Source organism: Brevibacillus sp. SYP-B805 (assembly GCF_011059135.1).
Lineage (GTDB): Bacteria > Bacillota > Bacilli > Brevibacillales > Brevibacillaceae > Brevibacillus_F.
Window position 1 is genome coordinate 1 of record NZ_JAALGD010000001.1, and the last position, 115,343, is coordinate 115,343.

The 115,343-nt window shown below is 52.2% G+C and carries 101 protein-coding genes, 11 tRNA genes, 5 pseudogenes and 1 riboswitch (1 of these 118 running past the window's edge); of the genes and pseudogenes, 91 read left to right on the forward strand and 26 right to left on the reverse strand.

Annotated elements, in window-relative coordinates; all coding sequences use genetic code 11:
* On the reverse strand, positions 1–151 hold a 151-nt coding region (locus tag G3578_RS21320; RefSeq protein ID WP_165207466.1), incomplete at its 3' end, for a transposase.
* Positions 152–500: 349 nt separating this feature from the next.
* Between G3578_RS21320 and istA the strand changes: the two are divergent.
* From istA to G3578_RS00020, 3 pseudogenes are all read left to right on the forward strand, one after another.
* Positions 501–1,723: pseudogene (istA, locus tag G3578_RS00010) on the forward strand (IS21 family transposase).
* Positions 1,720–2,486: pseudogene (gene istB, locus G3578_RS00015) on the forward strand (IS21-like element helper ATPase IstB). The pseudogenes istA and istB overlap by 4 nt, the downstream one beginning before the upstream one ends.
* A 67-nt stretch (positions 2,487–2,553) precedes the next feature.
* Positions 2,554–3,086, forward strand: a pseudogene (locus G3578_RS00020) (IS256 family transposase); the annotation flags it as partial.
* Between the two features lie 83 nt (positions 3,087–3,169).
* Here G3578_RS00020 and G3578_RS00025 read toward each other — a convergent pair.
* Positions 3,170–7,375 carry an AAA domain-containing protein gene (locus tag G3578_RS00025; protein ID WP_241254380.1) on the reverse strand — a complete coding sequence of 1,402 codons (4,206 nt, stop codon included), beginning with the start codon at positions 7,373–7,375 and terminating at the stop codon, positions 3,170–3,172.
* Between the two features lie 203 nt (positions 7,376–7,578).
* Between G3578_RS00025 and hsdR the strand changes: the two genes are divergently transcribed.
* The 5 genes from hsdR (at position 7,579) to G3578_RS00050 (ending at position 15,745) form a co-directional block, all read left to right on the forward strand.
* Positions 7,579–10,791 (forward strand): type I restriction-modification system endonuclease, encoded by a 3,213-nt coding sequence (gene hsdR, locus G3578_RS00030; protein ID WP_165208347.1) that lies wholly within the window; start codon positions 7,579–7,581, stop codon positions 10,789–10,791.
* 20 nt (positions 10,792–10,811) lie between these two features.
* Positions 10,812–12,233: a class I SAM-dependent DNA methyltransferase gene (locus tag G3578_RS00035; protein ID WP_165207477.1), complete on the forward strand. Its 1,422-nt coding sequence runs from the start codon at positions 10,812–10,814 to the stop codon at positions 12,231–12,233.
* Positions 12,230–13,756: a restriction endonuclease subunit S gene (locus G3578_RS00040; RefSeq protein ID WP_165207478.1), complete on the forward strand. Its 1,527-nt coding sequence runs from the start codon at positions 12,230–12,232 to the stop codon at positions 13,754–13,756. The genes G3578_RS00035 and G3578_RS00040 overlap by 4 nt, the downstream gene beginning before the upstream one ends.
* A 563-nt stretch (positions 13,757–14,319) precedes the next feature.
* A complete protein-coding gene (locus tag G3578_RS00045) occupies positions 14,320–15,369 on the forward strand; it encodes a hypothetical protein (protein ID WP_165207479.1) in 1,050 nt (349 codons plus the stop codon).
* Between the two features lie 127 nt (positions 15,370–15,496).
* Positions 15,497–15,745, forward strand: a complete 249-nt coding sequence (locus G3578_RS00050; RefSeq protein WP_165207480.1) for a hypothetical protein — start codon at positions 15,497–15,499, stop codon at positions 15,743–15,745.
* 124 nt (positions 15,746–15,869) lie between these two features.
* Here the strand turns inward: G3578_RS00050 and G3578_RS00055 are convergent.
* Positions 15,870–16,688: pseudogene (locus G3578_RS00055) on the reverse strand (transposase family protein); the annotation flags it as partial.
* A 288-nt stretch (positions 16,689–16,976) separates the two neighbouring features.
* Complete coding sequence (locus tag G3578_RS00060) at positions 16,977–17,738, reverse strand: hypothetical protein (protein WP_165207482.1); 762 nt, start codon at positions 17,736–17,738, stop codon at positions 16,977–16,979.
* 432 nt (positions 17,739–18,170) lie between these two features.
* Between G3578_RS00060 and G3578_RS00065 the strand changes: the two genes are divergently transcribed.
* The 7 genes from G3578_RS00065 (at position 18,171) to G3578_RS00095 (ending at position 25,948) form a co-directional block, all read left to right on the forward strand.
* A complete protein-coding gene (locus G3578_RS00065) occupies positions 18,171–18,992 on the forward strand; it encodes an AraC family transcriptional regulator (RefSeq protein WP_165207484.1) in 822 nt (273 codons plus the stop codon).
* A gap of 115 nt (positions 18,993–19,107) precedes the next feature.
* Positions 19,108–20,484, forward strand: a complete 1,377-nt coding sequence (locus tag G3578_RS00070; protein ID WP_165207486.1) for an MFS transporter — start codon at positions 19,108–19,110, stop codon at positions 20,482–20,484.
* A 191-nt stretch (positions 20,485–20,675) separates the two neighbouring features.
* Entirely contained in the window at positions 20,676–21,827 is a 1,152-nt protein-coding gene (locus G3578_RS00075) for a Gfo/Idh/MocA family protein (protein ID WP_165207488.1), read from the forward strand.
* Positions 21,828–21,838: 11 nt separating this feature from the next.
* On the forward strand, positions 21,839–23,002 hold the full coding sequence (locus G3578_RS00080; RefSeq protein WP_165207490.1) for a dihydrodipicolinate synthase family protein: 1,164 nt from the start codon (positions 21,839–21,841) through the stop codon (positions 23,000–23,002).
* Between the two features lie 10 nt (positions 23,003–23,012).
* A complete protein-coding gene (locus tag G3578_RS00085; RefSeq protein WP_165207492.1) occupies positions 23,013–23,834 on the forward strand; it encodes a sugar phosphate isomerase/epimerase family protein in 822 nt (273 codons plus the stop codon).
* Positions 23,835–23,858: 24 nt separating this feature from the next.
* On the forward strand, positions 23,859–24,986 hold the full coding sequence (locus G3578_RS00090; RefSeq protein WP_165207494.1) for a glycerate kinase: 1,128 nt from the start codon (positions 23,859–23,861) through the stop codon (positions 24,984–24,986).
* 155 nt (positions 24,987–25,141) lie between these two features.
* The gene (locus G3578_RS00095; protein ID WP_165207496.1) at positions 25,142–25,948 is read left to right on the forward strand and encodes a VOC family protein; all 807 of its coding nucleotides are present in this window, start codon (positions 25,142–25,144) and stop codon (positions 25,946–25,948) included.
* A gap of 181 nt (positions 25,949–26,129) precedes the next feature.
* Here the strand turns inward: G3578_RS00095 and G3578_RS00100 are convergent, their stop codons facing one another.
* A complete protein-coding gene (locus tag G3578_RS00100; RefSeq protein WP_165207498.1) occupies positions 26,130–26,513 on the reverse strand; it encodes a VOC family protein in 384 nt (127 codons plus the stop codon).
* 429 nt (positions 26,514–26,942) lie between these two features.
* Here G3578_RS00100 and G3578_RS00105 point away from each other — a divergent pair, with 429 nt between their 5' ends.
* From G3578_RS00105 to G3578_RS20780, 5 genes are read left to right on the forward strand one after another with little or no spacing between them, the layout of a single operon-like run.
* Positions 26,943–28,106, forward strand: a complete 1,164-nt coding sequence (locus G3578_RS00105; protein WP_165207500.1) for a sugar ABC transporter substrate-binding protein — start codon at positions 26,943–26,945, stop codon at positions 28,104–28,106.
* The gene (locus G3578_RS00110) at positions 28,106–29,581 is read left to right on the forward strand and encodes a sugar ABC transporter ATP-binding protein (protein ID WP_165207502.1); all 1,476 of its coding nucleotides are present in this window, start codon (positions 28,106–28,108) and stop codon (positions 29,579–29,581) included. Before G3578_RS00105 ends, G3578_RS00110 begins: the two co-directional genes overlap by 1 nt.
* Positions 29,568–30,587: an ABC transporter permease gene (locus G3578_RS00115; protein WP_241254381.1), complete on the forward strand. Its 1,020-nt coding sequence runs from the start codon at positions 29,568–29,570 to the stop codon at positions 30,585–30,587. Before G3578_RS00110 ends, G3578_RS00115 begins: the two co-directional genes overlap by 14 nt.
* Positions 30,588–30,601: 14 nt before the next feature.
* The gene (locus G3578_RS20775) at positions 30,602–30,892 is read left to right on the forward strand and encodes an aldo/keto reductase (protein ID WP_241254382.1); all 291 of its coding nucleotides are present in this window, start codon (positions 30,602–30,604) and stop codon (positions 30,890–30,892) included.
* Positions 30,859–31,149, forward strand: a complete 291-nt coding sequence (locus tag G3578_RS20780) for an aldo/keto reductase (protein WP_241254383.1) — start codon at positions 30,859–30,861, stop codon at positions 31,147–31,149. Before G3578_RS20775 ends, G3578_RS20780 begins: the two co-directional genes overlap by 34 nt.
* 326 nt (positions 31,150–31,475) lie before the next feature.
* On the opposite strand, the pseudogene G3578_RS21085 reads toward G3578_RS20780, so the two are convergent.
* The 4 genes and pseudogenes from G3578_RS21085 to G3578_RS00140 form a co-directional block, all read right to left on the reverse strand.
* Positions 31,476–31,640 (reverse strand): annotated as a pseudogene (locus G3578_RS21085) (transposase); the annotation flags it as partial.
* A gap of 4 nt (positions 31,641–31,644) precedes the next feature.
* On the reverse strand, positions 31,645–32,358 hold the full coding sequence (locus G3578_RS00130; protein ID WP_165207506.1) for an alanyl-tRNA editing protein: 714 nt from the start codon (positions 32,356–32,358) through the stop codon (positions 31,645–31,647).
* A 12-nt stretch (positions 32,359–32,370) separates the two neighbouring features.
* Complete coding sequence (locus G3578_RS00135) at positions 32,371–32,997, reverse strand: LysE family translocator (protein ID WP_241254384.1); 627 nt, start codon at positions 32,995–32,997, stop codon at positions 32,371–32,373.
* Positions 32,998–33,007: 10 nt separating this feature from the next.
* On the reverse strand, positions 33,008–33,826 hold the full coding sequence (locus tag G3578_RS00140) for a TrmB family transcriptional regulator (RefSeq protein ID WP_165207507.1): 819 nt from the start codon (positions 33,824–33,826) through the stop codon (positions 33,008–33,010).
* 124 nt (positions 33,827–33,950) lie between these two features.
* Between G3578_RS00140 and G3578_RS00145 the strand changes: the two genes are divergently transcribed.
* The 10 genes from G3578_RS00145 to G3578_RS00190 all read left to right on the forward strand — a co-directional run bounded on the left by G3578_RS00145 (position 33,951) and on the right by G3578_RS00190 (position 46,261).
* Entirely contained in the window at positions 33,951–36,065 is a 2,115-nt protein-coding gene (locus G3578_RS00145) for a sigma-54-dependent Fis family transcriptional regulator (RefSeq protein ID WP_165207508.1), read from the forward strand.
* A 275-nt stretch (positions 36,066–36,340) separates the two neighbouring features.
* On the forward strand, positions 36,341–37,873 hold the full coding sequence (locus G3578_RS00150) for a class I adenylate-forming enzyme family protein (RefSeq protein ID WP_165207509.1): 1,533 nt from the start codon (positions 36,341–36,343) through the stop codon (positions 37,871–37,873).
* A 39-nt stretch (positions 37,874–37,912) separates the two neighbouring features.
* Complete coding sequence (locus G3578_RS00155) at positions 37,913–39,358, forward strand: OB-fold domain-containing protein (protein ID WP_165207510.1); 1,446 nt, start codon at positions 37,913–37,915, stop codon at positions 39,356–39,358.
* Positions 39,355–40,539 carry an acetyl-CoA acetyltransferase gene (locus tag G3578_RS00160; RefSeq protein WP_165207511.1) on the forward strand — a complete coding sequence of 395 codons (1,185 nt, stop codon included), beginning with the start codon at positions 39,355–39,357 and terminating at the stop codon, positions 40,537–40,539. Before G3578_RS00155 ends, G3578_RS00160 begins: the two co-directional genes overlap by 4 nt.
* Positions 40,540–40,550: 11 nt before the next feature.
* Positions 40,551–41,696: an acyl-CoA dehydrogenase family protein gene (locus tag G3578_RS00165; RefSeq protein ID WP_165207512.1), complete on the forward strand. Its 1,146-nt coding sequence runs from the start codon at positions 40,551–40,553 to the stop codon at positions 41,694–41,696.
* Between the two features lie 25 nt (positions 41,697–41,721).
* A complete protein-coding gene (locus G3578_RS00170; protein ID WP_165207513.1) occupies positions 41,722–42,177 on the forward strand; it encodes a MaoC family dehydratase N-terminal domain-containing protein in 456 nt (151 codons plus the stop codon).
* A 15-nt stretch (positions 42,178–42,192) separates the two neighbouring features.
* A complete protein-coding gene (locus tag G3578_RS00175) occupies positions 42,193–42,621 on the forward strand; it encodes a MaoC/PaaZ C-terminal domain-containing protein (RefSeq protein ID WP_165207514.1) in 429 nt (142 codons plus the stop codon).
* A complete protein-coding gene (locus G3578_RS00180; protein WP_165207516.1) occupies positions 42,618–43,430 on the forward strand; it encodes an SDR family NAD(P)-dependent oxidoreductase in 813 nt (270 codons plus the stop codon). The genes G3578_RS00175 and G3578_RS00180 overlap by 4 nt, the downstream gene beginning before the upstream one ends.
* Positions 43,430–44,599 (forward strand): CaiB/BaiF CoA transferase family protein, encoded by a 1,170-nt coding sequence (locus tag G3578_RS00185; protein ID WP_165207518.1) that lies wholly within the window; start codon positions 43,430–43,432, stop codon positions 44,597–44,599. Before G3578_RS00180 ends, G3578_RS00185 begins: the two co-directional genes overlap by 1 nt.
* Positions 44,600–44,638: 39 nt before the next feature.
* Positions 44,639–46,261: a long-chain fatty acid--CoA ligase gene (locus tag G3578_RS00190; RefSeq protein ID WP_165207519.1), complete on the forward strand. Its 1,623-nt coding sequence runs from the start codon at positions 44,639–44,641 to the stop codon at positions 46,259–46,261.
* Between the two features lie 152 nt (positions 46,262–46,413).
* Here G3578_RS00190 and G3578_RS00195 read toward each other — a convergent pair whose 3' ends face one another.
* Both G3578_RS00195 and G3578_RS00200 read right to left on the reverse strand, forming a co-directional pair.
* Positions 46,414–46,755: a YmaF family protein gene (locus tag G3578_RS00195; RefSeq protein WP_165207520.1), complete on the reverse strand. Its 342-nt coding sequence runs from the start codon at positions 46,753–46,755 to the stop codon at positions 46,414–46,416.
* Between the two features lie 222 nt (positions 46,756–46,977).
* Positions 46,978–47,379: a YkvA family protein gene (locus G3578_RS00200; protein WP_165207521.1), complete on the reverse strand. Its 402-nt coding sequence runs from the start codon at positions 47,377–47,379 to the stop codon at positions 46,978–46,980.
* Positions 47,380–47,567: 188 nt separating this feature from the next.
* On the opposite strand from G3578_RS00200, the gene G3578_RS00205 reads away from it, so the two are divergent.
* Positions 47,568–48,194 carry a C39 family peptidase gene (locus tag G3578_RS00205; protein ID WP_165208351.1) on the forward strand — a complete coding sequence of 209 codons (627 nt, stop codon included), beginning with the start codon at positions 47,568–47,570 and terminating at the stop codon, positions 48,192–48,194.
* 123 nt (positions 48,195–48,317) lie between these two features.
* Here the strand turns inward: G3578_RS00205 and G3578_RS00210 are convergent, their stop codons facing one another.
* The gene (locus G3578_RS00210) at positions 48,318–48,743 is read right to left on the reverse strand and encodes a hypothetical protein (protein ID WP_165207522.1); all 426 of its coding nucleotides are present in this window, start codon (positions 48,741–48,743) and stop codon (positions 48,318–48,320) included.
* Between the two features lie 193 nt (positions 48,744–48,936).
* A complete protein-coding gene (locus tag G3578_RS00215) occupies positions 48,937–49,752 on the reverse strand; it encodes an SDR family NAD(P)-dependent oxidoreductase (RefSeq protein ID WP_165207523.1) in 816 nt (271 codons plus the stop codon).
* 322 nt (positions 49,753–50,074) lie between these two features.
* Here G3578_RS00215 and G3578_RS00220 point away from each other — a divergent pair, with 322 nt between their 5' ends.
* The 11 genes from G3578_RS00220 to G3578_RS00270 all read left to right on the forward strand — a co-directional run bounded on the left by G3578_RS00220 (position 50,075) and on the right by G3578_RS00270 (position 64,191).
* The gene (locus G3578_RS00220) at positions 50,075–50,506 is read left to right on the forward strand and encodes a hypothetical protein (protein WP_165207524.1); all 432 of its coding nucleotides are present in this window, start codon (positions 50,075–50,077) and stop codon (positions 50,504–50,506) included.
* 133 nt (positions 50,507–50,639) lie between these two features.
* Positions 50,640–51,341, forward strand: a complete 702-nt coding sequence (locus tag G3578_RS00225) for a response regulator transcription factor (RefSeq protein ID WP_277603086.1) — start codon at positions 50,640–50,642, stop codon at positions 51,339–51,341.
* Entirely contained in the window at positions 51,338–52,762 is a 1,425-nt protein-coding gene (locus G3578_RS00230; RefSeq protein WP_165207525.1) for a sensor histidine kinase, read from the forward strand. Before G3578_RS00225 ends, G3578_RS00230 begins: the two co-directional genes overlap by 4 nt.
* A 26-nt stretch (positions 52,763–52,788) precedes the next feature.
* Positions 52,789–53,655, forward strand: a complete 867-nt coding sequence (locus G3578_RS00235) for an alkaline phosphatase family protein (protein WP_165207526.1) — start codon at positions 52,789–52,791, stop codon at positions 53,653–53,655.
* A gap of 69 nt (positions 53,656–53,724) precedes the next feature.
* Complete coding sequence (locus G3578_RS00240; protein WP_165207527.1) at positions 53,725–55,386, forward strand: putative polysaccharide biosynthesis protein; 1,662 nt, start codon at positions 53,725–53,727, stop codon at positions 55,384–55,386.
* Between the two features lie 53 nt (positions 55,387–55,439).
* Positions 55,440–56,054: a DedA family protein gene (locus G3578_RS00245; protein WP_165207528.1), complete on the forward strand. Its 615-nt coding sequence runs from the start codon at positions 55,440–55,442 to the stop codon at positions 56,052–56,054.
* Between the two features lie 233 nt (positions 56,055–56,287).
* Complete coding sequence (locus G3578_RS00250) at positions 56,288–57,967, forward strand: methyl-accepting chemotaxis protein (protein ID WP_165207530.1); 1,680 nt, start codon at positions 56,288–56,290, stop codon at positions 57,965–57,967.
* A 293-nt stretch (positions 57,968–58,260) separates the two neighbouring features.
* Complete coding sequence (locus tag G3578_RS21325; RefSeq protein WP_165207531.1) at positions 58,261–58,512, forward strand: heterocycloanthracin/sonorensin family bacteriocin; 252 nt, start codon at positions 58,261–58,263, stop codon at positions 58,510–58,512.
* Positions 58,513–58,689: 177 nt separating this feature from the next.
* On the forward strand, positions 58,690–60,648 hold the full coding sequence (locus G3578_RS00260; protein WP_165207532.1) for a putative thiazole-containing bacteriocin maturation protein: 1,959 nt from the start codon (positions 58,690–58,692) through the stop codon (positions 60,646–60,648).
* The gene (locus tag G3578_RS00265; protein ID WP_165207533.1) at positions 60,645–62,588 is read left to right on the forward strand and encodes a TOMM precursor leader peptide-binding protein; all 1,944 of its coding nucleotides are present in this window, start codon (positions 60,645–60,647) and stop codon (positions 62,586–62,588) included. Before G3578_RS00260 ends, G3578_RS00265 begins: the two co-directional genes overlap by 4 nt.
* Positions 62,589–62,610: 22 nt before the next feature.
* Positions 62,611–64,191 (forward strand): SagB family peptide dehydrogenase, encoded by a 1,581-nt coding sequence (locus G3578_RS00270; protein WP_165207534.1) that lies wholly within the window; start codon positions 62,611–62,613, stop codon positions 64,189–64,191.
* A gap of 681 nt (positions 64,192–64,872) precedes the next feature.
* On the opposite strand, the gene G3578_RS00275 is transcribed toward G3578_RS00270, so the two are convergent.
* The 3 genes from G3578_RS00275 to G3578_RS00285 all read right to left on the reverse strand — a co-directional run bounded on the left by G3578_RS00275 (position 64,873) and on the right by G3578_RS00285 (position 68,289).
* The gene (locus G3578_RS00275; protein WP_165208355.1) at positions 64,873–65,520 is read right to left on the reverse strand and encodes a YcnI family copper-binding membrane protein; all 648 of its coding nucleotides are present in this window, start codon (positions 65,518–65,520) and stop codon (positions 64,873–64,875) included.
* Positions 65,521–65,522: 2 nt separating this feature from the next.
* Positions 65,523–67,112, reverse strand: a complete 1,590-nt coding sequence (locus G3578_RS00280) for a copper resistance CopC/CopD family protein (RefSeq protein ID WP_165207535.1) — start codon at positions 67,110–67,112, stop codon at positions 65,523–65,525.
* 124 nt (positions 67,113–67,236) lie between these two features.
* Complete coding sequence (locus G3578_RS00285) at positions 67,237–68,289, reverse strand: PD-(D/E)XK nuclease family protein (RefSeq protein WP_165207536.1); 1,053 nt, start codon at positions 68,287–68,289, stop codon at positions 67,237–67,239.
* 245 nt (positions 68,290–68,534) lie between these two features.
* Between G3578_RS00285 and G3578_RS00290 the strand changes: the two genes are divergently transcribed.
* From G3578_RS00290 to G3578_RS00305, 4 genes are all read left to right on the forward strand, one after another.
* Positions 68,535–69,182, forward strand: a complete 648-nt coding sequence (locus G3578_RS00290) for a DUF2238 domain-containing protein (protein ID WP_165207537.1) — start codon at positions 68,535–68,537, stop codon at positions 69,180–69,182.
* 117 nt (positions 69,183–69,299) lie between these two features.
* Positions 69,300–69,376 (forward strand) — tRNA-Asp (locus G3578_RS00295).
* 25 nt (positions 69,377–69,401) lie between these two features.
* A tRNA-Thr gene (locus G3578_RS00300) sits at positions 69,402–69,477 on the forward strand.
* Between the two features lie 14 nt (positions 69,478–69,491).
* Positions 69,492–69,578, forward strand: a tRNA-Leu gene (locus G3578_RS00305).
* Between the two features lie 88 nt (positions 69,579–69,666).
* On the opposite strand, the gene G3578_RS00310 is transcribed toward G3578_RS00305, so the two are convergent.
* Positions 69,667–70,356 carry an N-formylglutamate amidohydrolase gene (locus G3578_RS00310; RefSeq protein WP_165207538.1) on the reverse strand — a complete coding sequence of 230 codons (690 nt, stop codon included), beginning with the start codon at positions 70,354–70,356 and terminating at the stop codon, positions 69,667–69,669.
* Positions 70,357–70,765: 409 nt separating this feature from the next.
* On the opposite strand from G3578_RS00310, the gene G3578_RS00315 reads away from it, so the two are divergent.
* From G3578_RS00315 to G3578_RS00435, 25 genes are all read left to right on the forward strand, one after another.
* Positions 70,766–73,189 (forward strand): putative amidoligase domain-containing protein, encoded by a 2,424-nt coding sequence (locus G3578_RS00315; RefSeq protein WP_241254386.1) that lies wholly within the window; start codon positions 70,766–70,768, stop codon positions 73,187–73,189.
* A 28-nt stretch (positions 73,190–73,217) separates the two neighbouring features.
* Positions 73,218–74,648 (forward strand): Mur ligase family protein, encoded by a 1,431-nt coding sequence (locus G3578_RS00320; RefSeq protein ID WP_165207542.1) that lies wholly within the window; start codon positions 73,218–73,220, stop codon positions 74,646–74,648.
* 1 nt (position 74,649) lies between these two features.
* On the forward strand, positions 74,650–75,543 hold the full coding sequence (aepX, locus tag G3578_RS00325) for a phosphoenolpyruvate mutase (protein ID WP_165207544.1): 894 nt from the start codon (positions 74,650–74,652) through the stop codon (positions 75,541–75,543).
* Positions 75,540–76,757, forward strand: coding sequence for a phosphonopyruvate decarboxylase (gene aepY, locus G3578_RS00330; RefSeq protein ID WP_165207546.1), 1,218 nt, complete (start codon positions 75,540–75,542; stop codon positions 76,755–76,757). The genes aepX and aepY overlap by 4 nt, the downstream gene beginning before the upstream one ends.
* Entirely contained in the window at positions 76,663–78,516 is a 1,854-nt protein-coding gene (locus G3578_RS00335) for a 2-aminoethylphosphonate aminotransferase (protein ID WP_165207548.1), read from the forward strand. Before aepY ends, G3578_RS00335 begins: the two co-directional genes overlap by 95 nt.
* Before the next feature lie 24 nt (positions 78,517–78,540).
* On the forward strand, positions 78,541–78,948 hold the full coding sequence (locus tag G3578_RS00340) for an NUDIX hydrolase (RefSeq protein WP_165207550.1): 408 nt from the start codon (positions 78,541–78,543) through the stop codon (positions 78,946–78,948).
* Positions 78,949–78,963: 15 nt separating this feature from the next.
* Complete coding sequence (locus G3578_RS00345) at positions 78,964–79,938, forward strand: phosphotransferase (RefSeq protein WP_165207552.1); 975 nt, start codon at positions 78,964–78,966, stop codon at positions 79,936–79,938.
* Between the two features lie 341 nt (positions 79,939–80,279).
* Positions 80,280–81,266, forward strand: a complete 987-nt coding sequence (locus tag G3578_RS00350) for a hypothetical protein (RefSeq protein WP_165207554.1) — start codon at positions 80,280–80,282, stop codon at positions 81,264–81,266.
* A 354-nt stretch (positions 81,267–81,620) separates the two neighbouring features.
* Complete coding sequence (locus tag G3578_RS00355) at positions 81,621–82,286, forward strand: DUF2642 domain-containing protein (protein WP_165207556.1); 666 nt, start codon at positions 81,621–81,623, stop codon at positions 82,284–82,286.
* A 76-nt stretch (positions 82,287–82,362) separates the two neighbouring features.
* Positions 82,363–83,352 carry a glycosyltransferase family protein gene (locus G3578_RS21225; protein ID WP_165207558.1) on the forward strand — a complete coding sequence of 330 codons (990 nt, stop codon included), beginning with the start codon at positions 82,363–82,365 and terminating at the stop codon, positions 83,350–83,352.
* A gap of 125 nt (positions 83,353–83,477) precedes the next feature.
* Positions 83,478–83,570: transfer RNA gene (locus G3578_RS00365), tRNA-Ser, on the forward strand.
* A gap of 13 nt (positions 83,571–83,583) precedes the next feature.
* A tRNA-Glu gene (locus G3578_RS00370) sits at positions 83,584–83,660 on the forward strand.
* Between the two features lie 88 nt (positions 83,661–83,748).
* A tRNA-Val gene (locus G3578_RS00375) sits at positions 83,749–83,824 on the forward strand.
* A 15-nt stretch (positions 83,825–83,839) separates the two neighbouring features.
* Positions 83,840–83,924 (forward strand) — tRNA-Tyr (locus G3578_RS00380).
* A gap of 13 nt (positions 83,925–83,937) precedes the next feature.
* Positions 83,938–84,024: transfer RNA gene (locus G3578_RS00385), tRNA-Leu, on the forward strand.
* A gap of 19 nt (positions 84,025–84,043) precedes the next feature.
* A tRNA-Gly gene (locus G3578_RS00390) sits at positions 84,044–84,119 on the forward strand.
* A gap of 8 nt (positions 84,120–84,127) precedes the next feature.
* Positions 84,128–84,204 (forward strand) — tRNA-Arg (locus G3578_RS00395).
* 54 nt (positions 84,205–84,258) lie between these two features.
* A tRNA-Pro gene (locus G3578_RS00400) sits at positions 84,259–84,335 on the forward strand.
* Positions 84,336–84,627: 292 nt separating this feature from the next.
* Positions 84,628–85,110, forward strand: a complete 483-nt coding sequence (locus G3578_RS00405; RefSeq protein ID WP_165207560.1) for a helix-turn-helix domain-containing protein — start codon at positions 84,628–84,630, stop codon at positions 85,108–85,110.
* Between the two features lie 6 nt (positions 85,111–85,116).
* Positions 85,117–86,088 carry a hypothetical protein gene (locus G3578_RS00410; protein ID WP_165207562.1) on the forward strand — a complete coding sequence of 324 codons (972 nt, stop codon included), beginning with the start codon at positions 85,117–85,119 and terminating at the stop codon, positions 86,086–86,088.
* Positions 86,089–86,282: 194 nt separating this feature from the next.
* Positions 86,283–86,870 (forward strand): acyltransferase, encoded by a 588-nt coding sequence (locus tag G3578_RS00415; RefSeq protein WP_165207564.1) that lies wholly within the window; start codon positions 86,283–86,285, stop codon positions 86,868–86,870.
* Positions 86,871–87,088: 218 nt separating this feature from the next.
* Entirely contained in the window at positions 87,089–87,775 is a 687-nt protein-coding gene (locus G3578_RS00420; RefSeq protein ID WP_165207566.1) for an FHA domain-containing protein, read from the forward strand.
* 27 nt (positions 87,776–87,802) lie between these two features.
* Positions 87,803–88,594, forward strand: coding sequence for an alpha/beta hydrolase (locus tag G3578_RS00425; protein WP_165207568.1), 792 nt, complete (start codon positions 87,803–87,805; stop codon positions 88,592–88,594).
* Positions 88,595–89,254: 660 nt separating this feature from the next.
* Entirely contained in the window at positions 89,255–90,091 is an 837-nt protein-coding gene (locus G3578_RS00430) for a penicillin-binding transpeptidase domain-containing protein (protein WP_165207570.1), read from the forward strand.
* Between the two features lie 113 nt (positions 90,092–90,204).
* Positions 90,205–91,539, forward strand: a complete 1,335-nt coding sequence (locus G3578_RS00435) for a DNA recombination protein RmuC (RefSeq protein WP_165207572.1) — start codon at positions 90,205–90,207, stop codon at positions 91,537–91,539.
* Positions 91,540–91,624: 85 nt separating this feature from the next.
* Here G3578_RS00435 and G3578_RS00440 read toward each other — a convergent pair whose 3' ends face one another.
* Both G3578_RS00440 and G3578_RS21090 read right to left on the reverse strand, forming a co-directional pair.
* Complete coding sequence (locus tag G3578_RS00440; RefSeq protein ID WP_165207574.1) at positions 91,625–92,296, reverse strand: L,D-transpeptidase family protein; 672 nt, start codon at positions 92,294–92,296, stop codon at positions 91,625–91,627.
* A 38-nt stretch (positions 92,297–92,334) separates the two neighbouring features.
* A complete protein-coding gene (locus tag G3578_RS21090; RefSeq protein WP_277603087.1) occupies positions 92,335–92,460 on the reverse strand; it encodes a hypothetical protein in 126 nt (41 codons plus the stop codon).
* A gap of 183 nt (positions 92,461–92,643) precedes the next feature.
* Between G3578_RS21090 and G3578_RS00445 the strand changes: the two genes are divergently transcribed.
* Both G3578_RS00445 and G3578_RS00450 read left to right on the forward strand, forming a co-directional pair.
* On the forward strand, positions 92,644–93,066 hold the full coding sequence (locus tag G3578_RS00445) for a DUF1284 domain-containing protein (protein ID WP_165207576.1): 423 nt from the start codon (positions 92,644–92,646) through the stop codon (positions 93,064–93,066).
* A 114-nt stretch (positions 93,067–93,180) separates the two neighbouring features.
* Positions 93,181–95,202 carry a hypothetical protein gene (locus G3578_RS00450; protein WP_165207578.1) on the forward strand — a complete coding sequence of 674 codons (2,022 nt, stop codon included), beginning with the start codon at positions 93,181–93,183 and terminating at the stop codon, positions 95,200–95,202.
* A gap of 135 nt (positions 95,203–95,337) precedes the next feature.
* Here G3578_RS00450 and G3578_RS00455 read toward each other — a convergent pair whose 3' ends face one another.
* Positions 95,338–95,760 (reverse strand): MarR family winged helix-turn-helix transcriptional regulator, encoded by a 423-nt coding sequence (locus tag G3578_RS00455; RefSeq protein WP_241254387.1) that lies wholly within the window; start codon positions 95,758–95,760, stop codon positions 95,338–95,340.
* 213 nt (positions 95,761–95,973) lie between these two features.
* Between G3578_RS00455 and G3578_RS00460 the strand changes: the two genes are divergently transcribed.
* On the forward strand, positions 95,974–97,185 hold the full coding sequence (locus tag G3578_RS00460) for an MFS transporter (RefSeq protein WP_165207580.1): 1,212 nt from the start codon (positions 95,974–95,976) through the stop codon (positions 97,183–97,185).
* On the opposite strand, the gene G3578_RS00465 is transcribed toward G3578_RS00460, so the two are convergent.
* Positions 97,182–97,736, reverse strand: coding sequence for a GNAT family N-acetyltransferase (locus tag G3578_RS00465; RefSeq protein WP_165207582.1), 555 nt, complete (start codon positions 97,734–97,736; stop codon positions 97,182–97,184). The genes G3578_RS00460 and G3578_RS00465 overlap by 4 nt on opposite strands.
* 146 nt (positions 97,737–97,882) lie before the next feature.
* A riboswitch (Lysine riboswitch) is annotated at positions 97,883–98,065 on the forward strand.
* A gap of 101 nt (positions 98,066–98,166) precedes the next feature.
* Here G3578_RS00465 and dapD point away from each other — a divergent pair.
* Both dapD and G3578_RS00475 read left to right on the forward strand, forming a co-directional pair.
* Positions 98,167–98,877: a 2,3,4,5-tetrahydropyridine-2,6-dicarboxylate N-acetyltransferase gene (gene dapD / locus G3578_RS00470; RefSeq protein WP_165207584.1), complete on the forward strand. Its 711-nt coding sequence runs from the start codon at positions 98,167–98,169 to the stop codon at positions 98,875–98,877.
* A 36-nt stretch (positions 98,878–98,913) separates the two neighbouring features.
* Positions 98,914–100,044 carry an N-acetyldiaminopimelate deacetylase gene (locus G3578_RS00475; RefSeq protein ID WP_165207586.1) on the forward strand — a complete coding sequence of 377 codons (1,131 nt, stop codon included), beginning with the start codon at positions 98,914–98,916 and terminating at the stop codon, positions 100,042–100,044.
* A gap of 38 nt (positions 100,045–100,082) precedes the next feature.
* Here the strand turns inward: G3578_RS00475 and G3578_RS00480 are convergent, their stop codons facing one another.
* On the reverse strand, positions 100,083–100,514 hold the full coding sequence (locus G3578_RS00480) for a helix-turn-helix domain-containing protein (RefSeq protein ID WP_165207588.1): 432 nt from the start codon (positions 100,512–100,514) through the stop codon (positions 100,083–100,085).
* Between the two features lie 137 nt (positions 100,515–100,651).
* On the opposite strand from G3578_RS00480, the gene G3578_RS00485 reads away from it, so the two are divergent.
* From G3578_RS00485 to G3578_RS00500, 4 genes are all read left to right on the forward strand, one after another.
* The gene (locus G3578_RS00485; RefSeq protein ID WP_165207590.1) at positions 100,652–100,855 is read left to right on the forward strand and encodes a helix-turn-helix domain-containing protein; all 204 of its coding nucleotides are present in this window, start codon (positions 100,652–100,654) and stop codon (positions 100,853–100,855) included.
* Between the two features lie 25 nt (positions 100,856–100,880).
* The gene (locus G3578_RS00490) at positions 100,881–101,216 is read left to right on the forward strand and encodes a hypothetical protein (RefSeq protein ID WP_165207592.1); all 336 of its coding nucleotides are present in this window, start codon (positions 100,881–100,883) and stop codon (positions 101,214–101,216) included.
* A gap of 232 nt (positions 101,217–101,448) precedes the next feature.
* Complete coding sequence (locus G3578_RS00495) at positions 101,449–102,042, forward strand: hypothetical protein (RefSeq protein ID WP_165207594.1); 594 nt, start codon at positions 101,449–101,451, stop codon at positions 102,040–102,042.
* A 158-nt stretch (positions 102,043–102,200) separates the two neighbouring features.
* Positions 102,201–102,575, forward strand: coding sequence for a DUF4912 domain-containing protein (locus tag G3578_RS00500; protein ID WP_165207596.1), 375 nt, complete (start codon positions 102,201–102,203; stop codon positions 102,573–102,575).
* A 57-nt stretch (positions 102,576–102,632) separates the two neighbouring features.
* Here the strand turns inward: G3578_RS00500 and G3578_RS00505 are convergent, their stop codons facing one another.
* Positions 102,633–103,061, reverse strand: coding sequence for a DUF1885 family protein (locus G3578_RS00505; RefSeq protein ID WP_165207598.1), 429 nt, complete (start codon positions 103,059–103,061; stop codon positions 102,633–102,635).
* A 182-nt stretch (positions 103,062–103,243) separates the two neighbouring features.
* Here G3578_RS00505 and G3578_RS00510 point away from each other — a divergent pair, with 182 nt between their 5' ends.
* From G3578_RS00510 to G3578_RS00525, 4 genes are all read left to right on the forward strand, one after another.
* On the forward strand, positions 103,244–103,768 hold the full coding sequence (locus G3578_RS00510) for a MarR family winged helix-turn-helix transcriptional regulator (protein WP_165207600.1): 525 nt from the start codon (positions 103,244–103,246) through the stop codon (positions 103,766–103,768).
* Between the two features lie 174 nt (positions 103,769–103,942).
* Complete coding sequence (locus tag G3578_RS00515; RefSeq protein WP_165207602.1) at positions 103,943–104,239, forward strand: DUF3055 domain-containing protein; 297 nt, start codon at positions 103,943–103,945, stop codon at positions 104,237–104,239.
* Positions 104,240–104,248: 9 nt separating this feature from the next.
* Positions 104,249–105,049, forward strand: coding sequence for an alpha/beta hydrolase (locus tag G3578_RS00520; protein ID WP_165207604.1), 801 nt, complete (start codon positions 104,249–104,251; stop codon positions 105,047–105,049).
* 196 nt (positions 105,050–105,245) lie between these two features.
* On the forward strand, positions 105,246–105,371 hold the full coding sequence (locus G3578_RS00525) for a GapA-binding peptide SR1P (RefSeq protein WP_165207606.1): 126 nt from the start codon (positions 105,246–105,248) through the stop codon (positions 105,369–105,371).
* A 143-nt stretch (positions 105,372–105,514) separates the two neighbouring features.
* Here G3578_RS00525 and G3578_RS00530 read toward each other — a convergent pair whose 3' ends face one another.
* The gene (locus G3578_RS00530; RefSeq protein ID WP_165207608.1) at positions 105,515–106,987 is read right to left on the reverse strand and encodes an aminotransferase class I/II-fold pyridoxal phosphate-dependent enzyme; all 1,473 of its coding nucleotides are present in this window, start codon (positions 106,985–106,987) and stop codon (positions 105,515–105,517) included.
* Between the two features lie 165 nt (positions 106,988–107,152).
* On the opposite strand from G3578_RS00530, the gene G3578_RS00535 reads away from it, so the two are divergent.
* A complete protein-coding gene (locus tag G3578_RS00535; RefSeq protein WP_165207610.1) occupies positions 107,153–108,124 on the forward strand; it encodes a nitronate monooxygenase in 972 nt (323 codons plus the stop codon).
* An 89-nt stretch (positions 108,125–108,213) separates the two neighbouring features.
* Here G3578_RS00535 and G3578_RS00540 read toward each other — a convergent pair whose 3' ends face one another.
* Positions 108,214–108,864 carry a YktB family protein gene (locus tag G3578_RS00540; protein ID WP_165207611.1) on the reverse strand — a complete coding sequence of 217 codons (651 nt, stop codon included), beginning with the start codon at positions 108,862–108,864 and terminating at the stop codon, positions 108,214–108,216.
* A 355-nt stretch (positions 108,865–109,219) separates the two neighbouring features.
* Between G3578_RS00540 and G3578_RS00545 the strand changes: the two genes are divergently transcribed.
* From G3578_RS00545 to speD, 5 genes are all read left to right on the forward strand, one after another.
* Positions 109,220–109,819, forward strand: a complete 600-nt coding sequence (locus G3578_RS00545; RefSeq protein WP_165207612.1) for a hypothetical protein — start codon at positions 109,220–109,222, stop codon at positions 109,817–109,819.
* Between the two features lie 217 nt (positions 109,820–110,036).
* Complete coding sequence (locus tag G3578_RS00550) at positions 110,037–110,720, forward strand: endonuclease III domain-containing protein (RefSeq protein ID WP_165207613.1); 684 nt, start codon at positions 110,037–110,039, stop codon at positions 110,718–110,720.
* Positions 110,721–110,784: 64 nt separating this feature from the next.
* Positions 110,785–111,300, forward strand: coding sequence for a DUF4446 family protein (locus G3578_RS00555; RefSeq protein ID WP_165207614.1), 516 nt, complete (start codon positions 110,785–110,787; stop codon positions 111,298–111,300).
* 330 nt (positions 111,301–111,630) lie between these two features.
* A complete protein-coding gene (locus tag G3578_RS00560; protein WP_165207615.1) occupies positions 111,631–112,227 on the forward strand; it encodes a hypothetical protein in 597 nt (198 codons plus the stop codon).
* Between the two features lie 249 nt (positions 112,228–112,476).
* Entirely contained in the window at positions 112,477–112,881 is a 405-nt protein-coding gene (gene speD, locus G3578_RS00565) for an adenosylmethionine decarboxylase (protein ID WP_165207616.1), read from the forward strand.
* 111 nt (positions 112,882–112,992) lie between these two features.
* On the opposite strand, the gene G3578_RS00570 is transcribed toward speD, so the two are convergent.
* Positions 112,993–113,724 (reverse strand): YhcN/YlaJ family sporulation lipoprotein, encoded by a 732-nt coding sequence (locus tag G3578_RS00570; RefSeq protein WP_165207617.1) that lies wholly within the window; start codon positions 113,722–113,724, stop codon positions 112,993–112,995.
* Between the two features lie 166 nt (positions 113,725–113,890).
* Between G3578_RS00570 and typA the strand changes: the two genes are divergently transcribed.
* Positions 113,891–115,343 carry the 5' portion of a translational GTPase TypA gene (typA, locus tag G3578_RS00575; protein WP_165207618.1) on the forward strand. It continues 389 nt past the right edge of the window, so only the first 1,453 of its 1,842 coding nucleotides appear in the window; its start codon is at positions 113,891–113,893; its stop codon lies beyond the right edge, outside the window.

The following is a 115,343-nucleotide window of genomic DNA, read 5'->3' on the forward strand; positions in this document are numbered from 1 at the left end:
CACCGTGTGTTTGATATTCATACACCCATCGGCTCAGCATCGTAGGAAGAATGCCTAAAGCCTTCGCAACATGGGAGACCTTCTTTCCTTCATCCATGATCTGCATCACGGCAGCTATCTTGAAGGCCTTGTCATACTTTTTACGCACCATAGAAAAACAACCCCTTTACACAAAGTTATCCTTAGTCTTAACTCCGTGTAAAGAGGATTGATGAAAGTCCAAGCAGGGTATTCAGAGTCTATAAACTATTTTGTGTAAACTCCTAACCTTTTAATTAGAGAAAATGAACTCAAGAAAGAGAGCCCATGAGCTTGATGTCAAAAGAGCAACTGAAAAGTGAATCAAGGAAAAGAACATGCAATCGGAGGAAGACGTCCAGTCGGCCCTTGTCACCGCCGGGATATAATTGACCCAGGTTCGCCGGAATGAAAATGACCCACCCTTAGCGAATATATCCCCTTCGAAAATAGTCCGCCAAGACAACTTCGGAGGGAGACACATGCTAAGGAGTGGGATAGTGATATCGTTACATACCATGAGGGCAGAAGGCAAGAGTATTCGTGAAATTGCCGTCAAACCGGGCATTCTCGAAATACAGTTCGCCGATATCTCCGGAATCAATTCACCCCCGAAAAGGGAACCCGTAAATCTCGTGGTTCCAAGCTTGATCCGTTTAAACCGTTCCTGCAGGAACGGCTTCAAGAAGGTATCTATAACTGCGAGGTTTTATTCGAGCTTCTACAAGAAAAGGGATACACCGGTGTACGCACCATCCTGAAAGACTATGTGAAGGCCTTTCGTCCTCCCAAACAAGTTCCCGCTGTTCTTCGTTACGAGACGAACCCTGGTGAATACGCCCAGGTTGACTGGGGACTGTGCGAATACGTAGATCAGGACGGTAACGTCCGGAAAGTGCCGGTATTTGTCATGGTATTGGGGTACTCTCGTGCTACGTATATCGAGTTTACAAAACGTTGTGACATCTACAGCTTTCTTCGTTGCTTGATTCATGCTTTTGAATATTATGGGGGCATCCCAAAGGTAATGCTGACTGATCAGATGAAAACAGTCGTACTTGGTATGGGAGACGATCGAAAACCCCGCTGGCATTCCCTTTTTGCCGACTTTGCTGCGGCAATTGGGCTTGTTCCAAAAGTATGTAAAGTCCGCCGCCCCGAAACAAAGGGGAAAGTGGAACGAGGCGTTCATTACGTAAAATACAACTTTCTTCCTGGCAAACGCTTCGTTGATTTACAGGATCTCAATCAACAAGCCCTTTTCTGGTGCGATAAGATTAACCGTCGCATTCATGGAACAACCGGCGAACGTCCCACCGACAGACTCCGTAAGGAGGATCTGTCGCCTATCCCTTCTTTCGATCGGTGGGAAAAATACCTGTATGAACCCAGACAGGTCAGCCGAGATGGATTTGTTAGCTACGATGGTGTGCGATATGGGGTTCCATGGAGGCACAGTGGACGTGAGGTAACCGTGCGAGAAGTGAATGGGTGGGTGGAAATCTGGGCCGACGGCACATGTATTTCCCGACACCAAAAGGTCTATCGCTCCCGTGCAACTGTTTTTTGCGAAAACCAGTATGCAGGTCTTACGACCGCTCAAGGTTATGCTTATCCACGTCCGCAAGCCCAACAGATTTCATCGCAGCAAGTGGAAGTGCGTTCGCTGGATGTCTATGAGCAGCTAACAGGGGTGGGAGCATGATCGAACTGGAACAGGCACGGCTACGTCTCGAGGAACTTGGGCTTCAACAAGCAGCTCTCCTCTTGGATGCTCATTTGGAAACGGCAAGTCATGGACAGCCCACCTATCTGTCCTTTCTCAACATGCTCCTTGATGCAGAGATAGCGGAACGCCAGAAACGGAATATGGAGGTACGTACCAAACTCGCACACTTGCCTTACCGAAAAACACTGGAGGAGTTCGATTTTACTTTCCAACCCAGCATTGACGAACGGATGATTCGAGAGTTGGCCACGATGACTTTCGTAACCCGACACGAGAATGTTTTGTTCTTAGGGCCTCCCGGAGTAGGAAAAAGTCATTTGTCGGTGGCGTTGGCTGTAAAAGCCATCTCGCAAGGCATATCCGTTTACTTTGTCAGTCTCTCGCAACTCATCGAGGATCTGCGAAAAGCTTACGCGGAAAACAGGTTGGATAAACGCCTCCGCATCTATATTCGACCGAAACTCCTGATTATTGACGAAATTGGTTACCTACCGTTTGATAGTTTGGCAGCCAACCTCTTTTTCCAGGTAGTAAGTGCAAGTACGAGAGAGGGAGCATTCTGTTGACCAGCAACAAGAGTTTCGGTGAATGGGGGGAACTGATGGGCGATCCGATACTTGCTACAGCTATTCTGGATCGGCTCTTACACCATTCCCACATCGTCAATATTAGAGGGAACAGTTACCGACTCCGTGAAAAAATGAGGACTGGAGCCTACGGCTCCCCCTCTTCTACCTAACCAACAAAAATCGCCGGGTGGGTCAATTCTAAACCGGCGATGGTGGGTCAAAATTAAGTCGGCGTTGACAGCCCTGAAGGAGTTGTTTGCCGATACCCTTCAGGAGATACTGGAAGCCGAATTGGAGACGTCTCTTGGCTACGCCAAGCACGACACGAAAAATAAGAAAACCACCAACAGCCGGATCGGCTACAGCAAGAAAGAGGTACGTTCCGAGTACGGCGACGTGGACATTCAGGTTCCGCGTGACCGAGCCGGTGAGTTTGAGCCGACCATCGTCAAAAAGAACCAAAGCAACGTGACGGGTATCGAAGACCAAATCAAGGGTGTTTCTATCCGCGACATCCAGGATTACCTGCAACAGCTCTACGGCATTGAGGATTCTCCTACACTTATCTCCAACGTGATCAACAAGATCGTCCCGCTGATCAAAGAATGGCAAAACCGTCCCTTGCAGGCGGTATCCCCAGTCGTGTACTGGGTGCCATTCACTTCAAGGTGAAACAAGTCAGCGCTATCGTCAACAAAGCCGCCTACATGGCCATTGGCATTGACTTGGAAGGCCACAAAGATGTGCTTGGCATCTGGATTGGGGAAAATTAATCGGCAAAGTAATCATTGACATAAAAAATTCTCTCAACCTCTAATATACATAGTTTAGAGGGTGAGAGGTGATACTGAAATTATTGAATACCCACTCTAAATGCTCGGAGAGCTTCAACTCTATTGACAATTTTCTCGATCTCTTTATCTCTTGCCTTCCACCAATTCCTGCTCCATATCCGGTGAATCTTCCATCCGTTGCTCTCCAGGAAGCGCTGTCGATAAATATCCCGTTCCCGAGCAACTTTCGAGGAGTGGTACATGGCTCCATCGCACTCGATACCCAAGATGTACTGATCGGGCCAATCGGGATGGATCACACCTAGATCGATTCGATAACCTGAGAACCCAACCTGCGTATGAACAGTAAAGCCACGCTTCACCAGCTCTTCGCGAACCTGCTGCTCAAAAATGCTGTCATAGATGATCTGATTATCCAGTTCAGGGTTAACAGAAGTTCCTTCCAAAAGGCCGTTCAAAATGCTGACCATATAGTCATGGTTCCCTTCTGAAATAGCCTTTGCGTATTCCAGATACCGCTTCAGCAAGCGAACGCCTCGGCTTTTATAAGTTTCCACTCGGGTCCATTCTGCAGGGTCAAACGAACAAACGACAAATACTTTTTGTTTGGCACGAGTAATCGCTACATTAAGACGATTTTCTCCAGCGTCGCCGCCCAAAGGACCAAATTGACTCACCATTTTTCCCTCTTGATCCTTGGCATAAGCGACAGAGAACAAGATAATATCTCGCTCATCCCCCTGTACGTTCTCAATATTTTTCACAAACAGGCCAACGTTTTCTTCTCCGTTCTTTCGTTGCTTTGCTTGTTCCCAGAGCAATTGCAACTCAGGATTTTGCTGTGCTCTTTGCTCAAAAACGTCATTGATCAGCTCAGCTTGAGCAGAGTTGAAGGTAATAATCCCGAGAGTGGGATGTGTTTGGTCGTGTTTTAAAATATCGTATACAAGGTCAACAATTTTCTCTGCCTCAATGCGGTTCTGATTATTGATCCATTGACCGTTCACTTGAACAAATTCAAAGGGTTTGGCTGAATGATCATGAATGACACGAGGTGCGATCTGCATCCTTTTCCCATAGAATGCGTAGTTTGAGAAGTTGATTAACTCTTCGTGTTTTGAGCGATAATGGCCTGTCAACCAAATGTCAGGGAACCTTGGCTTGCACCATTCTAACAGACTCTTCGCGACAACATTGGTTTGATCTTTGTAGAGTACGTCGTTTTCTTCGTCCTCGTCATCCACACTATCTCCATCATCCATGACCTTTTGGAAGAACGATGCTGGCGGCAACTGTTTCTCGTCTCCGGCTACAACCACTTGCTTGGCACGGAAAATCGCGGGAATGGCATTTTCAACTGGACATTGTGAAGCCTCATCAAAGATAACCAAATCAAACAATCCTTCTGCCCCAGGGAAAATGGCACTAACAGCCTCCGGTGTACACAACCAACAAGGGATTAAATTCAGAAGGTCTTCTGTAAAAGTACCGGCAATTTGCCGTAATGATGCTTGTTTACGCTTCCTGCCTGCCTCGGTTTTTAATTGTCGTTTAACAGGAGATGGAACCTTCACCGCTTGGTCAGCCAAAAGTCCATCAATCAATCCGGGCACTGCTTCGCGCTTTAATTTATGCAATGTTTTATAGCGACTTACGTTGTTCTGGAAAATTTCTGTAGAAACTTCCTGAATATGCGGCTCTTCCTTCTCGACATGTAGAATCCACGCATGCAAGAAACTGTTCTCAATCAACATGGTCCAGTGATCAACCAAGTTTTTCGTTTTCTCGATAGGAGCCTTTTCCAAGCAACGAGTAATGAGTTTTCTCTGTAAATCTCCCATCGCATCTTTCATTTGATCCAGGCGACACAAGCTGTCAAAGTGCTCAATCGTTTCTTGCAAGGCTTCAAACTTTGGCACATCATATATCCCGTTATGAAGTTGATCGGTCCATTCATTTACTTGGTCATCGCTGATGAAAGTGGACAACCGAGTCATACTTTCCCGTAAGCGTTCCGTGATACCGATGATGCATTTAATCGCAGATATCTGGTTTTCTGTGTGCTTTTCCAGAAGCTTGGAAAGATCCTCTTCGGCTTGAGGTGCCTGTAACCAAGCAGGAAATGTGGTTTGCGCAACGACAAACAATTCAAGAAACTCAATGGCACGGTTTTTCTGGTTGATCCACTTTTCCCACTGAGAGAAATCGTTTGTAACGGGAACATCCGAGAAAAAGTGGACCTTCGCTACTCGGTCTCGTAATTTTTCAAAGGCAATAAATGAATCGATTCTTTCAAGATACTGCCGAATCGATGTTCCATCGAAAGAGACTTTGTGGGTTTGGCAATGTGCCTGCAATTCCTTACGCAGGGTATACCAATTCGCATTTATGAACTTGGAAAACTTCTGATTCAGATCCAAGAATTGCTTGATCTTGCTAGACCAATTCTGAGCCTCTTCAAAGGTTAGATGAGTGACGGGTTCTAATTTACCCGAGAGCATGTCAATTTCTCTCTTGATGTAACCGTATGTTTGCTTTACGTGATCCAGGTGCTCTTCATTTTCTAGTTCCCGGTTCTCGTCTCTGTAGAACAGTAAAATATGCTTATAGATATTTCGATTTTGTAAGATGCGGAGTGCTTCTTCAAGTCCGAATACACTCTCCTTGTTACGAACGAAGACTTCTGGAGAATACATCAAGTCTTGTTGGTTTCGGATTTGATACCCCGTTTTTACATCCGTAACAATACTCTGTAGGAGCGTCTGCAATTCCAAATGATGATGAACATGGAACGTGCTAAAACTTTTCCGTCTCGACCAAGGGTAGTCCCAATGATCATATTTTTGCATCAGCTCGATTACATTACGCAGATCAATTAGATGGGATTGCAGAGCCTCAAAGGTTACTTCGTTAAGTAAGTCTTCAACTGATATCAATAATTCAGGATCCCATTTCGCATGGGTATATAAGTAATAAAGAGTTTTTCCAAACGGTCTTGGTTTGTGAAGCGACTCGGCAATCTGATTCAGTTTTTGGGCAAGCGCCTGCATTTCTTGGGATAACTTAACATGATCACCCGCTATCCGATTCCCTTGACGTTCGAGAACAGATGCAATTTTTTGATAGACACTTGATTTACTGGTATTGAAATCGTGAACAAGGGCGACATGTTTATGTAGTTGGATCGAACTTAATCGATTGTAGACAACGTCAAGGGCAACTGGCTTTTGACATACGAGAAGGACCTTTTCGTTTCGGGCTAAGCGGTCTGCAATCAAATTGACGATAACTTGGGATTTTCCGGTTCCGGGGGGACCGTGAACGATTAGACCTTTCGAATTCCGTGATGCGATGACTGCCGCTTCCTGGCTAGCATCTGTGTCTAACACGAAAAATGTTTCAGCTTCTTCAACATCGTTTAGAACATCTGTTTTTATTTCTGTCTCGTCGGATTCCTCTTTTGAGTGAAACAGATCGTACAGAAGTCCCTCTGTCGGTGGATTGTCAAGCAAGAGTTCATAATCTTTTAGCAGGGTGGAGCTAGACTGTTGAAACTTTCCTATCACACAATAGGGTTTTAGAATATATCCTTTTTCCTTGGGGATATCCTCCCTTTTTAATGAAGGGAATGGTAGAAGCGTTCGGTCATCATGATCGATTTGTACCTGTAAGTTATAGCGCTTTAAAAGGCTCTGAAGTTTCAACAGCGCGTTTTCGGGCGTTAATTCGTTAAACTCATCATCTATTTCATTACCAATCTGAATCCCGAGATATTTATTAGCCGCAAGTGAAAAGGTACGGTTGATAAAAGGTTGCGTTTCTTCTTCTAGTTCCAGAACCCAATAGGGATTTTTATTGATATTCGTTTTGCTCAGGCGAGCTGGGAAAAATAACAGGGGACATCTAAGAAATAAATCCTCGACCAGAAATCCTTCCAAAAAACCGAATGCTATATGAAAGGTATTCATTCCGGTTTCTTGTTCTATCAAATCAATTTCACGTTTTAGTTGAGTGAGTCTCCGGTTGAGCAGGACTCCCTCTTCATCAAAGGTATTGCAAGGGAGAAGAGCTACAGTCGGTTTGACAGAGAAAATTTCACGCAACACTCTGGAAGGGGCTTCATCGTCAATCGATTGCAATGATTGTAAGTCAAAGTGATTTTTGTTGGTCAGCCGCAATAGCCGCAGACTTTTGTTCCTGGCAGTTATATCAGTAAGTCGGTCGCGGTATCGGATCAGTAACTCTTTCATCTCGACTTCCTTCATGTTACAGACACCTCTTCATTTGTGCTATCTATAAATAATATCATACAAATAGTAATTTTTGCCTAATGACCGACGTTTTTTGACAAAAGACCTTCATGCAACGTCTATTCATTTATAGGCTATTTCATTCATCTTTTCCCTTTTTTCTTTTATAATAAAAAATAGCTTTCAAATTGCATTAACAGTTAGGATGTGTTCCCATGGTGGCAAGTAATTTTTCTTTTCTATCCTCCCATTGGCCTATCCTGGCTTCATTAGGAGAACTGGCCGAAAGAAACTTACATCATGACCCGAACACAACATTGTTGAAACTACGGATATTTGGGGAGACAATCGCGAAATACATACTGGCTTCGGAAAAAATGCAAGAACCCGAGGATCACAACCAGAATACCCGCTTGCGAGTGCTGAAACAGGAAGGAGTCTTGGAGGATGAAGTCTTGACCATCTTCCACACCCTCCGCAAGATTGGGAACCTGGCAGCCCATGAAGGGTATGAGTCAAAAGAAGAAGCAGTAACGCTTCTTTCCCTTGCCCATAAACTTGGCGTCTGGTTCATGCAGACATATGGGGACTGGTCTTATGAGCCAGTTGGGTTCGTTATGCCTGCCGAAACCGATCCGACCACACATGACTTGACAGAGATTACCCAAGCATATGAAGCAAAACTGGAAAAATTACAAGAAGAGTTAGAAATTCTCCGTAAGCAGACCGTTTCCCAGGAAGAAGTGCGCGAACGCCGCAAACAAGCGAGAAAAGCCACATCCCAATTGAATCTGAGTGAAGCGGAGACGAGAAAAATCATCGATGAACAGCTTCGCGCCGCCGGTTGGGAAGCAGACACTGTTCATCTCCGATATTCTAAAGGCATTCGCCCGGAGAAAGGGCGTAACCTTGCGATTGCTGAGTGGTCATTGAAAAAAGGGTTCGCTGATTACGCCTTGTTTGTTGGCCAGAAGTTGGTCGGTATTATTGAGGCGAAACGCAAGGGAAAAGATGTCCTTTCGGATCTGGAGCAGGCAAAGACCTATGCCAAACAACTGGAACAAAAGGCAAATGAAGAATTTGTCGGTCGATGGGGCGATTATCAGGTGCCGTTTTTGTTTGCGACAAACGGACGCCCCTATCTAAAACAATTCGAGACGAAATCGGGGATCTGGTTCCTTGATGTGCGGAAGACCACCAATCACCCACGGGCACTGCCGGCATGGTATACACCCGATGGATTATGGCGGCTGCTTCAGCAGGATGAAGATGCGGCCAATCAGAAGCTCCATACAGAACCATTGGACTACCTTAATTTACGAGACTATCAACTGCAAGCCATTCGCTCGGTTGAACAAGCTCTCGCAAAAGGACAGCGCAATATCCTGATCGCAATGGCAACGGGCACCGGGAAGACGCGGACGACGATCGGTCTGATCTACCGCCTAGTCAAGTCTGGCCGCTTTAACCGTATCCTTTTTCTCGTAGATCGTTCCGCCTTGGGCCAGCAGGCCGAGGATGCATTCAAGGAGTCTAGACTAGAACATTTTCATACTTTTACCGAGATCTACGAATTAAAAGGTCTGACCGAAAAAGTTCCGAATCCGGAGACCAAGGTGCATATTGCCACCGTCCAGGGAATGGTGAAGCGAATTCTTTTTAACGATGACGAGGCATCCATCCCGACGGTCGATCAATACGATTGTATTGTCGTTGATGAGGCACATCGTGGGTATACCCTGGATAAAGAAATGAGCGATCTGGAGTATCAATTCCGGGATCAAAATGACTACATCAGTAAATATCGAACGGTACTGGACTATTTTGATGCCGTTAAGATCGGCTTAACCGCCACCCCGGCCCTCCACACCATCGAGATCTTCGGAAAACCGGTGTTTACCTACTCCTATCGGGAAGCGGTTATTGACGGATATCTGGTTGACCACGAGCCTCCGCACCAACTGGGGACGTACTTGAAAGAAAAGGGGATCAAGTGGGAAAAGGGAGAAACCGTTCAATATTATGACACGGCGACAGGTCAGATCGAAACCTTGGAGAATCTTCCTGACGAAATCTCCATTGAAGTGGACCAGTTTAACAAGATGGTGATTACGGAGAGTTTTAACCGTACCGTTCTCCGGGAATTGGTGAAATACATCGACCCAACCGATGTACGGAAGACCTTGATTTTTGCCGCCACCGATGACCATGCGGATCTGGTCGTCAAAATCTTAAAAGAAGAACTAACGGAACTGTATGGAGCGGTTGAAGACAGCGCCGTGATGAAAATTACAGGATCGATCAAAGATCCTCTGCAGGCCATCCGTTCATTCAAAAATGAACGGTTGCCCAATATTGTCGTGACGGTTGATTTGTTGACTACGGGTGTAGATGTGCCTTCTATTTGCAACCTGGTGTTCCTGCGGCGCGTGAAGAGTCGTATCTTGTACGAGCAGATGATTGGTCGCGCCACCCGATTGTGTGAAGAGATCCGTAAAACCCACTTTAATATCTATGATGCCGTGGGATTGTATGAAACTTTGGAAAAAGTATCGTCGATGAAACCCGTGGTGGTGAACCCGAAGATTACCTTCACGGAGATAGCCGACAGTCTGAACCAGACAGATAACCCGGAAGCCCTGAAGTATTTCATCGATATGATCGTGGCGAAGCTTCAGCGGAAGAAGCGAGAGTTGACCCAAGAGGCACAGGAAGAGTTCCACATCCTATCTGGGGGCAAGACGATCAAAGAGTTTATCGAATGGTTGAGAAAGAATTCTACGCAGGAGGTGGTCAACGACTTGAAGGAAAAGCGGAAGCTGATAACCTTGCTGGACGAAAACCGCTATCAGGGAACAAAATTGTTCATCTCCACCCACGAGGATAAGCTCCTGTATCATACCAGAGGGTACGGGAATGCCGAGAAGCCGGAAGATTATTTGGACGAGTTCGGCAGATTTGTCCGGGAGAATATGAACAAGATTCCGGCATTGATGATCGTCTGCCAGAAGCCGAAGGAACTGACCCGGCAGGCATTACGTGAATTAAAACTGGAATTGGATCGCCAAGGCTTTACGGAAGCGGGACTGCGTACCGCATGGCGGGAAATGACCAACCAGGACATTGCGGCAGACATTATCGGTTTTATCCGCCAGCGGGTATTGGGCGATGCCTTGATCAGCCACGAAGAGCGTGTCAAAAAAGCGATGCAAAAGGTATATGAGATTGCCAAGTGGACACCCGTGCAAAAACGCTGGCTGGAACGGATCGAACGTCAGTTGATCAAGGAAAAGGTTCTTGATCCCGATGCCCGGCAAGCCTTTGAGGTGGAGCCGTTCAAACGTGACGGCGGCTACAAATTGATCAACAAGATTTTTGACGGTAACATCCAAAAGATACTCGACCAAATTAACGAATCCCTGTACGCCTAAGAGAGGAAGAAGATCCAGAAATGAACACCCAAGAAATCGTGCAAAAGCTGTGGAACCTGTGTAATGTATTACGGGATGACGGGATCACGTACCATCAATACGTGACCGAGCTTACCTATATTCTGTTTTTAAAGATGTTGAAGGAAACGGACAGAGAGGACAGCATCCCGGACCACTACCGTTGGGACTCTCTCACTTCCAAGCATGGAATTGAACTGTACGACCATTATCGCAAGCTGCTGCTGGACCTGGGAACGGAAGGCCATGGCCTTGTGAAGCAAATCTACGCAAATGCTAACACGAACATTAACGAACCGAAGAACCTGGAGAAAATCATCCGCTCAATTGATGAGCTGGATTGGTACAGCGCACGGGAAGAAGGTCTCGGCGATCTATATGAGGGTTTGTTAGAGAAGAACGCAAGCGAGAAGAAATCGGGCGCGGGTCAGTACTTCACTCCACGTCCGCTGATCAATGTCATGGTGAAGCTGATCGACCCACAACCGGGTGAGAGATGTAATGACCCGGCTGCGGGTACCTTTGGGTTCATGATAGCCGCCGACCGACATGTCCGGGAGAAAACAAATGATTATTATGATCTGAGTGATCGCGAAGCCGAGTTTCAGCGCAAAGAAGCGTTTACCGGTTGTGAATTGGTGCAGGACACACACCGATTGGCGCTGATGAACGCAATGCTCCATGGTTTGGAGAGTGAAATTCTCCTCGGCGATTCCCTGTCCAATCTCGGAAAAGAGATGGGGAATATGGATGTGATCCTGACCAATCCCCCTTTTGGTACGAAAAAAGGCGGGGAGCGTCCAACTCGGGACGACTTGACGTTCCCCACCTCTAACAAGCAGCTCAACTTCCTGCAGCATATCTATCGCTCTTTGAAGGCAAACGGCAAAGCCCGCGCAGCGGTTGTGCTGCCGGATAATGTGCTGTTCCAGGATGGCGACGGGCAGAAAATTCGCGCTGACCTGATGGACAAGTGTAACCTGCATACCATCTTGCGCTTGCCGACCGGTATTTTCTATGCCCAAGGGGTAAAGACCAACGTCCTTTTCTTCACTCGAGGCACAAGCGATAAAGGAAACACAAAAGAGGTTTGGTACTACGATCTTCGCACCAACATGCCGAGCTTTGGAAAACGTACTCCCTTGACCGAAGCCCATTTTGACGGATTCGTGGCCGCTTATACTGCGGAAGATCGGACAAAGGTGCAGGATGAGCGCTGGACCCGCTTCACCCGGGAAGAGATTGCGGCAAAAGGAGACAATCTCGATTTGGGATTGATTGCGGATGAGTCCCTTTCTTCCTATGAAAATCTCCCCGATCCTATCGAGTCGGCGGAAGAAGCGATTGCAAAGCTGGAAAAAGCCATTTCTCTTCTGAATGAGGTCGTAAAAGAGTTAAAGGCAACCGAGGAGGGTCAGCAGTGAGCAAGAAAAGCATCAAAGAGAAGAAGACCCTTGAGGAGTTATTGGAAGAGGCGCTGGTGCCTGAAGAAGAGCAACCTTATGAGGTGCCGGAGAATTGGACGTGGGTGAGGATTGGGTCCATATACCATTTTATTGGTGGTGGAACACCTTCAAAGTCTAATAGCTCGTATTGGAATGGAGAAATACCTTGGGCATCAGTAAAAGACGTAAAAAATAAGTATTTATATAGTACCCAGGATAGTATTTCCACGGAAGGACTTGAAAATAGTTCTTCTTCACTGGCGATTCCGGGAGACGTTCTATTAGTTACTAGAATCTCACCCGGAAAGAGTACTATTACAAAAATTAAAACAGCAATTAACCAAGATCTAAAGATTGTCCGGTCTATTTTGGGTATTCCCTCTTTTTTTACGTGGGCATATTTTACAAATAATATAAATGTCATTGAAAATATGTCATCAGGTACTACAGTAAAAGGTGTAAAACTTGAAGAACTTTCAAGACTTCCATTTCCCGTACCACCTATGCCAGAACAAAAACGAATTGTTGATCGGGTAGAGTCGCTTTTGGAAAAAATCAATGAGGCGAAGCGATTGATTGAAGCGGTTACTAACTTAATTCAGGATTTTCGCCAATCTGTTATCACACGGGGTTGTTTTGGTCAACTAACGGCAGAATGGAGAAATCAAAACTCTGTAAAAACGTCCGCTAATGAGCTTCTACTTCAAATAATCGAGGAAAAGAAAAACATTTATTCTCTTCAGTGTTTAATTGAAGAGGGTAAAAAGAAGAAACCAAGAATCTCGAAAAATATCAATTCTATCGATTTCTCTACTATCAAATGGTCAATACCAAAAGAGTGGGTACTTACTAATCTAGGAACTGTCATATACGATTTTCAGTATGGTACGTCTGAAAAGAGTGAGTATAACTATAACGGAGTCCCTGTACTTAGAATCCCTAATATTTCTGATATGAGTCTTGATTTCACAGACCTAAAATATCTCAACTCTGGAGTCATTGAAGAAAATAATACCGTTAAGAATGGTGATCTTCTTATTATTCGTTCAAATGGTAGTAGAGATTTAGTTGGAAAGACAGCAATAGTAGAGAACGTAAATCAAGTAGTTGCATTCGCATCATACTTAATCAGAATGCGTCCAGTTATAGTTGAACCTAAATACATTTTATATTTACTACAGACCTCACGAGTAAAAGAACAATTTTTTTCAAAGGCAAAGTCATCTGCAGGAATTAATAACATTAACACCGAGGAACTTTCATCAACTGTTATACCACTTCCTCCCTTGGAAGAACAAAAAGAAATAGTTAGACTCATAGAGAGGCAACTCAAGTGCATAGAAGAATTAGAAAATCAATGTAAATTAGGAGGACAAATTATTGAGCAACTTCCTAAAACCATATTAAATAGAGCCTTCCGCGGTGAACTTGGAATCAACAACCCCGACGAAGAAAGTGCAATTGAAATAATAAAAGAAACATTATCAAAACAGCTGTGTTGACGACGAACGGGAATGCATTTAGAGGCATTCCCATCCTTTTTAATAGCTGGACGCAATTAATAAATTCAGCAAGGAAGTTGTTATGGAGAGGATCAACACCCCCAAAAACCATTCAGATCTTTCTCCCGGGCGGCTCTCCACGTAGCATCCGAATTGTAGAAATAAATTATCATGGCTACTCTGTACAGCGCAAGCAATAAGTACCGACCTCCTGCAAAAAGTATCGATCACCAGTTGTTCCGTTATTTCGGCTACCCATCGTCAATTACTTTACGGGAAAATAAGTCAATCCATGTTGCCAAATAGAAAAATCCTTCACGGGGGCTCGCCTCATCAGAACAGCTGGAAATTGTCGCTTTCCTGCAAGTCGTTGGAAGGGAATGGTTTGATAAGATATCTGAGCAAATGTTTTCTTTGAAAACCAACAAATTGAATTTGTTCAATAATAAAAGCCCGATAAGCGTAATTATCGGACCTCCCTTTTCATATGAAAACAAGGCGCATGTCAGTGTTAAAATAAGGAGTAAGATAAAAAAGAGTTTTAGAATAAGTGGGTGAGATGTATGAAAATAGAGATGGGAGAATCTCTAATGCTTTCTTGGTTAAGACACGTGAAAACATGTCAATCCGTCCAATTGAATTGGAAACCCTCTACCGCTTCATGGGAATTACATAATGAAGAAATTATTGAAAAAATAATGTATGAGTCAAGTAAATTTTATCAAGATAAGTACGATCTTAACATATATAAAAACAATAAATCTCACACGCAATTACTTCAACAAGGTGAAATCGATGTTCTCGGTTTAAAAATTAAAAATGCATACGTAGAAAATATTTATGCAATTGACATTGCTTTTCACGAGGCGGGATTGAACTACGGTAATACTAAAGAAACTATCGAGCGTGTGCTTAAGAAGATGACAAGAACAGCAATGATATTGCACGGATATTTCAATATGAAACTAGGGAACATAATTTTTGCTTCACCAAAGATTAACAAAGTTGTATTTGAGCCATTATTGAAATGCGTTAGTGAGCTAAAAGAAATCTTCATGAGTTTAAATTTAGACTTTAAGTTTGTTGTATATGCAAATGATGAATTTCAAGAAAAAATATTTAATCCAGTCATTAGTCTGTCAAAATCAATAGCCGATACCTCAGAACTGTTTTTGCGAAGTATACAATTGTATAATATGTTTTCGAATCAGTCGATAACTTCTAATAGAACAGCTCATAGTGAAGCATCACAAATTAATACTGTCCCTGTAACTGGTGAAGATAAAATAGGAACATTCGTCCGCAATCAACTTCGTACGATAATACAATCTGGTTCTCTTCCAATTCATGTAATTAAAAAGCTGTGTGACAAGGAATACTGTAAGTCTACATTCGATCTTAATTATTCATTATTGAAAAAAGTTAATGAAGAAGTCCCAATAAATGAGCAGAGATTGGTAAATGGTTATTATAGGTATTGGTCTGAAATTTTTACATATAATGATGAAAAGTACTTTGTGTGTAACGACTGGTATGAAAGGAATAGGACGCATTTTATTCGATGGCTTGAAAATATAGAAATAGAAAAAAATCTTTACGGTTCCCGGGGTTAACTAAGAACATTAACGTCTCTTATGATGGGCTTATAAGGTTTATTATCGGGCCTTGTCGCTCCTTACTAACAGACGGGGTGATTTTTATTATACCAGATGGAAGATTAGGGATAGGGGGAACAATTAAATGTTATGGTGGGAATTACAAAATGAAATTGATTTTGACCATGTTAAAACTCTTAAGGAAGGTTTTATCATAATCATTGATACAACCGGAAATAAGATTCACAGAACTTCTTGCCCAAACATTTACAAACCTTACTTCATACAGAAGGTTATAAAAAATAGGAAAAAGAATGGCACATACTATTATACAGATACCCTTGCTTTAGCAGTTAAAAAATGGAACCCTGAATGGTGTTTGCAATGTAAGTAAAAGGAAAAAAGCATCTCAAATTGTGGTCATTGAAAAAGTTAACATACTCAACTTGAAAATTTGCATCTTTACAGGATACGCCTTTTCAATAAGGGCCGCTTGCTCCGCATTTATCGGACGGAAGTCGTTCTACGAAGCAGTTTGTTTGTGGGCGTCTTACTCGTGTCTTTCGGTGTTCGATGTCGTTTAGAGCCAGGTACAGCTCACATGGATGGGTCTCTCGCCCGCAGAACTCCCGGCCATTGTCCGTAAAGAAAACCGATACCGAAAGTCCATGTTTGCGATAGAACGGAAGCACATCGTTGTGGAGAAAGGCAATGGCACATTCCGGCAGTTTTTCGGTATGGAGAAACCCAAATGCATAGCTTCCGTACGTATCGACGACCGCTTGCAGATAGACTTTGCCCACTCTTTTTAAGGTCCCGACAATAAACGTATCCTGAGCCAACAATTCACCAGGACGGCTGCTTTCCACATGACGTTCGTGAAAACATAGATTGGCCTTTTCGATGAGGATTGCTTGCTCCGCCGTCAGTTCCACAGGGTTTTGCAGTACTTTTTCTTCCAGTTTCAGCAGCCGTGCGTAGCGAGAGCCCATGCCATGTTTGTGGAGGATGTTCTGAATCGTGGGGGGAGGACTGACATAGGTGCCTTGCAGTTTGAGCATGTCACTCAGCCGGGCCCAACCCCATGTCGGATTGTTCAGACTCATCTCCAGCAGTTTGTCCATCACTTCCTTCGGAGTGGGTTGCGGATGGGATTTATGGATTGGCAGCGAATCTTTCAGTCCCTCAAATCCGTGCGTTTGAAAACGGCGTTTATATTCGTAAAACTGGATACGGGACATCGCGCGTTCCCGGAACACTTTGCTCACATTTCCCAGGGCTTCCGCCAACTCCAACACACTTAACCGCTGATAAGCAACTTTGTCCTCCGCTTTCATGGCTTCTCCTCATTTAGGTTTACCTTTAGCAGTTTAGTTGTTCGTGGAGAAGCCTAACAGTACAAATGATGTTAGGGTAGGGATCGCTGGTTCGAACCCAGTCCAGATCCACCATACATAAGAAGCAGAAACCCTTGAGAAATCTGGGGTTTTTTGATTTCATTTTTCGGGGCCGTTTGAAAAAATGGGGTGAAAACGCCTTAGGGTCAAAAAATTCTTTTGTAAATTGCATCCATCCAGCCCCGCAACGATTGAACATGCCATTTCTCCCCGGGTTAACTTGCGCAATCACCAATAACGATATTGATAGCTATAGTCCGCGATTCTGTCCCAGGTTTCGAAAGTCCACCGATTCCAAACACTTCTGTTCAAATCAGTCTCGTCGGTGATCACCATTCGATATTCCCCCGGTTGAAGCGGGATGACGGATGATTCGTGCACCTCGATCTCCTCGTTCTGTTGGTTTTTTGCGGTAATCATCACCTGCGCCTGAACGGGACGATCCAGATGATTCTTGACCATGAACAGATTCCGGTAGGGATTCGGGCTTGAGCCTCTTCCCGAACTGATACGGCCGGAATACAGGAGATGGACGGTTATCTCCTGATTCGTTTGTGGGTCATATTTGGTCAATACCTGCTTGGCACGATTCAGTATTTGGGCATACTCCCATTTCTGTCCGAGCGGGTAAAACCAAAAAAAGAGCAGAGAGAACAGGAAAATAATCATAAAAAGCACCGTGTTTGCCACGATTGGATTATGTAAATGGGGGTTACCTCGTCCGATAAAGTGAGTCACTATCCCCACAAAGAGCAGGATGACACCGATGAAGCAGAGGATGAATAGATTTACACGGGAATCCTGTGCCGACGGGAAAATGGGAAAGTCATACATATATCGATAATAGAGCTGCAGGGCAAGGGTAATGGCCATAACCAGGACGAATGAAATCGCGCCAGGCGCCATTTTTTGGCGTATCGTCTTTGGTTTTTTCGTCGGAATAAAGCCAACCACAAGGAGGAGAAAGGGGGAAATCCCCAGGGCAGACATCAGAAACAATTCCATATCACCAGCTCCCATCCCATAAAATTCCTGTTTATCATAACATACGGAATTGTATCATATGGAATACTTTTCTTTAAAAAAATAACACGTTCGCTCCTGTACAGACGCAAGCAAAAAGTAAGTATCGTTTCTCGCAGAGCGGTTTGTTATGCCACAAGCCACAAATGATTTGAAACGGTGTTGTTGGGATTGTGGGAAGTTTATCCGAGGATCTAGTCCAAGTTTGTGTGTAAAGGGTGGCGTCGCGGATCTTTCGCATAAAATGACCCTCTGACACGTTGCCACGTCACCCCTTGAAAATGGGTACGAATGTCACGGGTTTTTGAAATGGCTCTCTCAATTATATGGTCTCATCTTCAGAGCATTCAGATGCTTTTTTTTTGTTAGAATGGGAAAAAGTAGAACATGATGGGGTGAATGACTGTGTACTACCGTGACTTCAGCTTGCCGGAAACGGGCCTGTTAATCTATGAAAGCAAGCATCAAAACGGGGGACTTGTAGCGAAGCATCACCACAAAATCTACCAGATCCTCTATGCCATTGACGGCGCGGGAACGATCACCCTTGACGATAAAGCCCATCATTTTGGGCAAAATCAAATCTCCTACATTGTCCCTTTCACCAACCACTCGATTGAATCCCACTCCAAGTTGACCGTATTGGTATTATCCTTTCGGGAAGAATCCTTAACCTCGATGATAACCCCAGACTTCTTCCGCTTGTTAAAAAAAGAGTCATTCGTGCTTGGATTAAACCCGGTTGTGGCAAGTGACATCAAGCTTCACTTGAAAAAAATGCTGTTTGAGCAGCGGAATCAAGACCCGCTTTCCACCTACGCGATTCTCAACTCTTTGATGAATGTATTGATTACGCTGGAACGAAGCAGGACAAGCGTTTCCTATACGGATGCCAACACGCTTCGTGCTGAGCGCATGCGTTCCTATCTGGAGACCCATTATTTCAGGGATATCACCACGAAGGATCTGGCTGCTCTGTTTGAGATCAGTGTCCGTTATGTGAATGAGATTTTCAAAGAACGATTCAAGACGACGCCGATGCAATACTTAAACAATGTAAGAATCGAACGGGCGAAGGTGCTGTTGAGGGAGACAGACAAGGATATCGTCACGATCTGTTTTGAGGTTGGGTTTGAAAATATCTCTACCTTTTACCGCACATTCAAAAATGTGACGGGCATTTCGCCCAACAAATTTCGGGGGATGCATCCACTGTCTTGATGCGGTTATTTCTGATTTTGCGAGTTTAGTTCTTCTTTTGATAAGACAGAATTGCCGGTATTTTTATAAAATTTGGATGCGATGACAGCATTACCGTTTGGAAGGAGATGAACGAATGGAAGTTGCGAAACAAACGATGTTCCCGACAAAGCTGGAAGAAATTTCAGCACGGATTGAGCGTTTGCCGCTGACCAAATGGCAGGTAAAGGCACGGATGATTGTGGGGGCCGCCACCTTTTTCGATGCGTTCGATGCCCTGGCGATCGCCTATACGCTCCCGGTTTTGATCAAAGAGTTCTCCCTGAGCCCCGGACAGATCGGCATGGTCATTTCGATCGGTTTTCTGGGTCAACTCATCGGTGCGGTCACTTGCGGGCTCCTGGCAGAAAAAGTGGGCAGGCTGCGCATGACCATATGGACCGTGTTGATTTACTCCATCATGAGTTTTCTGGTCGCAGCCTCATGGAGCTACGGGTCTTTGCTGTTGTTCCGATTTTTGCAGGGGATCGGCTTGGGAGGAGAGGTTCCGATTGCTGCGTCCTATATCAACGAGATCACGAAGGCGCAGAGGCGCGGGAAATTTGTCCTCTTGTATGAACTGATCTTCTCATTTGGACTGTTGGCGGTAGCGATCCTGAGTTATTTTATCGTTCCGGTTTTCGGCTGGCAATGGATTTTCATCATCGGTGGGCTCCCTGCCTTGTTGGTGCTGTATATGAGGCGGACGCTGCCCGAATCGCCGAGGTGGCTGGCGGAAGCAGGGAGAGAGAAGGAAGCCGAGGAAGCCATGGCCTATATTGAGAACCAGATCCGCGCGCGGACCGGAAAGGAACTGCCCGAGCCGCACATCGTACCGATCAGGGAACATCAGCAGGCAACGCGTGTAAGCGAACTGTTCCAGGGCATCTACCGGAAACGGACATTGGTCGTATGGTCCATCTGGTTTACCGCTTATCTTGCCTTTTATGGAGTGTCAACTTGGGTACCCTCCATCTTCAAGACGGTTTTCAATCTGTCGGTGGAACAATCCTTGCTGTATGGTCTCATCTTGATTTTAGCCGGAGTTGTAAGCGCATTCATTTGTGCGATCACGATAGATCAGGTCGGTCGGAAATTGTGGCTGGCCGGTTCGATGGTGTTTGGGGCCGTTTGCTTCCTGGTTCTGTGGCTCTTGGGGGCAACATCTGCAGGACAGGTGCTGCTGTGGGCATCATTGGGTTATGCTTGGGTGCAGATCGTCGCGATGGCGCTCTACCTTTATACGCCGGAGATTTACCCGACACGGATGCGGGCGTTGGGAACCAGTATCGCAACTGCCTGGCTCCGACTGGCGTCCATCATCGGGCCGACGTTTGTGGGGTATATTTTATCGGACTCCTCGATCCCTTATGTTTTTCTGGGTTTCGGTATCGTCGCCCTGATCGGGGGGATTCTATTCTGGCTGTTTGGGATTGAGACCAAGGAACAGCGGCTGGAAGAGATATCGCCGTAAGAACATCTGTACCAATAGCAGGCAGGAAAGAGAGGCAGGCGAAGCAGATCAGCCTCTCTTTTTTCGCCGTCTTGTCGAACTCAAAAGAAGACTTCCGATTTTCGGAATGCACTTCCATGTTTCGTAAGACGCAAATTTTGAAATTTTGTACAGTTTGATCATATATATTCCCTCATGGAAGGAGAAATCATATGGCATTGCACAAGTTGGGCATTATCATGAATGGCGTAACCGGTCGGATGGGCACCAATCAGCATCTGATCCGCTCGATCGTTGCGATCCGGAATCAAGGAGGCGTTTCTCTGCCGAACGGGGATGTGATCATGCCAGACCCGATTCTGGTCGGAAGAAACGAAAACAAGCTGCAGGCATTAGCGGAGGCGCACAACCTTACGCGCTACAGCACCAATCTGGAGGAGTGTTTGGCAGACCCGTACAACGTCATCTATTTTGACTCGCAGACGACGGACCGTCGGGCAGAAGGCATTCGCAAAGCAATCGCAGCAGGAAAACACATATACTGTGAAAAGCCGACCGCATCCAATCTGGAAGATTCTCTCGAGCTGGCCCGAATGGCTCGTGAAGCGGGTGTCAAAAACGGTGTCGTGCAGGATAAGCTGTTCCTGCCCGGGCTCCTGAAGTTGAAGCGGCTTGTGGATTCCGGCTTCTTTGGGCGTATCTTGTCCGTCAACATGCAGTTTGGCTATTGGGTGTTTGAAGGGGATTGGCAGCCCGGCCAGCGGCCTTCCTGGAATTATCGGGCGGAAGATGGCGGCGGCATTATCTTGGATATGTTCCCCCACTGGAGATATGTGTTGGACAATCTGTTCGGAGAGGTTCGCGCCCTCTCTTGTCTCGGTGTCACCCACATTCCCCAGCGCGTGGACGAAAAGGGAGAACCGTATGCATGCACAGCGGAGGATGCGGCATATGCCACGTTTGAGCTGGAGGGAGGAATCATCGTGCATGTCAACTCTTCCTGGGCCGTACGGGTCAACAGGGAAGATCTGCTGACGATACAGGTAGATGGAACTGAGGGAAGCGCCGTAGCGGGACTTCGTGATTGCAAGGTTCAGCATCGGGTGAACACGCCCAAACCAGTATGGAACCCGGACATACCGAACCCGTTCAACTTCTTCGAGCAGTGGCAGCAGGTGCCGGACAATCAGGTCTTCGACAATGCGTTCAAGATTCAGTGGGAGATGTTTCTCAAGCATGTGGCAGCGGATACACCGTTCCCCTGGGATCTGCTGGAGGGCGCCAAGGGTACCCAATTGGCTGAGTTGGGGCTTTTATCCTGGCGTGAGCGCCGCTGGGTTGATGTACCCAGGCTGGAAGTATAGGGGGGAGAGGCATGTCTCGAGAATTGACATTACCACGTAAGGATGGCTCGCTATTCACCTATGTTCCTGGAAATGGTCCATCCTATGATGTTCCGTCAGGGAAACCGCGCAGCCGAACAGCTTTTGCAGCGGCCCACGTAGTATGCGATCCCTTGGCGGACACCGACCCGCTTCACCAGTCCCGGATTGATTGGAACGCGACCATGCAGTATCGTCATTATCTGTGGTCGCTTGGGTTTTCGGTAGCGGAGGCGATGGATACGGCCCAGCGCGGGATGGGGCTTACGTGGCAGCACGCGAAGGAATTGATCAGTCACTCCATCGAGGAAGCTCGAGCTGTCGGAGGTCATATCGCTTGCGGGGCGGGCACGGATCAGTTGACACCGGGAGCACAGGTGACATTGGACGATGTGGAAGCTGCCTATGAGGAGCAGTGTTCCTTCATAGAGGCGAAGGGCGGTCAAATCATCCTGATGGCAAGCCGGGCTTTGGCAGCATGTGCGAGACGACCGGATGATTACGAACGAGTATATGGTAAAATCCTGCGTCAGGTATCCCGCCCGGTGATCCTGCACTGGTTGGGCGACATGTTCGACCCTGCGCTGAAAGGGTACTGGGGATATGAGGATGTCGATGCTGCGATGACGGTTTGTCTGCGGATCATTCGTACCCACCGCGACAAAGTGGATGGCATCAAAATCTCGCTGTTGGACGCAGAAAAAGAGATTACGATGAGGCGTCTTCTGCCTGAGAACGTCAAGATGTACACCGGGGATGACTTTCACTATCCAGCCTTGATACGCGGCGATGAGCATGGATACAGCCACGCGCTGCTCGGTATCTTTGACGCGATCGCCCCCGCCGCTGCCGCTGCGCTCCATGCCTTGGATGAGGGGGATACAAACCGGTACGATGCGATTATGGAGAGCACCGTACCGTTATCCAGGCACATTTTCCAGAAGCCGACCTATGCCTATAAGACAGGGATCGTATTTCTGGCGTATCTGAACGGCCACCAGTCTCATTTTCGCATGATCGGCGGGGCGGAAGGAGCACGTTCCGTTGTTCATCTATCCGAAATCTTTGTCCTTGCCGACCAGGCCGGGCTGCTGCGTGATCCCGAACTGGCAAGCGAGCGCATGCGCCTCGTACTTGCGCTCGCAGGCATCAGGTAGGAGGGATCGTATGGAAAAGCTGCAAACGATTGAGCGCCTGAGCTTAAATCAGATCACGACTGAGAATTGGAGCCTGCCCGAAGCGGTGAAAGGATGCGTCCGGGCAGAGATTCCCTGGATCAGTCTATGGCGGCATAAGATCGCCGAGACGGGGCTGGCAGAGAGCAAAAAGCTGGTGCGCGAGGCAGGGCTTCGTGTCTCGAGTGTCTGCCGGGGAGGAATGTTTCCGGCTGGAAGTGTGTCCGAACGCCAAAAAAAATTGGACGATAATCGCCGTGCGGTGGATGAAGCGGCGGAATTGGAAGCTGAGGTTCTTGTCCTCGTATGTGGGCCTGCCCCGGACAAGGATATCGAGAGTGCCCGGAAATGGGTGGAGGAAGGAATCGAACAGCTGGTGCCATACGCAAAATCGTGTGGTGTCCGGTTGGGGATCGAGCCGCTCCATCCGATGTACGCTGCGGAACGGTCGGTTGTTGTGACCCTGGCCCAAGCAATTGATCTGGCCGAGCGATACAGCCCGTCGGATGTTGGGGTTATCGTGGATGTCTTCCATGTGTGGTGGGATCCGGATCTGTATAACCAGATCACCCGTGCGAGCGGTCGTATCCTGGGATTTCACGTCTCGGACTGGATTGTCCCAACCCCGGATCTGCTGATGGCGAGGGGAATGATGGGAGATGGGGTCATTGAAATACGCCGCATCCGTCAGGCGGTTGAAGCTGCCGGCTATGCGGGCCCGATCGAGGTGGAGATCTTTAATCGGGCGATCTGGGAGCAGCCTGGTGACGAGGTTCTCGCCATGATGAAAGAACGTTATCTGCAGCATGTGTAAGAAATAGGAAAGGGGGTGGCCAACGTGAAGATCGTCATTGCTCCCGATTCCTTCAAAGGCAGCGTGTCGGCAACAGAGGCGGCTCTTGCCATTGAAAAGGGGATACGAAACTATCTGCCTCAGGCCGAGACGGTATTGGTTCCTGTCGCCGACGGGGGAGAGGGGACGATGGAGAGTCTGGTAGCTGCAACACAGGGGAAAAAGGTACCAGTGAAGGTAATGGGGCCGTTGCACACCCCTGTCAACGCCGCGTATGGTGTACTGGGCGACGGAAGAACCTGTGTGATCGAAATGGCGTCAGCCGCAGGCATGTACCTGGTACCTGAAGAGCGGAGAAATCCGTTGGTCACCACCACCTATGGCATGGGTCAGATGATCAGGAAAGCGCTGGATGAGGGCTATCGCCAATTTATTCTTGCGATCGGGGGCAGTGCAACCAATGACGGCGGTATCGGCATGCTGCAGGCACTGGGGATGAAGCTGCTCGATGACTCCGGAAAATGTGTGGGGGTCGGAGGGCAGGAGCTTCTGAGGATCGCCCGCATCGATGACAGTGATTGGGATAAACGCATCGCCGAATCCACATTTCTCATCGCAAGCGATGTGCAAAATCCTCTGGTTGGAGAGAATGGAGCCAGCCGCGTGTTTGGGCCGCAGAAGGGGGCCACGCCGGAAATGGTGGATCTGCTGGACAGAGGATTGCGTCATTGGGCTGACCTGGTCGATGACAAGACGGGAATCCGCCTGCACGATCTGCCAGGTGCGGGTGCAGCGGGCGGGACTGGCGGCGCGTTACTGGCCTTTTTTCCCGCCGTCAGGAAGCGGGGGATCGATGTCGTCATGGAGTATGCGGGATTGAGAGAAGCTCTGCGAAGTGCCGACGTGGTCATAACGGGAGAGGGACGGATCGATTTCCAGACAGCTTACGGGAAGACGCCGATGGGCGTGGCGCAGGAAGCAAAAAGGCTGGGCATCCCCGTCATCGCGCTGGCTGGTTCAATCGGCAAGGGGATCGATACCCTTTATCAGTATGGCATTACCAGCGTTCACAGCATCGTAAACGGACCGATGAGCATCGAGGAAGCCATGGTAAGAGCGGCTGAACTATTGGAGCAAAAAGCGGAACAGGTGATCCGCACGATATTTCAGTGAAAAAACGGGTTCAAACATCTATATGATTTCCACTTTCGCACATTGAATATCTATGCCAATTCTCACGGAGCAAAACTTGACTAATTACGGCTTTTTAGATAGGATTTCTTATACATTTTTTTACATAACCCGCTTTTTTAACTGGAGGTGAAATGGTGGAATTTGCATTTGACCATCTGGTTCATTTCGTTAACGATCCCAAACGGGCTGCTCAGTTAATGAGAGAGTCCGGGCTTCATGCCGTAGAAGGGGGGCGGCATACCCAGTGGGGCTCGTATAACTCCCTTTGCTACTTCGACTTAAGCTACATCGAATTTTTGGGATTGGATAACCCGGGGCTGGCCAAACAGGTGGCAGACAACGATTTGATCAGGCAGGCGACACGGGAGCTTCCGGCAAGAGAGGGCTTGGCTCGCATCGCGATCAGAACCGGAAATATCGATGAGGCGGCTGAACGCATACGCGTGCTTGGGTTTCGCGTAACCGGTCCGTTTCCCGGCAGCCGAACGCGCGATGACGGCACCGTAATCAATTGGTCCATGTTTTTTATCAGGGATGAAGGTTCAGAGCTTCCCCTGCCCTTTGTGATCCAATGGGGACAAAGCGATCAGGAAAGGCGAAAAGATCTGGAGCAGCGCGGTGTCATCCGTGCACATCGGCTGGGGCAAATTTCTCTCAATCAAGTTGCGTTTGCCGTGCGCGATCTAGAGCGGACGGTTCAAACATGGGGTCGGTTGTTTGAACTTGAACAGGGTGAGGCGTTTTTCGATCCAACTATGAATGCAGAATGCAGAATACTTAAACTGCGCGGAGGGGATTTGCTGTTTTGCCGCCCTGTCGGTGAAGGGGTGGTTTCGCAGGTGTTGCACGCCGCAGGAGAACGACCTTTCCTGGTCCAACTAACAGGTGCGGCAAACTCGCAAACGTTGAATCTCTTCGGCGGCATGTATCAATGCACATAAATATTCGTCATTCAAACAAATTTCCTGTAAAGGAGCAACTGGAAATGAGGAAAGATCGTTAATGCCCTTCCAAGCAGAAGGGCATTAACGATTCGTCCAGAATTTCAAGAAGTTCCTTTAAAGCATTTTCACGAACGCTTTGGCGGTTTCTTTTTGCATGTTGGGCCCGGGGAGCTTGCGGCTATCTTTGGAAAAACTCGATCCATTCCTGCTCGGGACCATAAATGAAGAAATAACGGTATCCGTTCGGGAGCGTGGTGATTTCCTGATCGATAAACGTTACTTCGAGTTGCTTCAACCGATTCCATTCGGCTTCAATATCGGGAACGTTGACGGCAAAGTGATGCACTTTTCCTTCTGCAGGAAGCTGATCGTTGTAGCCTTGAATCAACTCGATTTCAGTTTCGTCTTCGCCGTGGAAGCCGAGGAAGGCCAATTCAAAAATACCGTTGGTGTGCGTTAACCTTCCCTTCAGTTCAAGACCAACAATTTCGGTGTAAAACTTCAGGGTGGCTTCAAGATCCTTCACAATAACGCCTACATGATCGATTCTTTTTTTGGACATTGTACATGCCTCCTTTAAAGATAGAAAAAGCATCCGGTCCCAGCTTGACGGGCATACAGATGCTTTTGGTTTGTCCAATCAGCATATCATATGAATTTTTTATAGATTCATCCTAATCAATCAATTCCGGGTTGTCAAGTAGGTTAATCTCGCCCTGCTGATCGCGCAAACAAACGATTGACAACGGTATGCCAGGCAATATAATGATAATTAATATCCGACCAATTGAGTAGGAATAAAAATAACGGTTAGCTGACTGGACAGCCGGAAGCTCCATGAACGTTTGCTTCGCATACGCTCATGGGGTTTTATTTTTTCATAAAAGGCAAGGAGGGCGTTTTAACAGCAATTTCAAAGAGTTTCAGCGGTCCTAGGAGCAGCCTATGAGCAAAAAAACAAAAGGAGAAAGCAGAAAGAGAGGGTTGACAGATGAAAAAATGGGTGAGCCTCATACTGGTAGTTATTGTCTTGGGGTTGTCCGCATGCACGAACGAACAAAACAGCTTTCCCGATCCGCAAAAATCGAGCCAAGAAACAACTTCGGCAAGCGCAAATGACGGAAAGACCGCAAACGGAGCAACCGGTCAAAATGCGGGACAGGCTTCGGTTCAATCCGCGGATATACCGGAAAAGCTGAAAAAACCGTTGAACATCGCACTCGTCACCCGAATCACGAGCGGAGCGTTTTTCGCTCAGTATAATCAAGGGGTGAAAGATCAGGTCGAAGCATTCGGCGGAAAACTGAAAATTTACGATTCCAACAACGATTTGGCCAAAATGGCTTCGAACGTGGAAGCCGCGATCAATGAGAAGGTGGATGCGATTCTCGTCAATAACGGCACAGCCCAGGCGCTGGCGCCGGTGGTACAGAAGGCTTTGGCGGCAGGCATTCAGGTAGTGGCATATGACAGCGATTTGAATCTGCCGGGCGTAACCTCGATCGATCAGGACGATTACTTGCTGGCCTGGCAATCTTTGAAAAAGCTCGCTACCGATTTGAACGGAAAAGGAAATATCGCCGTACTGTGGGTAGCCGGTTATCTGCCGATGGAGCGCCGGGAGGTGATGATTGAAGCTTTCCAAAAACGTTATCCGAACATCAAGATCGTATCCCGTTTTGGCAGTGTGACGTCCAATACCGCATTGGACACGCAAGCGCAAGTGGAAGCCTTGCTGAAAAAGTACCCGGAACAAGGACAGCTTCAAGCCATCTATACGACTTGGAACGAATTTACGCGCGGTGTGCTTCCTGCCTTGGAGCAGGCGAAAAGAACGGATATTAAAGTATACGGTATCGACCTGACGGAAGAGGATCTGCCGTTATTCCAAAAAGAAGGCAGCCCTTGGGTAGCCGCGTCTGCGACGAACCCGACCGATATCGGCCAAATCCATGTTCGACTCGTTTATCAAAAAGTAGCGGGTGAAACCGTACCGGACAACGTTTCGATTGAACCGCATTTGATTCTACAAGCCAATTTGCCGAAAGAAAAAATCGCCTTCAGCGATCTGAGCAAATACGTGCCGGGATGGGGAAGCTCCGATGCCGCACGTTCGCCATGGATGGATACCTTGGCGAAAGGAGTCGGCAAGTAATGCTGGCGCTGCGCAATATTCACCACAGTTTTGGCGATAACACGGTGCTGCAGGATGTCACACTGCAGGTTCGTTCCGGAGAAGTGCACGCTCTGCTCGGGATGAACGGAGCGGGAAAAAGCACCCTTCTCCAGATCGCCGCCGGCGTTCTCGCACCGCAGAAAGGTACGGTGGAGATTGACGGACGCGAGGCCAATTTGAAGTCACCCGCCGATGCTCTGCTGAAAGGCATCGTGTTTCTGACACAGGAGGTAGACCGGGGACTTGTCCCCCATTTATCCGTTCACGAGAATTTGACGGCCGTTCTGTTGAAGAATGAACGCCGGATCTTGTTTCATAAGTCTACCAACCGAGAACGTGCGCGTGCGCTGCTTGCTCAGTACGGTCTCGACATCGACGTGAACCGTTCCGTCTCTTCCTTGTCGCTGTACGAGAAACAGATGCTGTCAATCATTCGGGCTGTCGCAGGCAATGCGCGCTATCTTTTGCTTGACGAACCGACGGCTTCGTTCGACCGCAAGGAAACGGAGCGTTTTCACCGAATCGTCGCGAAGCTCAAAGAGCAGGGAATCGGGATTGTCTTTATCTCACACAGGCTGCATGAAGTGTTCGCTTTGTCGGACCGGATCAGCGTACTGCGGGGAGGCAAACTGGCGCTGCAGAAAAACACCGGAGAGACGACTTTGGAGGAGACGGTGCATGCGATGACCGGCAGCGATGCGGGCAAAGCGCGCCGCGAGACTACCCGATTGGGACCGACGCAGTTTAAAGTGGACGATTTGCGTTTGTGGAAAGAAGGTCCGCCGCTTTCCCTTGAACTCAAAGCCGGAGAAATTGTGGTCGTCTTCGGGCTGCTCGGCAGCGGAAAAACGACGCTGGCGGAAACGTTATTCGGCGTACACCGGGCTTATCAGCCGATCATCAAGGGCACAGAGCGGTTGATCAATGGAACGCGCAGCGCCGTACGTAACGGAATCGTGCTCATTCCGGAAGAACGGGGAAAGCAGGGAATCTGGAAGAGGCACGATATACGCACACACTTGGCTCTCTCCTTTAAGGGCTGGATCTCCAAACGGAAGGAAACGGCATACAGTCGGGAAGCCATTGAGTGGTTTACCATTCGTCCAGCCTCTCCCTCGTACAAGGTTGGCGCCTTGAGCGGCGGCAACCAGCAGAAGGTCGCCATCGCCAAATGGTTTGCGGCCGATCCGGATGTCGTCATTTTCGACGAGCCGATGAAAGGGATCGATGTACTCGCGAAGGAGACCATATTTCAAATGATCGAATCGCTGGCGGAGCAAAAGAAATCGATCCTTTACCTGACGGCGGAACCTGATGACGCCTTGCGCATCGCCGACCGGATTGTCATCCTGTCGCGGGGCCGCATCATCCATCAATTGCAGGCATCGGAAGCGAATGCGGAGCGTTTACTGAGATTGGCGGAAATGGAGGAGAATGCTTATGGAGTTCGCTAATATCGAACAACGCAAAACGAACAGAGTCAACCAGCCTGCGGCGGAACTCGCATTCCGTTACGGCGCCGTCATCATCATATTGGGCGTGATCGCCTTCTTTTCAATCATCAACGAGCACTTTTTTACTTATAGCAACTTCAGCGATATTTTACGTTCCATTTCAATTGTCACGTTCTTGGCGTTAGGGGTGACGTTCAGTCTTGTCGTGGATGGCTTCGACGTTTCGGTCGGCTCCACCACAAGCCTTGCAACGATTGCGGCAGCATCCGCTTTGGTGCTGCATCGCCAGGAACTGCTCGTTACGCTCCTGATCCCGCTCCTTTGTGGTATACTCGTCGGGCTGCTGAACGCTTTTCTCGTTGTGAAAGTTAAGCTGCCGGATTTGCTGGCCACGTTGGCGGTGATGTATGTCGTCAACGGCGTTCAGCTTACGTATACGAAAGGCTATTCCATATACGAAGGTATGCCCTCTTCCATCGGCACGCAAACCGGCCATTTTATCCCCTCCTTTCTGTTCATCGGGCAGGGGGAAGTGCTCGGTATTCCGGTGTCCGTCATTCTGATGCTGGTATTTGTCGGATGCGCCTACGTCTTCTTGGAATACACGACGTTTGGACGCAGGATGTATATGGTCGGCGACAATCCGGAGGCAGCAAATCTGTTCGGCATTCCGGTGAACCGGTACCGCGTTTTTGCCTATGTGGTCAGCGGGTTGTTCGCGGCGATCGGCGGTATCGTGCTGGCAAGCCGAATCGGGACCGGACAAGTATCCGCCGGTGCGCCGTTGTTGATGGATGCGGTGGCGTCGGCCTATATCGGATACGCTTTGTTCGGAGAGAAGCGGCCCAGCGTCATCGGGACGCTGCTCGGCTCCATTCTCATCGGCGTCCTGCTCAACGGACTCACGATGATGGATGTTCCGTACTTCGCCCAGGACATCGTCAAAGGCGGCATTCTGATCGTAGCGTTGGCATTTTCATTTTTGCGTAAAGACAAGAAGGATTGATAGGAGGAAGCAGAATGGAAAAAAGACAGCTGGGAAAAAGCGAATTATACGCATCCGTAATAGGCTATGGAGCCTGGGCCGCCGGTAAAGTGGGATGGGGGAATGTGTCCGATCGTGAAATCGAGCAGTCCATTTGGCGCGCTTATGAACTGGGCATCAATTTTTTCGATACGGCGCCGGTGTACGGGTTCGGCGAGTCAGAGCGTGTATTGGGGAAAGTATTGAAGCCGGTCCGCGACAAAGTGATCATCGCTACCAAAGTGGGATTGTCTTGGACGCATCCAACATCTCTGATCAAGACGTAAGAAAACAATTAAATTCGCTATTCGCGGAAGGACAATTCGAACAGAACGTTGCGAAAGCGGAAGCGCTGAAGACTTTTGCCGAGAAGTACGGCAAAACGCTTGGCCAGGTGGCGATCAATTGGCTTCTGACAAATCGTGCCGTCACCACCGTTATCGCGGGCGCCAAAACACCCGCACAAGTGGAGGAGAATGCTGCCGCATACGGATGGCATTTGTCGCCGGAGGATTTCGCACAGATCGATAAGTTGTTTCAGTAACCTTAACTGTAAAACCGGAACATAAGGGGGCTGTCCCAAAAAGTTTAAGACTAAGGGATAGTGAACTTACCCCTGTCAAGTAGACAGCTTGAATAAGTTGGATCATGCAACAGCCTTATCCCTATACTCTCTAGGGGTAAGGTTGTTTAATTTCTTCTGGAATGGGTCTGTCAATGATTTTGTGTAAACTCCAATAGCCGTTAGGCTCAGCGGATCAGTTGGCGATGGTAGCTCCCGATGACATTGGTTGTGTAGATCAGTTTGCGAATCTCGGGGGAGGACGTGAAGAAGGTGGAGATTTCCGCTCATTTTGTACGCTAGGAACGGGCAATGATTTGGTCTTCGATACCCGTCACGTTGCTTTGGTTCTTTTTGATGATGGTCAGCTCAAACTCTCCGTCTTGGTCACGCGGAACCTGAATGTCTACATCGCCGTACTCGGAACGCACCTTTTTCTAGCTGTAACCGTTCCGGCTGTTGGTGGTTTTCTTAGTGCTATGTTTTCACCACCACCTCAACCCTTTTGATATTATTCCCTTTGTTTTTCACGTTCACAATGGAGAATGCTCCTATTTCTCGGGTACTTCGTACATGAGTTCCGCCACACGCTTGTTCATCGATGCCCTGGATCGCTACCAGCCGCACCTGTTGAATGGAAGCGGGGAGCAGATTGACAATGGTTTTGATCGAGCCGGGAATCTTGGCGATCTCTTCGCGAGGCAGAGTACGGGTTGTAACTGGATGATCCTCCTCGATGATCTGGCGAATCTCGTTTTCAAAATGGGAAAAGTATGCTTCGGGAACGTTCTCTTCAAACTTGAAATCGATACGCGCCCGATCCTCGTAAATCTCATTGCTGGCAGCCAGCGCGCCAAACGTATTGTACAGATGGCCTGCGATGACGTGCAGAAGCGTATGGTATCTCATGAATGTGTACCGTCTGTCCCAATCGAGCTCCGCTTCCACACTCCCTGGTTTCAAATGGGTTGCATCATGCAGATAATGGACAATTCGCCCATGTTCCCGCTTCACCTTGACGACATGAAAGAGATGACTCCCCTGTCTGATAATCCCGGTGTCGGAGGGTTGGCCGCCCCCTGACGGATAAAAGATGGTTTGATCCAATATGACCTTGTTTTCCATGATTTCCGCAATGGTGGAGCGGCACGATTTCAAGTAACTGTCATGTAAGAACAATTCTTTTTCCATTGACGTTCTCCCTTACGATGTTATGGTTGACACAACGATCACAACGGCAAAATAAATCAAGATACTCCCTAAACATCGATCAAACCAGTAATGGTATCGTTCATAAAATTCCCTGAACGTTCGGTAGGAAATGACAGCAGACAACGAAACAAACCATAAGCCCACAGCGACAACGATTTCCAAACCATAAATCCAGCGAACCCAGCTGCCCGTATCGGTGGAAATAAATTGAGAAAAAATGCTCAGGAAAAACAGCGCGGCTTTTGGGTTCAGCACATTGCATAGAAAGCCTTCGCGAAATCCCTGCAACAACGTTTTGGCCACAGTTGTTTGTGGGGTATCTGTTTGACGGGGGCCATTTGGCGGTGCGGACCGAATCGCTTGAAAGCCAAGCCATAATAAATAAAGAGAGCCCATCAGCTTGATTGTCAGAAATATGCTCGGAACTTTTTCCATGATATACGTAAAGCCTAAAATCGTATACGTAATATGTATGAACAAGGCAAAGGCAATCCCGATAGCCGTAGCAATCCCGATTCGGCGGCCAAACCCCAGACTGTTTTTCATCACGACCACAAAGTCAGGACCGGGAGACAGAGCAGCCAGAATCCCGATGAGAAACACCTCAAAAAACAACATCACCATCTCCTCATTTTTTCTGTAACAGCTTGTTTGTGATAAGATAAAAAAGATCTGGATCTCCTTTCCAAATCTCCTCTACATGTTCTGCACCCAACTTTTCAGTCATCACTTTCATCATGATATCGTGACGAATATATTCTTTGGCGAGCAGCACCAACAGAGGGTCCTCCGTGTGCAGGGCAGACGGAATGGTTTCCTGGGAAAACCCGGCGATGATCACCTCTTCATGATCACACACGACGACGGTCAACCGCTGCCCTAACCGCTGCTCCTCGACAGCAGCAGTTGCATGGGGATGATAATAGGTCTTGCCGAAATCGCTTGTCGGTTCGCAATCAAAGAGGAGGGAGTATACGCGCACTCCTGCATCCAGGGCTTTTTTCGCGTACGGCTGTATCTCATCCACCTCGGAATCCCACAAGGACAGCCACACTTCATGCCGGGCTTTCGAAATCATGGCCTTCATTTTATCCATAATCGGCATTCTTTCTTTAATATGATGAATGACATGTGCTTCCGGAGGGGATTCCAGCGTTTGCAATTTTTCTTCCAGATAGTTGAACGTTTGCTCTTTTTCTTCCCGTAAACGTCCAAGAAATTCCTTGGGAGGTACAGGGGTGTATGTTAACGGATCAGAAGGGATTTCATGAACGGCACCTTGAGAGACAAGCTTGTTGATTGTCTGATAAATCATGGACCGCGGCACGCCGCTTTGCTTGCTTAATTCATAACCGGTAACCGGCGATCGTCTCAGCAGCGACAAGTATGCCTTGCTTTCATAGTTTGAAAAACCGATTTTCATCAGGCAGTCGATCAGTTTATCCATGAAAACCTCCATAGTAGTAGTTATGCTTATAACTACTATATTACAATGGATAAAGAATTTCAAATGAATGCGAATATTGCAAAACGCTCCAATATATCATCGAGCAGCTTGAGGAGGGATCCCGATGATGTTAAAAGATGTGATGTCTCTGGTCCAAAACTGTCTGCGCATGTCGGACAGTTTGCGGACAGCGATTCAGTATCTGAAGCAGAGCGGGTTCGACATTCTTCCCGTTGTGGACGAGTCAGAGCGGCTTGCCGGTGTGTTTACCCGTTCGATTCTGTACCAGATGCTGCTTCAGGACTTGCCGTTGGAAACAGCGATCGGGCCTTACATCAAACAGGAGGCGGTTGCCTATCCATACGACACGCCGTATGAAGAGATCAAGGAGATTGTCAAAAACAGCAGGGTGGGAACAGGCGTCGTCCTTGACCATGATCGGCATGTACTCGGGCTGGTTACGAAAGCAGACATGATCATGTCGCTGTTTCGCGCATCGCAGTCCTTGCAGGAACAGCTGGAAGCGGTGCTTCACTCCTCCCATCTGGGAGCTTTCGTGACGGATGAAGAAGAGAAGATCCTGTTTGTCAATCAGGTCCTGTGCAGGATGCTGGGGACAGATGCGGAAAGCCTGATTGGCCGTCCTTTCCGCTCGATCCTGCCCAACCTGGACGTTACGCCCGAGCTGATGAAGAAGAGCTGTCGCGTGGCAGTCGGCCAGGTACGCGCGGTGATGCGTCTGACGCGCTACTCGACCATGAAAGGCCGCTCCGGTTTTATCGGTCTATTGCAGGATGTTTCGGACCTGGAGGAAATGGCAGCAGAACTGGAAATGGCGAAAAAGTGGCAAAAGCTGCTGGATACCACGATTGAACACGCGTATGACGGCCTGGTGATGGTCAATGAGAAAGGGGAGATTACCTTCCTGAACCAACCGATGGCCGAGCTGTTTTCCGTGCAGAAGGAACATGCGATCGGCAAACCGGTCACACAGATTTTCCCCCAACTGGACCTGATGCGGACATTGGAAACGGGCGTGGCTGAATTGAGCGATGTGCTGGAATGCAACGGCATTCGCTATCTTGTGCAGAGTATTCCCGTGATTCAGGATGGCGTCATCATCGGGGCCATCGGCAAGATTCTCTTCCGGCGGCTGAGCGAAGTGCGCGATGTGCTCCGCCGGCTCGATGTCCTGGAAAATCAGGTGGCCTACTACAGGGAACAGGTAAAGCACGCCCATGCTGCCCGATTTACCTTTGACCAGATCATCACGGCCGATCCGGTGATGGAGAAGATCAAACGGACCGCCTACAAGGCGGCGAAAGGGCGTTCGACGATCCTCCTTCGCGGTGAGAGCGGCACCGGCAAAGAATTGTTTGCCCATGCCATTCACAACGCGAGCGCCCGAAAAGACGGCCCTTTTATCACGGTAAACTGTGCGGCGATTCCGGAAAAATTGCTGGAATCGGAGTTTTTCGGGTACGAGCCGGGGGCTTTTACGGGCGCGGAAAAAAGGGGAAAGATCGGCAAATTTGACCTGGCCAACGGCGGCACGCTGTTTCTGGATGAGATAGGCGACATGTCTCCCAATCTGCAGGCCAAGCTTCTGCGTGTCCTGCAGGAGAGAGAGTTTTATCGGGTGGGTGGAACGGAACGGATCCACATCGATGTCCGGATTATCGCCGCCACCCATCGGTCGTTGGAGCAGATGGTCGAAAGGGGAGAATTTCGCGAAGACCTCTTTTACCGGTTAAATGTCATATCGTTCGAGATTCCTCCCTTGCAACAAAGACGCTGCGATATTCTGCCGCTTGCCCGCATGTACATCAAGGAACTGAATCAGCAGATCGGCACCAGCATTACCGGCATCGATCCGGCTGCGGAAGAGATCCTGCTCAAGTACCATTGGCCGGGAAATGTGCGCGAACTACGGAATGTGATGGAACGGGCGATGACGTTTGCCGAGTACGGCAAAATTCAGCCTTCCGATCTGCCTGATCACATCCGCCAAACGGTTCAGGAAGGGAAGACGGGAACGGGGAAAGGTGCACGTGAGAAAGGCAATGTGGGGAGAACGGACGAAAGCACGTATCAGCTCGGGCAGGTGCTGGAAGCGGCGGAGCGGGAGATGATTCTGCAGGCCCTTCACGCGTCTGGAGGAAACAAATCGCGCGCCGCCAAATTGTTAGGGCTCAGCCGTTCCGTCTTGTATGAAAAACTGGCGAAGCATCGCCTTTGAAGTGTCCGGAAATCAGGACACTTTTTGTTTGGATTTCGGACAATCATACAGATGGTACCCTGGACATAGAATGGGGCTGATGTATGAGACTCCAGCAATGTCGAGCGAAATGTTGGGATGACTGAATTTGGTATAAATATTGCTAATATTCATAATACTGATGGCGCGCTGTTGTCAGCTTCATGGCGGGATGGGGCCGGGCGAGCTCCTTGGCACGATTGCGAATATTCATATGCGGAGTCATCAGTATCATCTTGATGAAAAGGGGGATGTTCATGGACATCGGAAGCTGTTTGGCAAGGAATGCGCGCAGGCATCCGGACAAATGGGCGCTGACCTGCGAAGGACGTTCCTACACGTACGGTCAATTTAACCGTGAAGTGAACCGATTGGCAAATGGCCTGCAGGCGTTGGGGGTTCAAAAAGGCGAGAAAGTCGCCTTGATGATGCAGAATTCCGATACCTTCGCCATCTCGTTCTTTGCGGCAGCGAAATTGGGAGCTGTGCTGGTTCCCGTCAACTTTCGCCTGACATCGGGAGAGGTCCGATACATTCTGGAACATTCCGATACCAGCCTGGTTGTGTGTGACGCGGAATACGGCGACTTGATCGAAGAGGCTCGGCCGGCCGCCGTCAAACAGGTGATTGTGGCGGGAGTTCCCACCGTTTCCGGCCATCTCGCGTACCAACAGGTTCTCTCGGAAAATGAGCAGGAGCCGGATGCAGTCGTTCATGAGCGGGATGATCTGGAGATTCTTTATACATCCGGCACGACGGGACGTCCCAAAGGAGCTGTGTTTGATCATCACCGGATTTTGCAGGTTGGCGTGAAGATGATGGCATTGGTCGGTCTCCAGCCCAATGACCGTTTGCTGCATCTGGCGCCGCTGTTCCATTCGGCGCAGCTCAATCTGCTGTTGCTGCCGGGGTTCTTTCTGGGTGCCAGCCACGTGATTCACCGCCATTTTCATCCGCTCGAAGCCCTGAAAGCGATGCAGGAACACAAGATTACCTTTTTCTTTGGCGTGCCGACGATGTATACCTATTTTCTGCAGGTGCCGAATCGGGAGCAGTTTGATTTGTCTTCCGTATCGCGCTGTGCGTACGGGGCGGCGCCGATGGCTCCCGAGCTTGTGAAGCAAAGCATGGCCTTGTTTGGAACCGATCAGTTTTACAATTTTTGTGGATTGACCGAAGGGGGCCCCGGCGGCATCTGTCTTACGCCGGAGGATCACAAGACGAAGCTGGGGGCGAGCGGCACAGCGATTTTCCATACGGAAGCACGGGTTGTGGACGACCTGGATGAAGACGTACCGCCGGGCAAAGTAGGGGAATTGGTGCTGCGCGGGGAGACCATGATGAAGGAGTACTACAAGAACCCTCAGGCAACCGCGGAGACCATGCGGAACGGTTGGCTTCACACGGGCGATCTTGCGGTCATTGATGAAAACGGTTACATTACGCTGGTCGATCGGAAGAAAGACATGATTATCTCCGGCGGCGAGAATGTCTACTCCGTCGAGGTGGAGCAGGTCCTGTACGCTCATCCGGGCGTATTGGAAGCGGCCGTAATCGGGGTGCCGCATGACGTGTGGGGGGAGATGGTCGCTGCGGTGATCGTACCCAAACCAGGGCAAACCATCACTCTGGAAGAGCTGCAGTCGTTCTGCCGCAAGTCGCTTGCCTCCTACAAGATTCCGCGGGCGATGTTTCTCGCGGAACAGCTGCCGCGCAATGCCTCGGGAAAGATCTTGAAATACAAGCTGCGGGAGGAATGGAGAGAACATGCCGGCAAAAGCGTTTCGTAAGCGAAGCGACCGTACGCTGCAAGAAACGGGGGGAGAGAAATGATCGGGATCGTCTCTTACGGTGCGTATGTGCCCTATCACCGATTGGAACGAAAGAAAATGGCGCAGGCGTTTGGCGATCGGCCGTCATCCGGTGAAAAAGCGGTCGCCAATTTCGACGAAGACAGCGTGTCCATGGGCGTAAATGCTGCGCTCGACTGCCTTGCCGGTTTTGATGAAAAAAGTGTGGATTGCCTGATGTTTGCCACGACAACGGCTCCCTATGACGAGAAGCAATCTACGGCAACCATGGCGGCTGCTCTCGATCTGAAGCCAAGCATCCGCACCGCAGAGATAACGGGTTCCCTTCGCGCATCCGCCAGCGGACTGCTGGCTGCCGTCGATGCGGTGGCATCCGGGGCAGGCAGCGCGCTCGTTGTCACCGCTGACTGCCGCCTGGGAGCGCCGCAGGGGGCCAATGAACAATGGTTCGGCGACGGCGGGGCCGCGTTTCTCATCGGTCAAGGAAAAGATGTGATTGCTCACGTAACGGCCGCATACAGTCACACACACGAGCATATCGGCAGCTGGCGAAGCAGGGGAGACGCCTTTGTAAGAAGCTGGGAAGAGCGGTTCGTTCAGAACATTTATGGGGAGACCGTGGCAGCCAGCGTGCGGGGGGTTCTGGAACAGAGCGGTTTGGCACCGGCTGATTTTGCCAAAGTGGTGATTGCGGGACCGGCTCCACGCGCGCAGTGGTCAGCGGCGGCCAAGCTCGGGTTTCGCAAAGAGCAGTGCCAGGATACGCTGGCCGAAACCATCGGCATGGCCGGAACCGCCCATGCGCCCATGATGCTGGCAGCGGCATTGGAAACGGCCAATCCCGGCGACCGGATTTTGTATGTCAGCTATGGGGAGGGAAGCGACGCCATCGTCTTTGAAGTGACCGATGCGATCAGACAGCTTCCTGCGCGCCGTGGAATCAGTGGACACCTCGAGCCCAAGAACAGTGAACTGCTCTACCACCATTATCTGAAGTGGAGAGGGATTCTGCCGACGGAACCGGCTCGCCGGCCGGATACCCCACGACCATCCGTTACCGCCATGTACCGCAATTACGAGCAGAATCTCGGTCTGTACGGTTCCAAATGTTTGGCATGCGGAACGCCGCAGTTTCCGCAGCAGCGCGTTTGTACCCGGTGCCAGGCCAAAGACAGGATGGAAGCGTACCGTTTTTACGGAAAACCGGCGAAGGTTGCCACTTTCACGATTGATCATCTGGCGGCCAGCCCCGCTCCCCCGACCGTTTTTGCCGTGGTCGATTTTGCCGGAGGCGGACGCATGCTGTGCGAAGTGACGGATTGCGACCCGCACGAGATGCGCATCGGCATGGAAGTGGAGATGACCTTCCGGCGGCTGTACCAGGCAGGCGGGATTCACAACTACTTTTGGAAAGCGAAACCCAAACGTCAGCCGGGGGGCAAAGGAACGGAGGGAGAATCATGAGCAAAAAGGGGATTACAGACCGTGTCGCCGTTATCGGGATGGGGTGCACGCGCTTTGCCGAGCATTGGGACAAGAGCGCGGAGGATCTGCTGGTAGAGGCGGCCTATGAAGCATTTGCCGATGCCGGGGTGGAACCAACCGATATCGATGCGTGCTGGCTGGGTACCTTCGCTTCCGGCTTGTCAGGGTTAACCCTGTCCGGTCCTCTCAAGACGCAGTATCTGCCCGTTACCCGTGTGGAAAACATGTGTGCGACGGGTTCGGAGGCGTTTCGGAACGCTTGTTACGCCGTCGCGTCAGGCGCATACGACATGGTGCTGGCCATCGGGGTGGAGAAGCTGAAAGATTCGGGCTTCAGCGGTCTGGCCGTTCATGAACCGCCTTCCGATGGCACAGCGCCGGGGATTACTGCTCCTGCAGCCTTTTCCTTCCTGGCGCCGGCTTATTTCGCCAAATACGGGCTGGATGAGCAGACAGGCAAGGAAGTGCTTGCCCGCATCGCCTGGAAAAATCATCGGAATGGTTCGCTCAATCCCAAAGCGCAGTACTGTAGCGAAGTCCCGATGGAATCGATTCTGAAATCGCCCATGGTGGCAGCCCCTTTGGGCATAATGGATTGTTCGGGTGTTGCGGACGGCGCCGCTGCCGCGATTCTCGTGCGGACGGAGGATGCGCATAAGTACCGGAAGGACCCGATGTACGTGAAGGCGTTGGCCATCGCTGCCGGCCCGGGTGACGGGCGCTTGACCCAGGATTTTGATTTTACCTCCATTACGGAAAATGTCCGGGCGGCCAAGGAAGCATACCGGCAGGCGGGGATCACCCATCCCCGCAAACAGATCGATATGGCGGAAGTGCATGACTGTTTTACGCCGACGGAACTGATCATCTATGAAGATCTTGGATTCAGCGAGCGCGGCCAGGCCTGGAAAGATGTCCTGAACGGCGTGTTCGATCTGGAAGGGGAACTTCCCGTCAACCCGGACGGCGGCCTGAAATCCTTTGGACATCCGATCGGGGCCAGCGGACTTCGCATGCTGTATGAAATGTATCTGCAGCTGCAGGGAAGGGCCGGCAAGCGGCAGCTGCCCAATCCCAAAATCGGGTTGACGCATAATCTGGGCGGCTTTCCGTGGCAGTGCGTCTCCTTTCTGTCCATTGTGGGAAAAGAGCTTTCGTGAGGGGGAGAATCATGAACCACTTGTACTTGCGTGACGAGCATCGGCTGTTTCGCAGTGCGCTGCGAAAATTTCTCGAAAAAGAAGCGGTTCCTTACTACGATCAATGGGAGCAGGAACGCATGATTCCCCGTTCCTTCTGGAAGAAGATGGGGGAGCAGGGCTATCTTTGTACAGGCGTTGATGAGAAATACGGCGGTGCCGGCGCGGATTGGGCCTACTCCGTCGTGATCAACGAGGAGCTGGAGCGGGTAGGGTCCGGCCTGGTCGGCATCGGACTGCACAATGACATTGTGGTTCCCTACATTCAATCCTATGGAACCGAAGAGCAGAAGCAGCGCTGGCTGCCGGGATGTGCGCGCGGTGACATCATTACCGCGATCGCGATGACGGAGCCTGGCGCCGGATCGGATCTGGCCAGCATCAAGACAACCGCGATCCGCGACGGAGATTCCTATATTCTCAACGGGCAAAAAACGTTTATCACCAACGGCATCCAGGCCGATCTGGTGCTGGTCGCGTGCAAGACCGATCCGAAAGCGGTTCCTGCTCACAAGGGAATCAGCCTGATTCTGGTGGAACGGGACACGCCTGGTTTCTCCCGCGGACGCAAGCTGGACAAAATCGGGCTGCACAGCCAGGATACGGCGGAACTGATTTTCGAGGACTGCCGGGTTCCGGCAGCGAACCTGCTGGGGCAGGAAGGCAGTGGCTTCCGCTACATGATGGAAAAATTGCAGCAGGAGCGGCTGGTGGTCGCCATTGCAGCCCAGGTTGCGGCGGAAGAGATGCTCAAGATGACCATCGAATACGTGAAGAGCAGGGAAGCGTTTGGACAGCCGATCAGCAAGTTTCAACACACTCAGTTCAAAATCGTGGAGATGGCAACGGAGATTGAAATCGGCCGCGCGTTTCTTGATCAGCTGATCGCCGACCATATCCGCGCGCAAGACATTGTCACGAAAGTGTCGATGGCCAAATGGTGGACGACGGAAATGGCAAAACGGGTGGCCGCGCAATGCCTGCAGCTGCATGGGGGATACGGCTATATGGAGGAATACAAGATCGCGCGCAGGTATCGCGATATTCCGGTATCCGCGATTTATGCAGGCAGCAATGAGATCATGAAAGTGATTATTGCCAGGAACCTGGGATTGTAGCGAAAAACATGCGAGGTGACGGCTAATGAGCAAGGATGTTTCCCGATTGATCGGCTATGAGTTTGAGCCATACCGTTTTGTGGTGGAACGGGGGAAAATCAGGGAGTTTGCCCTGGCGATTGAAGATGACAATCCCATCTATGTGGATCGGGCAGCGGCCGCGGCGGCCGGTTTCTCCGATGTCACGATCCCTCCCACCTTTCCGACGGTGATCGACATGTGGGGCGGCCCCGATTTTTTTGCCCTGGTGGAGGCTCTCCAGCTTGATCTGTTAAAAGTTCTGCATGGCGAACAGGAATATGAATACCTGGGCGACATTTATCCGGGGGATGAGATTCAAGCCAGGACCAGAGTGGCAGACGCCAAAACGAAGGCAGGCACAAGCGGCGGCATGCACCTGATTACCCTGGAAACCCGTTATGCCAATCAGCGCGGGGAAACGGTACTGATCTCACGCTCCACCATCGTCGAGCGTTTTTGAAAGGAGGAAGGATGGATGGATCAACAGGCAGCGAAACCGGATATCGGACAAGAGCTTCCGGAGGTGAAAAAAGGGCCGGTCACGCACACGCAGCTGGTGAAATACGCAGGCGCGTCCGGTGATTTTAATCCGATTCATACGGTGGTTCCCGTGGGCGAACAGGCGGGGCTTGGCGGCGTGATTGCGCACGGCATGCTGATTATGGGGTTTGCCGGTCAAGCCGTTTGCACCTGGTTTCCCCGCAAACATTTGCGCAGATTCAAGGTTCGTTTTGCCGCGATGACGAGACCGGGCGAACAAATATCGATCACCGGCAGAATCATCGAGCAGGTAACGGTGGGAAATGAACAGCGGCTGCGCTGCGAAGTGGTGGCGCGCAACCAACATGGGGAAGTCAAACTGAAGGGCGAATGTGAAGTTGCACGAGAGGAGCATGCAGAATGAAAATGCTGGAAGGAAAAGTGGCGATTATTACCGGATCGGGGAGAGGAGTAGGCAGGGCAGCCGCTGAAATGTTTGCCCAGCATGGCGCTGCCGTTGTCGTCAACGATCTGGATGAACAACCGGCGGCTGAAACGGTGGCAGCAATCCAGGAAAAAGGAGGGAAGGCCATCGCGGTCGTCGGGAATGTGACTGCCCCCGATTTTCCCAAACGGATCATCGCGGAGACGATTGAGGCGTTTGGCAAGCTGGATATCTTGGTCAATAATGCCGGGTACACGTGGGACAGTCTGATCCACAAAATGACGGACGAACAGTTTCAGGCGATGCTTGACGTCCATTTGATCACCCCGTTCCGTCTCATCCGGGAAGCCTCCCCGTATATGCGCGACGTAGCCAAACAGGAAATGGAACAGGGCATCCAAACCTACCGCAAGATCGTCAATGTCTCTTCCGTTGCCGGCATCATGGGCAATGTCGGCCAGGCGAACTATGCTTCTGCCAAGGCGGGTGTCATCGGCTTGACGAAGACGATTGCCCGGGAGTGGGGCCCGTTCAATATCAACTGCAATGCGGTGGCTTTTGGCTTGATTGATACCCGTTTAACCCAGGAAAAAGAAAAAGGGGAAAGCGTGCAGGGCGTGTCCATCGGTATCCCGGCAAAAGTGCGCCAGATGTTTGAACAATCCATTCCGCAGCGGCGGGCAGGTACGCCGGAGGAGGCGGCGGCATCCATTTTCTATCTGGCATCGCCGCTGTCCAACTATGTCAACGGCCATGTGGTTCACATCAACGGCGGGTGGTATACCTGATGCTGCACGGCATTCGAGTCGTCGACTTTACCCGTTACCTGCCGGGTCCCTTTGCAACACTCCGGCTGGCTGACATGGGGGCGGAAGTGATCAAGGTGGAGCCGCCGCATACCGGTGATCCCGCGCGTCTGATGGGGGATCAGCTGCAAGGAGCCGGACTGGTTTATCTTGCCAACAACCGCAGCAAGAAGAGTGTGACGATCAATCTGAAAGAGGCGGAAGGGCGCGAGCTGGCCTTTCAACTGGCCGCGCAGGCGGATGTGGTGATCGAAGGATTTCGTCCGGGAGTGGCAGACGCCATGGGAATCGGATACGACCGGTTGAAAGAGGTTCGGCCGGACCTTGTCTATTGTTCCTTGACCGGATACGGACAGACCGGACCGCTGCGCAGCCTGGGCGGGCATGATTTGAATTACATGGCGCTAAGCGGGGTTCTTTCCCAATTGCGGGATCAGAGCGGCAGACCCATTCAACCCGGCATCCAGTTTGCCGACATGATCGGCGGCATCGCGGCTTCCGAGGCCATTCTGGCCGCGTTGGTGAAAAAAGAACGGACGGGAGAAGGCTCCTATCTGGACATTTCGATGACCGATGCGATGATTGGAATCATGACCGGACATGTCATGATCCAGCAGGTGACCGGTCAGGAAAGGGGGGTTCCACAACTCGGCGGCAGCCTCATCTCCTACTACCTCTATGAAACCAGGGATGGCCGGTTTGTCAGTTTGGCGGCGCTGGAGAAAAAGTTTTGGGAGAACTTCTGCAAGGCCGTCGGACGTGAGGATTGGATCGGCGATCATCTCAGCCCCACCCATGAAGAGAACGGAACCTTTGCCGAGATCAGGGCGCTGTTCAAGAGCCGTACGTTTGCCGAGTGGTCGGAATTTTCAAGAAAAGTGGACTGCTGCATGGCTCCCGTTCTCGATCCCGGCGAAATGGTGAACGATCCATACGTGCGAGAAAAGGGGCTGGTGTCCGACATCGAGAGCAGGGAATGGGGCCGTTTGTGTCAGGTGGCAACCTCAGCGGGCGGATTTGGCGCACAGCGGCGGCAGGAAGAAGTCACACCGCCGCCTGCCCTTGGTCAGCACAACCTGGACGTTTTTCAAACCGTTTTGAACGTCTCGCCCAAACAGCTTGAAGAATGGGCAGAGCGAGGAATTATCTGATTCATGGACGTGTAGGAAGAAAAAGGGGGATGAAACGCAATGATGAATGTTCCACTCACACTCCGCTCGATGCTTGAACGTGCGGAAAAATTTTTCCCCAGGAAGGAAATCGTCTCACGCACTTCATCCGGCATTTTCCGATATACCTATGCCGAATATGGAAGGCGGACACGCCGCTTGTCCAGCGCGCTGGCGTCGCTGGGCGTAAAGCGGGGGGAACGGGTGGCTACCTTTGCATGGAACCATCACCGCCATCTGGAAGCCTATTTTGCCATCCCTTGCATGGGGGCGGTTCTGCATACCATCAATATTCGCCTGTCGCCCGAACACATCATCTACATCGTGAATCACGCGGAAGACCGTGTGATGCTGGTGGACGAAGATCTGGTGCCCATCCTGGAAAAGATCCAGGATCAACTGCCAACGATCAAGGCCTATGTGATGATGACCGACAAGCCCGAACTGCCTCCCACCACGCTGCATCCTGTGTATTCCTACGAGCAGCTGATCGAACAGGGAGACCCTGCCTACACCTATCCGGAAGATCTGGATGAAAACGCTCCCTTGGGGATGTGCTATACGTCCGCCACGACCGGAAACCCCAAAGGCGTCGTTTATTCCCATCGCGGCATTTTCCTTCACAGCATGGCTGTCGGACTGGCGGATACGATCGGGTTGTCGGAAAACGACACCATCATGCCGGTTGTGCCCATGTTTCACGCCAACGCCTGGGGATTTCCGTTTGCCGCGGTGTGGTTCGGGGCGAAACAGGTGCTGCCCGGGCCGGGACCGACGCCGAAACTGCTCCTTCAATTGATCCAGCAGGAAAAGGTGACCTTGGCCGCCGGTGTTCCCACCGTCTGGCTTGGGGTGTTGAAAGCCATGGAAGAAGAGCAGTACGATGTGAAAAGCCTGCGGTCGGTGATTTGCGGCGGATCGGCGGCTCCCCGCAGCCTGATTCAGACCTACGAGACCAAATTCGGCATCCCGTTTTTGCATGCCTATGGCATGACGGAAACCAGTCCGGTGGCGCTGGTCTCCCGCCTCAAAAGTTATCAACAAAGCTTGTCCGAAGAAGAGATGCTGGATATCCGCGCGAAACAGGGGCTCCTGGTACCGGGCCTGGAGATGAGAATCATCGGGAAAAACGGGGAAGTCGCCTGGGACGGGCAAGAGATGGGAGAACTGCAGATTCGCGGTCCATGGATCGCGAGCGAATATTACAAGGATGAGCGCACGAAAGAGGCGTTTGAAGACGGATGGCTCAAGACGGGCGATGTGGCGGTGATTGATGGCGAGGGATTCGTGAAGCTGGTCGATCGCACCAAGGATCTGGTCAAAAGCGGGGGAGAGTGGATTTCGTCTGTCGATCTCGAAAACGCGCTGATGGCCCATCCTGCGGTGTTTGAAGCAAGCGTCGTCGGGATTCCGCATCCGAAGTGGGACGAACGCCCCGTTGCCTTCGTTGTGCTGAAGGAGGAGGCCAAGGGGAAAGTCGATAAGCAGGAACTGCTTGATTTCCTGCGGGGACAATTTGTCAAATGGTGGATTCCCGATGATCTGGTTTTCCTGGAAGAGATTCCGAAGACCTCCGTCGGCAAGTTCCTGAAACGTGCGCTGCGGGAACAATACAAGGATCATCTGGCGTCAGCCCAAAGATAGGTGAACAGCGGGATGGCCTTGCAAGATCTTCCCACCCATCCACAGGCCAGAGGATTCCAACTGGATCAAACGAAGTGGTAAAGAATGTTTGAGGCATGGTGTGATGGGGCCTGCGCGAGCGGGAACCATCACCCATGTCAGGACAGATATTCCTACAACATGAAAGCTTCGCCGGTGAAACCCCGATAATAATGGAGGTGCCCATCGTCAAATGTCGTTTCTCCTGCAAATTCATGGTAATGACTACCGTCAGGCAAGGGAATGGGCCGCCCTGTCCAGCCGCTGAAGCGATGCACATGTCCGTCGTTAAACGTAGTGGTACCTTCATAGTAATGGACGTGCTGATCGCCAAAACCTTGTGGAGGCGAGGTTCTGCCGCGCACTTGATGTCGGTGGCGATCATTGATTGTGGTTGGGGTGTCATAATCGTGGATATGACCAGGAATATCGGCAAATCTTACAAAGCTTAAGGAATGACTGTGGCCAGCCTTCATCCGGAACCGCTCCTTTGCACACCGTTTATCCTTAATAAATGCGGAATCGAGGCGTTTCGAAACGGGCTTTCGTCCAAAAATACAGAAATGAACACAACGCTTGGAAGGGACAATGACGGCGGGAGCAGCGGGGGGCAATCTTGACCACCTGTACGATGACCAAGAAGTTCGGGCCAGTATATGTACTCGGCATGTGGAAAACTGCAGGGGGAAGGGGCACTATCATGAAAGGAGATTCTGGTAACAATACCAACCTGCCCAAAGTCCGAAAACAATCCATAACACCATAATGAGGACACCCGCAATCCAATTCTTCGGTTTCCCTTTAGCCAGCAGTTCTGTTGCTCTTTCTCTGTAATCACGAATCACTTGCTCTGGAATCAGTTTTAACGCCAACCAAATTCCGAGCGGCACTAAAACAATGTCATCCAAATAACCCAAAATGGGAATGAAATCAGGAATGACATCAATCGGGCTAAAAGCATATGCGACGACGCAAATGGCAAACAACTTTGCATACCACGCGACCCTCGGATCTCTGTATGCAGCATAAAGCACATATGCCTCTAATTTTAATTTCTTCGCCTTGCTTGTTACTTTTTGAAATACCGTTTGCTTCGACATCTGGTCTCACCCAATGAATCATGTTACCGGAGTTGCTGCTCACATTCAATCTGCTGCTTCCGTCCAAAGAAAGGGGAACCTTTTTATGACACAAACTTGGCATGGAAGACGGTACGCTTGACATGGTATGATGGCTCTGCGGCAGTTTGCGAATCATTCCGTTGTTTGTGAGGGAGAAAGGGTTGAACATGGTTACAGTGCCGTATTTTTCGCAATGGGAGTCTCGTCAGTTGGTACCGGACTTTTTATCCGGGAAATTGCATCCGGCTGACGACCCCTTATGGTATTTGTCCGGTGCATCCGACAGGGATGAATATGCCCAATGGAGTTTCCATATCTGCGGCATGGCCTGTCTGAAAATGCTGCTCGCGCATTGGCAACATCGGATTATTCCGACGATCGACCTGATGAAGCAGTGCCGAGACTATGGCGGATACGTTGTCAGTGAGGACGGGACGATCAAGGGCTTGTATTACCGCCCCTTCGTTTCCTTTATCGGGGACAAGTTTGGGCTGCAAGCCGAGGTCAAGGAACATACCCCGATCGAAGAAATTGTTGAGCTGCTCGATCAAGGTCATGTGTACATTGCCTCGGTCCATCCCAGCATCCGTACGCCGGAGGTGACACCGCCCAAGCAAGGGGGGCATCTGGTATATGTGTTCGGCTGGAATGCACAACGCCAAGAGGTCGTTTTCCACAATCCTTCGGGCCACACACCCGCCAGTCAGGAAAATGTGCACCTGAGTCTTGAGGTATTTGCGCGTTTTTATGCCAAGCGTGGGATTTTGATCAAAGCGCCCGGTTTATCCAACTGAGGACAGGGGAAAATTGGTATTCACAAGGATGGAAACGCCGATGGCGGTCCTTTTTTTTTGGGTGACCACGGGGAGTGTATGGTCTGTGTTGAAGGTGTATCTGAATGGGGAAAATGGATACGTTTAATCTGAATCCGGAGATTTCGATGCTCGCCGGAAATATCCAGGCAGCAAGATACAGCTGATGCCGTAGCATTTGACGATGTACAGGATCATGATGGCCAGCGCTCCAAACAGAAAGTCGAAACCTTTTGATGTTTCGATAATCATTTTTCGCGCGATGGCAAAAATCAGAATGTCCAGCATGATGGCTGGTTCACGCTTGACAAACATCATGGCAACTTCCAGGCCGATGATGTACATCAAGGCGTTGTCGAGAAAGATGTGAAACGACTGCAGCCCGCCTTCGTAAGACACACTCCACAGTTGTTTTGCGTGCAGAATCCCTTCGATGAAGATACCGATCACCAAGTAAATGGACAACCCGATTTCGAAAATGCGGATAATGACTTCCGCAATTTGAAATGCCCTTTCCACTCTTTTTTTCATGAGTCTCCCCCCAAAAACGAACGATCAACACCTCTGTTATATAACAATATATTTAACGGCAATATGTTATTCAACAATTTTTTGATTGGCAGATGCGGCAGGGAGTCCAACTTCCATCATGCTCGCAACCCGCCTTCTCCGGGCGCTGCATTCGATATTTGAGGGGGCAGCTTCCATTTCGCAGATGGCAATATCAATTTCCAGTGAAATTTTTTGATTGCATCGCAGCGGCGGGTTTCAGCGCTTGGATGCGACGGACGATCTGCGTTACCGTTTTGCGCGGCAAAAATCTTACCGAAAATGACAGAAGACGATTCTTCATTCCCGGAATGACAATCGTTTTGCCTTGCATAAACCCGTTGTAGCCGATTTCAGCCACTTCTCGCGCATTCATGCTTCCCATCTGAAACAGCTTCGACTGCTCCAGGTTTGCCCTATCGCTAAATCCCGTGTTGGTCGGGCCCGGACATAGCGCCGTCACGGTAATCCCGGTACCTTTCAATTCATTCGCCAAGGCTTCGGTGAAAGACAGAACATACGCCTTCGTTGCGTAATAGACAGCCATGAGCGGCCCCGGTTGAAAGGCGGCTGTCGAGGCGACGTTGAGGATTCCTCCGCGGCGGGAGCGAATCATTCCAGGCAAAAAGAGTTTGGTCAATGCTGTCAATGTCTTGATATTCAGGTCGATCATGTTCAGTTCGGCCTGGAGAGCCGTGTTCACGAACTCCCCATACACACCAAAGCCGGCATTGTTAATCAGGAAATCGATATGAATCCCTTTTTCTCTTACCTCTTCGTAGATTTCGAACGCTGTGGACGGGTCTTCCAGATCTTTCACGATCACTTCGGCCTGGATCTTGTATTGTGCGGAAAGTTCTGCCGCGAGCTGCTGCAGGATTTCTCCGCTGCGTGCAACCAGAACCAGGTGATAACCGTCTTGTGCAAAAAGCTCGGCCAATTCCTTTCCAATTCCGCCTGAAGCCCCTGTAATCAATGCGGTTCCCTTCATTGCGAACGCCTCCCGTCGGATCATTCGTACCGTCAATTTATTTCAACAATGAAACCCTGGAAAAAAAACAGCATAGAACGCCAGTCCACCCTCCATTATACCAAACGCTATCATGTCTCCCAAAATCAGATTGCCGTTGGCGGACGAAAGGTGCCACCTGCCAACGGCGACCGACGGCGATCGCTGGTAGTGACTGGTATGGTTACGGAAGCAATTTCTAAAAGTGATTCTCATCAAATTCTCATTTATTATTCTGAAGAAATTCATACTCACTTTCTATAATGAGCACTGTAAGAGAACAACAAACGGGAGGTAAACGAAAATGAAGAAAAAAATGATGTTGGCTGTACTGACTCTTACGTTAATAGGTGGAACATCCTATGCGCTCGTTAATTTTGCCAGTGCCGCTCCAAAAAGTTCCCCAGTTGGAACCGTAGAAAATACAGCCAAAGATAAGCCTGCAAATGTGGCTCCTCAGCTTGACTCCAAAGTGAACGATGACAACGCAGCCCTGGATAACGACAAGAAAACCAATGATGACAACGCAGCTCTGGATAACGACAAGGAAACCAACGATGACAACGCAGCCCTGGATGACGACAAAGAAACCAACGATGATAACGCAGCCCTGGATAACGACAAAGAAACCAATGATGACAACGCAGCCCTGGATAACGACAAGGAAACCAACGATGACAACGCAGCTCTGGATAATGACAAAGAAACCAACGATGATAACGGAATGGTAAAGTAAAGATAGAATGTTTTTTCCATACTTTTTAGCTTTCAAAGCTGAAAAGTATTTCTTTTTATAAACGCTTGTTATTTGCCTCAAAATGTATAGAAAGGTGAGAAAAACAAATAGTAAAAAATGAAGGGGTAATGCGATGAAAACATATAAGGATCAGATGAAGAAGTCCGTTTTGCTTATCGAAGATGAAAAAAGCCTCGCACGTTTTATCGAACTCGAACTTGAGCACGAGGGGTTTGAGGTAACAACGGTATATGAAGGGCGTGAAGGCCTGGAAAAAGCATTGAATGATCACTGGGGCATCATCATTCTTGATGTCATGTTACCAAACTTAAATGGCTTTGAAATATGCAGAAGGATTCGAAGCAAGAAACAGACCCCGATCATTATGTTGACTGCAAGGGACAGCGTGATCGATCGAGTTTCCGGGCTTGATAGCGGAGCTGACGATTATATACCGAAACCATTTGCAATCGAGGAACTTTTGGCACGAATCCGTTCGATTTTACGACGCACGGAAACAGAAAGCGATCAAAACAATGCTGTTCTAAATTTTAAAAATGTAAGCCTTGATACAGCAGCACGCGTAGTTACGGTGGATAAAGAACCGGTTGAATTAACGAAGACCGAATACGAATTATTACTTGTGTTTATGAGAAATATTAATCGTGTCTTATCGCGTGAACTTCTGCTGGAACAAGTATGGGGCTACGACACACCCGTTGAGACAAACATTGTTGATGTGTATGTTCGATATCTGCGAAACAAGCTGAAATCTTCTGCCGAAGACAGCATCATTCAAACGGTAAGAGGGGTAGGATACGTGATGAGGGAATGAAGCATTTCACCCATAAATTACAACAACTACCTATCGTATGGAAACTGACCATTTGGTCATCGTTCCTAATGGTGCTTCTGTTTACAGCTTATAATGCCATGCAGTATTACGTGATGAATACTTGGATGTATAAACAGGAAGAAACGCGTATTCGCCAGACAAGCAGTCAGATAAAAGCGTTCTTTCTCGATACAAAGAGAGATCCGATCACGGAAATAACAAGAAACAGTACTTTTTTTTCTAGTTTGAACGAAAAGGACCAATTCATACGTATATTAGATGAAAACGGAAATGTAATATTCACGATAGAGAATCAGCTCTCTGCCAACTGGGTACCGGCGCAGTCTACGGATATTCAATATATGATGGACTATTGGCATGAAGATGACCATTTACTGATTATCCGAACCCCATTTGCTGTAGATACTTACAAAGGCACCATAGAAATTGCTCGCAATCTAGAAAATTTTGATGATCTGAATCATGTTATTCTGTTTTTTTATGTCCTTGGCGGGATCGGGGCGATCATTTTGAGCGGATTAGGCGGGTATATCATTTCCCGTCAATTGGTGAAACCAATCAAAATCATGATCAATACCATGCAAAAGATTCGCAGTGAACGCAATGAAGGTTTGGCATTACGTGTTCAACTATTTCATAATAGAGATGAGTTTTCTGAACTCGCTGCCATTTTTAACGGAATGATGGACAGCCTTGAGGACTCGTTCCACCAACAGAAGCAATTCGTTGAAGATGCTTCGCATGAATTACGTACGCCTATTTCGATCATCGAAGGACACCTGTCCTTGCTCCATAGATGGGGAAAATCAGATCCGAAAATCCTGGAAGAATCTTTGACGTTGGCACTAGAGGAGACAAAACGGCTAAAATCAATTGTCATGGAACTACTTGAACTAAGCAGGGCAGAGATCAAACCGAATTTACAAATGGTGAAGCCGATCCATCCACTACCAGTCATTACGAAAGTCATTCAAAATTTTTCTATCCTTTATCCTGATTTTACGTTCCATACCGATTTGCAACTCAACCAGGATCACTACATTGCCATTACGGCCCATCATTTCGAACAAATTTTACTCATTTTGCTTGATAATGCGGTTAAGTATTCCGCATCCCAAAAAACGATCGAGATCCTCGGCAAAGAAGAGGAAGGGCACATTTTATTGACGGTAAAAGATTATGGACAAGGCATTCCCAAAATGGACCTACCCAAGATATTTAACCGTTTTTATCGTGCTGATAAAGCAAGAAGTCGAGCCAAGAGTGGAGTTGGCTTAGGATTGTCGATCGCATATCGTTTGGTTACAAACTATAAAGGAGACATCCACGTGGAAAGTCGCGAAGGCGTTGGCACCAGTTTTACCATGAAATTCCCTTCCAGATGGATGGGAGTATCCTAAAATAAGGGAACGATAGGGGAGAAAGTATGAAACAAAGGCTGCTGTATCTTATCTTTTTCTCTTTCTTCATTCTATTCGTTAGTTCGGTCTGCGTGGGGGCCACCGTTGCCTATAAAACGACTGGCAACCGAACGATCCCTACGGGGTATAAGGCAGATCATATTGTGATTGTAGTGGAAGAAAATCATTCTTATCGTCAGATTATCGGTAACAAAGCCGCTCCATTTATGAACTCGTTGGCCAAACAGGGGGCTTTGTTTACCAACGCTCATGGAATCCAACATCCCAGTCAGCCCAATTATTTAGCCCTGTTCTCTGGTTCCAATCAAAATGTTTACGATGACTCTTGCAACCACACCTTTTCCACGGCCAACCTTGCGACGGAACTAATGGGCGTTCACTTGACCTTTGGCGGATACTCGGAGGATATGCCAAAAGTTGGTTATACGGGGTGTTGGTATAAAGGATACGCTCGGAAACATAATCCGTGGGTAAACTTTACCAATGTTCCTCCCCGTGTCAATATGCCGTTAACAAGCTTTCCAACGGATTTTTCCAAACTTCCCACGGTGTCGTTTGTCATACCGAACCAACAAAATAATATGCACGATGGGAGTGTGCAGCAAGCCGATTCATGGTTGAAAAATCATATGCAGGCCTATATCGCTTGGGCACAAAAACATAACAGTATGTTAATCGTCACATGGGATGAAGACGATTTTTCAGCCGCAAATCAGATTCCGGTTATGATGGTTGGCCCGATGATCCGACCGGGTATTCATCAGGAAAAGATCAACCATTACAGTGTTCTTCGAATGATCGAAGATGTTTATCATCTCAGGCATCTGGGCAATAGTGCAACCGCTCCTCAGATTGTAAACATTTTTAAATAAATGGGGAAAGCCGTGCAGAAATAAGTCTGCACGGTTTTGCTGATAATTTTACGGAAGTAGGAAAAGGAAATGACAAGAGACTCGCTTGTAAAAGGTACCGTAATTCTTTCTGTTGCTTCTTTTATTACCCGTTTCCTCGGGGTGATACAAAGAGTTCCCTTGATCTACTTACTCGGAACGGAAGCGTTGGGAAGCTATGGAATTGCAAATAACTTGTATACCACGTTACTTGTCATAGGAACAGCTGGTATGCCTAGTGCTCTAAGTAAAATGATTTCCGAAAAAACTTCTCTTGGTCAGTTTGACGAAGCAAACCGAATCTTTCGCGCAGCCATTTCGTTTGCCATTGGAATTGGCATCATGATGAGTGCTCTCTTGTACGTAATCGCGCCTTATTACGCAGCAATTTCGGGTGACCCTCACGCAACTCTGGCTACGAAAGCAATTGCGCCGGCACTTTTGATTTTCCCGCTGATTTCGATTATGCGCGGGTACTTTCAAGGACGGCAGCACATGTTGCCGGTTGCCATCACGCAGATCATGGAACAATTTGTACGATTGGTGACTTCGTTAAGCTTGGCATATCTGCTCATCGGAATGGGCAAGGAATGGGGGGCGGCTGGCGCTTCCCTGGGTGGCGTTGCCGGAGGTTTGGCTGCCTTGACAGTTTTGATCTACCACGTTATCAAACTTCAAAAAAAGGACAAGAAACAAAACAGAAAGTTGGCTGGCGATCCTTCAACCACTGTTGATAACCCGGCTGCAACTATCATGACCTATAAAGATATTTACGCAAGTTTGCTTAAACTATCCATACCGATCGTCATTTTCTCGATGACGGTTTCGTTGATCTACACGATTGATTCATCCACCATCATTCCACTGCTAAAAGGTCATTTTCGGACGAGTCAAGCGAAGGAAATTCTCGGAATTCTGGTTGGGATTGCACAACCAATCGCAGGGTTGCCCATTATTCTCGCAATCGCACTCAGCCAATCCATCGTGCCGATTGTGTCGTCCGCCCATTCTCGACATGATACGGAAGAAGTGAAAAAACAGACCTCAAAGGTTCTGCAGCTATCCGTTTTATCGGGCTTGCCCATGGTTCTTGCCATATGCATCGGTGCCAGACCATTGGCAGGGATCTTAAATTATGGAGGAACCGACCTTGGCCACGTGTTTGGACCAAACATGATCATTTTCGTTACAGCAAGTTCCCTGTTTCAAATCATGATGCAAACATCTGGCGCAGTCTTGATGGGCATGGGAAAAATGCGTGTGCTTATGTTCAGTGTGGCCATGGGAATCGCGACAAAGGTGTGCGGCAACTATTTGTTGTCCCCATTGTACGGTATATACGGGATCCTTTCTGCCACGTTATTGTGTTTTATCGTGATGATGAATATCAATCTTCATTTTTTAAGGAAAGAAGTATGTTTTCAAATACTGCCCGTTCGTCGTTGGATCGGCTTAATCGTCAGTACCGTTACCATCATTCTGCTTGGCACTTGTTTGGAGATGTTGACCCGCACATACAATCATGTTTTCAAGTGGGATGTTTTCATTCAAGTGACCAACGCCATCATGGTATGCGGATTTGTACTTTTGTTATATCCCATGATGCTCATCTTGACAAAAGTGGTGACCAGAGACCAATTCGAAAACTTGCCTGCTCCGCTCCAAAGAATATTGCCGATAAAAAATAAAAGGATGCATGACCAATCCTCATAGAACATTTCGCGGCATCTAAAGGAACAAAATCAATCAAAGATAGGGTGTAAGGAATGCTGCATCAATTAACGGAATTCCTCTCATCATGGGCGACCGCTCTCGTCGAGACTTTCGGCCACTATGGCGTATTCATCGGAATGATCATCGAAAGTGCCTGCATCCCCTTGCCAAGCGAAGCGATTTTGCTGTTCGGCGGATTCCTGGTTTCAAAAGGGATGTTGAGCTTCTGGGGGGTTGTTGCTGCAGGAGTATTTGGAAATAGTATCGGATCTGTCGCCACTTTTTGGATAGCTGCAAACGGAGGGCGTACCTTCCTCGAAAAGAACGGCAAGTATTTCTTTGTTCATATGGATCACCTGGTCAAGGCAGAACGATGGTTCACGAAATATGGGGAGATGGCTGTCTTTTTTGGCCGTAACTTACCTGTTGTCAGAACGTTTATTTCATTTCCGGCAGGTATGGCAAAAATGAACGTTGTCAGGTTTGTTACGTTTTCCTTTATCGGTTGTATCCCATGGAATCTCGCATTTGTATACCTCGGCGTCAAATTGGGCGATCACTGGCAAATGGTCGAGCCATATCTCCATCCGATCAGCTATGTCATTCTTGCCGGGTTTGTGATGAGTGCGGGATGGATTTTGTATCGAAAGATAAGAAATCCTAAATGAAGAAAGGAATTTGAATGCTAGTTAATGATCAAAATCAATATTATTCAGGAAGGTATTTTCCTTGTCTGGGTTCAGTTCAAAACCGTGGTTGATCTTCTTGTGTTTGTGAATATATCGTCAAAAAATTGCAAATTTCAGGGATTGATCATCGTGAAATCTCGTGTTAGTTTATAACCGTATTTCCCATTGGCAAATTTCACTATCCATGTCCTGTTAATCGGAGGGGGAACAACATGAAATGGACGATCGGCAAGAAATTGGTCGGCGGTTTTTTATCAGTCGCGCTGCTTTTGGTATTGGTGAGCGGCATCTCTTTTTATTTTCTGAAGAAAGTGGACAGCTCGTATTCCGATTTGATTGACAAAAAGGCGGCTATCCTCATTAACGCGAAAAATATTCAAGTCAATGCCACGCAATTGAACAGCAGTTTGAGAGACTATCTCCTGTCACAAAATGCGGATGCCCTGAAAAAAATGGAGGATGCCAGCAATCAATTGTCCCAGTTGGTATCCACATCCCTGCAAATCGCCGAAATCCAGGAAAACAAAGATGCACTGCGCAAAATCGAACAATTGAACAAGCAGTACAAGGAATCCGCAGCTCAAATCGTCTCGGTAAGCCCGGAAGAAGCCTTGGCCATTGCCAATGCTTCCTTGATCCCTGTTTCCAGGGAGATGCGATCGATCGCTGACCAGATCAGTGAGCGGCAGCAAAAAATGATGACGCAAGCCTCGCAGGAAAACACCGCCATGGTAAACGGGGTTGTGACAACCGTATCACTCATCAGTGTGATTGCCATTGTCCTGGTGCTTTGCATTGGCTATTTTATTTCCAGATTGATTTCCCAACCCGTTGTTACCCTCTCATCCGCTGCGGAAAAAATTGCTTCGGGAGACCTGACGGTAGACGATATTCAGGTGAAGAACAGGGATGAAATCGGGGAACTGGCTCATTCCTTCAATGTCATGAAAACCAATTTGCGCAACCTGATTCACCAGGTGGGCATCCATGCGGAACAGGTGGCAGCATCTGCTGAAGAACTGACCGCCAGTGCTGAACAAACCAGTAAAGCGACGGAGCAGATCGCTTCCACCATCCAGGAAGTAGCCGCGGGCTCCGAACAGCAAGCCGTCAGCGTAAGCCAGAGCGCCCAGTCTGTGAATGAAATGGCCCAAGGAATTCAGCAAATTGCGACAAACGCCCAGCAGGTATCCACGTCTTCCCTGCAAGCAGCCCAGATGGCAGAGGAAGGGAATCGGGCGATCCAGACCGCTAACGATCAAATGGAATCGATTCACACCAAGGTGAATGACCTGGCGGACGTGATCAAAGAATTAGGCGATCATTCAAAGGAAATCGGTCACATTGCCCAAGTGATTACGGAAATTGCTTCGCAAACGAATCTGTTGGCATTGAACGCAGCGATTGAAGCGGCAAGAGCCGGTGAACACGGCAGGGGATTTGCTGTCGTTGCGGAAGAAGTAAGGAAACTTGCGGAGCAGTCGGCCGGGTCTGCCAATCAGATCAACGACTTGATCTCGATCATCCGCGGACAGATGGAAAAAACGCTCGCGTCCATGGACCAGGTAAAAGGGGAAGTGAGCGAAGGCATGGCCGTAGTCACCCAGGCGGGAAGCTCTTTTGAGCAGATTCAACGCTCCGTGGATGCTGTTGCTGTTCAGATTCAGGAGGTATCCGCCGGTGCGCAGCAGATGTCAGCCTCTGTGGAGGAAATCGTGAAATCGATCACGTTAATCCGGGAAGTGGCGAAAGAAACAGCAGCAGGAACCCAGAATGTTTCCGGTGCTGCTGAAGAACAATTGGCCGCGATGGAAGAAATCACTTCTTCCGCCTCGGCTTTGTCCAAGATGTCTGCAGAACTTCAGAACATCCTTTCAACATTCAGGCTGTAGGGAATCACTCATGTGGCCTCATCGTTTTGATGAGGTCTTTCTTTTTTTTCAAGGTGACTTCTTCGGTTGGAGTACGGCATTTTTACGAAGCGCCTGCAAAAATAGGTAATCGGAGGAGTAACCTCCAGCGGATGATGATTCATAAATTATACTCGCAGAGGGGTATTCAACATATTGGACGGTTTCATCCGTTGAGTCGTTGTTTTGCAAGAGATCTTTGCGGTATTGATCTTGCCCGTTCCTGGTTGCGGAGTCGAAGCAGGCTATTCCAAGAGGAAGCGGAGGTGGCGAACATGGATGATTTCAAAAAAGAACTCAAAAAGTTGAAAGCTGCCGAATTCAAGGCGGGGGAACTGACGCCGTGGGAAAATGAAAGCCAGAATGATACCTCTTTGGTTCAATTCGGCCGCTGTAATTGTTCTGGCCGATGCAGCTGCAACTGCCGGTGCAGCTGTTCTTGCAGTTGTTCTTGCAGTTGTTCTTGCAGTTGTTTCTGCACCTGTTTCTGTTTTTTCCGCTGCAGTCGTTGTTCCCGTTGTTTCTAAGTATCCTGACGGAATCCGTGGCTGCCTGAGGAGAAGTGGTCGCCCCTGCATAGCCAAGAAGTACGGCTGGCAGGGGTTCTTTTCTTTAAGAGCCGGCATGATGGACAATGAGCAGTACATAAGATGTGGTGAACGTGATGGCACTGATTGGCAAAGATCAAGGTAAGGAGGAGTGAAATGACCAAGCTGACCCCTTCTATGCGTCTGAAGGTGAAGGGAGACACGTTTTTTCTCCCGGATCCAAGCGGCAGCGTGTATTTTCGGAACAATGTGGGTTCGTTCCGGATGGAAGGCAGTACGATCGATCAGTGGATTGAAAAACTGCTCCCGATGTTTAACGGGGAGTACTCCCTGGAGGATTTGACAGACGGATTGCCGGACGAATACCGGGACAGGGTGTATGAAATTGCAGAGCGGTTGTACCAAAACGGCTTTGTCCGGGATGTCAGCCAGGATCGTCCGCATCAATTGCCGGATGAGGTGCTCCAGACGTATGCGTCGCAAATTGAATTTTTGGATAACCTGGGCGGTTCGGGGGCGTACCGTTTTCAGACCTATCGTCAGGCCAAGGTGTTGGCAGTCGGCTCCGGCCCCTTTGTTGTTTCGCTGGCTGCGGCGCTGCTCGAATCCGGCTTGTGCCGTTTCCACTTGCTGATCACGGACTCGGTGCCGACCAATCGGCAGCGCTTGGCAGAATTGACGGCGCATGCCCGCCAAAAGGACCCCGAGGTCGCGATCGGGGAGGTGCAGCAGGAGGGCGGGCGCTCCTGGCGGGAGGCTGTGCAGCCGTTTGATGCGATTCTGTATGTGTCGCAGAATGGCGATGTCGAGGAACTGCGCGTTCTGCAGGCGGTTTGCAGGGAGGAGGGGAAGGTGTTTCTCCCCGCCGTGTACCTGCAGCAGGTGGGGCTGGCGGGGCCGCTGGTCCATCCGGATGCGGAAGGAGGTTGGGAGTCGGCGTGGCGCCGTCTGCACCAAACCGCGCTGAGCAAGGATACGGAGGTGCACCCCTACTCTTCCACAGCGGGAGCGATGCTGGCAAATGTGATCGTGTTTGAATGGTTTAAAACGGTTACGGGGGTCGAATCGGAACGGAAGAATCAATTCTTCCTGCTTGATCTGGAGACGCTGGAAGGAAACTGGCATTCGTTCCTGCCTCATCCGCTGGTGACCGGGCGTCCGGCGGCCGAATGGATTCACGATCTCGATGCGCGGCTGGAGCGGGATGCGGACAGAGGGGAGTCGAACGGCCTGCTCCCGTTCTTCGGCACGCTGACATCGGCGGAATCGGGGATTTTCCATGTTTGGGACGAGGGGGAGTTGAAGCAGCTGCCGCTGGCTCAATGCCGCGTTCAGGCTGTCGACCCGCTGGCGGAGGGACCGGCAGCACTGCTGCCGGCGCTAGTCTGCACAGGATTGACACATGAGGAGGCGCGGCGGGAAGCGGGTCTGTCAGGGATCGAAGCGTATGTGTCGCGCATGCTCGGACAGATCGTGTTGCCTCTTCCTCCACAGCAGGAAACAGATGGCAGGATGGCCGTTCCGCAGGAATTTGTCGGCGTCGGGGTGGGGGAAACCGCTGCGGAGGCGGTCTGTCGCGGGCTGCAAACGTGCTTGACCGAAGAGCTGGGCAAGCAACAGATGGTTCAGAAGCCTGCTGTCTCCCGGGTGCAGTTGAGCGCGGTTGAGGATCAACGCTGCCGGTTTTATCTGCAGGCGCTGACCACGCTGCAGGGAGCGCCGGTGATCGGCTTGGGAGCGGAAGTGTCCGGCTTCCCGGTGGTTTGGGTTGGTACGGGCGGACGCTGGTATGGCAGCGTGGGCCTCACCGTGACAGCGGCGCTGCGGAAGGCGCTGCAGCAGGCGCTGCTGCAGGCACAAAACCACGAGGCGTTCCTCATGCCGCAAGCGTTGGAGGTTTCAGCGGTGCTTCTGGACGATCAGGAGCAGCAAAGCCTGGTGATCCCCGCCTATGAAGAGACGGCGCAAGCGGAAGTGCTGCAGTCCGCTTTGCAGGTTTTGAAACAGCACCGCAAGCGGCTCCTGGTCTTCGATCTGGCAGTGGAAGCCTTTTTGAAAGAGGAAGAACTGGCAGGCGTGTTTGGCGTGTTGCTGCGAGAGGAGGAATCCTGGTGAGCGCTGTCGTTGTGGTTGTCGGTGAAGGGCAGTTGGCGGACTTCGTGGCCGGCGAACTGTCCGCCCAAGTCCAGGTCGTGCGGCAGGCCGACTGGCAGGCAGGCGTACCGGAAGCGGCGGATTTGGCACTGGTGCTGCACGATTCGTGGCACCCTTCCGTTCATCACGAGGCGGAAAAGGCGCTGCAGCCGGCCGGCATCCCTTGGCTGCGCGGTTTCGTTTCATTTGGAGAAGGCGTGGTAGGGCCGTTGGTTCGTCCAGGTACGCCAGGGTGCTCCCAGTGTGCGGACCTGCGGCAGCTCAAAGCGGGACGCGACCGCAAGGAGATGTGGGAACTGCAGCAGGGGTTGGCGGCACACGGGGGAAAGCCGCGCGACGCATGGGCATCGCGAACGGGTGTTTTGCAGGTGGCTCACTTGCTCGCGGCGGAGGTCCGGAGGGTGCTGCAAGGCAGCCAGGCACACACGGAAGGACGGGTGTTTTTGATCAACCTGAAAACGCTCAGGAGTTCACGCCACTTCATTCTGCCCGACCCGCTGTGTTCCGTATGCGGTCAAGTACCTGACGATTCGGCGAGTGCCGCCCGCATTGCGCTGAACCCCAGTCCAAAGGTCAGCGCCGACAGTTACCGCTGCCGTCCGATGGATGACCTGAAGGAAGTGCTGGTCAAAGATTATCTGGATTTCCGGACCGGCTTTTTGAACGGGAAAATGCGCGACCTCGTTTCACCATTTGCCGATTTGAGTGTGAATCTGCCGCTGTTCTCGGGGGACGAATCCACGGCCGGCCGGACTCATTCCTATGCGGAAAGCGAGTTGACCGCCATTTTGGAGGGGTTGGAGCGGTACTGCGGGATGGCCCCCCGTGGCAAACGAACGGTGATCCACGACAGTTACCGCAACCTGGCGGATCAGGCGCTCGATCCCGTCGTGGTAGGATTGCACACGGCGGAACAGTATGCGCGGCCTGGTTTTCCATTCAAACCGTTTGATCCTGACCAACCGATCGATTGGGTATGGGGCTATTCGTTTTTGCAAGAGCGTCCGCTTCTGGTTCCGGAGCTTCTCGCCTATTACAGCCTGGGCTGCGGGGAAGGGTTTGTTTACGAAACCTCCAACGGCTGCGCATTGGGGGGAAGTTTGGAAGAGGCGATTTTCTACGGCATTTTGGAAGTGGTGGAGCGCGATGCGTTCCTGATGACCTGGTACGCCAAGCTGCCTCTCCCGCGCCTTGATCCTTATTCCGTGAACGACCGGGAATTGCGGTTGATGCTAGAACGATTGCAGGCGGTGGCGGGATTTGAGGTGTATTTGTTTAACGCGACGATGGAGCATGGGATTCCCAGCGTATGGACGCTGGCGAAAAACAGGAAACAGCAGGGCGTGAATCTGATCTGTGCGGCCGGTGCCCATCCGGACCCGATTCGGGCGGTAAAAAGCTCGATACACGAGGTTGCCAGCATGCTGCTGACGCTTGACGGAAAATTGGAGGCACACCGGGAGGAGTATGTGCGCATGCTGCACGATCCGTACCTGGTGCAGAAGATGGAGGATCATTCCATGCTGTACAGCTTGCCGGAAGCGGAAGAGCGCCTGCATTTTTTGCTGGATGAAAACCGGCCGCTGCGCACGTTTGACGAAGAATACAGGCAGCCGGCCAGGCATGCGGACCTGACCGATGATCTGAGGGAGATTCTCCAGGCTTTTCGCCGGCTGAACCTCGATGTGATCGTGGTGGACCAGACGACCCCGGAAATCCTGCGAAACGGGCTGCATTGCGTGAAAGTGCTGATTCCCGGGATGCTGCCGATGACGTTCGGCTATCACCTATCGCGAGTGACCGGGCTGGAGAGGGTGCTGCGAGTACCGGTGGAGCTCGGATATGCGAAGCAACCGCTGACGCTTGAACAGCTTAATCCCCATCCGCATCCGTTTCCATAAGCAGTAACCAGGAGGGAGGAGGATGAGTCTGGAGACATTTCTGTACAATCTGCATTTCGACACGGATAAGGCCAGACCGATCGACCTGGAGGTGGATTGGGAAGACGCCCCGCTTCCGTATAAGCTCTACCGAGGCTTGCCTGTCGTTCCGTTATCCCCGGAGGTACCGCTGACGCTCGAGGGACGGGAAGCGCCCGCGAAGCCGGACCTGAGCGGAATCGGTCATTTTCTCTGGTACGTATTCGGGCTCACACAAGTCTGCCAGTCCTATTTTGCTGCGGATTCCACGGAACAAGAGGCGTGGCCCATGCAGTCGCTTCGGCGGTTTCTGCCTTCCGGCGGGGCGCTGTACCCAAGCGAAATATACGTGTATCTGAAGATCGAGGATTTGCCTGCCGGGGTGTACCATTATGATGTGGCCCATCATCGCTTGGTGTTGCTGCGCGAAGGCCATTTCGACAGCTATCTTGCCCGGGCGCTTGGCAACCGTTGTGACGTATCGGCTTGTTTTGGCGCTGTTTTTGTGTCGACCATGTTTTGGAAAAATTTCTTTAAATACCATAACTTTGCCTATCGCCTGCAAGGGCTGGATGCCGGCGTGCTGATCGGGCAGCTGCTGGAAGTGGCGAAACGGTTTGGCTTCGAAGCAGGGGTGTACTTCCAATTTCTTGATCGGGCGGTCAACCATCTGATGGGGTTATCCGAACAGGAAGAGAGCGTGTATGCGGTTGTTCCGCTGTCGGTGAAGCCAGCGGCCGCCTGGTTTGCCAGCGGGTATGACGAAGAGCGGATGATCTCTGCCGCCGCATTGTGCCGGGAGCTGACAGCGGTTAAGCATGATCACTACGTCCGCTCGCGGCGGGTTAAGGCTTATCCGATGCTGCTCAAAATGAACGAAGCATCCCTGCTGGAATCCCTGCAGCCGTTTCGGCGGAGCGGGGGGAAGAAAAACGCTGCCGGTGAGGGGCAGGCGGTAGCTCTCCCCCATGTGAAGCGGTTGTCGTATGATCTGGCGTCGGTCTGCCGAAAGCGGTATTCACCGGAGATGGATTTCGTATTGGGCCAGGTAAGCCAGGCGAAACTGGCCATGTTGCTGCATGAAGCGACAGCTTCCTTCAGGTATCGAAATGATTTGGATGGAGCAGAGGAGAACCCCATACCCCGTGTCTCCCTGTATGGCTGTTTGTATAACGTGGAAGGCGTTCCGGATGGGGCTTACCAGTATGACAGCGCTGCCCATGCGCTGCGGCGGGTGCGTCCGGGCGATCAGCGTCACCGGCTCCAGCAGGCAATGTCTCTGGATAATGTCAATCTGTTCCAGGTACCGCTCTGCCTGCACGTGGCAGGGGACAGGGATCACCTGATCACGGCGCTGGGGTACAGAGGATACCGCATCCAGCAGATGGAAGCGGGGATGCTTGTACAGCGCGTATTGCTGGCGGCGGCCGCCATCGGGATGGGGGGGCACCCGCTCCTCGGCTATGATGCGAACGCGTGTGATGAGATCTATCGGATGGCTCCACACGAAAAAACCAGCCTGATCCAAATCCCGGTCGGCCCCCATCGTCAGCGCGCACGGCTGGAAGGAGGTTTGCACAGCTAGGGAATACTGCCATATAAAAAAATCGCCGGGGTGGGTCAACCGGCGATGACGGGTCCAATATGAAGCGGCGATGGCCGAAATAGACGCCGGGCAATCGGCTTATCGTTTAAAGAGCGCCAGTATCCCAAATATGACCGCAATGAGAAATCCGCCAACCCGCAGAAACAAGGTCAAAAATTCCAAGAGCACTCCCGTGAAGATCGGAGGGATCGGCATAAGGGTAAATCCTAGCCCGACAAGAAAGCAAGTAAGATTGCGGCTCATCCACTTATCCCCTTTCCACTCAGACGTTTGTAAAGAGTATTCAATGGGGGAAAGCATTTTGCCGGTCCAACAAGAAAAAGGCCGCTGTCCGGGGACCGATAGAATGTCCGTCATCCACGGGTTCAGTCGGCAACAGATCATGGATGATCCGAATGTGGTCCCAACTACTTAAATAACCCCGCCGACTTAAGCGAACGCTCCACCCACTCGGCGATAACTAACGCTTTGCCAAGTGGGGTCCCTTGCTGGTGTCGGCGGGGGCCCCAAAACTTTCTTCGTCACTTTATCATTTTAATGAACTTAAAAATTCCTATTTGCTCAAAAAGCCCTTGGCCTTGCCTGTTGGCAAAACCAAGGGCCCACACTCCCGCCTGCCTGCTTGGAGCAAGCTTCGGGATGGCGTGTCCATGCCTTGCTTTACGCTTTTTTCCGGAAGAGACTGATCACCGAGACCAACAGCGCAAGCCCGGAGAGAACCAGCGGCCATGTGTTGCCAGAGGCAGCAGAATCGCCTTGCTCTGCAGGAGCCGCTGCCGATTGGCCGGCCTCCTGGTTCCCTGCCGCTTTGTTGGCATCCGCGTGGTCACCCTCTGCCTGGGTTCCTTCCTTCACCACGACGGTAGGCGCCGGGGTATCGGAACCGTCAGCACCGGTCCACTCGACCACCGTGCCGTCCGCGTACGTCTGATACGCTTTCCACGACAGGGTGCCCGGTTCGCCGGGGTTTTTGGCGGAGAGGCCGAACTCCATGAATTCATGCGGCTTGATTCCGCCGTCTGTGGCTGTCCAGGTGATGGCCTTGAACCGGCCGTCCGCGTCATTTTCCCACGCGTAAGTCCAGCCGGGAACCGGCAGAACCGTGCCTACCTTTACCCCCTCCGGAAACTCCAGACGCACTTTGACGGTATTGCTCTCCTTTTCCACCGGGACGCGGATGGTATAGCGCTCATAAGCAGACGCTTTCGTCTCCTTCGGCCAGACGGTGACATGGGCGCTGGCCGTTCCCGCAAAGGCCAGGACAGTTCCGGCAACGGCGAGCGTGCTTATCCATTTGTTCCATTTCATCTTCATCGAGTATCTCCTCCTCCAGGAATAAACAGAGTGTCGCTGAATGCTGCATGCGTGCCATTTTTGAAGGCGGCATCGATGCGATAGCTCCACGTGCCGTACATGGAAAACGGGACGTGCGCCTCATAATGCCCGGTTCCCGTTCGCTCGGCAGGGATGGGCTCCCTCTTCACCGCCGCGTCCGGTTTGGACATCTGCACCAGGACTTGCTGCGGTTCATTCTGTGGTGCGACATGGAAATCAATGGTCATGATCTGTGTGCCGGGCGCCACCCGGGGGATGTGCACCTCCACGTGCGCTTCACGTGTGAGAAAAGTTTTGGAGTAGGACGTCACCGGCAGGGGATATGCCGACTGGCTCATCAAGACGCCGGCCAGCACGGCCGCCGCGCCAGCCCCCCATTCCCAGCGCAGCAGGGTTGGCGACATCAGCCGGCCGTGCTGCCGCCACCGCAGGGTCTGCGTGATCGCGAGCAGGAGCATCGCATAGATCAGCAGCACCTTGAGGCCAAGCCATATGCTCCACGCCTGTCCATTGCTCCACAGGGGAACCCAATCCGTTTGCTGGAAGGTCATGGCGATGCCGGAGAGCAGCGCCGTGCCGGACGCGAGGAACGCCAGCCGGACAAAGGAGCGGCGAAACGTCATCCAGTCGATGGCCGCACCCGATTTCCTTTCCCGGCGCAGCGCGAGGAGTAGGCAGGTCAGAGCCCCCAGCCACAGCGACAGGGAATACAGGTGCAGGATGCGAAGTGCTGCAGCCAGCCACACCGGGTGTATGCCCCAAGCGTGCCCGCCAAACGCCAGCGCGCCGACGGAGAGTGCCCACATGGCAAGGTACCAGCCTTCCGCCATACCCGGCAAGGCGAGAAGGAGCATGAGCGCGAGCTGCACGCCGACCATCTGCAGGAAGGGAGACTGCCCGAGGATCGCCCACTCTCCTTTCCCAACCAGGGAAGCCAGCCCGTTCCCCGGCAAGCCCGCCAGATAGAGAAGCCCTTCCGCGATCAGACCAGCGAACAGGACGAACCATCCCGCCCGTCGTCCGCGGCCGATCGCGTATACATCTTCGGGCCAGCCGCGCCGTTGGCCGAACCAGGCGAGCCAGCGGAGTCCGGCTCCCATCAGCAGGATCCCTTCCACGACGTACCGGATTGCCGCCAGGGCAAGGTCGGGAAAGGGGAACGCCTCGACCGAAACGGGGGAGGTTCCTCCGGACACGCTCTGCCCGACCGAAAACGAGAAGGATCCGCTGACCGGGTGTCCGTCTTCCGAGACGACGGACCAGACCACGGTGTACGTGCCGTCGGGCAGCGCAGGCAGCTTCGCGCGCATCCGGGCGGCATCGCCTGCTGCCAGCTCCGGCTCCGCAAGCCCGATCCGGCGCCCGCTGCCATCGTACAGCTTTAGATCGAAGAGCCCTTCTTCCAGTGGCTCGCTAAACGACAGGGTGATTTCTCCGGGGCTTTTCTGCACGATCTGCCCGTCGGAGGGTGTGGTTGCCAGCAGATTGGCATGGGCAAGCACGGGGGAAGAGCCTGCGAAAATCAGCAGCAGTAGGCTCATCCAGCACAGGATGATTCGTCTCATGAGACTCACCTGACTCGTACGAGTAATTACTCCTTTGTAACCGTATCAAGAAAACCGGCAAAGCAGAATGGCTCACTCGGGCTATTTTATCAGGGCATGAAAAAAAAACGGTCATGATGACCGATTACAGTGCCGTGAGCTTGGGATGGATGTTAGCCAAAATCTGATCAACGTCGCTCATGATCCGCGCAAAATCTTGGTTTTTAAAATCGAATGACCATTTATACAACGAGTTGAACGTCCCGTATCGATCTTGCGTGCGACGACCGCCTTTGTTTGTCTCGAAGTCGCAGAGGTCTGCGATTTCTTTCCTCAGCCAATCCAGCTCCCGTTTGGGCAGCTTCTTTTTTTCATCCAGCATTACCTTCAACACAAATGCTTCAAAATTGAACTCCCAATAAAACGTCACGTTGTATCCAAGAATGGTCTTTGCCAGCCAGCCGTTTCGCCAGTTCATGACCGGATTGTTTTGACCGCTGTAAATATCCCATTCAGCATATCGTTTGGAATGTCGTTTCAGGTCGTGGTAGATGTAATAAAACAGCGGAAGCCACGTGCGATAGCCTTTATCCTTCCAGTAGCCTTCATCCCAGAGATGGGGGGCATCCTTGAGATGTGATTGGATACAGGCTCTTCGGAGATCTTCCTCTTTCATCGACTCAATCCACTCTTCGTAGATATGCTCATCAAGATGCAAGCCAGCGAAAACTTCCAAAATTTCAGGCAATCGAAACAGGGTAAAGTGCTGCAATGCAGGCTGAACACAAACGTGAGCGGAGCCGAACAGGAACAGCAAAAATAATACGTCATTCGGGGCGGCGTTATTGGACTGCATAAAATCAGCCTGCGTTCCATGGAGCTGCTCGCTGGTCGGGATGGCATCCACTTTCATCTCGATGACCAGAAACTTGGTGTTTCTGTTTGTCAAGTCGATTTTGACGACGATATCAATTTTTCTTCTGCGACCAAATGCATATTCGGGGATGCAGGTGATCGCTTCGATCTCATGGATCTGAAAATCGATTTGTTTTTTACAGATATTGTGAATTCTTCGCAGGATTTCATATTTTGCATCCATCGGGACGATGCTGTTTTGGGTATCAAGCAGCCAGCTGATGACACCGGTATGCACCCGTTCGAATTGATAGCCGACAATGTTGACAAAATTGCTTTTCATAACTGTTCACGCATCCTTTTCTTACGCTATCATCAAATCCGCTTTATCGAACCCTGCTTTTACCATATCGATTTTGTCTGCGCTTGTCCACCATTCTGCCAATCAACAGAAGGCGAACCCTCATGCAAGGAATAAACGATTGCAATTTTTGGAAAGGTGCATTATGTTACAGTTACATGATGTTGAACGGGTGGTTTATCGTTGCGGCCATCTGTCAACTTCTGGATGGCCGGAGGAGGAAGGGCATGCCAAATCGTCCGTTTCGCAAAAACAAATGCCTGCAAGGGATGTTGAGTGTATACGCGATTTTCTGGCTGTGGATGGCGATCGAGCCCGTTGACCGTTTTGATTGGGTGTTGGAGAATTTGCTGATCTTTGCCGCAGCTATGGCATTGTCGTTGACCTACCGGATCTTTGCCATCTCCAATCTCTCTTACTTCCTGATCCTTCTTTTTCTGTCGCTGCACACGATCGGAGCCCATTATACCTACACGACGACACCGGTTGACGCGATTCTGAACGATTGGTTTCATTTCAGCCGGAATAATTTCGATCGGGTGGTTCATTTCTCATTCGGCTTGTTGATCGCTTTTCCCACACTGGAGTTTCTCATGCGAGCAGCCCGAATGGTTGGGATTTGGCCGCATCTCATGACGGTGGTCTCCATTTTGGCGGCGGGAGCCTTCTACGAATTGATCGAGATGTGGGTCGCACAAATGGTGGCACCTGAGATCGGGACGCTGTTTCTCGGGACGCAGGGCGATCCGTGGGATACCCAGCAGGATATGGCGTTGGCTCTTTATGGCTCCACATTAACGGTTTGCGTTACGGCTGTTGTGAAAAGGGGCCGCAGCCGAAAACGGCACGGAATGGCAACGGAAAGTGCCAACTGAACGGAAGCGGCTTCCCAGGAGGGAAGAGAAGATTTTTCAAACAGATGAATTTTGTTATTGACTTCTTGTTGCTAGGTGTGCTAGAGTTGAATTCGTCGATGTTACGAATTGGTTCCTGGAGCTGTGGTGAAGCTGGAGTTCACGCCGGTCTGTCACACCGGAGGTCGCGGGTTCGAGTCCCGTCAGCTCCGCCATCCAACTTCTTTCCTGTTTTTCTCAGCCGGTGTAGCTCAATTGGTAGAGCACCTGACTTGTAATCAGGGGGTTGTGGGTTCAAGTCCTATCGCCGGCACCATGAATGTGTCATCTGCGGTCATGGCGGAATTGGCAGACGCGCTAGATTCAGGTTCTAGTGGTGGCAACACCGTGGAGGTTCAAGTCCTCTTGACCGCACCATCTTCCAAACATGTGCTCGTCCTAAGCAAAGACCCTTGTGCATCCAGTATTGAAGGTGCAAGACAAAACAGCCAAAATGGCTGTTTTTTTATTTTTCATCTCGGGAATTTGCAAATGTCAATTGGAATTGGACAATGATGTGTGAAAACAGCTCAATGATGTCCGATAGATATTTTTCTCGCAGGGTCCTGGAGATTTCGACCTGGAAGGTATGGAAGTGCTGCCCATAGCCGGGATAGTCATGCCCGTCTCCGCTGCGATGATATCGGATTGATTTATGCCCTTTAAACTTCTTGTCAAAAAAGATCTTCACATCGGGAAGAAGGCTGCGGGACTGCACGGTCAACATCTCCCTTAGCCAGGCCCGGATCTCCGCCGAACACGATTTCCCGTTTCGTGTGCCGATCTCAATGGCATAAGGGCCGTGATGGAGATCTTTCATCCCGTGCATGGCGAGATGGAGATAAGGTTTCGTCACGAACCGCCGTTCAGGATCCAAAACCCCCACATGCTCCAGAATTTCTTGCAAAGCCTCGCGATATTCCCGGATGGCCGCATTGTTTTCACCGTCCGGGCTTCTGTTCAAATCCGCTTTCTTTCTCGAAACGGTTCCGATAATGCCGGCACATCCCGTCTTCTCCATGAGCCCCGTAACGATTCGATCGGTAAAAAGGTCAGCAACAGGCGGCATGGCATGCAGCGCATCAATGTGACAGCATACAAAACCGTTTCCTTTATTATATTTCAAAAAGGTTCGCTGGATATATGGAGGCGCCACAGGTTTCCCTCCTTCAATCTGTTCTCTCAGAAAGGCATACGCTCCCCACCTTTCCATATGCGAGCAGCAAGCAGCGGGTGATGGGAGAGGGCGAGCTTTTTCGGTTGGGTGACGGTACAAAGAAAAAGTACACAAGCAACAACATCTGAAAATCGTAATATGCTGTTTACTACGTTACGTCCAAGGGAGTATGTCCGAATTCATATTGGAGGTTAGTTACATGGGGCAGATGAATGAAGATCTCTGTGTTGCATCAGACAAGGAACTTGCCCTGCAAATACTTCATATTCATCATATTCCGGCTGTTGAAATCGTAGATCCCAAAACGTGCTCCTATCCAATTGTCGGTCGGAAATACGGCCATCACAAAGGAAAGGATCTCCTTATCCTTTCATCACGAGAGCAGGCGTTGGAAGAGGATGAGTGTGACTATTTTACAAAACTGTACGTAATGGAGAAGGAATACCGGCTGGAAGTTCACGCGCTGTCCGTCGTCAAAGCGGAGGAAGCCATCCCGCAGCAGGTGGTCTATCAAGAGCTTCCCGTGCGAACGGAAAGCTATGGCTGGGCATGGCAGGAAATCGACAGCGCTCTGATCCCCGCGGACTGGGTCAGCATGGCCATCCGGGCCGTTTACGTCACGGGGCATGCCAGCGGTACCGTGAAAATCGGAGAACTGGCCAATGGAACGGCCATCATCGTGGATCTCAATCCCCCGGCGACATCGATTGCCGTCCCGGCCGTCGCCCCCCCGCAGCCGTTCACGATGGGGGCGGATATCGAGTTTATGCTCAGCTGCGACGATGATCTGCTGCCTGCCTCTACCTTTTTCCCGCTGGAGGGGCCGATCGGGTGCGATGCGAGACAGATCGAACAGGACAGCGGCGAATATGCGCTGGCAGAAATACGTCCCCAGCAGGCCGAATCACCCCATGATCTGTTTCGCAATATAATGCAGTTATTACAGGAAGCGTTTGAGAGGGTTCCCTATGACAATGTCCAATTCCGGGCGGGCAGCATGCCGTTTCCAGGCTATCAATGCGGAGGGCACATCCATTTTGGGATACCGCTCTCTTTATCTCTATTACGGGCACTCGATCAGTATCTTGCGCTGCCGATGGCGCTGATCGAGGAACCCCGGACGGCCAAGCGCAGACGGCAGACGAAGCACGGCGGTTTGGGACGCTACCGAGAAAAACCGTACGGCTTTGAATACCTGACCCTCAGCTCCTGGATTCTGGAGCCTGAGCTTGCTTTGGCAGTGCTGTGTTTGGCCCATCTTGTCGCGTCCCATCATCATGAATTGCCCTGTGACCTGCTGTTCCATCCGCTGGTTCAGCGAGCCTACTATCAAGGGAATCAGGTCTTTCTTAGGCAATGCTGGGCAACTTTGAAAAAACAGCTCATCCGGACTGCAAGCTATCCGCGCTATGAGCGGGAATTGACCCAGTTGTTCAACCGGATCGAGCAAGGCGGTTCGCTGCCGGAATCCCATGATATCCGCCGCAGATGGGGGGGAACGGTGGGAAAAACGTCCTATGAACCCGGCATGATCATCCAGATTCCCAAGAAAACAAGATTGAAGTTCCATCTGCTGGAAGGGCAGACGGCCCAGGTCCGTGCCGGCAAGTCGATGGTTCCGGCCATCATCCGTTCCTATCCGTACTCTTTTTACCGGTCAAACGTGGTGCAGCTGTCACGATCGCTCCGCAGCCAGCTGTCGCTTCCGAAAGAATGGAGCCCCAAAGTATCCTGCGCCAATGGCATCCTCACCTTAGGCCCGATCATCGGCATCCTCGCCTGTCGTCCTTACGAGAAACAAACCGCCTACTTCCAGCTGTTGTGCCGCATGGCAAAGGAAAGACAGATGCTTGTTTATATTTTTGAGCCGCAGGACATCGACTGGGAGAAGCGGCTCATCCGGGGAACCTCCCTCTATGGCGACGCCTTTTTTCCTTTCCCGGCCGTTGTGTACGACCGCTATCTCTCTCCCGGTTCGCACAATTCGGAAGTGAACGAAACCCGCTACAAGCTGCAATACGTGTACGATATTCCCTTCATCAATTCCCTCGCCCTGTTCAGCCTGACGGGGAACAAATGGGAGACGTACCAGGTGCTTTCCGCCAATCACCAGGAATATCTGCCTGACACCCGGCTCCTGAAAACGCCGGCCGATATTGCCGAGATGCTGGACCGCTACGGAGAAATCTTCATCAAACCGCTGGACGGCGCATTAAGCAAGGGAGTCTTGCGGGTGATTCGCAGGTCCACGGGCTTGTTCTGGATGGATGCCGAACAGCCGGATTTTCAACCGGTCGCCTCCATGCAGGAACTGGTTGCCATGCTGGATCGCTATCAAGGGCCGCGCGGTTTTTTGGTGCAGGAAGGAATCAGGCGGAAAGCCATCGACAACCATCTGCTGGAAATGCGCGTGTACATGCATAAAAACGGAAAGAAGAAATGGCTGCGCACCGGAATGCTGGCCCGCCTCACCCCGGGGGTCATGAAGGAAGAGACGGAGATTGACATGCGCCTCAGTCTGGCATTGGCGAAGCTTTATCCCGATGAGGCGGACAGACGCAGGATTCGCGAGCAGTTGGCCGCTGTGGCCCGCAGCGTGGTATTGGCGGTGGAAGAGCGGGTGGGAGCCTTTGGCGAACTGGCCGTCGATTTCACGATTGATCAGTATGATGCGTTGAAAATTCTGGAAATCAACTCGAAGCCGGCCAACCTGTTCATGTATGCCGATGCGTATCGACTGCGCCTGGTATCGTGTCAACGCCTTCTCCATTATGCAGCCGCCCTGGCGGGGTACGAAAACGATGAGAACTAACACCCAATGATTGGAGGCAGATTGCAACGTGAAAAGCTTGTCGTTAAACGAGATCCTCCAGCAGATAGGCGGAGAGAGACTGCACGGGACCGGGAATCCCATCATCAAACACGTGATGACGCGTTCCAAAAAAGAGATTGAGGATCACACGCTCGTGTTTCATCTGGATCGGGAGCGCATCAGGGGCAGGTACTGGCAGGATAACGAGTCGATCGTCATCGTCACCGATTCGCCGGAGCAGTGTACGGAGCTGGGAGAGCATATCGTGCTGATCAAGGTTGACGCCGTGAAGGAGATCTATTGGAAATTTGTGGATTACTACCGCAATCTGTTCGATCTGCCGGTCATCGGCATCACGGGAACATGCGGGAAGACCAGCACGAAAGAAATGATCAAACAGATCCTGCAAGAAGATTTTCACGTCAAGGCCACCTGGAAGAGCATGAATTCCAAGTCGGTCAATTTGCGCTATTTGCTGGGCATTGACGATCAAACGGATGTGGCGGTCTTCGAGATGCCGGTCGTTTACCCGGGATATCTGCGGGTCTCCTGCCGCTATTTCAAGCCCCGGATCCGTATTTTGCTCAACATCGGGGTTCACCACCTGGCCGACTGCGAAACCCCGGAGGAGTATATGAAGGCGAAAGCGGAGATCGCGGAAGACATGGATCCGGTAAACGACACGCTCATCCTGAACGCGGATGACGACAATATCCGCAAGGTCGTCCATACCGACGGACTTCAGCGCGTGATCTATTTCGGCAAGAGCGAGCGGGCCGACTATCGGGCGTCCCGCATTCGTTACGCGGACGGCGGCATGCAGTTTGTCATGCATGTCCAGGGCGAATCCCATGAGGTGTTTGTGCCCGGCTATGGAGAATACAACGTTTACAACGCGCTTGCCGCCATTGCTGCGGTGGTGTTGGTGGGCGTCGATCTCCGGACGGCGATCAAGCGGCTGGCCTTTATCCGGCACGTCGAGGAACATATGGAGTTCAAGACAGGCGTCAACGGATGCACGGTAATCGATGACACCTGGAACTCCTCCACCCTCTCCACGCTCTCGGGCCTTCACGTGCTGCAGGATGTATCCCGGTCACAGGGAAAAACGGCGATCGCGCTGCTGGGGTATATCCCCCAGTTGGGAGAAGGGGAGTACGCGGCTCAGGAGTATGCCAAATTGGGTGAGAAAGCGGCGGAAATGGACATCGACCTCCTCGTGATCGTCGGCGAAGAGGCGGCAGGCATCGGAAAAGGGGCGCTGGAGGCGGGACTGGACCCGCGGAAAGTCCTGTTTTGCACGACAGGCGATGAATTGTATGAGATGGTGAGCCCCTATCTCCATGACAAGGCGGTCATCCTGCTGGAAATTACCCATCGCGTGATGAAACAGCCCACCTTCGCGGCCTTTAAGCAGAAATTGATCCCGGATCAAGCGGGAGTCGGGAAGGAAGAGTGAAATGAGGAAAACGACACAACTGCGCAACCTGATTACCAGCAAGGAGCTTGAAGTGATCATGGAAGCCCACAACGCTTTGTCCGCCAAAATTGTGGAGGAGGCCGGTTTCAAAGGCATCTGGGCAAGCGGATTATCCATATCGGCCGCGATGGGTGTCCGGGACAACAACGAAGCCTCATGGACACAGATTCTGGAGGTGCTCGAATTCATGAGCGACGCGACCTCCATTCCGATCCTGCTTGACGGGGATACGGGGTACGGCAACTTCAACAATGCCCGACGTCTGGTGAAAAAGCTGGAACAACGGCAGATCGCGGGCGTCTGCATTGAAGATAAGCTGTTTCCCAAGACCAATTCCTTCATCCGCGGGGAAACGCAGCCGCTCGCGAGTATCGATGAGTTCTGCGGCAAGATCAGGGCGATGAAGGATACGCAGACGGACGACGATTTTGTGGTCGTCGCCAGGGTGGAAGCCTTTATTGCGGGCTGGGGTCTCCGGGAGGCGCTGCGGCGTGCGGAGGCATACCGGCAGGCGGGAGCGGACGCCATCCTGATCCACAGCAAGCGCGCCGATTTTGAGGAAATCGAAGCGTTTATGAAAGAGTGGGGCGGACGCCATCCGGTGGTGATTGTGCCGACCAAATATTATCGCACGCCGACCGCCCGCTTCCGGGAGGCGGGAATCAGCATGGCCATCTGGGCCAATCATAACCTGCGGGCGGCCATCGCCGCGATGCAGCAGATCACCAGCCGCCTCTATCGGGAGGAAACGCTCCTGCATGCGGAAAGCTGCGTGGCCCCCCTGGAAGAAGTGTTCCGGCTGCAGGGAGCGGAAGAACTTGCGGAGGCAGAGCGCAAATATCTGCCGTCCGGCCTGAACGGTGACCGGCCATGATCCACACAGCGCGATTCGGTGCCGAATTGAAAAAGAGGGGCTTTACCTTTTACAGCGGGGTTCCCTGCTCGTTTCTGAAGGATCTCATCAATTATGCGATCAATGAGTGCGAATATGTCATGGCCGCCAATGAAGGCGATGCGGTCGCCATTGCGGCCGGTTCCTGCCTGGGGGGGAGGAGATCCGTCGTGCTCATGCAGAACTCCGGATTGACCAATGCCACCTCCCCGCTGGCCTCCCTGCTGCATCCGTTCCGGATTCCCCTGCTTGGCTTCGTCAGCCTGCGCGGCGAACCGGGACTGGCGGATGAACCGCAGCACGAGCTGATGGGGCGGATAACGGGACAGATGCTGACCCTCATGGAGATCAAGTGGGAATATTTGTCGACGGATTGGGAAGAGGCGGTCAGCCAGCTCAACCGGGCCGTGCAGTGCATGGACAGGAACGAATCCTTCTTTTTTATCGTGCGCAAGGGGACGTTCGACCGGGTGGCGCTCCGGGAACAGGAGTCTCAGCCTCTCGCTAATCATCTGCTCCAGCGGAAAAGCCGACCGGATCAGTTCCCGACCCGCTATGAAGCGCTTCAGACCGTCAACGCCCTGAAAGACAGCCAAACCATCCAGCTGGCCACGACGGGGAAGACGGGAAGAGAACTGTATGAGATCGAGGATGCGCCCCACAATCTGTACATGATCGGGTCCATGGGATGTGTCAGTTCGCTGGGCCTCGGCCTTGCGTTAACCCGCAGGGAGAAGGCCGTTATCGCGATCGATGGCGACGGGGCGCTTCTCATGCGGCTGGGCAGCCTGGCCACCAACGGGTTTTATCGTCCGCCCAATCTCCTCCATGTCCTCCTCGATAACAATGTCCACGATTCCACGGGCGGACAGCAAACGGTGTCGCATAATGTGCAGTTTGTGGAGGCGGCCGCTGCCTGCGGCTACCCGCGGGCGATATACGTGCATGACCTGCAGGAGTTGGCAAGCTGCATCGAAGACTGGAAAAAGCAGAAACAGCTCACGTTTTTATACCTGAAAATCGCCAGGGGCTCCCGGAAGGAGCTGGGGCGTCCGAAGATCAAACCTTACGAGGTCAAAGAAAGGTTGCAGGTGTTTGTCGATGATCAAAGCGGCGGTCATTTTAGCGGCGGGCAAGGGGAGCAGGATGATGGAGCGGACCAAGGACCGTCCGAAGGGGAGTTTGGCGGTCGATGAGAAGCCCATCATCGAGCATTCCATTGCCAAACTGCTGGCGTGCGGCATCGAAAAAATCGTGATCGGTACCGGATACAAGCATGACTGGTACGAACAGCTTGCTGCCCGTTATCCGCAAATCCGGTGTGTCTACAATCCCCATTACCCGGAATCGGGGAGCATGTATACGCTGCTGATGCTGAAAGACCATATCCAGGAAGATTTTCTGCTGCTGGAATCGGACCTGCTCTATGAAAAAAACGCCTTGTGCGTCCTTCTGGAACAGGATCGGGCGGATGTGATCCTGGCAGGCTCCTTTTCCCGTTCCGGCGACGAGGTTTTTATCGAAACGGATGACAGCCATCATCTCGTCAATCTGTCAAAAGACAGGGAGAAGCTGCGCCGTTTGGATGCCGAGCTGGTGGGGATTTCCAAACTCTCCCTGTCCACCTATCGAAAGCTCTGCCGCTACGCAGAGGCGATCCTGCCGGCAAACCTCGGCCTTGACTACGAGTACGCGCTTGTCGGGATTGCCCGGGAGGTGGAGCTCTATGTGCAGAAGCTGAGCGATCTGGCATGGTGCGAGGTGGACGACGAAGATCACTGGACACGGGCGGTGGAGGTGATCTACCCCATCATCAAAGCCCGCGAAGCGATACCTGCACCCGTGCAGCGAAATATTCTGCTCAACCCGGGACCTGCCACGACGACGGATACGGTGAAATATGCCCAGGTCGTTCCGGACATCTGTCCAAGGGAAGAAGCGTTCGGCGAAGTGATGACCTACCTGGCGGCCGAATTGACCCGTTTCGTGGCCGATCCGGCTGAATATGCGACCGTGCTGTTCGGAGGCTCCGGTACCGCCGCCGTCGAGGCGATGATCAGTTCCGCTGTCGGCGAAGGGATGCTCTTGATCGTCAACAACGGCGCCTATGGCATGCGCATGTGCCGCATCGCCGACATCTACGGGCTGTCGTACGTGGCCTACAACAGCCCGGCGGATGATGCGATCGATCTGGCTGCCTTGGAAACGTTCATCCAAAGCAGTCTGCAGCCCATCCGCTATCTGGCGATCGTGCACTCGGAGACCACAACCGGGCTGTTAAACGATATCGGGGCCGTCGGGGAGATTTGCCGCAGGCACGGGATTGTGATGCTCGTCGATGCCATCAGTTCGTATGCCGCCATTCCGATTGACATGAAAGCCATGCATATTCATTATCTGGCCGCCAGCGCCAATAAAAACCTGCAGGGCATGGCAGGCGTTTCGTTCGTGATTGCCCGGCGGGACCAAATGGAGGCGTCGCGGCTGATCAAACCGCGCAATCTCTATCTACATTTGTACGATCAGTACCAGTATTTTGCCAAGACCAGCCAGATGCGCTTTACCCCGCCCGTGCAGACCCTGTACGCCTTGAAGCAGGCCATCCTCGAAACCAAATGGGAAGGGATCGAAGCCAGATATCGACGCTACTGCGACGCATGGGAAACCTTGATCGCCGGAATCACCCGCCTGGGATTGACCCATCTGGTTCCCATTCAGCATCATTCCAAGCTCATCACGGCCATCCGGGAACCATCCGTCGAAGGCTACAACTTTCAGGAGATGCACGATTATTTCTACCGGCGAGGCTTTACGATCTACCCGGGGAAGCTTGAAGGCCAACACACCTTTCGGGTAGCCAATATCGGCGCCATCACGCACCGGGATATGGAACGCTTTTTAGGCCTTCTCGAACAATATCTGCAAGAAATCCGTCTCAAGAATCCGCCGGCGTAACAATCGGACGGGAGGTGATGCTGCATGGCGTTTTCGGGATATAAATTGGCGGTGGCGGTGATGGTGGTGGATCAGGAGAATCATGTGCTTTTGGTCAAGGGACGCCAGCGGGGATGGGAATTTCCAGGAGGCTATGTGGCGGCGGGAGAATCGATCGCCCATGCCGCCATCCGGGAAGTCAAGGAAGAGTCCGGCGTCGATATCGACCTGACCAGGCTGTGCGGGATCGAACAGGATATCGAACTGTCGACCTGTGTGGTACTGTTTGAAGGGAAACCCATCAGCGGCGCGCTCGCCTTATCCGATGAAAGTCTGGATGTGGGGTACTTTACCATTGAGGAAGCGCTCAACAAGATAACCGTACAAACGTTTAAGGAACGAATCATCCGGTGCTTCCATACGAACAAGCCCCCCTTTGTTGTAGAAATATGAGGAAGTAGGCTGCCCATGAAAACAGAACAGAAACAATGGGTTCATGCCGTAGTTGCTTCCTATGGGTTGAACATACACGAATGGCACCCGCTCCCTTCCTATTATAAAAAAGCGGCCGTTTTTCGGGTGGCAACCAACCGCGGAACGTTTGCGCTCAAACCGTTTGCAGGTCGTAAGGAACGCCTGGCTCAAGTTTCGGCCCGGCTTCAGCGGCTGGACAAATGCGGCTTTCATCATGTGCCCCGGTGGATCACCACCCCAAAAGGGGAGCGGTGGGTCAGTCACAACGGGCAGCTGTACTACCTGTCGGAATGGATTGACGGTGCTGAATTGGGGAACACCCCCCTCCATTATGAGGAACTGGGGGAAGTATTGGCGAAGCTGCATAGGGTCTCCGCAGACACGGCGGCAGCCAGCGGTTCCTCCCTCCGGAAAATCAACCGTTTTCTCCAACAACACCGGGTGTTTGCCCAATCTTTGCCGGTACTCCGGAAAAACAAAGGGGAGATCGGCAAATGGTACCGCCAGCATGGAGAGAGATGCAAATCCCTGGCGAATCAGGCATGGAGATCCTTTGGTGACGCGCGTGTGAAGCAGCTGTTGAGCAAGGAAAAACCGGCCCTGATCCATGGGGATGTGACGCGTCCCAATGTGATCCTGAATGAGTCCGGTCTGTATCTGCTGGACTGGGAGTTTGTATCGGAAGGCTCCACCTATTATGAGGTAGCCAAAACATTGGCCAATGTGACCCATTTTCATACCGCCAACATGCGTGCGTTCCTCAGGGGGTATGAAAAGCATCGGCCGCTTACCCCGGAAGAACGCCTGCTGATCGGCGCCTTTTTTCGCCTGCCGCGTGAAGCATGGTACGTGGCCCAGGCGATCCGGCAGGGGAAAAAACCGGCGATGTTCGAGATTATGAAGAGATCCTGGCCCGGGCGCATCGCGGCGATTGCCTGGTTGGATCGCTGGGCTTCACTAGATTCATAGACGCGAAAACACCCGGTGCAGCGCCGGGTGTTTTCGTGTGCAGAGCAAGACCACCTTTTTTCCACAATATCGGTTGATCGTAAAGGGATTTCACGGCGTTTGCCGATGGAAGACAGCTGTCCCTGAGAGATACGAGACGATGCCGATTCTTTTTTGGCCGCCGCGAACCCGTTTTTCTCCCCCGCCTTCAAACGGCTTCCCATCAGCTTTCTATGACAGGTGTTGATAGATAACGATCTATTTTTTTGCCTAGTAGGACATCCGTTTATATCAGCGTACCGCTGTGTTCATATACATACAGTACAAATCAACATTACAGACATTTGAAAGGGGAAAAGAAAATGGCAAAAAGTTTTGATGTCGCGTCTCTGCAATCTTTGATAGGCAAAGGGGTGCGTGTGTACAAAGCCGGCCCGGAATCCAAGCGGGGCAGACTCATCGCCGTGATGGAGGATTACCTTCTCCTGGAATCGGAAAATGACGGGTTGGTTTACTACAATACGGAGCATATCCGAAGCGTCGCGGAAGACATTCAAGTCCCCACGCCAACCATCAACAGACCTGACGATTTCTATGATCGTTACATCATGGGTGAGGGGATCAACGATGTGCTGAACAACATGAAGTACAGCCTGATCAAAGTGGACCGCGGCGGTCCGGAATCCCGGATGGGACGGCTGTTGGGCGTCGGCGATGACTTCTTCGTGCTGTATACCAAGGAAGACGGCATTGTCTACTATCAGACCCAGCATGTCAAAAGCATCACGGTAGAAACAAACAACAACAACAAGATTCTGGAAGAATATCCGGAGTACCTGGAAGGCAGCTCGCTCGCCGAGGTCTTCGGCAAAGCGGAAACGCGCTGGGTGAAAATCAACCGCGGCGGACCGGAATCGGTGGAAGGGATTCTGGTCGCTACGCTGGATGACCACATCATTCTGGTGAACAACAAGGAAGTGTACCGTGTCGCCAACTTCCATATCAGAAACTTCAGCGTCATGGATCCGAATGCGAAAAACAACAACAATCAAGAAAACAACAACAACAATGCCAATGCGGCAGAAGCCGAAGCCTCCAGATCCTCCAGCGATTCTTCTGTCGAAGCGGTGGCCAAATCCAGCTCCGAGAAAAAGAAAAGAAGCGAGAAACAAAAAGTTACTGCACGCAGCAGAAGCTCCCGCACGAAGAAACGTTACGCTACCCGCATGGTGATCCAGCGCCGCAGCAGAGGAAAAACGACGGCAACCAGAAGCTCGGTCATCAAAGGCTCGTGGCGTCCTTCCCGGACGTTTAAAGGCATGATGGTCCCCAAAAACAAAAAGAAGTAAGCGAGAGCGGCAGCCTCCTGTTTCTGCTGACGGTACGCTGCATCATTTCGCGGTCGAATGGGATAAACGAGGCTGTGCCTCCCCCGATAGGAGCGATAAGCATTTTCCTTGCCGGAGTCGTACCCCGGACGGACATCTATCGGATCGTGGAATTCGTGAGCGGAGCTTCCATCGCCATCCTGTCTGCGATCGTCATGTCGATTGTGCTGGACGTTCCGAAAATGCCATTTCTCCTATCGGGTGCCCTGGTCGCCTCCGGGGCCGGTGCACCCATAGGAGTCAGCAATCCGGGCAATCTGATCGCCCTGCAAATCGTGGAGATGAATGGTTATTTTCTTGAAAGGAGGTCAATATATGAGCCTTCTCGGTCAATACTTGAAGCACCAGGTGACGCTCGAGCTGTCAGGCAAGATTTCGTTGACGGGCGTTCTGGTGGATCATGGCCTTGATATCGCGGTCATCTACAACGGTCAGGAGTTTCTGTACATTCCGTTGATGCAGCTGCACCACATGAGATTGAGCCCCAAACAGGATCTCAGCCTGGAAAATCCCCAAATCGCTCCCATTGAAAATGATGCGGAAAAAACTTCCCTCCGCAGAATGCTGACGAACGCCAAAGGGTTGTTTCTCAAACTCTATGTGATCGGTAACCAGATCATCCACGGCTACATGCTGAATGTGTTGAATGATTACCTTGTCTTCTATTCTCCCGTTTATAAAACCATGTATATCTCCCTTCACCACCTGAAGTGGTTCACGCCGTACATGACCAATACCACGCCGTACACGCTCAATAATCAGCAGATTCCCGTGATACCAACCAATGTGTCGGGCCCGCGAACCTTCGAGGAACAGCTGAAAAAGCTGGAAGGGAACATCGTCGTCTTCGATATCGGCGATCATCCCAGCAAGTCCGGCCTTTTGCGCAAGGTGGCGAACAGCATGGTCGTCCTCATCACCGGCGAAGGAGAAGAGTACTGCTGGAATCTGCAGCATCTCAAAAGCGTCCATGTTCCTTAAATGAAAAGCACCCGCTTTGAGGTGCTTTTCTTGGCTGGGTGTTCTGCCCACTTGACGGAAAGGAAGGAGGATGTTGGTGAGGATCTTTCATGGCATCGTGGAAATAGCCGGCCAGATGGGCATTTTAAGCGGAGCGTTCAAACGGAAGGGATATCTTTCTGTTGGTTACAACATCTTCCATACTTACCTGGGATACCAGGAGCATCTGATCAATACCGTGTGGACAGAAATTCAGAACACGCACAGGCATATCCTGAACTTCTTTGATCTCTTTCATTTTCATTATGCAAGCTCCATTTTGCCGAATTATGCCGACCTTCCGCTCCTGAAAGAAAGGGGCAAGAAAATGATCATGCATTTCTGGGGCAATGATGTGCGCTTTCATGGGCAGGCGCGGATCAACAATCCCTATGTGTATACGGGGGATTCCCCGCCGGATGAGGTGATCCATGCCAGGCTGGCCGAGGTCAGCCGTTATCTGGATGAAGCGATCGTCCAGGACTACGAGGTGTACGCCTATGTCGCACCTTTCTTCAAAAAAGTGCATGTTGTACCGATTGCGATCGATCTGAACCGGTTCGACCCGCACTATCCCTCGGTTGCACAGTCCTGCCCGCTGATCCTCCATGCCCCCACCAATCCGGAATTTAAAGGCACCGCTATCGTGGAAAGCGTGCTTGCCCAGCTGCAACGTACCCATTCCTTCCGCTACAGACGGATTGAAGGGATGAACCATGAGGAGGCCACCAAGCTTTATCGGGAGGCGGACCTCATTATCGATCAGGTGCGATGCGGCTCTTACGGATTGCTGAGCGTTGAATCCATGGCGTTGGGAAAACCGGTGGTCTGCTATATCAGAAGCGACCTGGTCGGGACGTTTCCGCCCGGTCTCCCCATTGTCAACGCGAACCCGGACACCTTGTATGAGCAGGTGAAAATGCTGCTGGAACAGCCGGAACTGCGCCATCAGCTGGGCATGGCGGGACGTCGGTATGTGGAGAACGTGCATGCGAGCGACTTGGTGGCCGCCAAACTGCTGCAGATTTATCAGGAGATGCAGGCATAGTCGATCAGTGATCAAACAAAAATTCAAATTGGTTAAAAATGTGGTTGATTTTTTGGTATGAAATATGGTAGATTATGAAACCGGGGGACGAGCCGACATCATGTCTGTTCGATCGCACCGAAAATGGATGGATGTCCGAGAGGCCGAAGGAGCACGATTGGAAATCGTGTAGACGGGGATAACTCGTCTCGTGGGTTCAAATCCCACTCCATCCGCCATTCTTTCTTCCACGGCCCGTTGGTGAAGCGGTTTAACACAGCAGCCTTTCACGCTGTCATTCAGGGGTTCGAATCCCCTACGGGTCACCATCACATCCTCCACAAAGCGGCGCGGATGCTTCGCAGCAACATCCGGGTACTTTGCGGAGGCTCCAACACAACGGATGTGGGGCATTGTGGAGGCTTAGCTCAGCTGGGAGAGCATCTGCCTTACAAGCAGAGGGTCGGCGGTTCGATCCCGTCAGCCTCCACCATGGATACCATACCATGGGGAGATAGCGAAGTGGCTAAACGCGGCAGACTGTAAATCTGCTCCCTCTGGGTTCGGCGGTTCGAATCCGTCTCTCCCCACCAGATTGGCTCTTATGCGGTCATGGCGGAATTGGCAGACGCGCTAGATTCAGGTTCTAGTGGTGGCAACACCGTGGAGGTTCAAGTCCTCTTGACCGCACCATTCCCTCCAACTGATTCAAGCGGACGTAGCTCAATTGGTAGAGCGTCGCCTTGCCAAGGCGAAGGTCGCGGGTTCGAGACCCGTCGTCCGCTCCATCTATTTTGTGCCCTTAGCTCAGCCGGATAGAGCGTTTGACTACGAATCAAAAGGTCGGGAGTTCGAATCTCTCAGGGCACGCCATACCATCTGTTTTAGACGCCCCTAAGCAGCATTCGCGCAGGCGGGTGGGGATGTCGGGAAGTAGCTCAGCTTGGTAGAGTACTTGGCTTGGGACCAAGGGGTCGCAGGTTCGAATCCTGTCTTCCCGACCACCAAACCGATTCGGAATCGGTGTCTCCACGTCCCTGGCAGCTGCAAGGCGTATTCGGTTTGCCGGAATGCAAAGACCTGATGTACTCCTGTTGGAGAATACATCAGGTCTTTTCTGTATATGGGAGAGTTTACGATCCTTAAAGTACGAAAGGGAGTGAGAAAGGTTGGGGGCCCCGCCGACAACAGCGTTAGCTCAAGCCGGGTGGGTTTTAAACACTCCCTTGTAATCAGATTCAAAAAGTGTAAAATTACACTATATGAGTAAATTTTCCGGCAAGGGTGGATCAATCGGTGACCAAAGAGCAGATCGTTCAACTTCTGTCGATGAAGATGAAGCTGATACGCGTAGAAAGAGGCTATACCCAGGAAGAGATGGCAGAGGTATTGGGCATCTCGAAAAAGACCCTGGTGCAGATCGAAAAAGGGAGAGTTTTGGCCGGCTGGACGACAGCGGCTGCGCTGTGCGCCTTGTTTCGTGACAGTGAAGTGATTCAGGGCCTGCTTGGAGAAGAACCGCTGGAAATCATGGAGACCGTGGCACACCAACAGATCAGGCGTCCCCGCCAAAAAACGCTGGGGGGAAAGGTATGGTGGCGGCCGATCGCCGAAAGCGGCCCTTTCCGGCTGCAGCAGAATGTGATCAGCATGCATTACCGGATTATCGACGCGGAGAATTACCGCTGGTTCAGTTCGATGGACAGGGAGGAAGCCATGAGGTATTTAACCGAATTGTCCGCCTCAACCGCTTCTTCCGCGCACAAGAAAGGAGAGTGACGACCGGTGGCTTGGCTCAGAAATTCCCGGTTTGACCTGTCGTTTTTCATTCTGCCGATGGTTGCCGTCCTGGCGCTTTCCCCGCTGGATCACGCTTCGGAGAAAGCCATCGCGATCACCGGCTTGCTTTCCCTGATCCTGTCCGCCGTCCATATCGGGGCGAACTGGACGCTGCTGTACCGGGATAACACCTTTCTTGCGTTTGACAGCAGAAGATACGGGACCATGGGCTTCTTTATCATCGCCGGCTCCGTCCTCCTCTCCCTCTGGAACCTGAATCTCTTTATGTCTGTTTATGTGTACTGGGGCTTGTGGCATTTCGCCCGTCAGCACTGGGGCATCGGCATGCTGTACAAGGCCCGGGTCCGCAACGGCAGCCGGATGGATTACCGGATCGACAAGTGGTGTGTTCATCTGCTGCTTTTTCTGCCGCTGCTGATTCAGTTCAAGCGACCGGGGGAGTTTGGCTTCTACACGATCACCATCTATCGCTGTCATCTCCCGGAGGCTTTGGCCGCCTGGATGCTGGCCCTGTATGGGGGAACCCTGATTTTCTGGCTTGGCTATGCCCTGTACCGCTTCAGCAAGAAACAGCTGAACATTCCCGCATTTTTCACCTTTTTCAGCGCCATCCTGTCGTTTGCCGTGATCTTTTTCGGCATCGAGCACTTTCTCCTGATGTATGCGCTGATTTCCATCCCGCATTCCCTCCAATATATCGGGCTCACCTATCATTATCACCGCGGGAAGAACCGGCATCTTGGCTATGATGCCGCAAAAGAGCGGAGATTTTTCATCAAATACTGGGTGTTCACGGTTCTGTACGTGGTCGCCGCCGTTTTTTTCGTCAAAATCAATGAGCAGCTTCATTCCCCCCTCATTTACGGCCTGTTGAGCTTAACCATCTTTCACTTTTGGGTGGAACTGTTTTCCTGGCGGGCCAAATACAATCCCGAGCTGCACGTTGCCTTGCATTGAGAAACAGCGAATTACAGCCGGGCTTTCCGGTGCGTATTTTTACTTCTGCAGGAACGTTTTGAGACACGCCGACATAGGATTGTCGTAGGATTATTCCCAACTTGTACATCAGATGCCGCTGTCGGAGGCAGGCAGCTGCAGGGAGGGGGGCGCAGAGCCCCTTGGAGAAGACAGCGGAAAGGTGGGGTGGAAAAATGGACGGGCACGTTTATACGGCGCATCAGTCGGCTTTTGTGGATGCAGGGGCGCAGATCGGGAAAGGCACGAAGATCTGGCACTTCTGTCACATCATGAGTCAGGCGGTGATCGGCGAGAACTGTTCACTGGGTCAGAATGTATTTGTGGCGAACCACGTCCGCATTGGCAACAACGTCAAGATTCAGAACAATGTGTCCATCTATGAAGGCGTGATCCTGGAGGACGATGTGTTTTGCGGGCCGAGCATGGTGTTTACCAATGTGCGGAATCCCCGTTCCGCCTTCCCCCGCAACACGGCCGACGACTATTTGCCGACGCTGGTCAAGCGGGGAGCCTCGATCGGCGCAAACGCCACGATCGTCTGCGGCTGCACGATTGGCGAATGGGCCTTTATCGCTGCGGGGGCGGTGGTGACCAAGGATGTGCCGGCTTATGCCAAAATGGCGGGAGTACCGGCGCGCCGCATCGGCTGGATGTGCGAGTGCGGGGAGAGCCTGCGGTTCAGCGGTCCGCGGACAGCCTGCGCGGCGTGCAAGAGAGAGTATGAAGAGAACGATGCGGGCTTGCTTCGCCGCGTGCCATAGCATGCTGCACAGGGGAGAGGACGCGCTGGCCCGTCCTCTTGGCATGTTTCAAGGGGCCACGCTGTCATGCGGTGGCACCAGCTTCCAGGGCCAACCATTCTTCCGCCAACGAAAACCAGGTGGACTTCCTCCCGACCAACATGGTGATTGACATTTCCCCAAACCCTGCCCATATAATATCGGAAGTACCATTTGTCCAAATCCGGAGTGAGTCGAGCATGAAATATGAAGTGTATCTGGTCGTGGAAAAAGGGGCCCCTTTTCAAAGCGATGAAGTGATCGCCTTAACCGGCAGCGAGGTTGTGATCGGCAGGAACTCGCACCAGCATCGCCCCGACATCGCGTTTACCAGTCTCCATATTTCCAGGCAGCACGCCGTGATCCGCAAAGATCAGCACGGCTACTCGATCGTCGACCTGGCCAGCATGCACGGCACGGAGGTAAACGGGGTTCCCGTCAGGCAAACCCCTGTCCCCCTGCGGGACCGCGCCCGTATCATTCTGGCAAAGGGGGAGGCGGTGCTCCAGTTCCATAATATCTTCGAAAGAGAGCTGGAACATACCAAGGAGTTCGTTTTTCCGCCGGACTGGACCGGACAGGCAGGGGAAGGCCTCACGATCCACCCGGAGAGACGGGAGGTTTACTTGGATGGTCAACCGGTCCGGCTGTCCGGAAAAGACATGGAGCTCCTGCTGCTCCTGTACCAGCGGGTGAACCAGGCCGTCAGCTTTGACGAAATCAAGGCGCATATCTGGCCGGAGCGGCTGGCCGACACGAGCGGACAGATTCCCGATGTTGGCTACAATGAGATTACCGTCCTCGTCTATCGTCTGCGCAAAAAGCTTGGCAGACACGGGGAGCGGATCGTCACCGTTCCACGCTACGGCTACATGTTGGATCTGTAACCCACGAAAGATCAGGAGGAAAAACGAATGAAAGATCATGTGTGGGTCAACAGCAGGGGAAAGCGTTTGTCGGCCATGGTTCATCACCCCGACAATTCGCCCCAACCGGATGTTGTCATCTTCTGTCACGGATTTACGGGGGAAAAAGTGGGAGGGAGCCAGCTGAACCTGCGTCTGGCCCAAGCCATTGAGGCGGCGGGGTTTGCGGTGATACGCTTTGAATACGCGGGTTCGGGAGAGAGTGAAGGAAACTTTGCCTCCGATACCACGATCTCCGGCTGGAAAGCGGATTTGCAGCAGGTGGTCGCATGGGTGAAAAAACAGCCGCACTTTCAGGATTCCCGCCTCTATCTTTTGGGACAGAGCCTGGGAGGGTGCATCGTGTTTCTCCACGAGGACCCGGACAGGCTGATTGCGGGCCGCATCGGAATCTCTCCCGTTATCCGGCCGCTGGAGGATTTCCGCGAACGGATCCTCGGTCCCGCGCTGTGGGCAGCGTCGGAGGCGGGAAAGACGATCTCCGATTTTTTCGGGAAAAACTATTCGCTGGAACCCTCCTTCGTTCGCGATATCCTGGAGCATAAGCACAATCCGCTTGCAGCTTGCCAGTCTTATGATTCGCCGGTGCTCCTCATCCATGGCACGGCTGATGTTCCCGTCCCTGCGGAAGGTTCCTGCCTGTTTTATGAGACGTATGCCGGTCCCAAAGAGCTGCTTCTCCTTGAAGGAGGAGACCACAGCCTTGCCCAGCATTTTGAGAAAGTAAAGGAAAAGGTCGTGGAGTGGCTGATCATCCAAAATCAGCGCCGCATGGGTTAACGCGCGCAAGGCAAGATGCCTTGCGTTTTTACTTTTAAGTGATAAAGTGACGAAGAAAGTTTGGGGCCCCCGCCGACACCAGCAGGTTCAGGGGTCCCCAAAAAGTACCCGGATTATACTTCGAAGCTCAACGTCACTTTTTGGGGTTGAGCATAGCTTAAGTCGGCGGGGTTATTTACACCGCGCATGAGATACCGTGTCATCATTTTATCATCGTTTTGTCATCGAAATGATAACCGGCTTTTATTTTTGCCAGCCAGGGACTGGTATATCTTACTGGTGGGAGATGATTAGACAAAGATGCCTGCGGCAGTCGCGGCAGATCAGGCTGATGACAAACTTCTGTGAGCGTAATGGCGTGATGGGGCCAAGCGAGCTCCTTTGACGACCGACGCAGCGAAGAAACAAAGACGCGGGAGCAAAGGGGGCGTGAGTCTCACATCCCTGGGACGCCCAGATGTTGAGCCCCCGCCCGCGTCGCGTTTCGGAGCGGACATGGCAAACTTCTTCGCGGGTCGTCAAGAGAGCGAGCAGGGACCATCACGGATGACATGACCCACTTTGTCTGCACACTGGTCTGCGGCAGTCGCGGCAGATATTGAATCGGTACAAAGATCAGGCAAGTACGCTCAGCGCGTTCCACGGATAGGAGGACCATCCATGAAACAGATCAATTTGCTGATGCTGGTGGCGGCGATCCTGCTCGCTCTGGTGAGCGGCTGCGGGGTGGGGGCGGTCGGACTGCTGGAGAAAGCGGCAGGGAAGGATGACAGCCGCCCGGTTACCCTTGAGTCCTTTTTCACCGGACACAAAGGAACCTTTGTCCTGCGGGATTTGAGCAACCATTCCACCATGATTGTGAATGAAGAGCAGGCCAACAAGCCGCTGCCGCCCGAGTCAACCTTCACCATCTGCAACGCCCTGATCGCCCTGCAAACGGGTGTGGCGAAGGATGGGAACGCGATGCGCCGGTGGAACGGGACAACCTACCCCATCGAAGCATGGAATCGCGACCATACCCTGGCAACGGCGATGGCCAATTCGGTGGACTGGTACGACCAGGAGATGGCGCGCGACATCGGAGAAGAGCGCATGACGGCCCTTCTCGGCAAAATCGGGTACGGCAACGGGGATGTCAGCGGCGGTCTCGATCGGTTCTGGCTGGACAGCACGCTGAAGATCTCGGCGCTGGAACAGGTGGATTTCCTTGCGCGCCTGTATCAGGAGAAGCTGCCCCTGAACCGCCGGAGCATGCAGATCGTGAAGGGATTGATGACGCTTCAAGAGGAACCAGAACTCCTCTACGCCGGCAAGACAGGGGAGGGCAAGGAGGTCGGCTGGTTTGTCGGCTACGTGACCAGCAAGGGGAAAACCTACGTCTTTGCCGCCAACATCGAAGGGGAGAAGGAAGGAAACGGTGCCCAGGCCAGAGCGATCGCGGAAGATATCCTGCGGGAGATGCGTCTGCTGCCTGCCAAGGAAACGTCGTTTCGCTGACGAAAAAGCCATCCATGTTGCAGGGGATGGCTTTTCGTACGGAACGGCTGTTCCCCTTTCTGTGAAAAATATGGTAGAGTTAGAGGGAAGAGAGCCCGAAAGAGGTGGAAGAGATGGACAACATCTGGTTGATTGGCTCGCTTGCCTGTAACCTGGTCGCGCTGCTGCTGGTCGCCTGGCTGCTTGTGCGCAAAACAGGACCTTCACTAGGAAAGTGGGAGCAGCGATTCGCCGTATTGGAAAAAGGCCTGGAGAGAGTGGAGCGGGCCATCCGCGAAGAGATGGCACACAGCCGCCAGGAAAGCGGCGCGGCGGCCAAGCAGAACCGGGAGGAAATGCAGCAGGCGTTTGCCACGATGAATCGGACGCTGATGGCCAACATCGGGGAGATGGCGACACAGCAAAAGCATTTGCTGGACAGCTTTGCCTCCCAGTTAGCCGAGCTTACCCGGCTGAATGAACAGAAGCTCGGCCAGCTCCGGGAGACCATCGAACAGAGACTCGCGTATCTGCAGGAGGAAAACGGCAAGAAGCTGGAACAGATGCGCCAGACTGTGGATGAGAAGCTGCATGCCACGCTGGAGCAGCGGTTGGGCGAGTCGTTCAAGCTGGTAAGCGAGCGGTTGGAGCTTGTGCACAAGGGGCTCGGCGAAATGCAGACGCTCGCATCCGGCGTAGGCGACCTGAAGCGGGTGCTGAGCAATGTAAAAACACGTGGCACGCTGGGAGAGATCCAGTTGGGCAATCTGCTCGAGCAGATGATGAGCCCGGAGCAGTATGAACAGAATGTAGCCACCAAAAAGGGAAGCAAGGAGCGGGTGGAATTTGCCGTCAAGCTGCCTGCCGGGGAAGAACAGGGAGGCCACATCTGGCTGCCCATTGACTCCAAGTTCCCCCTGGAGGATTATCAGCGGCTCCTGGACGCCCAGGAGGAAGGCAATCCCCAGCTTGCCCAGGAAGCGGCCAAGCAGCTGGAGGCGAGAATCAAGGCGGAGGCCAGGGCGATCCGGGAAAAATATGTCGAGCCTCCCTACACCACTGATTTTGCCATCATGTTTTTGCCGATCGAAGGGCTGTTTGCGGAAGTGCTGCGCCGGACAGGCCTGTGGGAGACCCTGCAGCGCGAGTTCCGCGTCGTGGTTACCGGCCCCACGACCTTGACCGCCTTGCTCAACAGCTTGCAGATGGGCTTCCGGACGCTGGCTATCCAGAAACGCTCCAGCGAAGTGTGGCAGCTGCTGGGGGCCGTCAAGGGAGAGTTTGGCAAGTTCGCAGACATTCTCGCCAAAACGCAGAAGAAGCTGCAGGAAGCGAGCAATACCATCGAATCGGCTGCCGTGCGCACGCGAGCGATTGAAAGGCGGCTCCGCACCGTGCAGGAGCTGCCGGCAGAGGAAGCCGGCAAACTGCTGCCGGAGCTTGATCCGGTGCTGCCGGAGGCGTATTGAGCACAACATGGAGCGATCAGCCGCCGGTACGAAGAAACATGCGAAGTCCGGAGAAGCGCCTAAAGAGGCGGCTCCGGGCTTTTTCCTACTCGATGATCCCCAGCTGCACCAGATCCGGATGCTGAATCTGGCCGGTCACTTCCAGACCTTCCGCCTTCTGAAAGCGTATGACCGCCCCCCGCGTGGACCGGTCAAATATACCATGGCACTTGCCGTGATAATAGCCGGCCGCTTTCAAACGGTTTTGGACGATCTGCACCAGCGCTCCTTTTGAGCCGGTGACGAGGATGCGGTAAGTCAAATCCTCATGCCCCATAATCGGCCCGTCGATCAGGACGGGGGTGCCCAGGGGGACAAGGTCGTACAGCTTCTCAATGTCTCTGTTTCTCATCCGGAAACAGCCGTGACTGACGTACCTGCCTACGAGTTCGGGACGATTGGTGCCATGAATCCCATAGAGTCCCCAGCTGACATTCAGACCCAGCCAGCGGGTGCCAAAGCCCCCTCCCCAATCCTTCGATTTATGAATCACACGATAATGCCCCACCGGAGAAGGCGTATCTTTTGCGCCTGGGCCGATCCGGAAAGAACACAGTACGGTCCCGTCCATTTGTCTCAATTCCAGGCGGTTATGCCACAGGTTGACGTAGATCATGACCTGGTCTTGCGGCGATTGGGAAAACGCCCCCTGAGGGTTCCAGAAGGAAGCGAAAAGGAGAGCGAACAAGACTGCGGACAGCATCCTTTTACTGGACATGACATCACCTGCATCCGTTAGTTCCTGATGGCGTTTGGCTACACGCGAAACAGCGGATCGCCATAAAGCGTCACCAAGGCCAGGATAACAAGCAGAACAACCAACCCGACGGTAAGCCACCAGATCGGGGCGGTCATCGTGCGCCTTTTCTCTTTCCCGTTCATCCGAATGACCTCCTTCATTCTTCCTACCGCTATATTTCCCCACAGTCAGAATCGCATTCCGGATGTAACGAATTGGGGGATGATCTGCGTCTTATGGGATAGGGAAGATCGGGAATCGCTTTTCCGGCAGTACGTGGGGTGTGCTATCATGGAGACAGGAATAGGCGGGACGGGAGGGAACGTATGGAGAGAGTGGTTTTGCGCGGGCATCATCTGCTCTGCGTGCACGGGTTTCAAGGAATGGGGTACAGCCCGGAATTTGTCCGGAAAATGGCCGAGATCGTGGAGAGGATCAGAGACCCCGAGCAGGATTTTCCCATCCTGGTTGTGCAGGGATTTGACGATACCTGCCTGGCTTGTCCGAACAAAGGCCTGGAGAAATGTGAAGCAAACGGAGATTCGGAAGAACATGTCCAAGGCCTGGACCGCAATGTGATCAACCATTTGGGACTGCGGGGGAATGAAGTATATCGGAAGTCAGACCTGGTGAACTGGACGCGGGAGAAGGTGGATCCGGACGATTTGGATCGCCTCTGCGCCGGATGTTCATGGCTCCCGTATGGGGTATGCAAGGAAGGCATCGCCAGGCTGAAAACGGGAAACTGACAGAATTGGTCGTCAATGCGAGAAATCCCCACGTTAACGTCGAAATTTCGGCGTTGTTCATGTTAAGATAAAAGGGATGTTCGCATCATGATTTTGATAGAAAGAGGGACAACTGTGAAGCGATTTCTCACCTGCTTACTGGTTGCCGGATTGGCCATCAGCGGCGTGGTGCCGGGGAGTTATACGGCTCGGCTATTCGGACCATCCGTACAGGCGGCCCAGACGGTCAAACAGCGGGACGCGGCATCGGTACGCAAGCCGATCCATCAGTCGATTTTCTTCAACGATTACCAGGTCGTCGGCCTTGGAGAAAACGGGTGGAACTGGGTGAAAAATGACGAATTCATCCTGCCTCCCCAGACACCGCTCGATATCGATATCCTGCAGACTACATACGGCAAGCATGGGACGACGGTGAACCGCAAGAAAGTGCTTCTCGACGGTGCGGAACTGACCGAGTACCGTTCGGAGATCACTTCTGCCGCCTCCCCCCTGGAGTGGCGGGTGCCGCGCTTTTCCATCCCGGCCAACCGGCTGACGCCCGGAAGCCATCTCCTCACGTTTATCGTGGAGGATGGCGCCAGCCAAAGCAGCACGGTGAATGTGCGGTTTCTGGTACAGCAGGGCAATGAGGTAACCGTCTATGGGGGAACCGACACCACCGGGATGATCATCCCGTCAGGCTCCACCGAAAAAATCTTGGCCCAAAGCGGCTCCAAAAATTTCCTGGCCGAGGAGCAGGGCAGCTGGAAGCTGGTCGAAAAAAGTACCGGCAGAACCATGAAGGTGATGTTCGGACCGAAATTCAACACCGGCACGTTAAAAACAGGCAGCTATGAGGTCTCCTTCCTGCCGAAACGCGACGATGCCACGGAATGGAAGATCACCGTGGAGGTCGGCGTTCCGCCGGTTTATTCGCTGCTAAACGGGAATAAGCAACAGCTTTTCCCGGGCCAGAAGATCACGGCTGCCACCGTTCCGGGAACCATCACCTTCTATGCGGACGTACCAGGCAATTGGTCGGTGAGCGGAACCAGCCAGACGGCCGCAGCGGCTCAGACGTTTGACGTGATGATTCCGGAGCTGTTGAGAGGCATGACGATCACCGTCTCTTACGTACCGGAAGGAGGCGACGAATCTGACCCCGTCAACGTGCAGGTCGATGTCCCGCCCGGCAATGTGAACTGGTGCGATCCCGGCAAAGCGATGGCCGAAATGGACATCCTGACGCGCACGAATGCGGCCTCTTCCTATGTTCGCGAAAAAGAGGATCTGCGCACGAGCGATACGCTGCTCGACATTTATCAGGCTCCGTTAAACGAGATCTGGATCGCGACGGCCGCCGATCATTTTGAACGGGGCGGTATTTCGGATGCGGAAGAAGGCCCGGGGATCTGGGCGGTCAATAACGTGATCGCGGACGAGTCCCGCCTCAACTGGGATCATACCGCGCTCAATCTGGCCAGCTTCGACGCGGGGACGTACAAGGTGAAGTACATCAGCAAGCAGGACCCCGCCCTGCAGTGGTGCGGCTCCGTCCGTATCATCGAAGACAAGCCGCCCATCCAGTCCGCACCTTCCTGCGAGGCAGGGGAATCCGGCCCGGCGCCGGATCTTCTCCCTCTCCGTCTGACAGCGAAGAACGGCACGGATCTTGTGGACGGCGGGACGATCACCATCAGCGATCCCGATGAGCTGGAAGCATACAGCGCGCTGAGGTTGACCGCCAACCATGTGGAGAAATATGGTACAAAGCGGATAAAAAAGGGATCCGATTCGGACAGAAGATACTATACCGTCCCGGATGTGCGCTGGGAGTATGGACAGACCAATTTCGGCAAAAAAATTTATTATGACGGCGCAACCATCTTTTCGGACAACCGGGTAGAACTTCTTTTCAACGGTACCGTCATCCAGGAAATGACCCCCCGGTTGGATGGTGGCAGCGACACGCTGAATCTGCAAAAATGGATTGAACGAAACGACAGCAAACCAGGCACATACACCCTGCGCATTACCCATGACCTTTCCTATGTGGATTGCGATGTGAGACAACACGGCAACGCTTATGAAAAAGACGTGAAAACGGTGACGAAAACACAGACATTCACCACCTCGATCGAGCTGAAGAAATAAAAGAACCCGCGTCCCGATCCGGGAGCGGGAAGTGCCCCCTTACGCAAACAGCGACAAAAGAGTTCACGGGAACTCATGGCTGTTGGTCGGAGGGGATTTTTTTTGCCACTTGAAAGCCGGAATGAAGCCGCTGTTTCAGTCGATGAATGTCCGGTTAAGCCGCGCCAGTAACCCTCCCAATTTCCGACGGTCCTCGTCTGACCAGTCCTTAAGCAGAAGGGAATACCGGTTTTTGCGCGCTGTTCTCGTCTCAGTCAACTGACGCATCCCCTCATCGGTGATTTGGAACAAACTGGCGCGGCCGTCCTCCGGATTAGGCAAGCGCTGGACGAGACCTTTGGCTTCCAGGGCTGCCGTCTGCCTGCTGACTGTGGAAATATCCAAGCGGAATTCATCAGCCAAAGCCTTGACACCGACAGGCCCCTGCATCTCAAGCTGCCTGAGAAGAAGATAAGCGGAGCGATCCAGGCTGCCCACATTGCCGGCAGCTACGGCACGGCGAACGAGAATGGCAACTTCATATTCGATCAAGCCGATGATGTCTTGTTCTTGTTCCAACGCCCATATCCCCTTACATGATGGTGATTCATACCGCATCAATACAAATGTACCGCATTCGTTCGCCGGATTTGAAGCATCCGTTTCCAACAATGTTGGAGACACACCATTGACAAATCAAGAGATCGTTGTATAATCCGGTACATATATATACTTGTATTATACAACTAGATTGACAGCTCTTGCAAAATGCGAATGATTGGAGGATCGTAAATGAATGTTGACTCTCAGGTAACAGGCGGAAAAATTCAAGCCCCCAGCGCTTTTTTCAGCCAGCCAAAGGCGGTATGGGCTGTAGCTTTTGCTTGTGTGATTTCGTTTATGGGCCTGGGGCTTGTCGATCCCATTCTTCCGGCGATTGCAGAAAAGCTGCACGCTACACCCAGTCAAGTTTCCCTGCTGTTTTCCAGCTATCAACTGATTACCGGGTTGGCGATGTTAATCACCGGCGTTATTTCCAGCCGAATCGGGATTAAATGGACCTTGTTGGCAGGCACTTTCCTGATTGTGGTGTTTTCCATGCTGGGTGGCTTATCGGGCAGCATCGGGGAGCTTGTGGGGCTGAGGGCCGGTTGGGGGCTTGGCAATGCTTTGTTTATCGCGACGGCGCTCTCCGCGATCGTCGGGTTAGCCAGCGGCGGAGCGGCCAAAGCCATTATTCTGTACGAAGCCGCCCTTGGCTTGGGCATCGCTGTTGGTCCATTGCTGGGAGGGGAACTGGGTTCGATTTCGTGGCGTGGTCCGTTTTTGGGAGTGGCCGTGCTGATGACGATGGCGTTCCTCGCCATTCTCTTCATGCTGCCAGCACTGCCGAGACCAAACATCCGCACATCGCTGCTGGATGCATTCCGGGCGTTGCGTTATCCTTCGCTGCTGACGTTGGGGATTACGGCATTATTTTATAATTTTGGCTTCTTCACCTTGATGGCATACACGCCTTTTGTGATGAAACTGGATGAACATGGACTCGGGTTTGTTTTCTTCGGCTGGGGTGTTTTGTTGGCCGTTACCTCTGTATTTGTGGCTCCCAAACTGCAAAAACGATGGGGTACCATCCGTTCGATTTGCATCATGCTGTTCTTGTTCGCGATGACGCTGCTGGCAATGGGAATCTGGACGTCGTCCCTCGCCACCGTTATCGCCGCAGTCGTCATTGCCGGGGCGTTCCTGGGCACGAATAATACGCTGATTACCACCGCGGTGATGGTGTCCGCCCCGGTGGAACGCTCCACGGCTTCGGCTGCCTACAGCTTCATCCGGTTTGTATTCGGCGCTGTCGGTCCATGGCTCGCGGGCAAATTGGCGGAGTGGTTCAACCCGCATGTTCCCTTCTACGTGGGCGCTCTTGCCGTCGTCTGCGGTATTTTGACGATCGTGATCGGGCGCAAACACCTGCAGCATATCGATGCTGCCGCTATGCATTAAAAACCGTCACGCATCTCTTCGCGGGTAATCGCGTAGATGTTGTGGTCCTCCCATATGCCGTTGATCTGCAAATACCGGAGGGACATCCCCTCATAACGAAAGCCGGCTTTCTCCAAAACGCGAATGGAGCCGACATTGCGCGGCATCACGGCGGCCTGAACGCGATGAAGCCCGGCTTCCTCAAACGCGAAGGCGACAGCTTGTCTCACCGCTTCCGTCATGAGTCCTTTGCCGTTATGCTGCTGATCCAAAAAATACCCGATCGTCGCATTCTGCCAGGCCCCCCGCACAACGTTGGACAAGGCGACGCGCCCGATCTGTTCGTGGGTTCCCGCCAGGAAGATGCCAAAGGCATACGCCTTGTCCTCCTCCCAATCGCGCCGGGCGCTTTCGATCTGCTCCAGACATCCCTGCAGGGTAAAATGGGAAGCGGGTCGGATCGGCTCATAGGGCTGCAGGAAAGACTGGTTGCGCAGACGCAGCTTCCACAGCGCCTCGGCATCCTCCTTCGTCAGCGGACGAATAGTAATGTTTCCATGCTCGGATGTCATCCATTTTCCTCCCTTCCAGTTGGAAAAGCATGCTATATTCTAACACTTTTTGTGAGGGAGTGGGGAAGAAATCGTGATTCTTATCTCCCCCTGTTGCCACCCGGAGTGGAATTTGGTACAGTTAAAAGCAATTACATACTCTGGCTTCAATAAATAGAGGTGCGCGGCGGATGAGTACTTTTTTCGCAACAAAGGGCGGGGACCCTGAAAAAAGGAAAGGCCAATGCGCCGAAGTTCCGGTCGATTCCCCGGGCGGCCGGCGCTGGGATGTGCGTGAACAACGCCCGTCCTGTCATGAAAGGGTACTTTCGTGGAGCGCTATTTATGAATTGCGAGGACGGCAATGAGTATGGCGACCCCAGGCTCGTTGCATTTTTTTTAGCATCCCTTCCAATGCCGGGGAAGGGGAGAAGATGAGGAGGATACGATCATGAACATGATGAATGCGCAAGAAATTATCTCGTTTATCCAAAAGTGCGAGAAAAAAACGCCGGTGAAAGTCCATGTCAAAGGGCGTCTGGAGGGGATCGACTTCGGCGCCAACACGAAAAGCTTCATCTCCGGCGGAGTGGGCGTTCTGTTCGGTGAATGGAAGGAGATCCAGCCTGTGCTGGAAGCGAACCGGGACAAAATCGACGACTATGTGGTGGAGAGCGATCGCCGCAACTCGGCAATCCCGCTGCTGGACACCAAGGAGATCCAGGCGCGGATCGAGCCGGGGGCCATCATCCGCGACCAGGTGACCATCGGCAACAACGCCGTAATCATGATGGGCGCCGTCATCAACATCGGGGCGGTGATCGGGGAAGGAACGATGATCGACATGAACGCGGTCGTCGGCGGCCGCGGCACCATCGGCAAGAACTGCCACATTGGCGCAGGGGCGGTGATCGCCGGTGTGATTGAGCCGCCGTCCGCACAGCCGGTAATCATCGAAGACGATGTGCTGGTCGGCGCCAATGCCGTGATTTTGGAAGGAGTCCGCGTCGGAAAAGGGGCCGTCGTGGCAGCCGGAGCGGTGGTGATCGAAGATGTGCCGCCCTATGTGGTCGTGGCGGGCACGCCTGCGCGCGTCATCAAGCAGATCGACGAAAAGACCCGATCCAAAACGGAGATCAAGCAGGAGCTCCGTCAACTGTAAAGGCAGCGCGGCCGCTGAATGGAAAGGAGCTTGACGATGTCGCTTCAGCAGTTTGTACAGATCCGGCGTGACCTGCATCAGATTCCCGAACCCGGGTTTCAGGAATACAAGACGCAGCGCTATCTGCTTGATTACATCGACACCCTGCCGCAGGAACGGCTGGCCATCCAGACATGGCGGACGGGGATCCTGGTGAAGGTGAGCGGCACCAATCCGCGCCGGATGCTGGCCTGGCGGACCGACATGGACGGCTTGCCGATACCGGAAGAGACTTCCTATCCGTTTCGCTCCGTCCATGAGGGGTACATGCATGCGTGCGGACATGACATGCATATGGCGATTGCCCTCGGCATTCTGACACACTTCGCCCATCATCCGCTTGCGGACGACCTGCTGTTTATCTTCCAGCCGGCGGAGGAAGGTCCCGGCGGAGCAAAGCCGCTGATGGAGAGCGAAGCGTTTGCTTCCTGGCGGCCGGACTGCGTGTTTGCCCTGCATATTGCCCCGGAATATCCGGTTGGCACCATCGCAACCCGGCCGGGTATCTTGTTTGCCAACACCTCCGAGCTGTTTATCGAGCTGACGGGGAAGGGGGGGCATGCCGCCTATCCCCACCGCGCCAACGATATGGTGGTGGCGGCGAGCCATCTGGTGACGCAGCTGCAGACGATCGTTTCCCGCAACATCGACCCGCTTGATTCCGGCGTCATCACCATCGGCCGCATCGAAGGCGGCACGAAGCAGAATATCATCGCGGAAAAGGCGCGGATCGAAGGAACAATCCGAACGCTCTCCCTTGAGTCGATGAAAAAGATCAAGGCCCGCATCGAGGCGCTGGTTCAGGGGATCGAGACGGGGTTTGCGTGCAGCGCCACCATCGACTACGGCTCCAATTACTGCCAGGTATACAACGATCCGGCTTTGACCGAGGAGTTTATGCAGTGGGTGCAGGAGAAGAGGGACGTCACGTTTGTCAGCTGTACGGAAGCCATGACCGGTGAGGATTTCGGCTATTTCCTCGCAGAGATTCCGGGCTTCCTGTTTTGGCTGGGAGTCAATACACCCTATGGCCTTCACCATGCCAAAATCGAGCCGGACGAGCAGGCGATCGAAGTCGCCATCCGGCTGGTTACCGATTATCTCAGCTGGAAATCGGGTCAAATGTAACAACAAGAAAGGGATGCCTCGCAAAAAGGCATCCCTTTCTATTGTTGAGTGCGCCGTTTCTCTTTGATCATCATCCAGGCCACGCGCAGATGGAGCAAAAGATCCTCCCGTTCCTTCTCATTCAAATGAAGCAGATCTCCATCGAACTGGAGCGCGCTTTCCTCCTTGATCAGCTGATGCAGGTCACGCGGTTTGTAAGCAGGCGGCCCGGCCGCAGCATCTTGCTGCTCCCGGGAAGACGGCGAGGGGGAAGCTTCCGCCATTCCCGCATGCTCGGTCCGACCGAGCAGGTAGTCAACCGATGTCCCGAAGAAAGTGGCAAGCGCAAGCAAGGTCTCATAGTCAGCCTGGTTGTCGTTCGTTTCATAGCGGGCGTAGGTGGAACGGTTAATCCCGAGCTGATCGGATAATGCCTGTTGGGATAATCCTCGTTCGTGCCGCAGCTTCTTTAACCGTTCACCAACCGTCACGACTGACCACCTCCTGGACTCATTATAGGTGACAAAAAATCACAATGAAAGCGCTGTGTAAAAAGCTCACAAAAGCTGTTGATTGTGACAAATCATCACTGTATACTTGCGTTAGATTATCACAAGGCGGTGTTGCGATGAAACGGAACCATTGGCTTGTGACCGAAAGGGAGAAACGGAAGATGACGCAGGAGAGGGTGGCGGAATTGGCGGGAATCGAGCGATCCTATTACACCAAAATCGAGAACGGGACGGTGCCGAGCGTCAAGGTGGCCAAACGTATCGCAAATGTCTTCGGCATCGATTGGACCCGTTTTTTTGAATCGGACGCCGATCGGTGAAGGCGTACGACAGGAGGAGGAAGGAATGGTTACAGGAGACAAGCCCCAACAATTCCGAAAACAGCCGCAACCAGCCAACATCGTGGAACTGCCTGTCAAAGTCGATATCGTCGACGGAGCCGATGGCCTGGAACTTTACGAAATCGTGTTTGCCCTGCAGGTAGCGGCACAGCATCTGCGTTCTTCCGACACGTTTCGCGCCAGATACCTGGAGCGGCTGGTAATCAAATATCAAACCATACAGCAGAACCGGCTGCAGCAAATCAAACAATATTTTCAGGAAAAGTGGAAAGATGATCATTCCCACAACCATGCCCGCATAACCAATAGTAAGCAGGAAAATCAAGAAACCTTCCCATGATTCAGCGCGCTTTTCCAACCGATCCGGTGCCTCCCGGGAAATGGAAGTTATGAACAACCCTGTGTATAAGTGATGCGATTTTTGTCGGATTTCGCCTGTGGATACTGTGGATTTTGTGAAAAAATGATCGGGATGACCACAACTATTTGCCACCTGATGCGTATAAGTATATGAGACAAGAAAACGGAACGAATGATCCACAATTGCGGAAAGGTTAATGGAGGACTGCAAGATGAAGAAGAGATGGACGACTGCGCTGATCACGTTGGCAATCGCTGGTGTGGCTACCACCGCCATTGGGGATGGGCAGCTGAGAATATCCATGGGCGCCGACCGCATCAATTCGGAATTACCGGCGTCGGAAGCAAATGCCGTTCAGGAACTGGTAAACAAGCTGGGCGGATTTACCACCTATGACCGGAAATCGGGCAGGATGACGGTGGAGAAGCCAAAAGTGAATATTCTGATTCTGGAAGGGATCCAGCAATCCAGAAACAAAAACATTGTCTTCACCAATCCGATCAAAAGCTACACGGACAAGGATGTGCCCAGAAGCTTCGGCGTGTTTGTAGAAGTGGATCAGGCTCCGGAGGCAAGGCAGCTGGAGATGAAACTGGTGTTGATCGGACCGAACGGCAAGGAAGTAGAGGAAGGGAATAAACTGACTTATTCCACCAAGAACGGGACCTCCTTTTATTTCTCCCAGCCGTTCATTTCGACCAAACTGAGTCAATTCGGCACCTATAAAGTGCAGCTCCTGATGAGATCGGAGAAATACAAGGACTATGTCGTCGTTGGGGAAAACAGTTTCACCGTCGGCAGATAACCACCCGCCATCGGCATGCACGGACGCCGGCTGCGTGCATGCCACGTTTTGGCATGGGTTGCAATCGGTTTCCTCCTGGTTGGAAACGTGGTATAATGTAGTCACAAAAAGGATTTCTTTTGCATGCCAGTTTTTTTAGAAAGGAAAGATGGGAGCGAATGAAGAAAAATCCCGCACGTTCATCCACAGATGTCGAAGGCCCTAGTATACGGATTGCCTGGAAAGATGAGCAATCCCTCTTGGCCACCTGGCACATGACAGACGGATTCCGGCAGGAAGTGGAGCGCCAGTTCGCCATCCCGTTTGCCGAACTGCCGTTTGTCCTGCGGCTGTATGACGTGACAGACCGCCTGGAAGTCCGCAATGATGGCATGGACTCCTACACGGATTTTGACATTAACCATCACTCGTCGGAGTGGGTGCTGTACGGTGTCACGGACAGTTCCGCCTATTGTGTCGATCTGGGAATACGGATGATTGATGGAAGATTTTATTCGCTGTCGAGGTCAGAAATCATCGCACCAGCTTCATAACTGGATGGCATATGGAAAAAGTTCTCCCTCGGGGAGAACTTTTTTTTCATCATTTTCTTAAGGTTTGCGTGGTTGAAAGTATTGTACCCGTTTGTTAAAGAGATGCAGCTCTCCTTTAAATTCCTTTGCCAAATAACGGCAAAACTCGTTCGCCTTCCCCTTGTCGCCGTGGGTGGCGGATTCCGGCAGGGCGATCTGGATGTAATGCTTTTCCTGGTCGTTTTCCTGACGGGAACCCACACCGACAATGATGGTTTTATAGGATTTGGGATCTTTCCCGCGCAGCAGGAACCAGGAATCCTTGCCTTCGGGTCTTTCCTCTATAACATAAGGGAACGCTGCTTCATCATATGCCCAACCTAATTGCTGACCGGTTTTCTTCGTCATCTCCCTGTAGCGGACAAGCTTCTCCTTCACATCCGCAAGAGAAGCCTGCGGGACCGTGGAACCTTCAACAAAATAGATATAGGCAGATTGCATATTCACTTGGACGTTCACTCCCATACGCGACAATCTTCATTCCTCAGAATAGTGTAGCACTCCTGCCTTTCTTTGACAACTTGAAGGGGAGAAACCGGAAAGTCGTTGCGCTTGTTTTCAGAAAAGTGTACAATAAATTAAAAATTTTAATAATTTAACGCGAAAAAACATGCTGGGAGAGTGTGCACATGCAAGCCGGATCGGTTCGATTGGTATATGAAACGTTGAATATGCTTCGTGCCATAAACGTTGTAAATAAAGAGGATTGGGAGAGGGCAGCGAAAGAGGCGGATCTGGATTCCTCCGTCCAGTTGAATATTCTCTGGATCATTTACTGTTATGAAGGGGTGCGGGTCACGCAGATCGCCGATTGGACATTCTGGCACCCGTCCTCCATCGTCATTCACATCAAAAAGCTGATGGAGAAAGGACTTGTCGTCATCGAGAAGTCGGAATTGGACGGTCGGGTTGTCCATGTGTATCCGACACAGGCAGGCAGGGCGGTGATCGAGAAGAGTCGGCAGAATGTTCCTGCCATTTTTCGCCTGACGTACGCGCTGGAGAAGCTGGAGGAGCGCTACAGCCCAGCGGTTGTGGCTCTCTTTTTCGAATGTTTGGCATTTCTGGCGCAAACCCTCCATGGGGGAGACAAGGTGCGCTGGATCCAGGAGAGCGAGGATCGGCTGCCTTTGGGTGAGCATCAGATCAGCTAGCAAGACATGTCGTCCCGGTTTCAAGGTATCGGGACTTTTTTTATGGACGGGTCGAATAAGATGGTCAACGGACGGAAAAAGTAGGGAAACAGGCAAAGAGTCGTGACGCAGGCGGGAAAGCATGATAAGCTAAGGGAACAATCTGAATTTTCGAGAAGAATGGGAGTGATTGCGATGGAACGCTATGACAATCTGTACGACGTAACGGAGACAGCCCAGGTTCGATTCATAGGGCTGGCTTCCGCTGAGACGCGCCACGACTTCGGGATTGTCTTCACCCAACGGTTTTATGGCAAACCGCTGGTCATCTGTCTGCAGACCGGGCAATCCACCCTTCTTAGTTCAGAGGATGAAATTGATCCCCAATTTTTGCTGAAGCGGTTTCGCTTGCAGTCGCTGGAAGAGGCGGAAGCGCTGGCGCAGTACTTGCGGGAGCATTTGCCGTCCATGCCGTTTGCCGATCAATATTGAGGAAAATCCATGGAAAAGCAGGCACACGTATGGCATTCGTCAGCGGGAATCGGCGCGGTTGTTATCGTGCACGGGACAGGGGAACATCACGGGCGGTATGAGCATGTGGCCCGGTTTCTCAACGACAGGGGGTTTCATGTGTGGGCGGGCGATCTCCCGGGATGGGGACGGTCAGCAGGCCTCAAGGGACATATCGAGTCGTTTGACGATTATTTGCCGCCGGTTGCGGCATGGATCGCGGCGGCCCGCCGGGAACTGCCCGAAGGCTCGCCGGTCTTTCTGCTCGGCCATAGCATGGGAGGGCTTGTAGCGGTGCGGTTTGTGCAGCGCTTCCAGGGAGAAGGGCTGGACGGCCTCGTTCTCTCCTCTCCGTGCTTGCGTCTGAAAATGGCGGTCCCCCGCTGGAAAACGGAGCTGGCCGTCCTGCTCGACCGCCTGTGGCCGAGGCTGCAGATGGCCAACGGCATTGCGCCGGAGATGGTAACCCGTGACGCCATGATGCAGGAACGGTACGGAGCCGACCCATACGTATACCGCAAAGTAAGCGTCCGCTGGTACAACGGGCTGATGAAAGCGATGGAACAAGCATGGCAGGAGATGCAGAACATCCGGATCCCGCTCCTGGTGTTGCAGGCGGGAGACGATCAGCTTATCGATCCGGCAGGCGTCGCCCGCTTTGTGGAGGAACTCTCCCTGCCGGACAAGACGTACATCGAATATCCGGGTTTGTATCACGAGGTGTTCAACGAGCCGGAACGGGAGAGGGTATTGGCGGATCTCGCTGCCTGGCTCGAGAAGCACGGCCCATGATGTGTGAATGTGACATACTAAATCGTCAGCGATGTGTACAAAAAGGCGGGTTTCCGTATGGGTCCGTCTTTTTTCTGCTCACATTTAGGTATTGACGTTAATTATGTATCATAATATCATAAATATGACATCATAAATGAAGAAATCTGTCTCTCTATAAACATTTTTGACATTCTGCATCCGGAGGGGATTGGCTGTGGGCACCATTGTATGCCAAAACTGTGGGGCGATTCTCGAACATTTTGAATCGAACCAGGTGAAAACGCTGTATGCCGTCTGCGACTGCGATTGCAGCAGACTGGAGAAAACAGACAACGAATAATTCCCACTGCCCGACTCTTCCCGAAAGTCGGGCTTTTCTTCTCGAGCGCCCGTCAGACGAATGGGTAGGGGAAATGATCAGGCCCAAATGGAAAGAGGCTTCCCGATGAAGAATCTCGGGGAAGCCTCTTCGCATGATGCGGATCAGCCGGAGATGGCGGCTTGCCGTTTGACCACTTTTACCGTTTGCAGCGTCTCGTCTTCCGGCCCCTGAACCGGGAGTCCGGCCCGAATGTTTTGCTGGATGTATTCGATATTCTCCTCGGTGATCACTTCACCCGGGAGGAAGATCGGGATGCCGGGCGGATAAACCATGATGAATTCGGTGATGATCCGACCCGCTGATTCCTTGAGCGGAACGCTTTCCGTCTCCGCATAGAAAGCGTCGCGGGGAGATAGGGACAATACCGGGATTTTGGGCAGGGAGATGGTCGGCCGTTCTTCCGCCTGCACGTGGGCGAATTCCACGGCGAGATCGCGCAGCGCATTGACCAGCGCCTGGATCGTCTCCTCCGAATCCCCGGCCGTCACCAGGCAGAGCACATTGTACAGATCGCTCAGCTCCACTTCGATCCGATGCTTCTCCCGCAGCCAGTTTTCCACTTCCCATCCCGTGATCCCCAGGTCGCGCACATGGATCAGCACTTTCGTCGGATCGAGGGCATAGGTGGCCGGTTTCCCGAGAATTTCCGGTCCGACGCAATACAGGCGGGGGATCTGGTTGATTTGCTCGCGCGCCATATTGGCGAGCCGGATCGCCCGTTCCGCCATCATGTGTCCGTTCAGGGCGAGATGCTGGCGAGCCATGTCCAGGGATGCCAGCAGGATATAGGATGTGGAGGTGGTCGTCAGCATGCTGAGCACCGTTCTGACCCGATCGACGTCAACCAGCCCTTCCCGCACATTGAGAATGGAGCTTTGCGTCAAGGAGCCGCCCAGCTTGTGCACGCTGGTGGCAGCCATGTCGGCGCCGGCCTGCATTGCGGAGATCGGCATCTCTTCATGAAAATGGATGTGCACGCCGTGCGCTTCGTCCACCAGCACGGGCACTTCATGGTTGTGCGCGATGCGCACGATCTGCCGCAGATCGCAGGCAATGCCGAAATAGGTAGGATTGATCACCAGCAGCGCCGCCGCATCCGGATGCTGTTCCAGCGCTTTTTCAACGGCTTTCGGCGTGATGCCGTGCGAGATGCCAAGCCGTTCATCCATGACCGGATGTATAAAGACAGGGATGGCGCCGGCGAAAATGATGGCCGCCATGACGGATTTGTGCGCATTGCGCGGCACGATGATCTTGTCGCCGGGTTTGCAGGTGGCCATGATCATCGCCATGATGGCGCCGCTTGTCCCTTGAACCGAAAAAAATGTATGATCAGCGCCGAACGCCTCAGCGGCCAATTCCTGCGCTTCCTTAATCATCGCCTTTGGATGGTGAAGGTCATCAAGCGGGGCGATGTTGATCAGGTCGATGGACAATGCGTTTTCCCCGATGAATTCACGAAATGCCGGATTCATCCCCAGGCCCTTCTTGTGGCCGGGAATATGGAATTGAATCGGGTTTCGTTTTGCATGTTCCAACAGTCCGGTGAACAACGGAGTTTTTGCTTGTCTCAAGGATGATCGCCTCGCTTTGCCAAAGAGAATAACGGAGGGTAAAACAAACAAATTGAGTATAGCAAAAACGCGGGGGAAAGCAAGGGGATTTTTTGCCGTCATATCCTGGCATGTGCAGGAGTTGAGCGGGTGAGACGAGAAGTGAGTAAGAGGAGGTGTTGGCTCGTGAAAACGCGTGTCACAGAACTGTTAAATATTCGCTATCCGGTCGTGCAGGGAGGCCTCGCTTATCTGGCCTATGCCGAGCTGGCGGCGGCGGTCTCCAATGCGGGCGGATTGGGACAAATTACCGCCATGTCGCTGCCTTCTCCGGAAGCCCTGCGGGAGGAGATCCGCAAGGTGCGTACCATGACAGAAAAGCCGTTTGGCGTCAATTTTGCCATCGGACAATATAACCGGCCTTATGAGCATATGCTGGAGGTTGCCTTGGAAGAGGGGGTCAAAGTGATCTCGGTTACCGGCGGCAATCCGGAGCCGTTCATCAGAAGGCTGGACGGGCATGATGTCAAGAAGCTGGTGCTGGTCGCGGCGGTCAGACAGGCGCAGAAAGCCGAGGCGATCGGGGCCGACGCCGTCATGGCGGTGGGACAGGAAGGCGGAGGTCATCTGGGGCGGGATGACATCGGCACCTTTGTGCTGATTCCCCGAGTGGTGGATGCCGTGAAGATTCCCGTGCTTGCCAGCGGCGGGATCGGCGATGGCCGCGGGATCGCTGCCGCCCTAGCCCTGGGAGCGGAAGGAGTGGAGATGGGAACCCGCTTTATCGCCACACAGGAATGCGTCCATGCCCATCCTGCCTACAAGGAAGCGCTCCTGCGTGGAACAGAGCATGATACGGCCGTGATCAAGCGAACCCTCGGCGCTCCCGCCCGGGTCGTCCGTACGCCCGGTTCGGACCGCATCTTGTCCATGGAGGCGGAAGGGGCCGGCTATGAACAGCTGAAAGAGTACATCAGCGGCGAGAGAAACCGCGCCTTCATCTACGAAGGCAATGCCCAGGAAGGGTTTGGCTGGGCCGGGCAGGTGATCGGCCTGATCCATGATGTGCCCACCGTGCAGGAATTGTTTGACCGGATGTTTGCCGAAGCGGAAGCGACGGTGGCCCGCCTGCGGAGCATTGCGGGAGGGGAAGGGTAAAATTGGAAAAAAGAACAGGCATCCGCGGCTCAACCGCAAGCGGACCTGTTCTTTTGCATATATTTGCATATATATGAGATGACTCCCCCCTATCTGGAGGAGGTGGATACGGCCGGCCGTGCAAGATGGTAAACCCGGGAAAGGACGGCAAACGTTTCTTCCAGCTTGGCCAAAAGGCGCGGGCCATCCGTCAAAACCGGATCATGCCGGTCGATGTTGATGCCGCACAGCAGCTCCGCTTTTTTCACCTTCTGCAGCCGGTCGGCCAGCTTCAGGACGCCGTCCCTGCCCAGTTCGGCTTGCCGCGTGCTGTCCGGCAGCGTATGATCGGCAGACCAGCGGAAATCATCGGGAACGATCGTGAGAATATCGTCAATCTGCCGCTCGATGGCTTGGCCGACCTGTTCCTTGACCGGCGATTCATAAATCACCGCATACCAGACGAACAAATGGGTCCTCCACAAGCCAACCTGGAAATGGGGATGCTTCTTGTATCCGCGTTTGTCATGCGCCCACGCTACCCAGGTATCGTCGGGCGGGTTCACCGTACGCCGCGCATGTTTGGCCACATGGGCAAACATCTCGCTGCCCGTCGAGGCGGAGAGCATCGGCGCAAAATGGCCGCCCAGCCATTCCAGTTTGGGGCGGATGACCGACTTGATCGCGTCCATCCGCTTGTCCAACCCTTCCACCGCAAAGACATCAAAATCGCTTTGCTGAAACCCCCGGAAAGAGGTCATGGCACAATCACTCCTTTATATGCAGGACTTTGTCACGATCTGCGCGTTCAGGGACAACACCGGCGATACGCCCGTGCTGCTAATCCCCCATATCATACCATAACTTGCCTGCAAAAAAAGATGGGAGCCATGTCAAAAAATTCAGGTAGATAAAATTTCAAAAAAATCGGATAATAATGGTACAGCATCATACGGCGTGAGGAGGTTTATTGTCACGAAAAAAGGGAGGCGTACAGAAAACAAAATTCGTGTTGAGGGAATAGCAAAAGTGCAGTGTGAATAATATGATATACCACTCACCCCTCAGCCACTGCCGTCTCATCAGTCAGAGCATTCAGGGAAAAGGGGGGTACCCATGACAGCACTCAATCAATTGGAGTACTGCAACGTAGCCGTTTGGTTGGATCGACCCACTCTCCACGAATTGATGCAGGCATTGGTGGAAGCTGGACTCGACGTGACCTGGAAGGAATCGAAGAAGCAGCTGTGCCTTCAGGTGCAGACCTCGGACGGCGGCAGCATCCTGACATTTCATCGCATCAATGGCTCCTTCAAGTTTGATGAATGCGATTATGCCGTTCGTGACCTCCGTCTTGCCGTTGTGCTTTACCGTTTCATCGAGCATGCCAAGGGACACGCGATCGTCAAGATCATTCAGGATGGGCAGATTGTCGTCAAAAACATTCGTTATGGAGAGGCCGTGAGGATAGTTGAAATAAAAGGAGCTGAGAAAAAAGTGATTTACGAAAAAGCCTGCAGTGTAACCATGGATCAGGTGATCGCGGCGTTGAAGAGACGGGATGCGGAAGAAAGGATCCCGGTGCTTCGATTGGAGCTGGACTACGAGTTGGCTACCCTGTACGATGCCATCCAGGCGCAGGATAAAGCGCAAATGAAACGGTCGAAGGAGCGGCTGAAACAGCTCCGCCGCGAAATGCTCCTGCTGGAAGCATAAAGTAGCGTAAACATAGGAGGATAGGGAAGTTGAGCATGGATCAAGCGCATAGGTTTACGGGTTAGAGGCGACGCTCTCGGTTATCGGGTGGTGTCGCTTTTTTCGTTACAAGTGCAACTACGGCTCTGCCATCGCCAGAGCTCGGCAGTCGCCGAGTTTTCTTCGTCCTTTTTTGCGGCTGTTTCCCATGCTATGATGGGGCTTGGGAGGATTGGGTATGTGGAAGTGGCTTTACCAGCGCCTGGGAGAGGCGTTTGCCGGCTTTGACGTGGAGGAGTGGTGGGGGATCGCGGACCCCTTTGAGCGGATGATCGGAGCGATCCTGGTTCAAAACACCACCTGGACCAATGCGGCCAAAGCCCTGGAAAACCTGAGAGCGAACGGGCTTCTTACCCCGCAGGCGCTCGTCTTTGTGCCTCACGAGGAGCTTGTTCCGGTGATCCGCCCCGCAGGATTTCAGACAAGCAAAGCGGCGGCGATCGCCCGTTTATCCAGTTGGCTGCGGGAGAAGCAGGGTGTTGCAGCCATCAAGGGCGCTGCGATCCCGACCGAAACGCTGCGGCAGGAGCTTCTCGCCCTGAAAGGAATCGGGGAGGAGACGGCGGATACCATACTGGCGTATGCGTTTGATCGGCCGACGATTTCGGGGGATGCCTATACCCGCCGGCTGTATGAACGTCTTACCGGCGCTTCCCGGAGCTATGCCCAGATCCGCAGCGCCATTCTTGCCGAACTGACCGACCCAGACGATCTGAAACGGCTGCACGGCATGATCGTCGAGCATGGCAAGGCATTCTGCCGCAAGCAGGCCCCCCGCTGCGAAACGTGCGTCCTGCTGCCGGACTGCTTGTATGCCAGGCAGAACGGAGCAGTTTTTGAGGGAGGGAACCATTTGAACTAGGTCCCGCGCGCGTGTACAATAGGAGGGGTAAGCATTTCGCCTGAACCGGAAAGGAAGAAACAGAATGCAAGCAATCCTATCAATGATTTCGCTCCCGGTGGTTGTGCTCGCCTTGCTTGTCCTGAATCTGCTCATGTTCATCCTGGTGGTGGCAGCCATGATTCGGACAAGCCGCATGCAGCGAACGCTCAAACGGCTCTTTGCCGGCGTCAGGGGGGAGAATCTGGAAGCGGGCCTCCTGCGCCTGCTGGATGAAATGGATGAGTGGAAGCGGAAGCAAGCCGATCAGCAGTTCCAGCTAAACCGCCTCGCCCAGAAGGTGTCCAGCCAATGCGCCAACATGGCCGTGATCCGGTACAATGCCTTCGGCGACACAGGCAGCGACCTGAGCTTCTCGCTCGCCCTGCTGGATGATGCCCAGAACGGCGTGGTGATTACCAGCATTTACGGACGGGAGGAATCGCGTACATACGCCAAGCCGGTGGAAGCGGGCAGGTCCGCCTATCACCTGTCGGAAGAAGAATTAACGGTGATCAAGAAGGCGTCGCAAAAATCGGATAAGACAAGTCGGATTTCCTAAGAAACGGGAGATATCCCCACATCGGCTGCTGTTCTTTTTGGGAGAACACGGCTGAATGCGGATATTTCCCGTTTTTGCGTGATTCCTCCGCTTTTCTCCCGAGACTTTTCATGTGCCCTTGTGTATAATAATGAATGTGGATAGTTGTTGAAATCCTTAAAGTAGGTGATTCGCCTTCATTACCCAAATCGATGTTCGATTGTCGGGGCAAGGCCAGGTACTGCAGCGATCGTTTGTTGACACTTAGCCCGTCTCCTTGGTTGACCGATGCCTGTGTGAGCCGGTTCTGACCGGTGGGTTTGGCAATAAAGGAGAATTGAGGCGATAGTTATGGCACAGCGTTTAGCCACCAATTACGCGAGCGCCTGTTTCACCATGAGCGAGGAAGAGCTTGACCAGTTCGTGAAGCTCTTTGCCAATGAAAACATCAAGGTACAAGTGAAAATTTGCGATAACGGAGACCGGGACATCATTCTCGTCGACAAAAGCGGCGAGATCCAGCTGAGCTTCCAGCGCAGCGGCAATCGCTATTCGTGCGAAAGTTCCTATTTGATCAAGGACCTGCAGCTGGCGAATGCCATGCGCAAAGCGATGAAGAAGTTCAGGGGACATGCGGTTGTACACCGCATTTATGACCATTTCACCGTTGTGTATCATTACGATGAAGGCTCGGTCATCAGCATTCACGAAGTGACCGAGGACGGGGAAGTCTCCATTTTCGAAAATCACGGGCAGGATTTGAAGAAGGAGCTTGAATGCTTGTTCAACCAGAAGGGTGCGGAAGAACAAATCGCCATGATCCGCAGCGAAACGGACAAGTGGCTGGATTTGCGTAATTGGGCGAAAAGGGTTGCCCCGCAGCAAGTCTCGTCCATTGATGAAAGATTGGCCGAGTTGGCACGCCGTCTGGTCATGCTGGAAGCGTGATCAGGCGAGCGGCAGGAAGAATGGGTGCAGTGCAGCGCCCATTTTTCTTTTTTGCCAAGATTTTATTGCGAAAGGGTATTGTCAATTCGCCCGAACCATGTTATTTTTGATTTCGTTGGAAAAACAGGATTAGGAACCAGGATTCACTTTAAAGGGTGGATAACATGAGGGAAACCGCCCCCGTTAGTGAATGACGCAGGTCCTAGCGATGTTTCATTACTACACTTGCTAGGAAGGGGGAACCGAAAGATGGAATACTCAACTTTCGGAAGACACGTTGCCATTGACACATGGGGAGTGCAGTTCGATTTACTCAATGACGCAGAATTCTTGAAGAAAGAAATGATTGAAGCCGCTGAAGCCTGTGGGGCTACGGTTCTGGGTGTACAGGCAAAGCAATTCTCTCCACAAGGAGCGACCGTTCTGGTTCTTCTCTCGGAAAGCCACTTATCCATCCACACGTATCCTGAGCGCGGTTTTGCGGCTCTGGATTGTTACACCTGCGGGGAAACCGTTGATCCCCAAGTGGCGATTGACTACATGGTTTCTATCCTGAAGCCGGAAAGGGTATACGCGAAAAAATTGGTTCGCGGTACCGGCGAACTGCAGGTCACGGAGCCGGAAGTGAAAGTACCTGAAGCAGTGAAGAGTTAAAGAGGTGCAGATGCACCTCTTTTTAGCGTTTGACAAAGGAGGAGAGGGCGCCAGACACCCTCTCCTTTTTTCCGGGCCTGAAACGGCGCAGATACGCGATTAGCCGGTCTCTTACCGGAACGGCGCGGTAACGGTGCGCCCCAGGTCTCTGATCAAAGCGCCAAAGTCGCTGGCCGCATTTGTCAAATTTCCCGCTACCGTAGTCGGCCCGCCCATGAACGGCGCGGTGCCATTCCTCATGGTGCCGTATCCAGCTGCGCCATATCCGGTGCCAAATCCCGTGTTGCCAAATCCCGTGTTGCCAAATCCTGTGTTGCCATATCCGGATGTGTGGCCATATTGGCTCCGGAAGGCGTGGTGGATGTTCTGGATGCGTGTCAGCATCCGCTTGTCAGAGGTGACTCTCACTTGATGGCTTGGCGCCACCGCGTGTGCGGCTGCATACACCTTTTTCTCGATCGCCCGCCTGTGGGTCGGACTGGCCGTGTGACGGATGTTGACGCCCACTACCGCATCATTGCCGTATACAATCGCCGTTGCGCCTTCCACACCGGGGACAGCGTCAGCCGCCCGGGCGATCCGGTCAGACAATTGATGATTGTAAACGGTTGTTCCGTAGGTGCCGTAGCCGGTCATGCCGTGCCCGGATCCGGTGTGATCCATCATCCGGGTACCCGGCGTTCCGTAGGTCATGGCATTGAAGTTGGCAGGTGTGCGCCCCGCCTGATAAGTGGTATTTTGCGTGTGCGGCCCTCTGTGGGGTCCCACCGCATTGCTCCAACCACAAGCAGTCAGGGATGTGACAAGCGCGACAAGGGTAAGCGGATAAATCAGCTTTTTCATGTGTGTTAGCCACCTCCGTTATCTATTGTGTGACGGAGGAATGGTCGCTACTCAGGGAGTCATCACCAGATCATTGGCCGAACGTATCTGTGTTCGAAACTTGCCGTTGTCCAAGCGGCAGCAAGCTGTTACTATAGAAAGGATGCATTTACACCGGGAGGACAAGATGAAACGTCAAGATATACGAAACATCGCCATTATTGCCCACGTCGACCACGGCAAAACCACGCTGGTGGACAAGTTGCTCATTCAGGCGGGCACCTTCCGCAGCAATCAGCAGGTGGAAGAGCGGATGATGGATTCCAACGATCTAGAGCGGGAGCGCGGCATTACCATCCTCGCCAAAACCACATCCGTCCGGTATGGCAGCTACACCATCAATATTCTGGATACGCCGGGCCATGCCGATTTCGGCGGCGAAGTGGAGCGGATCATGAGCATGGTGGACGGCGTGCTGTTGATCGTTGACGCCTTTGAAGGCTGCATGCCACAGACCCGCTTCGTGCTGCGCAAGGCGCTGGAAGCCAACGTCACCCCGATCGTCGTCGTCAACAAGATCGACCGCGACAATGCCCGTCCGCAAGAAGTGATCAATGAAGTGTATGATCTGTTTATCGATCTGGATGCTACCGAAGAGCAGCTCGATTTTCCGATCGTGTACGCATCCGGGCTGCAGGGCATCGCCGGCATGGCGCCGGACAAGCTGGAAGGCGATCTCAAACCGCTGTTCGATACCATTATTTCGCACATTCCGGCACCGGAAGCGGATGAAGAAGCGCCGCTGCAGATGCAGGTCACGATGCTGGATTACAACGACTTTCTGGGCCGCATCGGGATCGGGAGGATATACCGTGGCGTGATCAACGTGAACGATCAGGTGGCCGTTGTGAAGCGCGACGGTTCGATCAAACGGATGCGCGTCCAGAAGCTCTTTGGCTTCAGCGGGCTGCAGCGCGTGGAACAAAAAACGGCCCGCGCCGGCGACATTATCGCGCTGGCCGGTTTGGAAGACATCAACGTCGGGGAGACGGTCTGCCATCAGGATCATCCGGATCCGCTGCCGCTGTTGAAAATTGACGAACCGACGCTGCAGATGACCTTCCTGGTCAACAACAGCCCGTTTGCCGGACGCGAAGGCAAGCATGTCACCTCCCGCAAGCTGCGGGACCGACTGTTTGCCGAATTGGAGACGGATGTCTCCCTGCGCGTGGAAGAGACGGATTCGCCGGATGCGTTTATCGTCTCGGGTCGGGGGGAGCTCCATCTCTCCATTCTGGTGGAGAACATGCGCCGGGAGGGGTACGAACTGGCGGTCTCCAAGCCGGAGGTGATCATCCGCGAGATCGACGGGCAGAAAATGGAGCCGGCGGAGCGCCTCATCATCGACGTGCCGGAGGAATTCATGGGCAGCGTGATGGAATCGCTCGGGGCCCGCAAAGCCGAGATGGTGAACATGATCAACAACGGCTTTGGCCAGGTGCGATTGGAGTTCATCATCCCGTCGCGCGGCTTGATCGGGTACAGGACCGAATTCCTGACGATCACGCGCGGGTACGGCATTTTGAACCATTCCTTCGACAGCTATCGTCCGCTTGTGCCGGGAGAAGTGGGCGGCCGTC

Coding starts and splice junctions, on each gene's coding strand:
- G3578_RS00025 (WP_241254380.1), bottom strand. CDS start 7,375: ATGAAGGAAGTCGAGATGAAAGAGTTACTGATCCGATACCGCGACCGA.
- G3578_RS00035 (WP_165207477.1), top strand. CDS start 10,812: ATGAACACCCAAGAAATCGTGCAAAAGCTGTGGAACCTGTGTAATGTA.
- G3578_RS00045 (WP_165207479.1), top strand. CDS start 14,320: ATGAAAATAGAGATGGGAGAATCTCTAATGCTTTCTTGGTTAAGACAC.
- G3578_RS00050 (WP_165207480.1), top strand. CDS start 15,497: ATGTTATGGTGGGAATTACAAAATGAAATTGATTTTGACCATGTTAAA.
- G3578_RS00060 (WP_165207482.1), bottom strand. CDS start 17,738: ATGTCTGCCCTGGGGATTTCCCCCTTTCTCCTCCTTGTGGTTGGCTTT.
- G3578_RS00065 (WP_165207484.1), top strand. CDS start 18,171: ATGACTGTGTACTACCGTGACTTCAGCTTGCCGGAAACGGGCCTGTTA.
- G3578_RS00070 (WP_165207486.1), top strand. CDS start 19,108: ATGGAAGTTGCGAAACAAACGATGTTCCCGACAAAGCTGGAAGAAATT.
- G3578_RS00075 (WP_165207488.1), top strand. CDS start 20,676: ATGGCATTGCACAAGTTGGGCATTATCATGAATGGCGTAACCGGTCGG.
- G3578_RS00080 (WP_165207490.1), top strand. CDS start 21,839: ATGTCTCGAGAATTGACATTACCACGTAAGGATGGCTCGCTATTCACC.
- G3578_RS00085 (WP_165207492.1), top strand. CDS start 23,013: ATGGAAAAGCTGCAAACGATTGAGCGCCTGAGCTTAAATCAGATCACG.
- G3578_RS00100 (WP_165207498.1), bottom strand. CDS start 26,513: ATGTCCAAAAAAAGAATCGATCATGTAGGCGTTATTGTGAAGGATCTT.
- G3578_RS00105 (WP_165207500.1), top strand. CDS start 26,943: ATGAAAAAATGGGTGAGCCTCATACTGGTAGTTATTGTCTTGGGGTTG.
- G3578_RS00110 (WP_165207502.1), top strand. CDS start 28,106: ATGCTGGCGCTGCGCAATATTCACCACAGTTTTGGCGATAACACGGTG.
- G3578_RS00115 (WP_241254381.1), top strand. CDS start 29,568: ATGGAGTTCGCTAATATCGAACAACGCAAAACGAACAGAGTCAACCAG.
- G3578_RS20775 (WP_241254382.1), top strand. CDS start 30,602: ATGGAAAAAAGACAGCTGGGAAAAAGCGAATTATACGCATCCGTAATA.
- G3578_RS00130 (WP_165207506.1), bottom strand. CDS start 32,358: ATGGAAAAAGAATTGTTCTTACATGACAGTTACTTGAAATCGTGCCGC.
- G3578_RS00135 (WP_241254384.1), bottom strand. CDS start 32,997: ATGTTGTTTTTTGAGGTGTTTCTCATCGGGATTCTGGCTGCTCTGTCT.
- G3578_RS00140 (WP_165207507.1), bottom strand. CDS start 33,826: ATGGATAAACTGATCGACTGCCTGATGAAAATCGGTTTTTCAAACTAT.
- G3578_RS00145 (WP_165207508.1), top strand. CDS start 33,951: ATGATGTTAAAAGATGTGATGTCTCTGGTCCAAAACTGTCTGCGCATG.
- G3578_RS00150 (WP_165207509.1), top strand. CDS start 36,341: ATGGACATCGGAAGCTGTTTGGCAAGGAATGCGCGCAGGCATCCGGAC.
- G3578_RS00155 (WP_165207510.1), top strand. CDS start 37,913: ATGATCGGGATCGTCTCTTACGGTGCGTATGTGCCCTATCACCGATTG.
- G3578_RS00160 (WP_165207511.1), top strand. CDS start 39,355: ATGAGCAAAAAGGGGATTACAGACCGTGTCGCCGTTATCGGGATGGGG.
- G3578_RS00165 (WP_165207512.1), top strand. CDS start 40,551: ATGAACCACTTGTACTTGCGTGACGAGCATCGGCTGTTTCGCAGTGCG.
- G3578_RS00170 (WP_165207513.1), top strand. CDS start 41,722: ATGAGCAAGGATGTTTCCCGATTGATCGGCTATGAGTTTGAGCCATAC.
- G3578_RS00175 (WP_165207514.1), top strand. CDS start 42,193: ATGGATCAACAGGCAGCGAAACCGGATATCGGACAAGAGCTTCCGGAG.
- G3578_RS00180 (WP_165207516.1), top strand. CDS start 42,618: ATGAAAATGCTGGAAGGAAAAGTGGCGATTATTACCGGATCGGGGAGA.
- G3578_RS00185 (WP_165207518.1), top strand. CDS start 43,430: ATGCTGCACGGCATTCGAGTCGTCGACTTTACCCGTTACCTGCCGGGT.
- G3578_RS00190 (WP_165207519.1), top strand. CDS start 44,639: ATGATGAATGTTCCACTCACACTCCGCTCGATGCTTGAACGTGCGGAA.
- G3578_RS00195 (WP_165207520.1), bottom strand. CDS start 46,755: ATGAAGGCTGGCCACAGTCATTCCTTAAGCTTTGTAAGATTTGCCGAT.
- G3578_RS00200 (WP_165207521.1), bottom strand. CDS start 47,379: ATGTCGAAGCAAACGGTATTTCAAAAAGTAACAAGCAAGGCGAAGAAA.
- G3578_RS00205 (WP_165208351.1), top strand. CDS start 47,568: ATGGTTACAGTGCCGTATTTTTCGCAATGGGAGTCTCGTCAGTTGGTA.
- G3578_RS00210 (WP_165207522.1), bottom strand. CDS start 48,743: ATGAAAAAAAGAGTGGAAAGGGCATTTCAAATTGCGGAAGTCATTATC.
- G3578_RS00215 (WP_165207523.1), bottom strand. CDS start 49,752: ATGAAGGGAACCGCATTGATTACAGGGGCTTCAGGCGGAATTGGAAAG.
- G3578_RS00220 (WP_165207524.1), top strand. CDS start 50,075: ATGAAGAAAAAAATGATGTTGGCTGTACTGACTCTTACGTTAATAGGT.
- G3578_RS00225 (WP_277603086.1), top strand. CDS start 50,640: ATGAAAACATATAAGGATCAGATGAAGAAGTCCGTTTTGCTTATCGAA.
- G3578_RS00230 (WP_165207525.1), top strand. CDS start 51,338: ATGAAGCATTTCACCCATAAATTACAACAACTACCTATCGTATGGAAA.
- G3578_RS00235 (WP_165207526.1), top strand. CDS start 52,789: ATGAAACAAAGGCTGCTGTATCTTATCTTTTTCTCTTTCTTCATTCTA.
- G3578_RS00240 (WP_165207527.1), top strand. CDS start 53,725: ATGACAAGAGACTCGCTTGTAAAAGGTACCGTAATTCTTTCTGTTGCT.
- G3578_RS00245 (WP_165207528.1), top strand. CDS start 55,440: ATGCTGCATCAATTAACGGAATTCCTCTCATCATGGGCGACCGCTCTC.
- G3578_RS00250 (WP_165207530.1), top strand. CDS start 56,288: ATGAAATGGACGATCGGCAAGAAATTGGTCGGCGGTTTTTTATCAGTC.
- G3578_RS21325 (WP_165207531.1), top strand. CDS start 58,261: ATGGATGATTTCAAAAAAGAACTCAAAAAGTTGAAAGCTGCCGAATTC.
- G3578_RS00260 (WP_165207532.1), top strand. CDS start 58,690: ATGACCAAGCTGACCCCTTCTATGCGTCTGAAGGTGAAGGGAGACACG.
- G3578_RS00270 (WP_165207534.1), top strand. CDS start 62,611: ATGAGTCTGGAGACATTTCTGTACAATCTGCATTTCGACACGGATAAG.
- G3578_RS00275 (WP_165208355.1), bottom strand. CDS start 65,520: ATGAAATGGAACAAATGGATAAGCACGCTCGCCGTTGCCGGAACTGTC.
- G3578_RS00280 (WP_165207535.1), bottom strand. CDS start 67,112: ATGAGACGAATCATCCTGTGCTGGATGAGCCTACTGCTGCTGATTTTC.
- G3578_RS00285 (WP_165207536.1), bottom strand. CDS start 68,289: ATGAAAAGCAATTTTGTCAACATTGTCGGCTATCAATTCGAACGGGTG.
- G3578_RS00290 (WP_165207537.1), top strand. CDS start 68,535: ATGCCAAATCGTCCGTTTCGCAAAAACAAATGCCTGCAAGGGATGTTG.
- aepX (WP_165207544.1), top strand. CDS start 74,650: ATGAGGAAAACGACACAACTGCGCAACCTGATTACCAGCAAGGAGCTT.
- aepY (WP_165207546.1), top strand. CDS start 75,540: ATGATCCACACAGCGCGATTCGGTGCCGAATTGAAAAAGAGGGGCTTT.
- G3578_RS00335 (WP_165207548.1), top strand. CDS start 76,663: ATGATCAAAGCGGCGGTCATTTTAGCGGCGGGCAAGGGGAGCAGGATG.
- G3578_RS00340 (WP_165207550.1), top strand. CDS start 78,541: ATGGCGTTTTCGGGATATAAATTGGCGGTGGCGGTGATGGTGGTGGAT.
- G3578_RS00345 (WP_165207552.1), top strand. CDS start 78,964: ATGAAAACAGAACAGAAACAATGGGTTCATGCCGTAGTTGCTTCCTAT.
- G3578_RS00350 (WP_165207554.1), top strand. CDS start 80,280: ATGGCAAAAAGTTTTGATGTCGCGTCTCTGCAATCTTTGATAGGCAAA.
- G3578_RS00355 (WP_165207556.1), top strand. CDS start 81,621: ATGAGCCTTCTCGGTCAATACTTGAAGCACCAGGTGACGCTCGAGCTG.
- G3578_RS00415 (WP_165207564.1), top strand. CDS start 86,283: ATGGACGGGCACGTTTATACGGCGCATCAGTCGGCTTTTGTGGATGCA.
- G3578_RS00420 (WP_165207566.1), top strand. CDS start 87,089: ATGAAATATGAAGTGTATCTGGTCGTGGAAAAAGGGGCCCCTTTTCAA.
- G3578_RS00425 (WP_165207568.1), top strand. CDS start 87,803: ATGAAAGATCATGTGTGGGTCAACAGCAGGGGAAAGCGTTTGTCGGCC.
- G3578_RS00430 (WP_165207570.1), top strand. CDS start 89,255: ATGAAACAGATCAATTTGCTGATGCTGGTGGCGGCGATCCTGCTCGCT.
- G3578_RS00435 (WP_165207572.1), top strand. CDS start 90,205: ATGGACAACATCTGGTTGATTGGCTCGCTTGCCTGTAACCTGGTCGCG.
- G3578_RS00440 (WP_165207574.1), bottom strand. CDS start 92,296: ATGTCCAGTAAAAGGATGCTGTCCGCAGTCTTGTTCGCTCTCCTTTTC.
- G3578_RS21090 (WP_277603087.1), bottom strand. CDS start 92,460: ATGAACGGGAAAGAGAAAAGGCGCACGATGACCGCCCCGATCTGGTGG.
- G3578_RS00445 (WP_165207576.1), top strand. CDS start 92,644: ATGGAGAGAGTGGTTTTGCGCGGGCATCATCTGCTCTGCGTGCACGGG.
- G3578_RS00460 (WP_165207580.1), top strand. CDS start 95,974: ATGAATGTTGACTCTCAGGTAACAGGCGGAAAAATTCAAGCCCCCAGC.
- G3578_RS00465 (WP_165207582.1), bottom strand. CDS start 97,736: ATGACATCCGAGCATGGAAACATTACTATTCGTCCGCTGACGAAGGAG.
- dapD (WP_165207584.1), top strand. CDS start 98,167: ATGAACATGATGAATGCGCAAGAAATTATCTCGTTTATCCAAAAGTGC.
- G3578_RS00475 (WP_165207586.1), top strand. CDS start 98,914: ATGTCGCTTCAGCAGTTTGTACAGATCCGGCGTGACCTGCATCAGATT.
- G3578_RS00485 (WP_165207590.1), top strand. CDS start 100,652: ATGAAACGGAACCATTGGCTTGTGACCGAAAGGGAGAAACGGAAGATG.
- G3578_RS00490 (WP_165207592.1), top strand. CDS start 100,881: ATGGTTACAGGAGACAAGCCCCAACAATTCCGAAAACAGCCGCAACCA.
- G3578_RS00495 (WP_165207594.1), top strand. CDS start 101,449: ATGAAGAAGAGATGGACGACTGCGCTGATCACGTTGGCAATCGCTGGT.
- G3578_RS00500 (WP_165207596.1), top strand. CDS start 102,201: ATGAAGAAAAATCCCGCACGTTCATCCACAGATGTCGAAGGCCCTAGT.
- G3578_RS00510 (WP_165207600.1), top strand. CDS start 103,244: ATGCAAGCCGGATCGGTTCGATTGGTATATGAAACGTTGAATATGCTT.
- G3578_RS00515 (WP_165207602.1), top strand. CDS start 103,943: ATGGAACGCTATGACAATCTGTACGACGTAACGGAGACAGCCCAGGTT.
- G3578_RS00520 (WP_165207604.1), top strand. CDS start 104,249: ATGGAAAAGCAGGCACACGTATGGCATTCGTCAGCGGGAATCGGCGCG.
- G3578_RS00540 (WP_165207611.1), bottom strand. CDS start 108,864: ATGACCTCTTTCCGGGGGTTTCAGCAAAGCGATTTTGATGTCTTTGCG.
- G3578_RS00545 (WP_165207612.1), top strand. CDS start 109,220: ATGACAGCACTCAATCAATTGGAGTACTGCAACGTAGCCGTTTGGTTG.
- G3578_RS00550 (WP_165207613.1), top strand. CDS start 110,037: ATGTGGAAGTGGCTTTACCAGCGCCTGGGAGAGGCGTTTGCCGGCTTT.
- G3578_RS00555 (WP_165207614.1), top strand. CDS start 110,785: ATGCAAGCAATCCTATCAATGATTTCGCTCCCGGTGGTTGTGCTCGCC.
- G3578_RS00560 (WP_165207615.1), top strand. CDS start 111,631: ATGGCACAGCGTTTAGCCACCAATTACGCGAGCGCCTGTTTCACCATG.
- speD (WP_165207616.1), top strand. CDS start 112,477: ATGGAATACTCAACTTTCGGAAGACACGTTGCCATTGACACATGGGGA.
- G3578_RS00570 (WP_165207617.1), bottom strand. CDS start 113,724: ATGAAAAAGCTGATTTATCCGCTTACCCTTGTCGCGCTTGTCACATCC.